Here is a 115,343-nt window from a genome sequence, read left to right as displayed (position 1 = left end):
TCGACGCCGACCAGGGCAAGCGCCTGTTCGCGCCGATCTCGGTCGGCGGCACGCTCGGCGCGATCTTCGGGCCGTGGCTGACCTCGCGCCTGGCCGAAGTGGTCGGCACGCCCGCGCTGCTGCTGGTGGCCGCCGGCTTCGTGCTGGCGGCGCTGGCGCTGGGATGGGCGCTGCTGCGGCTGCTGCCCGACCGCAAGGCCGCCTCGACGGCCGAACGCGACGGGCCGGTGGGCGGCAGCGCCTGGTCGGGGCTGCGCGCGCTGCAGCGCTCGCCCTACCTCGCCGGCATCGCGGGCTACGTGCTGCTGATGACGGTGATGGCGACCTTCATCTACTTCACCCGGCTGCAGATGGTGGCCGACGTCGCCACCGATACCGACGCACGCGCGGCGGTGCTGGGCAACATCGACATGTGGACACAGATCGCGGTGCTGGCGCTGCAGGTCACCCTCACCGGGCGGCTGATCCAGCGCTTCGGCCTCGGCGTCGCGCTGGCGCTGCTGCCGGTCGCGACCGCGGTCGGGTTCGTCGGGCTCGCGGCCTACGGCTCGTTCGTCGTGCTGGTCGTGCTGGAAGCCGGCAACCGCGCGATGCAACGCGGCATCACCCGGCCCGCGCGCGAGGCGCTGTTCACCGTGCTCGACCGCGAGGACACCTACAAGGCCAAGGCCGCCATCGACACCTTCGTCTACCGCGGCGGCGACGTGCTGGGCGCACAGGTCGAAGGCCTGCTCGGGCGCCTGGGTTTCGCGCTCGGCGGGCTGGTCGGCGTGGTCGTGCCGCTCGCGTTGGCCTGGACCGCGCTGGGCCTCTGGCTCGGACGCGCGCATGCGCAGCGCGCGGCGCCGGTTGCCGCTCCTTCCCTTCCCCCACCCGCCGCACCCCCTCGCCGCGCCCGCGGCATCGCGGCTCCATCGCAGGACTTCCCATGACCACGTTCCGACACGCGATCGCCGGCAGCGCCGGCGGCGTCCTCCTCGCCCTGTCCGCGGCGGCCGCCGCGCAGTCCGCGCCCCCCGTCGCCGATCCCTCCGCCCGCGGCGAATGGACCCTCGGCGTCGGCGCCATCGCCATCGACAGCCCCTACGCCGGCGAGGACTCGCGCCTGCGGCCGGTGCCGCTGCTGGGCTTCGAAGGCCAGCGCGTCTTCGTGCGCGGCACCGCCGCCGGCGTGCACCTGGTGGACTCGGGCGGATTCACGCTGGACGCCATCGCCTCGGTGCGCCTGGACGGCTTCGACATCGACGACCTGGGCCGCAGCGAGCTGCTCGCCAACGGCGTCGATGCCGCGCTGCTCGAGGACCGCGACGATGGCCTCGACGCCGGCTTTCGCGCGACCTACGGCGGTGCCTGGGGCGCGCTGTCGCTGGAGGCGGTGCACGACATCAGCGACGCCAGCGACGGTTACGAGGTCGCGCTCGACTACCGCTACACCTGGCTGCTCGGGCGCTCGGCGATCACCGCGAACCTCGGCAGCAGCCTGCTCTCCGACGATCTCGCCGGCTACTACTACGGCACGCTCGACGAGGAGGTCGCGCGCGGCGTGACCGCGTATGCGCCGGGCTCGGCGATCGTGCACCGCATCGGCGTGACCTGGATGCATCCGGTGGGCGAGGACTGGCACCTGGTCGCCTCGGCCGAGGCCAGCCACCTGCCCGACGAACTACGCGCCAGCCCGCTGCTGGAGCCCGACAGCGACCGCAGCGGTCGGCTGTTCCTCGGCTTCAGCCGGCGTTTCTGACATGGCCGCCGCGCCCACGACCCTGCGCGAGACGACGTTCCGCAACGGCGAGATCGCGATCGCCGCGCAGTTGCACCTGCCGCCGGACTTCGACCAGGACCGCGTCTGGCCGGCCATCGTGCTGTCGACGCCCGGCAACAGCGTCAAGGAACAGGTCGGCACGATCTACGCGCGCAAGCTGGCCGCGCGCGGCTTCGTCGCGATCGCCTTCGATCCCTCGCACCAGGGCGCGAGCGGCGGCGCGGCGCGCGATCTCGAGGATCCCGGCGCGCGGGTCGAGGACCTGCGCTGCGCGGTCGACCACCTGGTGACGCTGCCGTTCGTCGACGAGGCGCGCATCGCCGTGCTCGGCATCTGCGCCGGCGGCGGCTACGCGGTCAACGCGGCGCTGACCGAGCACCGCTTCAAGGTGGTGGCGACGGTCGCCGGCACCGACGTCGGCCGCGCGTTCCGGCGGATGCTGCCGGGCGAGCGCATGCATGCGCGGCTGGCCGAGGTCGGCCGTGCGCGCACCGCCGCCGCGCGCGGCGCCGCCGAACGGCGCGAGCGCTGGATTCCCGACAGCCTCGACGCCGCGGGCGCGGAAGGCATCACCGACCGCGACCTGCTCGAGGCGATCCGCTTCCATCGCGAGTCGCCGCATCGCCACCCGAACGCCAGCAACCGGCTGCTGCTGCGCAGCGTCGGGCCCATGCTCGGCTTCGACGGCTTCCACCTGGTGCCCGACCTGCTGGTGCAGCCGCTGATGGTGATCGTCGCCGGCCGCCAGGGCAGCACCTGCCAGTACGAGACCGGGCAGGCGCTCTACGGCCTCGCGCGCGGGCCGGACAAGGCGCTGGTCGTGATCCCCGGCGCCGGCCACTACGACCTCTACCACCGCGACGAACACATCGATCCGGCGATCGAGCGGCTCGCGCCGTTCTTCCACTTCCACCTCGACCCCTGACGCGGCTTGCCGCGACACCCCACCCCTTCCCTGCCCACGAGGACATTCCCCCATGCATACCCGGAACTTCGCACTTTCCGCATCACGTCGCGCGCCTGCGCTTTCCATCGCCCACCAGCGACTCGCCACGCGCAATCCCCGCAACGTAGGCGCCGCCTGGCGCCAGCGCCTGGCCGCGCTCTGCCTGGCGGCCGTCGCCGCCTTCGCCGGCAATAGTGCGCGCGCGCAGGCCGCGCCGAAGCCCGACTGGTCGCTGGCCGACATGCCGTCGCAGGCGGGCCGCATCTTCGTCGTCACCGGCGGCACCAGCGGCATGGGCTTCGAGGACGCCAAGGCGCTCGCCGCCGCCGGCGCGCGCGTGGTGATCGTCGCGCGCAACCCGGAGCGCGGCGCCGAGGCGATCGCGAAGATCCGCGCCGACGACCCCGATGCGCAGCTGCAGTTCGAGTCCGTCGACCTCGCCGACCTGTCGACGGTGCGTGCGCTGGGCGCGCGGCTGCGCGACTCGCTGCCGCGCGTCGACGGCCTGATCAACAACGCCGCGATCATGGCCCCGCCCGAGCGCGGCACCTCGCCCGACGGCCTGGAAGCGCAGTTCGCGACCAACTACGCCGGCCACTTCGTGCTGACCGCCGAGCTGCTGCCGCTGCTGCGCAGGAGCGAAGCGCCGCGCGTGGTCACGCTGTCGAGCATCGCCGCGCTGCGCGGGCGGATCGACTTCCACGACCTGCAGTCCGAGCGCAGCTACGAGCCGATGGTGGCGTACGCGCAGTCCAAGCTCGCCTGCCTGATGTTCGCGCGCGAACTGCAGCGGCGCAGCGACGCCGCCGGCTGGGGCCTGCAGAGCCTGGCCGCGCACCCGGGCGTGGCGGTGACCGAACTGGTCGCGCGCGGACCGGGCCTGGACAGCGCCCAGGGCCAGCAATGGGCCAGCCGCCGCGAGCACTACCAGACCGCGGCGCAGGGCGCGATCCCGACCCTGTTCGCCGCGACCGCACCCGAGGCCGTCGGCGGCACCTACTACGGCCCCACCGGCCCCATGGAAATCAACGGTCCGCTCGGCCTGGCCACCGTGCCACCCGCCGCGCAGGACGCCGGGGTCGCCGCGCGCCTGTGGAGCGTCACCGAGCAGCTGACCGAAACCCGTTTCCCCGCCGGCGCGCGCTGACCGCGTGCCGCCGCTTCCACCACACCGGAGCATCGCCATGGACCGCTGGACCCCCGACGACCTTCCCCCACAGCACGGCCGCACGGCCGTCATCACCGGCACCGGCGGCCTCGGCCACGAGACCGCCCTGGCACTGGCGCGCGCCGGTGCCGGCGTGATCCTCGCGGGTCGCAACACCGAGAAGGGCGCGGAAGCCACGCGCCGTATTCGCGACGCCGCGCCCGGCGCAGACGTCGACTACGTACCGCTCGACCTCGCCAGTCTGGCGTCGATCGCCGCCTGCGGCGCACGCCTGCGCGCATCGCTCGACCGCATCGACCTGCTGGTCAACAACGCCGGCGTCATGACCCCGCCCCGACGCCGCACCACCGCAGACGGCTTCGAGCTGCAGTTCGGCACCAACCACCTGGGCCACTTCGCGCTCACCGCGCAGCTGCTGCCGCTGCTGCGGCGGAGCGGCGATGCGCGCGTGGTAACGCTGTCGAGCGTGGCCGCGCGCCAGGGCCGCTTCGACTTCGACGACCTGCAAAGCGAACGCGACTACCAGCCGATGGTGGCGTATGCGCAGTCCAAGCTCGCCTGCCTGGTGTTCGCGATGGAGCTGCAGCGCCGCAGCGAGGCCTTCGGCTGGAACCTGCGCAGCATCGCCGCGCATCCGGGCATCTCGCGCACCGACCTGCTGCTCAACGGCGCGGGCCCCGACAGCGCGGCCGGCCGCACGCGACGCTGGCTGTGGTTCCTGTTCCAGCCGGCGGCGAACGGCGCCTGGCCGACGCTGTTCGCGGCCACCGCCGCGCAGGCCGAGGGCGGCGCGTACTACGGTCCCGCCTATTTCGGCGAAACCCGCGGCACGCCCAGCATGGCGCGCGTGCCCGACCGCGCGCTCGATCTCGGCCACGCGCTGCGGCTGTGGGAAGTCTCGGAACGGCTGACCGGCCTGCGCGTCGCCGACGAGGCCCGCGCGGGGGCGGATGCGCGCGGCGTCGCCCCGTTCGCGCCTCCACCATGTCGCGCACGCCTGACCGCTCCGGAGCGCATCCATGCACAAATGGCTCATCTACACCGCCTTCGGCTGGCTCACGCTCACAGGTATCGCGCATTTCGCGATCGACGTGGTGTCGCACCACGTGCGCGGCGTGCATCCACCCGGCGCCCAGACCACGCTGCTGTACTACGGCCTGCACTCGGCGTACTCGCTGGGTCAGGTCGCGCTCGGCGCGCTGGGACTGATGGTCGCGGCGCGCGCGCTGCCGCTGCTGGGCACCACGCCGCCGCTGGCGCTCGCACTGCTGGCCGGGCTCGGCTGGCTCGCGATCGCGTTCGTGTTCGCGCCGTACGTGCCGCCCAGGATCAACGCAGGCGTGTTCTGCGCGCTGGTGGTGGCGGCGTGGCTGACGCGGCCGGGGTCCGTGGCGGGCTGAGCCGGCTCCAGCGCCGTCGCCCGGGTAAGGCGACGCCGCACCCGGGGCGGTGGCCGGGCGGTCCGCACCCGACCCTGGCGCGTCCCCGACGCGGGAGACGACGCGGGTCTCGGATGCGGGATCCCCGGATGCGCCCTACGGGCTTATCCGGGCTACGCGACTGTCCTACGGATGCAGCGCGTAGCCCGGGTAAGGCAACGCCGCACCCGGGGCGGTGGCCGGGCGGCCCCACCCGACCCTGGCGCGTCCCCGACGCGGGAGACGACGCGGGTCTCGGATGCGGGATCCCCGGATGCGCCCTACGGGCTTATCCGGGCTACGCGACTGTCCTACGGATGCAGCGGGCCGTCGACTCCGACTTCCGGGGGATGGATCCGCTGGAGTTCAGGCGTTGGCGGGGTCGATGAACACGTGCAGCGCGTGGATGCGCCCGCGGTCCACCTGCGCGACATCCATTCCGGTCACGGCCGCGGGGCCGCCGGCGGGGCCTGCGTTCCACCTCAATCGGGCAAGCCCGTGGTGGCCCACGGCCGGGCCCTGCGCGGTGAACACGAAGTCCGGCGGAAGACCGGCAAGCAGCGTGGTGACCGCGGCGTTGATCGCGGCATGGCCCCTGGCCACCGCGTGCGGTTCGTAGAGTGTTGCATCGGCGGCATAGAGTCCGCTGATGGCTTCGATCCGGCGCACGGGATCGTGCTCGCCGAACACGCGGGCCAGGTTGGCCTGCATCAGGGTGTCGTAGTCCATGAGTGTCGTCATACGGGAGGCCAGCCCCGGAGTGTGCTGCAGCCGCCTGCGCGGGGCATTGGACTTTCCTGCTACGGTTTGTCGAATGCTGCGAACGATCGTCCGCCCGCCACGGGGTGCCACGTGTGCCTGCTGCTTGCGAGGCAGCCGGGCAAAGAGCGGGCAAGGCAAAGGGTGTCAGAGTGACTTTCCGCAAGGCCACGCCGCTTAAGTGGCCCTGACACCGTTCCTCAGCACCGTTCCTCAGCAGTTGGCCGGACGACGCGCCGCCCGACCAGGCCCGTCCCCACGCGGGAGACGACATGGGGCTCGGATGCGGAGCTCCCCCGGATGCGCCCTGCGGGCTTATCCGGGCTACGGCGGCGACTCGGCGACGCGGAGGGAAGCGGCACCTGCGCGGGGCATTGCTCATCCCTTCACGCACACCACCTGCCGCAGCGTGTGCACCACTTCCACCAGATCCGACTGCGCCGCCATCACCGCGTCGATGTCCTTGTACGCGGCCGGCGATTCGTCGATCACCGCCTGGTCCTTGCGGCATTCGACGTGGGCGGTGGCCTCGCGGTGCTGCTTGAGGGTGATGCTGTTGCGGGCCGCGGTGCGGCTCATCACCCGGCCGGCGCCGTGGCTGCAGCTGTGGAAACTGTCGTCGTTGCCCAGGCCGCGGACGATGAAGCTCTTCGCGCCCATGCTGCCGGGGATGATGCCGAGCTCGTCCTTGCCCGCCCGCACCGCGCCCTTGCGCGTCACCAGCACCTCGCGCCCGGCGTGCGTTTCCTTCTGCACGTAATTGTGGTGGCAGTTCACCGCCATGGCCTGCAGCTTGAACTTCGGCAGCTCCGCGCGCATGGCGTGCAGCACGCGCTGCATCATCGCCTCGCGGTTGGCGCGCGCGTAGTCCTGCGCCCAGCCCACGGCCTCGACGTAGTCCTCGAACAGCGGCTCGCCTTCCATGAAGAAGGCCAGGTCCTGGTCCGGCACGTGGAAGCCGAGCACGCGTTTGCCCAGCTCCTCGCGCGCGCGTTGGATGAAGTAGCTGCCGATCAGGTTGCCGGTGCCGCGCGAACCCGAGTGCAGCATCACCCACACCGCCTCGCTCTCGTCCAGGCACACCTCGATGAAGTGGTTGCCGCCGCCCAGCGTGCCCAGCTGCCTTTCCACCTTGTCGAGGCGGATCTTCGGGTGTTTGGCCTTGATGCGCTCGAGCCGCTGCCACAGGCCGGAGTTCGCGAGCGCGGTCTCGACGCTGTCGGGCGTCCTGCGGTGCTCGCCACCGGGGCCGTTGCCGACCGGGATCGCGCGCTCGATCGCCGAGCGCAGCCGCGCCAGCGAATCGGGCAGGTCGCCCGCGCCGAGCGTGGTGCGCACCGCGGCCATGCCGCAGCCGATGTCCACGCCCACCGCGGCGGGAATGATCGCGCCTTGGGTCGGCACCACCGAACCCACCGTGGCGCCGATGCCGAGGTGCACGTCCGGCATCACCGCCACCCAGGGCCCGACGAAGGGCAGGCTGGCGATGTTGCGCAGCTGCGCGTGGGCCTTGTCTTCCAGCGGCACGCCGCGGACCCAGCCCTTGATGGGGGTCTCGCCCTCGTGGTGCAGCCATCGATAGTTCGAAGTGTCCATCTGTTCCATTCCTTGTAAGGCCCCGCCCGTCGCGTCCGTGCGACGACCGGGGATATTGCTACTTCATCGTCACCAATTGCCTGACGACGCCATCCAGGCCGCCGAACACGGTCAACCGGTCGATCTTCTCGGTCACCTTCTCCAGGGCCTCCAGCTCCTTGAGGCGCATCAGCACCGGGCTTTCATCGATCAGCTTCGCGGTGTTGAGCAGCGACCGGGTGGCGTTTGCCTCCTCGCGGCGGCGGATCACGTTGGCCTGGGCCAGCTTCTCCGCCTGCACCACGCCGTTGAGGATCTCGCGCATCTCGCCCGGCAGGATCACGTCCTTGACGCCGACACCCAGCACCTCGATGCCCAGCGCCTCCACGCGACCACGCACGTAGCCGAAGATCTCCGCGTCCAGCGTGGCCTTGTCGCCCAGCAGCTCGTCGAGCGTGCGGGCGGCGACGGCCTTGCGCAAACCGTACTGCAGTTCGCGGTAGACGTAGTCGCCGTACTTGGCCACCTTGGTGCGCGCGGCGACCGGGTCGGTCACGCGCACGGACGCGGCCAGGTTCACGCGCAGGCTCACCTTGTCGCGGGTCAACAGCTCCTGGCCGGAGACCTCCATGGACTGCACGCGCAGCTCGATGGTCTCCACCGCCACGTTCTTCCGGAAGTTCCAGAAGGCGTAGCTGCCGGCGCCGAGCACCTCAACCAGCATGTTGTCGACGAACACCAGGCCCGCCGACTCCGCCGGCACCTCCAGCACCACGGCCACGCGGGCCAGCGCGCCGAGCTGGCGCAGGCGACGCGCGACCTCCGGCGCCACCCGCACACCTTCCGCGAGCGACACCGTCTCGACATCGACCTGCACCAGGCCGCGCCAGTACAGCTGGCGCACGCCCGGGGCCAGCACGTCCTCGAGGCGGCCGTTCTTCGAGACCAGGCCCACCTCGTCCATGCCGATGTCGGCGAGCACGAAGGTCTCGCCCAGGCGGGTGCCGAGCGCGGCGATCAGCGCGTCGACATCGTTGCCGGCGTATTCCGGCTTGCGGATGTCGTGCGCGACCACCTCGAGCCGGCCGCGCCACGCGAACAGGCGATACACGCCCGGCGCGAGCACGCGTTCGAAACGACGGTTGCGATACACCAGGCCGCGCTCGGCATCGCCGATCACCACCCGTCGGGTCCAGAACATCATGGGCTCTCTCCTTGTGAATGGCTCTGGTGATCCGGCTCGCGAGGTGCGGGGAGCCGGTTGCCGCGTGGTGCCGGAAGCAGGAAGCCGCCGGCGGAACAAGGTGGAAACGCCCCTGACGAAGCGCGCGCGGGCGGCCGGTGCGGGTGGTGGCGTCTGGCGGGGAGCGGCGATCGCACCCGTGCCGGCGCGCCACCGCTGCTCCCCGCTGTCGGCCACCGACCGGACGCGGTGCCGGTGCGTTCCCCGCTGCGCGGCCCTCGTGCATCGCGGTGCATTGCGATGCCCTGGAACCCGCGCACGGGACGTTCCCGGATCGGGCTTGCGCCCTGTGGGCTGATCGAGGATCAGCAATCGTTGGAGCGGGATTCGAACCCGCGACACATGGATGAAAAGTCCATTGCTCTACCCGTCTGAGCTATCCAGAGGTCAACGTGCGGGATTCGAACCCGCAACCGACAGCCTTTGGCTGTTGCTCTCCCAGTTGAGCCAACGTTGTCGCAGCCGGTCCGGTCCGGCATCGGCATACGCCACGGCAACGCCGCGCGCACCGGACGGGACACGAGCCCGCACCGCTGTTGCCGGTGGATCCGACTGCGTATTGCCGCTTTCCAGGCGACAATTCATGGCGTCGCATCGCGCCGCGGCCTGCACCGAGGCACCCAGGCGCCGCGCCGGACGCGGGCGTAAGCCCGCACCGTCGCGTCTCCGCGTCCCTTGCCACGGGCCAGCATGGCCCGGGTGCCTCGGGATCGCGCGATGCACGCGTGTTCGAAAAGTCCTTTGCGAACGCCAGAACGAAAATGCCCCCGGCATGGAGTCCGAGGGCATTCGCCGTGCCTCGGAAGATCGGGGTGACCGATCTCCCGTGGAGGAGCCGGTCAGGTCAGGAAGACGCCTTCATGCGCGAACCACGCGCGCAGCCCTGCATCGCGCTTGCGCGGCGACGGCATGGGGCGGTTGGCGATATGGTGGCGGAGGGTCATGGTCGAAGATTGAAGCGTTGAAATGGATCGCATGGATCCCGAAGGGTGCGCACCTTACTCGCGTCGATGCACGGGTGCAAGCGGATTTTTGCGTTGGCGACGAACGGTCGGATTGCCTCTTCGCGCGGTTCGTCAGCGAACCTGGCGTCGTTCGTGGTCCCTCTCAGTCGCCGAGGTAGAAGTCGATCGGGATCAGCTCGACGGCCCAGCCGCCTTCCTCGCCCAGCGTGGCGGCCGGGTGCATGGAGGCGAGGCGTACCGCCTCGTCGTGGCTCTCCGCCTCGATGACGAACAGGCCGCCCACCAGTTCCTTCGACTCGGTGTAGGGTCCATCGCTGACCTGCACCTTGCCCGCGCGCGGCCGCAGCGTCATCCATGCGTCCGGCTCGCCGAGCGACGCGGACACCAGCACCTTGCCGGTGGCGCGCATCTTCTCGTCCAGCGCGGGGCACTGGCTCACCAGGGCATCGACAGCCTCCGGCGACATGGCGGCGAATTTTTCGGGGCTGTAGTAGGCCAGGCCCAGGTATTTCATGACGGATCTCCAGCGTGGTGTCGCCATCACGACGAAACGAGGCAATAGCCAAAGGGTGTCAGAGTGACTTCCGAAGTCTGCTTCAGAGTTTTCCGATGCATCACGGCAGGGGCGGATGATGCCGCTGGGTAAAAGCCTGGGCAACACTCTTGCCCATGGCCCGATTGCCTCGCCCCGATCTTGCCGGTGTTCCGCAGCACGTCGTTCAACGCGGCAACAACCGTCTTCCCTGCTTCCTGGACGACGGGGACCGGCAGCGCTATCTGCGCCTGCTTGGCGAAGCGCTGCTTCGCTATGGCTGCTGCACGCCTATGTCCTGATGACCAATCACGTCCATCTATTGTTGACACCTGCGGAGACGGGTGCAGTCTCACGATTGATGCAGACCTTCGGGCGCAACTATGCCGGACTGTTCAATGGCCGGCACGGCCGGACGGGGACGCTCTGGGAGGGACGCTACAAGTCCTGTCTGGTCGACTCCGAGCAGTACGTCCTGACCTGCTACCGCTACATCGAGCTCAACCCTGTCCGGGCCCGGATGACCGAAGACCCCAAAGGGTATGCGTGGTCGAGTTGTCGTGCCAACACGACGGGCCGTCCCGACCCCCTGGTAGCGCCGCATCCCGCCTACCTTGCCCTCGGGAGAGACGAGCCGGATCGACGCGTCGCCTACTGCGGACTCCTGGCTGAAGCCTTACCGGAAGACACCCTGGCCGAAGTCCAGATCTACCTGCAGCAACAGCGCGCCTTGGGAACCGATCGGTTTCGTGAGCAGGTGCAAGCCAAGCTCCAGCGCTTCGCTGGCGTGCGCCCAGCACATCGACCCCGCAAAGCCATACCACCTTAAGTGACTCTGACACCGTTTCTCGCTGGTGCAAGCCAAACCGCGGCGCTTCGCGGGGTTGCGCCCGGCACACCGGCCCCGCAAGGCCAAGCCGCTCAAGTGACTCTGACACCGTTCGTTGACACTGACACCGTTCGTTGACACCGTTCGTTCCAGACACCGTTCGTTCCGGAAGCCTTACCGGAAGACCCTCTGGCCGAAGTCCGGATCTACCTGCAGCAGCAGCGCGCCTTGGGAACCGATCGGTTTCGTGAGCAGGTGCGAGCCAAACTGTGGCGCTTCGCGGGGGTGCGCCCGCCACGTCGGCCCCGCAAGGCCGAAGCCGCTTAAGTGACTCTGACACCGTTCGTTCCAGACACGCAGCGGTGAGCGGCTAAATGAAGAAGCCCCGCAATGCGGCGCTTCGTTGTTTCATCTTCGCGGGTCAAGACCCACCCTACGGTTCCTCGACAAGCGTTCCCAAATCGAAATTCCTGCTGTACGAGCCGCGACTGCTGATGGTGACCTCATCCGAGCGAAACTTGCGGCCCTCGTCACATTCGGCCACGAAGTAATAGGGTTTCGGCTTCGGGCCAGCAACAACCATCATAGTAGTAGAGAAGTCAGCAGGAACGTCCCGTGTGGGCGACTGCTCCCCGGTCTCAGCGGAGACCATGCCAAGCTGGCACGGCTCGCTCGATTTATCTTTATCCGCTAGCCCAGACACCGGCACCGATCCGGATACCCGAATGATCATGTCGCCGCCGAAAGCAGTGCATCCCGTAGTTATCAAGGTCCCCAAGAGAACTGGCAGCGCCATCTTCATTTCTTGCACTCCTCGGCCTGCTTCAGGCATTCCTTGAGCGCGTCGGCATGGCTCTTGGCAAACGCATTTGCGGGATCCTCGAAGCGATTTCCGTCGGCTGATCCATTCCGCATAAACTCTGCCGCATAAGCCCTGCGAGTTAACTCGCCCGTATTCCACTGCCGCAGCACATGGTAGTACTCATGCAGAACCAAGCTGTGATCGGCAAAGAACTCATCGACCGACAAGGTAGGCGGAAGGCGGATTGAGTTTCTCCGCGTCGTCACGAAATCGTTGTTGACGACAGTTTTATTCCTGACATTCACGCCCGAAACAGACTGACCGAATATCTGCGACAAACAATCCGCCATCGCGCCTGACGCAGGTGCCAAACCAAGCGGATCAGTGAAGCTGATCGGATTCCCCCCGACATAGGCATAGGTATTCAGTCCACCGGCCAACCCGATAGGGTCGCTCTCCAGATACCGCCCCGTCCGAGGGTTGTAGGTCCGGTGATAGTTGTAAGCCAGCCCCGTCTCCGCATCGTGGTACTGGCCCGGGAATCCCAGGTTCAACCCACCAATGCTGTCGAGAGTGACGGTGCGATCGAACGCGAAGTTGCTCGCGCGCCACACCACCGCCTTGGCGCTGTTGGTCACGATCTCCGGCCGGCCCAGGTGGTCGGTGTGGATCATGAGGATCTGGCTACCCTTGACTCTGGCGACGGGCGTGCCGTCCGGCAGCCGCACATAGTGCGTCCATGATCCCTGGTACTCGCCCAGCATCTGACCGCCAGGCCCGTAGGTGAACCAGTGATGCGCACCCGTACCCACCTTCCTGTGCACCCGCTGACCCAGTGCGTTGACGGCGTAGGTCGTGGTCACGCCAGCCTTTGTGGCCGTCGCCAGGCGGTTGAATGCGCTGTACGTGTAGCTCACCCCCTCGCCGGTGAGGGTGTTGCCGCTGGCGTCGTAGGTATAACTTGTCGCACGCGGCCCGCTGATGGCGGAAAGACGGTTTCCGGTCGACGCCGTCTGGTACAGGTCAGCCTGCCCACCCCACGTGTGACTGGTGCGGTTGCCGTTCGCGTCCCACAGGAAGCTCTGGTTCGCGCCAGTGGCCGTTACAGAAGTCAGCCGTGCCAGCTGATCGTAGCCGTATGCCTGTGTCAGGCTGCTATTCACGTGGTTGGTAAGACCGGTCATTCGGTTCGCCGTGTCATAGCCATAGACCAGTCGTTGCAGGTTGGTGCTGCCATTCTTTGAATGCAGTTCCGAGAGCCTGCCGTCCAGGTCATACGTTGCGCCGCGTGTCAGGCCGTTACCCCAGGTCCAACCCACAGCCGCACCAAAGGGCTGGTACTGGACGTTGGTGGCGACGTTATGCGTCACGCCGCCAATCGTTGCCGTGATCGCCGTCATCTTGCCGTTGGCATAGCCATAGCCCACGCCCACCCCGCCCGGATAGCCGATCCCGGTCAGCCGTCCCATGCCGTCGTAGGTGTAGGCATAAGACGCTGAACCGTTGGACGGGAGTGCGCTACTTTGCGACGCAACTTGTCCCTGCGGCGTGTAAGTGTAGGTGACACTGCCCGTCGGGTCGCTCACCTTGCACAGACGACCCTTGCCATTGGTACAGTTGTCGTAGGTGAAGGTCTGGGTTTCGCCGCCTGCGGTCGCCGAAATCAGGCGGCCCTGGCTGTCATGGGCGTAGCTGGTCACGACGCCGTTTGCGCGGGTCATCTTCGTGCGTAAGCCGGTTGTGCCGTACTCGAAGGTGGTGGTGCCGGTATCCGGGCTGGTCTGCGACCACAACTGGCCGAACCCATCGTAGAGATAGGTCGTAATCTTTCCGCGCGGATCCTTGACCCACACCAACCGATCGTCGAGATCGTACTTGAACTCGCTCACGCCGCCAGCCGCGTCGACAGTCTTGATCAGGCGCCCCAGCTTGTCGTAGGTGTGACGGGTCTCTCGCCCCTGTGCGTCTACCTCCAGGAGCAGCCGGCCCTCCTTGTCGTAACCATAGTCCATGCGCTGGCCGTTGTTACCTCTGTGCGCCATGACGCGGCCAAGCTCATCGTAGTCGGTGTAAGCGCGGTAACTCACCCCGGTCGGCAGGCTCTGAGGAGACACCAATGTGCTGGAGCCGTCGACAGCCTCGGCATCTCCTTCGTCGGCTACAGAGAGGGGGGCACCGCATTCGGGCGGACATGGATCCGTTGGAGGCGTGGGCGGATAGATCACGTTGACCGAGGCGCTTGGCGTCAGGCTGCCGAACGCGACGCCCGCGTTAGTCATCTGCCATTGGAACCCGTAGCTACTGGCGTGGGGAGCGGTCCCCTGGATGACGAAGTTCGCCGTCTGTCCCGGAAGGACGGTTCCAGGTATCCCCAGTACCGAGATGCCGAAAGCATCGGTGAAAGACTGGTTCCTGGAGACGAGCCGATATCCCCCGGCGGTTGACCATGTACTGGTACCGGTGTTCTTGATCTGGATGCTGATGGTGTAGGGACGGCCGGTATGAAGCGTGGGGATCGTCTGGCTGACGAACTGCGCGCCCGCAACCGGGGCCGCGGGCGCGCTGGCCAGGCGTACGGCTTCGACAATCGTGGGAAGCGAGGCATTGTTGTAGGTGTAACGCATCTGCGCGAAGGTTCCGCCTGCCTCGGCCTCGTAACTGGATGCCACACGCCAGCTGGCGTCATACTGAAGATGCCGCGTATGCGCATCGGGGCTGGTCACAGCCGTTACACGGCCGAACGCATCGTAACCATAGGTCGTTGTGCGCGCGACGCCATCAATAATCCGCCTCTCGTTCTTGACACGTCCCCGCTCATCGTAGACATACTCGGTGATGTCCCCGTTGATGCCGGTGATCCTGCCGGGCTGGCCCAGCTCATTGTAGTTGGTGTATGTCGCTACATCGCCCAATACCGTACTGACGCTGACCAGATCGCCCTTGGAGCTGAATGTACGTGTCACCGCATCACCCGTGCCCGCCAACGGTCCATCCACCGTCATGGTGGCGACCATGCCGTTCGCATGCTCGGTGTAGGTATACGTAGTGGTCCTGGTCTGATTCTGGCTTGCCACCACGGCAGTGGACAGGTTCTTCACCGCCACCGATGCCAGGCGTTTGCGTGAGTCGTAGCCGTACGTGATCTGATACAACTGGGTCGTGCCCGCGTGAACCGTCTTTCTCAGGAGGCGGTTTTCTTGCGGATCCCAGACATAGGTGGTTGATCTTGCTTCGGGAGTGCCGAACGCCTCGGTTTTCTTGAGCAATTGGCCTTTCGCGTTGTAGTCGTAGTCGGTGACGCCGCCTTCCTGGTCTTGCACCTTGTCCTTGTAGCCGTTCGTGTCGTAGGTGATGCTGCTGACACTGGCCGGGCAGTTGGTCGAGGCATGGCCGGTCACAGTCGTCAGTTTGCGATCGTGGAACGTATAGGTCGCCTTCTTCCCGAGCGGATTGGTCTGCACGATCGTCAGGGTTTGCTTGCCGTCCTGGAATCCGCTGGTGTACGTGAACGTGTGACGATCTACGCCCCCAGCGTGTTCGCTGAGGGTTGCGCGCCGCTGCGCGTCGTAGGCGAAAGTCGAGTAGCGAACATCGTTATACGACTTTCCGGTGAGGGCGAAGAATTCGGACTGTTCGTAGTGGTAGGTGATCTTCGTGGCGGGCGCTCCGGGCAGCGTGGTGCTCGCCAACAGGTGCAGCCCGTCATAAACCTTCTGGTGGCTGTAGGTGTACCGGTATGAATTGCCGGCAGGGTCCTTGATCTGCGTCAGTTCGTCGCCCGTCCACAGAAACTGGATAAATCGGCTGGAAGTGTGCGTGACGCGCTGTAGCTGCGTCCCCTGCATCCCCGCGTAGGTGAACGTCCATCCGATGCCCTGCTCATCCTTGACCTCCAGGGGCAACCCACCGGCCCTGTATCGTTCGATGGTCGCGCTCTCACCGTACAGGATCCAGGTTCCGTTCGACTGACGGACGATCCGGGAGATCGGGCTTGCCTTCTCTTCGTAGTAGATTCCGTCCGCAGCCTTGAGATATCGGATCTTCCGGCCATCGGGCCGGTGCGCCCAGATGGTGGTATAGGTGTGTCCATTCTGGCACTCAGCGATGCTTGGACGCGGATAGCACGCACTGATGCCATAGCTGCTGCCGAAGCTCAGCTTGTAGTCGAAGTTCGAGAGCCAGTGATACCCGAACAGACCGATGCCGTCCCAGTGCTGATTCCACGTGCGCTCGAGCCGGAGGCCGGCGCCATCGAAATCGATCTCGCGCTCAACCTTGTTCCCGGAGGACATGACCACAGGATTGCCTGCAACCGGCTGCACCTCGTCCTTCTCGCAGTTTGCAGGCGCGCTCGCATCGGCATCGTGCGGGTCCTCAATCTGCCCGTAGTTCCCGCTCACCTCGCGATTGTTGGTAATCGCCCAGGCGCTGCCCAGGGAAGGCACCCCGCTGGTGTGGATGCTGTAGATCCTGCTTCCTGTGACCGAAACCCGGTCTAACGTCGTCGCGCCGCCTCCCGCGCCATCTATCGGAAGTACGGCGCGCCAGGATTCGTCGATTGCCACCGCATTTGCGGATGCTGCAAGAAGCAGCAGGAGAACGGCATGCGCTCGCAGTCTCGTCTTGCCATGCCCTGTGCATTTCGAACGACTACGGAGAAGTACGCCGATGAGTGCCGTCGCGCTAGCAGCCGATGTCATGTTCCTTCCTTTGGAAACGTTGTTGCTTGGCTTATCGAACAACTTCCTGCGTTTGTCGGACAAGACTCTCGCGCAGTGTCGTCCCCGGCTGCGGGACACATACGCCCTGCTTCGGAGACCTGAACAGTCAGTTGTAGACACCCCTGAGGCGCTTCTTACGCCCGCTGTCGGGAGAAGTCAATCGTCGGTTTTCGGCCCCTCCCATTCGCCACAGCACTCCGTGTGACAAGCCCACCCCGCTCTGCGGACCAGGGAGGCTCGGCGCCGACGAAAAGGCGCAGGCCGCGCGGACGCAGCAGCGAGCCGGCTCGAACGGTACGCGGGTCGACATGGATGGGGACGGTGGCCGGGGCGGTGCTGACTGGTTACGCGCGGGTGGCGCAGCCGCCGCAGCTTCAGCGCTTCGCCCTTTGCTATGCGGACGGCGCTGCCGACGCTGCCCAGGTTGCCAGCGGTACATCCCCGTATGGGACCGGCAGCGGTCGCAGCTCCAGCCCGGGAGAGCTCGAAGTCGCGCTTCATGGCGAGCAATCGTGCCTGCAGACTGGACACACCACGCCACATGCGGAAAGATTGAACCGCATCCGGCATCGGATCGCCAAAGACAGCAGGTTGAATCACTGCCATTCGCGGATACGGAGTTCCGCCATGAGCGCATTCCACACCAAGAGCGTGCAGTTGCAGGAGCGGATCCGGCAGGCACTGCGTTCGGGCCACTACCTGCCGGGAGACCGGATCGACCCGGCCACGCTGGCCGCCGAGTTCGACACCAGCGCCATGCCGGTGCGGTTGGCGCTGGAGCGGCTGGTCGGCGAGGGCATCCTCGAGCACCACGCCCGGGGCGGCGCGTACCTGCCGCTGCCGGTCGAGATCGAGCTGCGCGACACCTACGACTGGATGCAGCGCCTGCTGCTGATGGCATGCGATGTCGGCGTCGTCGGCCGGATTCCGGGCGGCCTCCGGCAGCCCGAGATCGCCTCGAACGACGACGACCTGGCAGAGGCGACCTGGCAGCTGTTCGATGCCATCGCCGATGCCACCCTGCACACCCGCCTGTCCAAGGCCGTGCGCCGGACCAACGACCAGCTCGCCCCGATCCGCAAGGCCAAGCGGGGATTGGTCGAAGACGAGGTCGAGGAACTCGCCGCGCTGCAGCGGCACTGGCGCACGCGCGATCTCCCCCGCCTGCGCGTGGCGTTGCACGACTACCACGAGCGCCGCAAGCAGCTGGTGCCGTGCATCACGGTGACGCTCAAGCGACGGCGCGAGCATCGGCACTAGCCTGGGCGGCGTGTCCGTAGCCGGGGGATCCGCAACGGATGTCACAGTTGCGGATGATCAAGAATTGATCAAACAAGAATCATTTGAAGATCAGGAAATCCGGCTCCTACGCTGCAGTGGTCATGGATTCGCCATGACGCAGACGAAGGAGATGACCATGGACAGCAACAACCAGACCGCCCGGCAGGCCGCCGCGAACGATGACTTCATCGTGCTCGGAACCGCAAGCACCGATACGCACGGCCCGGGCGTGGCCGGCGAAGGCAACGGAACGCCCATCGGCGTGGGGATCTCGGAGGAGTAAGTTTGCAGATCCCGAACAGTGGAGGCGCATGTCCAGATGCGCCTCCACTACTTCCGGAGGCAGGGACATGCCCTTTCAGTTCGGCCCCGACGTGTCTTGCTGCCAGTACGACGGGCATTTCATCTTCCTGGACACGCGCAAGGACCAGTACTTCCGTCTGTCGACGACGCTGGAACGTGCGCTCGCCAGGTATATCGAGACCGGCGATGAGACCGGCGTTCTTCCACTCGTTGACAAGGGTGTCCTCGAATGCGACCCGACCAACAGCCACCCCCCGACGCCACCTCGCGTCGCGGCGCCGGTCCGCAGCGCGATGGAGCAGGCGTTCTCAACCGAGAGGCCTTCCGCCGCAACCCACCTGGAGGTTCTCGCGATCGTCTGCCGGACGCACTGGCAGCTAGCGACCCGCAATCTCAGCGACGTTCTTCGTGGGCTCTCCGCCTATCGAAGCCGTAAAGCGCCGCCCACTCTCAGCCCGGCAACACGGGCCGACGTCGAGCGCTTCTTCCACATCGCACGTGAGTTCAACCTCGCCCGGGTGTACGTGCCCATCGTTCCGCGCTGCCTTCCCGACGCCATAGCGATGGCCAGGTTCTTGGCCAGACGCGGCTTGCACGCAAATGTCGTCTTCGGGGTCGCCGGCAACCCATTCGCCGCACATGCCTGGGTGCAGGCTGGAGATCTCGTTCTAAGCGACTCCGTCGGCAATGTCACAGCCCACACCCCGATACGAGTCGTGTGATGGGATATCGCTATCTCGCGCTGATCGGCAATGGCCGACAAAGCCAGGACCGTTCCGCCATCCGCGCATCCCTCGAAGTGATGGGCGTGCCGCGCGATCTCACGGCACGCGAGATCGAACTGTTCGCAGGTGCAGAGACTCCGGTTCTCCAACTCCCGGATGGCAGCGTGGTCGTCGGCCACCTGTTCTGGAGGGGCGGTTCGCGAGTCACGGACAGCGCAGCATTGGCCACGTTTGTCCCCGGCAGTCGGCTGCGCATGTTCCTGACCGAACGTTGCTGGGGCGAGTACATCGTGCTTCAACCCTCTGGTTCTGTTGACTCGGGATGGACCATCACCCGGGACCCCTCCGGAGGCATGCCCTGCATCTACTCGCTCTCCGCCGAAGGTGGTTTCATCACCTCGGATGTCGGACTCGCGGTGAAAGCTGGCCTGTACAGGAAGCGGATCGATTGGGAGTACATCGCGCGGTCGGCGACGTACCCATACCAGAAGGCACAAAGGACCGCTCTGGAGGGCATCAGCGAACTGTTGCCCGGGTACAGCCTCAGCTTGACCGATGCCGGGATCTCGACCGAGCAAAGCTGGTCTCCATGGGAGTTCGTCTCCCGTTGGAACCGCTACACCAATCCGAACGACGCCACCTCCGAACTGCGGCGAGCGGTCACCTCCGTCATTACCGCCTTGGCCGAGGTGGATCAGTCGATCCTGCTGGAGATGTCGGGTGGGCTCGACTCATCGATCGTGGCAGCCTGCTTGCAGGAATCGAATGCCCGCGTCGTGTGCTGTACGCTCGTCACGCCGGTACCAGGTGCCGACGAGCGGCAGTACGCAGGCCTCATTGCCGAAGCGCTCGGCGTCGAACTGCAGACGAAGGTTCTCGACTTCGAGCGTGCGCATTTCTGCTTCGATCTGGAATCGAGCACCGTCTCTCCACGGATCGGCTGCCTTCAGTACGCGATCGACAACGTGATGGGGCCTGCCGGGGCCGAGCACGATGTCGCGAGCTACTACTCTGGGTCCGGGGGCGACACGGTATTCAGCTATTTGACCAATGCCGCCCCCGCCACGGATGCCCTCCTCGCGCAGGGGCTTTCCGCCGGAGCGGCAGCGGTTCGGGATCTCGCCGCCCTGCACCAGTGCACGCTCTGGACGGCCGGATGGCTGACGATCCGGAAACTGCTGCTTCCCCCAAAGCAGCCGAGGTCCGCGCAACGCACGTTCGTCCATCCTTCTGCTGTTGCGAGCGCGCCCGAACCCCACCCGTGGTTCCTTGCACCCGCTGACGCATTGCCGGGAGACCGGGAGCGGGTCTTCGGCCTGACGGATACCCAGATCTACCGGGACATGGCGCCGCGCGGTGCCGATCGGTGGCTGCGCATGCCACTGCTGGCACAGCCCGTCGTCGAGACCTGCCTCAGAACACCATCCTGGATGTGGATTGCCGGCGGCAAGAATCGTGCGGTCGCCCGCGCCGCCTTCTCGGATGTGCTGCCGCTGGAGATCCTCAACCGCAGGAGCAAAGGCAACTTCGTCGCGTACCTGGGCGCTTTCTACCAGCGCCACAGGAAGGAGATTCGCCAGTTCCTGCTTTCCGGCCGTCTCAACGAACAGCGCCTGCTGAACTCCAGCGCGTTGAGCCGGTTCATGGACCGCGAGGACCTTCCCATGCGCGACCGGGTGTTCATGGAGATACTGGACCTGTGCATGGTGGAGAACTGGATCCGCCATCAGTCCTGACCTCCACCCGGGACCGGGTCATGGCAGGCCTGCGATTTTTTTCGCCTTCATCTGGCGCCACCGCATGAACTGCTCCCGCTGTGATCTATCCGGGTCTTCCTGGTCCAGCAGCCAGAACTTGAACCAGTCCAGGTTCCGTTGATAGACCGCCAACCTGTGCTTCGGCATGAACTTGAAGTGGGCTTCGTCCGGGAACACGTAGAGTTCGGAGAATCCAGCCTCGATCAACGGAACCGCGTAGTCCAGCGCCTGCAGGTACTCCTGTTCCGGGAGCTGCATGATGATCGGTGCCTGCATCTTGTCCAGGTTGAATACGGGCGACAGCGTTCGCCAGCGCTCCGGCGTGGCATCTGGCGCCTGCAGTTGCCAGTACGTCCGCAGCGCAGGGAAGAACGTGTCGTCGTAGAGGCGGCGCAGTTCGTAGGTGAGCGGCGTGTGGGCCGGAGAGCTCACCGACGCCGCCGTCAGCAGATCGGAGTTGGCTAGGGTCCACAGCGTGACTTCCGCCCCCAGGCTGAGGCCGCCCATCCCCACCCGCGAGCGATCGATCTCGCCCGCTGATGCCAGCAACTCGATCGCGCTGCTGACCGCCGACAGTCCCTGGTTGTAACGGTCCACCGCGTCGAGCGGCAGAGGGGCGTAGTTGATGCAGAGTGCCGCGATGCCTTGCGCAGCCAGCGACACCAGCGGCCACTCGTCGCCTGTGCCGCCGCGCACGAAGCCGGAGCACTGGTAGTAGTTCACGAACAGTGGAGGAGCGACACCGCTTCCACGACGCGCCGGGAAGAAGTAGCCGCTGAATGCCTGACCGTTCCCATCGGTCCAGCGAAGCCGTCGTGCGGGCGTCGTTGCCGCGATATCAATGGCCAGCGCGGCATTCGGCTCAAACAGGGCCCGCCGCTCGCCGGTCTCAATGTCGATGCGCTCGAGGTATGGCGGCCGGTCCGCCTCCGCAGCCACACAAACCATCACGTGCGCCGAAACACCGCAGGCGCTCAGGGGGTCACGTCCGCCATTGACCAGCCCGTTCGCCTGAACGACCGGAACCACCGTGCCGGTCTCGACGTTCCATCGGAAGATCGACTGGCGCGAGCCCGCATCGCGGTCCGTCACGGTGAACAGAAGTTCGTCGCCGCCGGGCCGCCACTGGATGTCGGTGATCGGCTTGTTGTGGCATTCGCCGGCCTGGCATGTCATCGACTTCCGCCCTTCCGGGTCCAGCAGGACCGTCAGCTCGGAGTGCGGCTGCACGTACAGGCCCTGGCCATCGCCGCTTCGAACCAGCATCGCAGTCCGGCCGCGCTGACGATCGACGGCCCACTTCCACGCCCCGCGCTCCTTCCCGGGCACGGGCTCCGATGCGGCCTTCTGGCGGGCGGCAGACAGAAGCTCGCGCTTCTGTCCGGTCGCCATGTCGAGTGCGAGCCACCGATCTTTGACGTCGGCCAGCAGGCCTACCCGTTCGAGTTCCCTACCACCGCGGTAACGCTGCGTCGCCGGTCGCCCCTCGATGAACCCCGAGCGGAACAGCGGTTGTCCGATCGGGACGGACTTGTCGAGGAGAACGCCCTGCTCGTACTGGGCTCGTTCCGCGGCAGCGACTGCTTCCCGAGTGGGTCCCACGCTGTAGAGCAGCGTGCGGCCATCCCCGTCCAGGGAGAAATCCCGTACGTCCGCGGAACTTCCCGTTACCGCTTCAGCGGCCGAGCCGTCCGCCGCCGCGCGCCAGACATCGATCCGGCCATCGACCATGGCCCGGTAGTAGATCCAGCGCCCATCTGAAGACCAGACCGCCGCTTCGGGGGAAGACAGCCCATGGAAGGCGTGCATTGCGAAGCCCCCATCAGACACACGCAATGGGGGTGCCGCACCGTCCACCTCCTGGACGTACCAGGTCGTGACGATCGTGTCGCGTTCGATGTTGGCCTGCTCGACGCGGAAGGCAACGTGTCGACCATCCGGCGAGATGACCGGACTGCTGAGGTCGGCAACCTCGACAAGCCGACGGGGCGGGATGGCCCCGGCATCGCGGGTTCCCGCGACGGCCACCGCCGTCAGGGCCAGGGCAAGCGACAGCTTCATTCCCCGCAACACGGGAGCTACGAGAACCCGGACGGATGCCCGCTTCCATGCCCACGGCGATGTGGAACGCTCCACGCTCACCACCTCAGCGACGCCGACAGTGCCAGGAAGCGGCCGACTGCCGAGTAGTTGGTTGGGTCGTACGGCAACGCATAGACCTGTGGCGCCGGCGTGTGCAGCGGTGGGGCTCGGTTGAACAGGTTCTGCGCGGAGAGTGCGATCTCGAACCCTGGCCAATGAGTCTGGTTCCGATCGATGGCATAGCGCAGCGTCGCATCGAACGTACTGAACGACGCCCCTTGCTCGTCGTTCACCGTGTCATCGACGCCGCTCGTGTAGTTGGCGAAGGTCGACGCAGTGAAGTTGCCGCGGTTCCAGACTATCCCGAGCCGGCCATTGACCTTTGCCGGGTTGTACAGGGTGCCGGCGAGCCGCGTGTCGGCCTGACCCGGCGCGAGCTGCTGAGTGCTGTCCAGCCAGGTCGCCGAACCGCGCAGCGTCAGGCGACCCGCGCCCGCGTCGATCCGGTAGGACGCCGACAGATCCAGGCCTTCGACGCGCTGGCGGCTCACGTTGACGAAACGCCCACGCAGGATCGCGACCACGTTGTCGGGATCGTACGTCGCGCCCGAGTAGTTGAGGAACGAGCCCGCACTTCCGATGGCCCCGGCCTGCTCGCCGGCGGACGGCGCGTAGTCGACGAATGGTGCGTACACCGGGTTGCTGAGCCCTTGGGCCGCGTTCGCGAACGGCTGTACCACGCGATCTTCGTAGTCGATGTCGAACCAGGTCAGCTCCGTCTCGAGCCCCGGTAGCGCCTGGGGATGGAAGGCGAGGGACGCCGTCCATGTCCGCGCCCGCTCCGGGCTCAGGTTCCGGTCACCGCCGACGAGATAGATGGCCGTCGCATCAGGGGGATAGCCGGCGCCGCCGAGTGCCGCCGCCGGATACAGCAGCGCCGTCACGTAGTAGTAGCCCTGATAGAGCGTGGGCGCCTTGAAGGACCTGCCCCAGCTGGCTTTCAGGGTGACGTCCGGACTCGGGCCGTAGATCACGCCGACCTGCGGGGTCGTGACCCGTCCGAAGCTGTCGTAGTCCTCGCTGCGGGCCGCAAGCGTCGTCACGAGACGCTGCGGATTGCCCGAGCCGGCCGCATTCTCCATCCACGGTAACTGCACCTCGGCATACGCGAAACGGCTGGACTCGGCGCCCTGGTAGCTGGGAAGTCCGTTGACGTCCGCCAGATAGTTGTCCACATGCAGCTGGTTGGTCCGGCGGCCAGCGCCCGCGGCCAGCCGCGCTTCGCCGCCGGGCAGATGAAACAGCGGACCTTCGACGCCCAGCTCGTACGACCGGCCCTCGTTGCAATAGCACTCGCTGTACAGGCGCGTGGACGTTCCGGATGAAGGGTCGATCAAGGACTGCGACGAAACACTTTCGTTCCTGCCCCACGCCCCGCCCACGGTCAGGGTCCAGTCCCGCGGCAGGAAGAGGTCGATGCCGGGCGAGATCCAGTCGACCGTGGTCTCGGGCGCAAGGCGGTAGTACGGGGCGAACGCGGCGAGGACGAACTCGTTGTGCTGCCCGCGCGTCGACCTGAACGCATCGAGGCGAAGCTCGGCGAACTCGCCGGCCTGCTGGTGCACGCTGACGAGGCTGCTCCGCAAGTCGCTGGCCGAGTAAATGGTCCGGGGCGCGGCAAGCGGTGCGGTGTAGCTGCGCTCATCGGCGTAGATCGGGTCGACGGTTTCGTCCTTGTAGGTCGCAAGCAACCCGCCCGAACTCCAGGAGGCACCGGCAGTGACGGTATGGCTGCGCGTGGTCAATCCGCCGCCGGTGGCTGTTCCGTAGCGTGTACCGACCGCCACCCCTTCGAGCCCACGGCGCAGGATGACATTGGCCACCCCGCCCACGGCATCGGAGCCGTAGATGGCGGACGCACCATCGGCCACGATCTCCACCCGGTCCACCGCTTCCACCGGGATCGCGCCGATATCGATGGCCTGGGAAAACCCGTCGTAGGCCAGGCGACGCCCGTTGAGCAGTGTCAGCGACGCGTCCGGCCCCAGGCCCCGCAGGTTCAGGCCGGAGCCTCCGGTCAGGTTCTGGTTGGCCAGCCCTGCCCCGAGCAGGTTCGCGCTGGGAACCTCGGGATTCTGTCCGCCACCGAAGTTCTGCGGCACGCTGCGGATCACCTCGCCCAGGTCGGTGAAGCCCTCCTCGCGGATGTGCTCGGCGCCGATGGTGATCACCGGCGAGGGCGAGGTGCCGCCGCGGATGCGGGTGCCGGTGACGGTGATCTGCTCAAGTTCGATCGCCGTTGATGGCTGAGACGCCTCAGCGCTCCTCTCGTCTTCCGTTACCGCACTAGCTTGCTGCTCTTTAACCGGTTGCTGCGCCGCTGCGGATCCTGCGGTGCCGCCGACACTCGCGAACAAAGCGACGCCCATCGCGCCATAAAGACTGCTGGTCTTCATGCTGTTTCCTTGGCTTCCCAGGTTGTTGTTCCCCGAACTTCTCGCAAGCGCCCCACCTATTGTTGCTACATTTAATGTAGCGATTTAGGTCGCAACGAGCCCTCCGCTTTACCGGCATGGGATGCACTAGCGATGCGCCCCCTCGTCAGCTTAGGAGCCGCGCAAGACCCTCAGCACCCGCTACATTTACTGTAGCATACAGGCAGAGGCAAGCAAAGCCATCCTGTTGGGGACACAGGAACGGCATCGCCAACTCATGTCGCCTCTCAGTCCCCGCAGCGTGTTCGCCAAACGCCTCAGGAAGGCGCGCCTTGCCTTGGGCATCTCCCAGAGGGAGCTTGGCAGAAGGATCGGGCTGTCGGAGGACGTCGTGTCCAGCAGAGTCACCAGATACGAGCGGGGAAGCTCGGAGCCGGATTTCGCGACTGCGGATCGGCTGGCCAAGGAGCTTGGCGTGCCGTTGGCCTACCTGCTGGCAGACAGCGACGCGCTCGCGGAGGTCATTCTCGCGGTTGCGAGCATGCCGCCCGCTGAGCAGCGCAAGATCGCCAGCGAGCTGAAAGAGAAGGCGAAACGGTGAGCCTGGGGAGCGGGCGCCCAGCGCACCGCTGTTACTTCTTTGCAGCGATCTGTTCTTTCAGCTGCCGGGCCAGTGCCTTGCGCTCCCTGGCCGAGAGTTGCGAAAGCGCCAGCACGATGTCAGCTGTCGTCTCGTCCTGCGCGAGCAGATAGGCCATTGGCACCTTCAGGGTGTCCGCCAGCTGCGCGAGCCCCGCCAGGTCCACCCCGCTGGCCTGCGTCTCGTAACGATTGATGCGGCTGCTGCCCCGCTTCTTCGTGAGGCCCATCAGGGCCCCCAGCGCACGCTGGCTCCGGATGCCCCGCAGGGCGCGGGCCTGCTTGATCCGAGCGGAGAAGATGGCGCGGGGCGAAGCCTTCGGCACGAGCGGAGAATTCTGTTGATCAGTCGCAACAGCATGCCCTTGTGCTCTCTGTCGTGGGAGACTCTTCATGAAATGTAGCACTTCGGGCCAGCAGCCACAGCGCAAGAAGGTGCGTTCGTCAGCTCTCCGTCGCACTTCCACGGCCACTTCAAAAGAAGTCAGAGAAGTCCTACGGTTCTCTGATCCCCATCCGATAGCGGTTAAACGCGTCATCGTGACAAACTGGTCATCGCAGTCCCGAAGCGGTAGGCGAAAAAAAAAAGCGCCCCCAAGCCCCCCCCGTAGTCGGCGACTATTTTTCTTTCCGCACACCCTTGAAGGCCGTACCGTCCAGGCAGCGCGAAGTTCTGGCCGCCAGGATATTGAGCGCGCTGGAGAGGGTGATTCGCCTCACCAAGCTGTCCGCTGAGCGGCCAAATTCCGCGGCCGCGCTGACCTTACCCACCGCATCACGGTTACGAATCCTTAGGACTCACCGGGGTCAATTTGAGCTTGCCTAAGGCCAGCACCTGTCCCCAAAGCCCGTCAGCAGCGGACTTCCGGTTGGAGTACGCTCTGTGGACTCGCCCGAGGGCGGGTTGAGCCAACTGACCAACCAGGGAGGTGGTGTATGTCCGGTATCGATAAAGATCCCTTTAACGATCGGCTCGTAAATGATCCGCCCGTGTCCTGCGAACGGCTGACTATCAACACGCCGATTGCCTCTCCTAAAGAGCAGGTCATTACGCAACTCAGACCCGGCGACGTGCTTTCGGTCGAGCTGGAGCAGCAGGCCGGCACGTCCGTCATTGCGCTGATGTTCGATGGCGCCAAGGCAGGTGGCATCGCGTCTGCTCAGACGACGCAGTTGCGGCAATGCATTGAAGGCGGCACCCGCTATGAGGCTACGGTGTTGACCAAGAACGACGCCCACGTCCAAGTTCGTATCAAGGCCATCTAGGACTTCACCAAGGACGGGGCATGATGTTGTCTATTGTCGGCGGAGTTTACCGAGAGCGCTGCATGCGTCCGGATTGGGATCAGGTGGTGGGTTCGGCTGGCCGTGCCGCGATGGCCATTCACCAGCTGGGCGGCCGGGTGCACCTGCACAGCCACCTGGACGATCAGGCCCGCGCGATCTTCAGTGCGGTTGATGAGCTCAAGCTTACCGGGCCGGCCATTGCGCACTGCCCGGCCTTCTTCTACCTACATGGCTTGGCACGTCCTGTAATCCACCGCATTGCGGATTTGGCAGACCTTGAGTTGGAAGCAGAAAAGATCATACGGTTTGGCATGCTCGATGCCACCGCCGTCGTGAAGGCTACGTATGCGGTGTTTGATCCACAGAATGCAGAAGGCATTGAGCGCTTTGGTCAGAACGGCTCAACTGCCGATCATCTGGCTTTGGTGCTCAATCGCGATGAAGCCGCCAGGCTATTGGACCAACCCGACGTTGAGCCGGCCGAGCTGGCGCAGCAGTTGGCGGAGCACGAGGCAGCCGAGGTCGTGGTCATCAAGATGGGGCCGCAAGGTGCATTGGTCTGGCACAGCGGCGCTGCGCATCAGGTGCCCGCCTATGAGACGCCATTTGTCTGGAAGATCGGTTCCGGCGATCAGTTCGTGGCCCACTTCGCTTATGCGTGGATGGAAGAAGGCCGAGAACCCGTCGAGGCGGCCGACCGCGCCTCGCGGGCCACGGCTTACTACTGCCAGTATCGGGGCTTTCCGAACCAGCGGCAGCTCGACAGCTATCACCCTGACCCCGTCGAGGTCTCGGACAGGTTCAAGTCACGCGTGAAGCCGCCCCGTGTTTATCTGGCCGGCCCCTTTTTCTCGCTCGGCCAGCTGTGGATGGTCGATCAGGCGCGAGACGTGCTGCGAAACATGGGATTGACCGTCTTCTCGCCCTACCACGACGTAGGCGTGGGCCCCGCCAACGAGGTTGTGCAGCAGGATCTGGATGGCATCGCTGACTGTGATCTGATGTTCGCCATCTGCGATGGCATGGATCCGGGTACCATTTTTGAGATCGGTTATGCCAGACGCATGGGCATGCCCGTGATCGTGTATGCCGAGACCGAAGGCGCAGAGGCGTCCAAGATGATGGTTGGCACGGGCTGCTACATCCGAAGCGATTTCGTCAGCGCGATCTACCAAACTGCATGGGTGGGGGCCAAGCTATGAAGACAGCATTGCTGCTGTCGGGAGGAATGGATTCAAACGCGGTCGCGTGGTGGGCCGAGCCAGATATGGCCTACACCGTAAACTATGGTCAGCTGGCCGCGCAGGCCGAGATCGAAGCTAGCACCGCCATCTGTGCCCGGCTCCGTATCCCGCATGAAGTGCTCACCATCGATGCTCGCCCATTCGGCTCAGGCGACATGGCCGGCATGCAGGCCGATGAGCGAGCACCGGCAACGGATTGGTGGCCGTATCGCAACCAGCTGCTGATCACGCTGGTGGCCATGCGCGCCATGGCAATTAATGTGAAGTGCCTGTTGATCGGTACGGTGGCCTCGGATGTAGCGCACAAGGACGGCACGGCCAAGTTCGTGACCAACATCAGCCGGCTGCTCTCGCATCAGGAGGGAGGGATGTTGGTCAAGGCGCCTGCCATCGAGATGACGACCGCTCAACTAATAAAGGCCTCGGGTATTCCCCGTGCAGCCCTGCTCTGGTCCCACAGCTGCCACAAGGCAGATGTCCCGTGTGGTCAATGCCGCGGATGCAACAAATACTTCGACGTGCTCAAAGAGCTTGGCTTCTATGTGGACACGGCTCGGTAGCCCTCGTCCTCGCCAGGAGCCGGCGCGCTATAAGCCCCTCCGCTGGCCGATCGCCTCCACCATATCACTAGACGATTGGGCCGGGACAACGCTGCCCACGCTAGATGCAGTGCTGGAGCGCCGCCGAAGTGAGCGCTCCTTCGCGGAGCCGAGCATCGAGGCGATCAGCATCCTACTTTGGCATGCGGCGCGGGCACAGCGTGCGACCGACTGCGCCATGGGGTACAGGGTGTCGCAGCGCCCATTGCCCTCGGCCGGCGCCCTCCATCCGATCCATATCCTGGTGGAATTGGCCCCAGGTCACGGCTGGGCTGTCTACCTTCCTGAAGAGCACGCGCTGGCCGTTGTGGACGGACTGGGCGCTTCAATGATGCCGTTGATCCAGGCATGCGAGGACGTCGTACCTCGGCAGGACGGCCGACTGATGTTCTTTGCGGCTGAGATTGGCAAGACAGCTGCCAAGTACGATGATCCAGAAAGCCTTGTCTGGCGTGATGCAGGTGTTCTTCAGGCAGGGCTGGCCTTAGTTGCTGCTGGCTTGGATATGCCCTTCTGCCTATTGGGTGTGACTGGTGAGCCATGGATCAGCGCGTTAACCGAGCAAGGCGAGCTGATGGGTGTTGGCGTCGCGGTGTTTGGCGCGCGAGTTTGAGGGCGCGTGCGTTCGCTTGAACTTGCTTTCCGGCAGCGCCTCCATCGCGCGCGCGACCGAGCCGGGTGATGCCATCATGTCCAACCAGATTACGGCGTCGAGCTCGGACGGACGGACGCCAAGTGCGTGACTGAAGGACAGGAACTGCTCCTCAAGTCTGAGGTAATCCCGCTCGACTGTCAGGTTTGAGTCGAGAAATCGTGCGAATACGCCGGCTCGCAGGATATGGATATCCAAGATCGCGACATCGTCCGCATCCAGGTAGTTGCGTGCGACCCAAGAGGCGGTCTTGTATCCGATGCCGGGAAGCTTGAGTAGCCAATCTCTCAACGTGCGGCCCGACTGGCTAGGCACCTGCGCGTCGGACAGTGCGTTCAGCGCGGCGGCTAGATAGCGCGCCTTCTGGGCAGCGAACCGATATCGGACTGTGCGGCCATCAACAGCGATAGGCTCGGATAACCAAGCGTACAACGTGGCCTCATCGGGCGCTCGCTCACCAAAGGCGCCCTTAGCCCGAAGGTGCTCAAATGTCACCAGCCCGATACGAGCAGGAATGCCGTGACCGCCCAGTAAGCATGCGGCAACTTCCTCGCGCAGTGTCTGACCGATGCGATATCGGATCGGGCGAGCTTCGATTCGTCGCACCAGGACTTGATAGGCCCAGTAGGCAGGCGTGGGAAACGCTTCGACCAAGCCCCAGGGCACACCTGGCAGCACCTCGGCGTCGGCTGCAGGCAGATCCACGCTAACGGACATCGCATCGAGCATTACATAGGCGCGTTGCATAGGTCCTCCGAGATTCGCGGGGCGAGCCAGAGGCTTCCGCACGGTGCCGATTATGCCATAAAGTATACTTATATGCCAGAAAGACCCATCCGAATAGACCCACGCATGGCGTGGCTGCCGTCCGCACTGAAGGAGCGGATGAAGGCATTCGGCCATACCCAATGCGACGTAGAACGGCTTACGGGGGTGCCCCAGCCCCAGATCAGCAAGGTGCTGAAGGGAGCTCGTAAGCGGTTGACCGCTCCGATGAAGGCTCTATGCCGATATGCCGAAACAGGCGAGAGCAGGGCTGCTGAAACAAGGATTTCGGTCTTGGCCGGCCAACTGGTCAAGGCGGTGGCGAAGGAGCCCAGTAGGACTGAAGCCGTGGAAAGCGCGCTTGAAGGGCTGATCGCTCTGGTCGGACCTTCCAAATAGCAAGTCGACCGGGCTGGATGCCGGCATGCCGGGTTGCTCTCAAGGCACTGTCAGGTCATCAGTTCGTGCTAGCAGCGCGCTCGCGTTGACATGCTGAAGCTGGTCGTACTTCTCCAGGCGCAGCAAACAGAACGAGCATTGAATCGCGACAATGGATGCGCCAACGACATGTACGACCGGCACCTCTGCATTCTTGTCGTGGCTGTATTCGACATCGGGTTTGAGAATGGCAAGGGCAATACCGCCACAGGCAGGACATTTGCATTCCTCAACGTAGGGCTCTTTGGCCAGCCTGTTGTGGGTGGTCCTCTCCGCCGCACTTACCACCGCCGGATCCTTTGAACGCTCTATCCAGCCATCCCTGTGCCGCTTTAGGAGCCTAGCCATCTGCAGGCTTACATCTAACTTCTCAGCCATGGCCGCGCTTAAGGCCTGCAGGCGCGAGCGATGGGAGCCCCAGAGATGGATGACATCCGTGCTGATGCTCCCAGCGATGGCCTCGATGGCCACATACAGGTCTCGACACAATGCGATCCTGGCATGGTCCTCGTTGACCTCGGCCCAAGGGCGATGTGCCGCCATATCGCGCAGATCGGCCAGCCAATGCAGGAACGGTGCGTACTGACCGACAGCGGCCGAAAAGTGTGCGGCGCGTTGAACCGATATCTTGAAGGTCACTACATCAGGGCTCGCCTTCTTTTTAAGGTCAGCCAGCTTCCCCGGATTGATAACCTTATCGGCATGCCAAGTCATGACCGTGTTCTCGAAATCCACCGCCTTTAACGCCAGGCAAGGATTGATGCGACAGAGCAGATGCTTAAGCAGCTTCTCAGCGCCTATGGCAGAGAAGATCACTGCTTTCCATTGCTCTTCCGGGAACGTATCTAGGCCAATCAGAGGAGCCGCCGCCGCAAAGTGGTCTTGTGCGTCCTTAAGATATTGCGCCGCCACATCCATTCTTGTGCTCCCGGCTTACAGGTTACCAAGGACCAAAAGTGCGTCCGTGTACGGTCGTCACTGCTGACAAAGTGACTGGATCTGGCGCTGCTTCATGTCCATCGTAGGCATAAAGCTTCTGAAATACACTGGCTGGTTCGGAGCCAGTAAGCGCGACTATCGGCTCAACTTGTCCGTGCGTCAGCACCCCATCTTCCTGCCCAGAGGCCGACAAGGTCCCCAGCGTCGAAGCGGCTTGTGTGCCGGAGTCGACGGCACGGTGGATTCTGCTGTAGCTTCCGCCTCAGCGCTCCAGGGATTGGGGAATCCAATGGCCACGCTGATTCCAAGCCGCAGTACCTGCCTGTCGCGCATGACTTCGGGGGAGCGCCGGTTCTCGTCGCGGCTGGACGACAAGCTCGACGATGAGTACCTGTGCTGGTACGACGTGCCGGTCGGGCCGCACTACCGGCATCCGGACTTCGTCGTTCTGCATCCGTCGCGGGGCTTCCTGGTGCTGGAGGTCAAGGACTGGAAGACGGATACGCTGGCGGAGCTGGACCGGGACCGGGCCATCCTCAACACAGACCGCGGCCGCGTGACCCAGGCCAACCCGTTGCGCCAGGCGCGGGACTACGCGATGGAGATCGTGCGCCTGCTGCAGGACGATCCGGCCCTGTGCCACCCACCTGGCGACAAGCGCACGGGCAAGCTGCTGATGCCCTGGGGCTTCGGCGTGGTGCTGGCCAACATCACCCGCAACCAGTTCGATCAGATGGAGCTGGAGCACTTCCTGCCGCCGGGCAGCGTGATCTGTCGCGACGAGATGACCGAGGGCGTGGACGCGGAAGAGTTCCAGAAGCGGCTCTGGGACATGTTCCTGATGCCCTTTGCCTGCCTGCTCAGCCTGCCGCAGATCGAGCGCGTGCGCTGGCACCTGTTCCCGCAGTTGCGCATCCAGGTGCAAGGCGACCTGTTGCCGGCGCCAGGCCAGCCTGAGGCCGCGCCAGTCGAGATTCCGGACATCATCCGGGTGATGGACCTGCAGCAGGAGCTGCTAGCGCGCTCGCTGGGCGACGGGCACCGCGTGATCCACGGTGTGGCCGGTTCCGGCAAAACGATGATCCTCGGCTACCGGTGCGTCGAGCTTGCCCGCCGGCAGCACAAGCCGGTGCTGGTGCTCTGCTACAACAAGACCCTGGCCAGCCGCCTCGAGCACCTGATGCAGGGCCACGGCGTGCAGGACCGGGTGGCCGTGCGCAACTTCCACGAATGGTGTGGCGAGCAGCTCAAGACCTATGGGCTGCCCAAGCCCCCGTTCCAGAAGAGCGCCGAGATTTACGCCCAGATGCTGGTGCAGTCGGTCATCGACGGCGTGGACTCCAAGGCCATTCCGCGCGGGCAGTACGGGGCGGTGCTGATCGACGAAGGCCATGACTTCGCGCCGGAATGGCTGCAGCTTGTCGCGCAGATGGTGGACCCAGAGACGAACGCGCTGCTGCTGCTCTACGACGATGCGCAGACGCTGTACGGTAGTGGCACCCGGCGAAAGTTCTCCTTTGCCAGCGTCGGCATCCAAGCCCAGGGCCGCACCACCATCCTGCGCCTGAACTATCGCAACACCATGGAAGTGCTGGCGGTCGCCAAGGCGTTCGCCGAGGAAGTGCTGACCGGGCAGGACGCCGATGACGACCACGTGCCGGTCGTTGCGCCCGAGAGCGCCGGCCGTCGCGGCCCCATGCCCGAGCTGTGGCGGGCACGCAACATCTGGGCCGAGGCCGACATCATCGCGGTCCGCATCCGGGACGCGATCGACAATGGCGCCAATCCCAACGACTTCGCCGTGCTGTGCCATTCCAACCGGCTGGCCGGACTGATTGCCACACAGCTGCAGAAGCGAGGCTCGCCCGTACTGCTGGCCTCGGACGACCAGCGGCGCGCCATGTTCAACGGCCCGGCTTCGGTCAAGGTGATGACCATGCACTCAAGCAAGGGGCTGGAGTTCGACACGGTGTTCATTCCCGGGATCTGCGAGCTGGCGGTCCCCGACGATGATGCGGACCGCAAGCAACAACAGGTGCGCGTGCTTTATGTCGCCATGACCCGCGCGCTTCGGCAGCTTGAGATGTCGCACCATGGAGAGGGCGCGACGGTGGAGCAGATCCGCAGCGTAGTGGAGGGTGTTGCGCGACGGCTGGCGGCTTAGTCGGCTCTAGAAAGTCTCTCACCGCTTTAAGTCAACGTAGCAATGCCTGCCTGTGGCCACGGTGACGTGCCCAGAAATTACACTCTGACCCCAGTTCTTCTATCGAAGCTTGGACCACAGGAGTAGTCGAGTGATGCGAGCTAGTCCGGCGGGGCGCGTGGGAATCTACTTCTCAGACTTCTTCGAGGTAGACAAGGCGACCTTGGAGGCCTACGGCGCGTTCAACGTATCGTTGGTCAACGACCTGCCGCTCTTCATCGATCCATTCCTCCTATTCGACAGCAAGAACGCGATCTACCAAAGCTTGCATGAGCAGATCATTGACTACCTGAAGTTTCTCCGCGACGTATCCGCCACTGGCATGCTCACGCAGGCGCATATCGATCAGTGGTTCCGCTTCGCCGAGGTCAAGCAGAACTGGCTTGGGTTTAGCCGTTCAGGCAACAGTGGCAGCGGCTTGGGGGCTAAGTTCGCGAACACGCTGCATAAGAACCTCCATCACATCTTTCGCGACTTTGGCGCAGAGAAAATCACCAAGAGCAGCCACTTGGAAAAGCTTTGCCTGTTGAGCGAAGGCGTAGGACGGGATCACCTCAGCGATTTCGTCACCAACTTGATCAAGCAGTTCCTGCTGGAATACACACAGACCTTCGCCAAGAACCACCTCCGGCCAGAGTTTGTGAGAACTGTGGGCGTCAATCGCGTAGCCTTTAACCAAGACGCCAAGCGTTGGGTTCCGGGCCGCTACGAGCTGCCCTTTATCAACGGCGACTACGTGATCCTGACGCCGAAGGACATGCTGACCAGAGACGAGGCATGGATCAATCGCGGCGACCTGCTGGATGGCATCGAAGATGTCTACAACTCCATCCCGAATCAGCAGTTGCGGAACCAGATCGACTCCTACTTCATGTCTCGTTTGGCCGAGGGCGCGACCGACCAGGATCGAAAGCGCTTGGCGGCGCAGACCGTGGAGCAATTCCCGGTCCTCCTTGATCACTTCATCCGGGCCAAGGAAGACGCCGCCAGCGAGGCGCACCGGACCAGCAAGAGAAAGGTAGCCGACACTCAGGCACAGTTCGTTGACGAGGTGTCCAGGTTGGTCAGAGAGCACCTGGAAGGTACCGCCTTCTACACCGGCGGAAACTCGTTCACCGAGAGTATGGCGCGGGTCAACTTCTTGAAAAACGTCATCGAGCACAAGGACGGATGGCGGATCTTTTACATCAACGACAGGCCCATTACACAGGAAGCCCATCTCCAACTTCTTTACCGCCTAACTTGGTTCGCTTCCCGGATGGACGTCAACCGTGAGGTCAACAACGGTCGAGGACCGGTGGATTACAAGGTGTCCGAAGGCAGTGCGGACAAAACCCTGGTGGAGTTCAAGCTGGCGCGTAACAGCAAGTTGAGAACCAACTTGCAGAACCAAGTGGAAGTCTACGAAAAGGCCAACGACACGTCGTCGTCCATCACGGTGATCCTCTACTTCACTGACAGTGAATGGACGCGGGTCAAGAAGATCATGCAAGACCTGAAGATCGACAAGGCCAAGAATATCGTCCTGATCGATGGCCGGTCCGACAACAAGCCTTCGGCGTCAACTGTGAAATATCCCTAATCCACGGCTCTGGTGGAATGGATCCACCAGCGGCGGGAGGAGGACGCGGCGCGAGAGACAATCGAGCCGCACTTGGATCCAGCAACGAAAGCCTTGTCGCACCCGTAAGGTGATCAAGATTGGACTAACATGGGCTAGGCCTCGCTCGAGCTTCTTTATGCTTGCAACAGACAACAACGTAGCGTTCTCTCTACAGGCAAGGGCGGTCGAAATTCTTGAGCAAACCCTGAAGGATAGCTATGTCGAAGTAAGGAAAGCTAACGAGATTGAGGCGAATATCGCTTCGGAGGCCGAATCACTCACTGACTTTCTGCATGACAGTGATTCGAGGACTTTTTGCGTCTTGGCTGCATCGTTCCTAGAAGATGTGCTCCGACGTTGCCTAACCAACTATTGGTCGCTGAAGTCAAGCAAGTCCCAGCAAGACTATTTCGGGTCTAATGGGCCGTTATCAACATTTTCACAAAGGATTCTAGTTTGCGTTGGGCTCGGATGGATTACGCACGAACAGGCAATTAACGCCACAAACCTGAGAAAGATTCGAAATGAGTTCGCACACAACCATCTGATCCATAACCTCACGGACCAACGTCTGTCAAAGTTCGTTGACAGCTTGCATCCATACGACAAGATTTGGCTGAAGATTGCAGAGTATGAGACTGCTTACGCTGCCTTGCCCTTAGAGGAAACACTGCGGATGCGCTTTTATTGCAATGCCTTCAATGTATCCGGGGGTGTCCTTGCTAGAGCCAAACTGTTGGGAAGCGGCATACCCGCAAGCTTTCGACCAGGCGGCGGTTTCGACAATCTTACTGAGATAGAGCAGCGCTTTGGTAATTACATGATTCGCTTTTGTTTCAGGACTGCCGGTGTTCCCTTCCGCGACTGATTCGCTCTGAGTCCATAGGTTCCTTTCAGTCCGTTTTGGGTCGAGAGCCGCCCTTCGCTTCCTGCAGATCAATTCAATCCCCCTCCCCAGGTGCTCACCAGGAAAGACACGCCGTCACCCGCGCCTCGTCCACCTGCAGCGAGAACTCCCACCCGTTGCGCTCGCACAGCCGCTGCACGATGCCGAGGCCCAGGCCGTAGCCGTTGGACGCCGGGGCACCGTCCGGGGTGGGCCCGCCGGCGTCGTCGCCGCTGCGCCGGTTGGTGACCAGCAGGTCGCGTTCGCGGATGCGCACCGTGATCGGCCCCTGGCCGGCGGGCGTGTGCTCGAACGCGTTGCGGACCAGGTTGGTGACCGCGATCAGGAACGCCTGCGGGTGCCCCTGGACGACGGGTGTGGCGTGGCTTTCGACATGGACGTCGACGTCGACGCCCTTGCCATTGAGCAGGTAGCGCTGCTGGTCGATCGCGCGGTCCACCAGCGGCGCCACCAGGAAGCATTCGCCGTACTGCCCGTCGTCGGCTTCGCGCGCGATGCACAGGAACATCTCGATCGTGGACTTCATCTCGGCCGTCGCGCGCCGGATCCGGTCCACCGCCTTGACGTCTTCATCGGACAGGTCGCCCTGCTCCAGCAGCTCGATTGCGCCGGTGATCACGGTGATCGGCGTGCGCAGCTCGTGGCTGGCGGAGACGGTGAAGTCGCGCTCGCGCACGACGAAGGCGCTGATGCGCTCGAGCGTCTTCTCGATGGTGCCGGCGAGCAGGCCCACCTCGTCGCGCCCGAAGCGGCCGGACTCGATCAGCTTGTGGTCGCCTGCCGACAGGTGCTCCAGGTCGATGCCCGCGACCACGTCGGCCAGCTGCACCACCGGGGCCACCGCCCGGCGCATCACCAGCATCCCGAGCCCGAAGCCCAGGGCGCCGAGCACGCCCACGACCCCGGTGATGACGAGCAGCCACCACCAGTCTTCGGACGACGCTGCTTCGATCCCGGCGACATCGAACACCACGAATGCGCGCCCCTGGGCATTGTCGGCCGGGACGACCGCCACATGCAGTTCCTCGGACACGAACTCGTACGTGCCCTCGTCGGGGCCTGCCGCCGCCCATTCCCGGAGCGGTTCCGGCAGGCTTCCTGCGTCGTCGTATCCGCGCAGGTTCAGCGACAGGTCGGGATAGCGCTCGGCGGCATGCTGAAGCTGGTTGGCCAGCACCCGGTCTTCGCTGAAGCGGATGGCGCCGTAGAACGCGAAGCCCCAGGCCACGCTGAGCCCGACCACGCACAGCGCGAACGCAACCTCGACACGCTTGCGCAGGCTGTGCCGCGACACTACCGGGCGTCCTCCGCGATCCGGTAGCCGATGCGATGGATGGTGTGGATCAGCGGCCGGTCGAACGGCCGGTCGATGGCCTGGCGCAGCTTGTACATGTGCGAGCGCAGCGCATCGCTATCCGGCCGCTCGTCGGCCCACAGCAGCGTTTCCAGCGCGTCGCGATCGACGACCGACGGGGACTCTTCCATCAACCGTCGCAGCAGCTTGATGCCGGCGGGGTTGAGTTCGACCCGGCGCCCCGCCCGGTGCACCTGCAGCGTGGACTGGTTCAAGGTGAGGTCGGCCACGGTCAGCAGCTTGTCGGTATTGCGGTGGCTGCGCTTGTACAGGGCGCGGATGCGCGCATGCAGTTCCTGCAGGGCGAACGGCTTGACCAGGTAGTCGTCGGCGCCCACGTCGAAGCCCTTGAGCCGGTCGTCGAGCGTGTCGCGCGCGGTCAGCATGAGCACGGGCGTCTCGATCCCGGCCTCGGCCCGCAGCCGATGGCAGAAGGTCAGGCCGTCCATCCTCGGGATCATCAGGTCCAGGACGATGACGTCGAACGGGTGGGTCAGCGCCAGGTTCATGGCGGTGACGCCGTCGTGGGCGAAATCGAGCACGTAGCCGAGCTTTTCGAGGTACGTGGCGATGTTGCCGCAGATGTCGCGGTTGTCCTCGACGATCAGCGCCCTGATCGGCGTCGCATCAGGAACGCGTGCCATCCGCCGCCTCCCGTGTTACCAGGCGTAGTCTAGCCGAAGCCCGATCAGCGGCTCGGCCTCGCTGTCGTCGGCCACGTTGACGCCCCGGCGGTAGTCGAACTCGGTGTCGTCGGTCGAGGACGCCGAGGTGAGGTTGATGACGTCGAGGAAGGCGGTGACGTCGATGGGGCCGAAGGCCCGCCGGTAGTCGACGCGGGCGTTGAGCACGCCGTAGCCGTCCCTGCGGCCGACGCCGCGCTCGACCGTCTCGCGCGAGTAGCGCAGCGGCTGCCCCGGGCCCAGCACGTCATCATGGATGACGTAGGCGTCCTCCGGCCGGCCGGACAGGTACTTGTAGCGCGCGGCCACCTTCCAGCGGTCGGTGATCTCCCAGGTCACGCCGAGGTTGGCCACGTGCTCGCGGCTGAACTCGTCGGCCACGGCGCCGCGGCCGTCCTTGCGGTCGATCTCGGCATCGTTCCAGGAGTAGGTCGCGCTGGCGTACAGGCCTTCGCGGAGCGTGCCCTTGAGTACGACGTCGACGCCTTTGGAGGTGCCGTCGCCGATGTTGGCGAAGGTGCCGCTGGCGCGATCCTGGTCGACCACCAGGTTGTTGAGGTCCTGGTGGTAGGCTTCCGTCAGCACCGACCAGCGGTTGTTGAAGAAGTACTCGAAGCCGACGCTGGCGTGCCTGACCTCCTCGTTCTCCAGCGTGTTCGCCGCGTTGGCGGCGAGGTCGAGGTAGCGCGGCGACTGGTGGAACAGGCCCGCGGTCGCGAAATAGCGCGCGCTCGGACCCGGTTGCCAGTTGACCCGGAGCCGGGGCGAGACGAGGGTTTCGTCCGTCAGGCCGTCGCGCTCCACGCGCACGCCGGTGCGGATGTCCCAGGCGTCGCGCTTGAAGGCCTGGTCCACGTACGTCGCATAGTTCGTCGCTTTCCGGTTCAGGGCGGAGTCGATGTTCTCCGGCGTCAGCACGATGTAGCGCTGCGTGGGATCCGGCCTGAAGTCGTCGCTGTCGTAGACGTAGCGGATCCAGTCGCCGTCGAGCACGGTGCCGTAGTCCAGTTCGATCTGCGTCGCATGGACGCCCGCGCTGAACGTGCCCCAGCGGTTCACCACCGCGAAGTCGCTGCGCCAGCCGAGCTCGGTCTCGTCCTCGGTCACGGTGATGATGTCTTCGCGCACCGGGAAGTCGGAGGCGGGCGAGCCGGGGGGCACGAGGTCGGGAAACGCCTCGCCCTCCGAACTGATCTTGTGGCTGGCGCGGCGGTAGACCCTGTTGGTCCACGTGGCGTTCTCGCCGATCAGCGAGCGCAGGGTGAGGCCGTAGAGGTCGCTGTCCTGCCTGAAGTCGAGCAGCGCGGCGTCCTCGAAGTTGGGCGACTCGAAGACATGCGTCACGTCGCGCGTGTAGGTCTCGTTGGTGTCGATCAGCAGCACCTCGAGCGTGTTCGACGGGTTGATCGGCACGACCGACTTGACGATCACGTCGCGCAGCACGGGGTTGCCGATGTCCAGTTCCTCGATCGTTTCGAACAGCGACCCGAAATCCAGCCGGCGCGCGGACACCAGCAGGGTGGCGTCCTTGGTGATGCCGGCGGGCCCGTCGTAGCCGACTTCGAAGCCGGCGAGGTCGTAGCGCAGGCTGGCCGACGGGCTGGGGTTGCCGCCGGCCACCTCGAGCTTGAGCAACGAGGCGGCGCGCCCGCCGTAGGCCGGGCCCCAGCCGCCCGGCGAGAACTCGGCGCCGCTGATGACGTCCGGCGCGAAGATCGAGAAGCGGCCGCCGCCGCCGACGTCCTCGTCTTCGCCCAGCGTGGCGTCGAAGTGCACCGCCTTGTCGAAGGGGAACTCGTCGACGAAGACCAGGTTGTCCCGCGGCCCGCGGCCGCGCACGCTGAAGCTCGCGAACTCGCTCGCGGAGGCCAGCCCCGGCAGGCCGTCGAGCGAGAGCAGCGGATCGGCGCCACCGCCGACGGCGTCGCGCAACGTGTCCCGGTCGATGTAGGTGCTGGACGGCGACGACAGCGCATCGAGCGGCCGGGCCTGGACCACCACTTCATCGAGCAGCGGGATGCCGAGTTCGAACTCGACCCTGGAGTTCTTGCGCGTGATCACGCGGACGCTCGGCTCGTAGATCGTGGCGAAGCCGGCCTTGGCGATGTTGACCGCGTACAGGCCCGGGTCGAGCCGGTCGACCACGAGGCGGCCCTGCGCGTCGGTTTCCAGGGAGCGTGCGGAATTGGTATCGCGTTCGGTGAGCGTGACCGTCGCATTGGCCACTGGCCGGTCGGTCGTCTGGTCCTTGACGATGATGGTCAGGGCGCCGGGCGCCTCCGCGGCGTGCGCCAATAGCGAAAAGCCGATCAACTGTGCCGAAAGTGCCAGCGACAACGCCCGTCGCGCGTGCCTGCTCATATCGCCCTGCCTCCAGATTGTCGTGTCACGTCATGACGCGGTGCGAGGGTAAGGAGGCGAATGTCGCCAAAAGGTCGCCGGCGCGTGCCGCTGCCGATGCGGAGATTCGACGGGCTGCTTCGCGTCGCGTGCGCGCGACCGGCTATCCGGCAATCCGTCGAGGCGACGCCCCAGGCCCGACCACCTTCGGGTCTGTCGCGCGAGTGCATTGGGGGCCATCGCGGACGGCCGCGGCGAGAGGGGACGAGGTGGCGCGTGGCGCTCCTGCGATAGCCAAGGGCGCGGTGGATGTGGCGGGCGGATGCGTCGGGATGTCCATTAGGGCGGGATGAACAGCGCCCTCACTCGCTAGGCGTGGCCGCGGCGATGGGCCCCTCCTACAGGGGCGCGCAACTGCATCCGCTGTGCCTTGCGGCCTATCAATCGTCCAGGACGTCCGGCTTCTTGAGCACCTTCTTGTCTTCTGCCGCCAGGCGGCGCTCGACCTTCCTGACATCTTCTTCCGGCGGCAGGTTCTCCGGCACGATGCCGCGGCCAAGCAGGGTGTTGCGCACCGCCCGGTTGTTGGACACGTGCTCCTGCGAAATCGCCGATTCGCTGCGCATGCGTTGCTCGCGTGCGTTGTGGATGGTGATCTCGGTGGCGAAGTCCTTGGCCTTGAGGATCAGGGTGGGCGCGAAGTCGGCCAGGGGCGGCTGGCGGGCACCTGCCAGCGCTGCTTCATGTCCTGCGTGTTGCGGCCGAACAGCGCGTGGTCGCCCTTGCTGTGGATCGTGGCGAAGTCCTGGTTGCCGCCGGTCTGCTGGTAGATCACGCCGGACAGTTCCTTCTCGGTTTCGCTCAGCTTGCGGCGCGCCTGCACCCGTTCGGCTTGCAGCAGTCGCTGTTCGATCAGTTCGGCGCGACGGGTCTGCAGCGCGAAGTAGGTCTGTGCGAACGCGATTTCCTGCTTGCGTGGGTCGCCGTTCTGGGCGACCAGGTAGCAGGCGTAGCGCGTGAGCATGATGTCGTCGACCTCGCGCTGGCTGCCGGAGCCCAGATCGACCATTTTCCCGACGTCGGCAAAATGGTCTGGAACCGCATGGCCGGAGACTTCGCACGCGGTCTTGGCCTTTGAGACCACGTTGAGGAAGTTGTCCCATTTGCTGTAGCCGAGCAGGTGCTGCAGATCCCGGGCCAGCCAGAATTCGATCCCACCTTCGGTGTGGTTTGCGTGGGCCTCGAAGTTTTGCGTCAGGCTGTGGATCAAGTCCTTTTTCATCCTTTCTCTCCTTCCGTGCGCGTGCGTGGAACCCTCAGCCTACAGCGCCGCCACCCAACCGCCATCCCAGCCCCGACCATCGGCCGGCGTGCCGCGACAGGGCGCCGCGGAGCACGGCTTCGCCACCGGCTACGTGCAGCTGGCTGCGTGCGCGGGTCATGCCGGTGTAGACCAGCTCGCGCGACAGCACGCGGTTGTCGCGCTCGGGCAGCACCAGCCACACCTCGTCGAACTCGCTGCCCTGCGCCTTGTGCACGGTCATGGCGAAGGCGCTGTCGTGCGCGGGCAGTGAGGCGGGGTGGAAGGGGCGCGGGTGCTGCGGGTCGTCGCCGGGGAACCAGGCCATGAGCGTGCCGTCGTCGTCGCGCAGGCAGATGCCGATGTCGCCGTTGAACAGGCGATGGCGGTAGCTGTTCTCGGTGACCAGCAGCAGGCGGCCGTGGAAATGGCGGCCGGTGGTGGACGCGGGGCCGGCGCCGCGGCGGGTGCCGGCCAGCAGGTCTTCGATGCGGGCGTTGAGGCTGCGGGCGCCCTGGGGGCCTTCGCGCACGGCGGTGAGCAGGTGCAGGGCGCCGGCGCGGGCGAGGGCTTCGGCGGGGTCGCGGATGTCGGCCAGCGCGGTCCAGTGTGCGAGCAGGTGGTCGCGGTGGGATTGCAGAGGGTCGGTGTCGTCTTCGTGGAAGTGGACGCCGGAGAGCTGGCCGCTGCGCAGCAGGGACAGGGCGGTGGCGGTGTCGCCTTCGCGGACGGCGGTGGCGAGGGGGGCGAGGTCGAGGGTGACGCTCTGGCGGTAGTTGCGGGTGAGGTGGATGTGGTGGGCGGGGAAGGGCGGGATTCCTCGCTGCGCTCGGAATGACGGGGCCGGGTTGTCCGCGGCCTTGGGGGCCGATGCGGTGGGTGGGGTGGCTTGGTCGCGGCCATGGGCCGCTCCTACAGGGGGGGCGCTTGCGGCCGAGAGGATGCCGGCGAGGACGTCGCCTGCCTCCACCGAGGGCAGCTGGTCGGGGTCGCCGAGCAGGACCAGGCGCGCGCCGTCGGGCACGGCTTCGACCAGCTTGGCCATCAGCGGCAGGTCGATCATCGAGGCTTCGTCCACCACCACCACGTCGAACGGCAGCGGGTTGTCGGCATGGTGGCGGAAGGCGGGCGAGTCGGGGATGGTGCCGAGCAGGCGGTGCAGGGTGGTGCCGGTGGTGGGCAGCCGGGCGACGAGCGCGGGATCGATGCCGCGCGCGGGCAGGGCTTGGACGGCGTTGCGCACGCTTTCGGCCATGCGTTCGGCGGCGCGGCCGGTGGGCGCGGCCAGGGCGATGCGCGGCGGCGGGGCGCCGGCGGCGGCGGCCTGGGCGATGAGCGCCAGCAGCAGGCGGGTGATGGTGGTGGTCTTGCCGGTGCCGGGGCCGCCGGTGAGGAGCAGGAGGGGGTGGTGCTGGGCGGCGGTGATGGCCTGGGCTTGGGGGTCGTCGGCGCCTGCGGGCGCGCGGGGCGGTTGGGTGGTGGCTCCAGCGGGTTGCGGCGAGGGGTCGCTGGTGTGGTCGCGGCCATGGGCCGCTCCTACGAGGGGCGCGGTGCCGATGCGGTGGAGGCCGTCGGCGAGGCGGCGTTCGTATTCGCGGTAGCGGCGCAGGTAGACGAGGCCGTGCTCGTAAACGAGCGGGGCGTCGGGGGTGGATTCGAGGTCGCCGGCGGGCGGGAGGGCGACCCAGCGGGAGGCCTGCAGCGCGTCACGCCACGCGTCGAACGCGGGCCAGTCGATCGGCGCATCGACCAGGCGCTGCGGCTGCGCAGGGTCGAAGCCGGCGTGGCCCGAGGCGACGGCGAGCGAGGCGAGCGCGGCGGCGGCGAGGACGGTGTCGGGCGTGCCGGGATCGAGGCGGCGCAGGCTCTGGGCCAAGGCGTGGTCGAGCGTGCGCAGGGCGCCGGCCCTGGCGAGTTGCTGCAGCAGGCCGTTGGGGCGCGATGGCGGCGATGGCGGCGCGCCGGGTGGGTCACGGCTGTCGCGCGCGACGTTCGGGTCGCGCGTATCGGGCGCGGCGGGAGCGACCGTGGGGTCGGCGGGTTGGCCTTCGGGGAACAGCGGAAGCGTGGTGGTCATGCCGCGGCCTCCGTGGGCTGGCCGCCGAACAGTGCGTCGAGTGCGTCGACCAGCTCGGGCTCGAAGCGCCAGGCGTGGACGCCCTGCCCGTCGCTGCGCGCGGCGTCGACGCCGCGGCAGAAGACGTAGCGCGCGCCGCCGAAGTCGCGGGTGTAGTCGTAGGCGCTGCCCAGCCGGAAGCGCAGCCAGCGGTGCAGGGCCAGGGTGTAGAGCAGCGCCTGCAGGTCGTATTCGCTGTGGGTCATGGCCTCCGCCAACTGCGCGGGGCCGTAGCCGGGCAGGCGGTTGGACTTGTAGTCGAGCACGTACCAGCGGCCATCGTGGACGTAGGTGAGGTCGATCAGGCCGGTCATCAGGCCTTCCAGCCGGCGTCGCGCGCCGAAGCCCTGGCGCGCGGTGAGCAGGCCGTGGCGGTGCAGCAGCGCGAGCAATGCATCGATACGCGTAGGTGCGAGCGCGAACTGGAATTCGATCTCGGGGCGGCGCTGATGCGTGGGCACGTCGGCCAGGCGCACGCCTTCGGGCAGGGGCACGGTGAGGGTGTGGCCGATGAGCGGCGTGAGCGTGGCGATGCCGTCGTCGATGTCGTCGCCCGCGTAGCCGCCGGCGCGCAGGCGTTCGGCGATCAGGTCGGCGTCCTCGTCGCTGGGCGCGGGCGCGCCCGGCGTCCATGCGGACCAGCGCGCGAAGTCGGTGCGCTCGAGCACGTCGTGCAGCACCACGCCGAAGCGGGTGCCGGCGAAGCGCGGGTCGAAGGCGGCGGCCGCGGTGCCGGCGTGCGCCGGATCCGGGGGGTCGCGTGGGTCGACGCCACCGGCTGCAGCCACGTCGAAGTCCCTGCCCTCGCCCGCCTCGATGCCCGACGCGGGATCCAGGGCGGCGCCCGCGGCCGGATCGACTCCGGCGTCGGCACGCGCGCCTGTCTCCACCGACGCAGGCAGCGCCACCTCCATGCCGAGATCGGCTTCGCCCGCAGGCTCGTCGCGGCCGCCTTCCGCCGGCTGCGTGGCGATGGCCGCGGTGTCCTCCTGCCCGTCCGCGCTGGCGAGCTGGGTGAAGCTGTAGACCCACCAGTCGCTGGCCAGCGCGCGCCGCGCGATGCGCGCTGCTGGAACGGCTTCAGTGGTGGCCGGCGGCAGCCACGGCAATGTGTCCGGCGGAATGCTGTCGTCGAGCGCGACGGCATCGCCCAGCGCCGCCCGCAGCGCATCGGGGGTCGACACCATGTGCTGCAGCGGCGAGCGGTCGTGGTTGCAGAACAGGCCCGTCGCCAGCCACAGCGCGTGGCGTGCGCGGGTGAGACCGACGTAGAGCAGGCGTGCGTCTTCGGCGCGCTGGGCGAGCGTCCACGCGTCCTTGGCCGCGTCCCAGCCGGACGCGGACAGCAGCAGCTTCCAGTGCAGCACACGGCCGTCGTCGGCGTTGATGACGGCGCGCTGGCCGGGATTGCGCGTGTGCGGGCCGATGGCGGCGAAGGGCAGGAACACCAGCGGGTATTCCAGCCCCTTGCTCTTGTGCAGGGTCACCACCTGCACGCGACGGGCGTCGGATTCCAGCCGCAGCAGCTGGCTCTCGTCGTTGGCGTTGGCATCGGCGATGGCGTTCGCCAGCCAGTCGACCAGGCCGTGCAGGCCCAGCGCGCGACCCTGCGCATCCTGCAGCAGTTCGGCCAACTGGAGATAGTTGGTGAGGCGGCGCTCGCCGTCGAGCAGGCCGAGCAGGCGGCCGGCGTGCTGCGCGCACAGCGCGTTGACCAGGGCCAGCACGCCGCCGCGCTGCAGGCGTTCGCGCCAGGCCAGCGCCTCGAGTTGCCAGTGGCGCAGCGCCTCGCCATCGATATCGAGCGCGGCGATGGCAGTGGCATCCAGGCCCACCAGCACGGTGGACAGCGCCATGCGCAGGCGGCCGTCGTCGGCGCCGTGCAGCATGGCGAGTAAGAGCGCGTGCAGATCGCGCGCTTCGGGCGTGGCGAACAGGCTCTGCCGGCCGGCGGCAACCGCGGGAATGCCGGCCATCGCCAGCGCGTGGCGGATGCGCGTGGCCTCGGCATGCGAGCGCACCAGCACGGCGATGTCGCCGGCCTGCACCGGGCGGCCTTCGATGGTCGCGTTGCCGTCGCGCGCGTCGCACAGCACGCGGTGGATGGCGGCGACGCAGGCGCGGGTGGCGAGTTCGCGCGAGCGGGTGGCCCTGTAGGTTTTCGACTTGCCCTTGCTGTCGACCTCGTCCGGCGGCGGCGCGCGCCACAGGGTGAGCGCGGGCGCGGGTGCGCCGTCGCGGATGAAGTCGTCGTCGCGGCGCGTGCCGCCGGGCTGCACCTCGCGGAAGCCGATGCGCGGGTCGATGAAGGGTGGCGGGATGTTGTCGTCGGACCCGGCGGCGATCTGCGCCTGCGCGTACAGCGCCGACACCGCGCGCAGCACCGACGGGCGCGAGCGGAAGTTATGCGACAGCGGTGGCGCGTCGCGCGCGGTGCCGCGCGCGGCGAGGTAGGTTTCGACGTCGCCGCCGCGGAAACCGTAGATCGCCTGCTTGGGATCGCCGATCACGAACAACGCCGGCGGCTGGCCGTGCAATGCGGCGCTGGCGGCACCGAACACGTGGTCGAAGATGCGCCACTGGCGCGCGTCGGTGTCCTGGAACTCGTCCACCAGGGCCACGGCGTACTGCGCGCGCAGGCGCTGGACGAGGTCCGCGGCGTGCGGGCCGTCGATGGCATCGGCGACGCGGTCGATCAGGTCGTCGTAGGTCTGCACGCGCTGCTGGCGCTTGGCGCGGGCGACGCGCTGGCGGGCAGCGTCGCGCAGGCGGTGCAGCAGCTCGGCCCGGCGCGCGTCCTGCCACTCGACCATCGCGGCGAGCGCATCGAGATATGGCGGCACGGCATCGCAGATCGGGGAATCGGGCGTGCGGCCGGCGCCGGCCTTGCTGGTGCGCAGCTGCAGCGTCTCGCGCGTGAGCTGCGTTAGCTTGGGGTGCTCGAACGGCACGCTGCGTTCGCTGGCATGGCACCAGGCGTGCAGCGCGTCGAACAGGGCGTTGATCCATTCCCGCTTGTAGCTGCCGCCGTGCAGCACCTTGTTGTCGACGGCGGAGACGAGCGCGGCGCGGAAGTCCTCGCCATGTGCGCGGAAGGACTCGGCCAGCGCTTCACCGCTGGCGTGCAGGCGCGGCGCGGGATCGTCGGGAAGTTCATTCAGCGCGGGGCGCAGCGTGCGTTCGCGCACCAGCAGCGGCAGGTCGGTGGCCAGCGCCTGCGGGCCCTGCGGCCACAGCGCGAGCAGGTCGTCGGCGGCCTCCGCGTCGCGGCCGTGCGCGCGCCAGAGGTCGGCGGCGAGCGTCTGGTACAGCTGCACGTCGCTGGTCAGCAGCTCCGGCGCGTCGAAGGCCTGTCCCGCTTCCAGCGCGTGCTCGCGCAGTACGCGGGCGCAGAAGCCGTGGATGGTGAAGATGGCGGCGAGGTCGATGTCGTTGGCCGCCGCGTGCAGGCGGCGGCGCAGGGCGTCGGCGGTTTCGGTGCCCTGCGCCAGGTGCCCGTCGAGCACGGCGCGGGTGAGCGCGGCCTCGGGCGTGTCGTCGGCGGCGGGCGCCGTGCCGACGAGGCCGCAGGCCAGCAGCAGGCGCGCGCGGATGCGGCTGCGCAGCTCCTGCGTGGCGGCCTCGGTGAAGGTGACGGCCAGCACCTGGCCCACGCGCAGGCCGCGTTCGACCACCAGGCGCACCACCAGCGTGGCGAGGGTGTAGGTCTTGCCGGTACCGGCGGAGGCCTCGATGGCGTGGACACCATCGAGCGCGAGCGCGAGGTAGGGATCGCGCACCGCAGCGGGCATGGCACTGGCGTCGGCGCTCATTCGGCCTCCTCCAGGTCGAGCGCGCCGGCGATCGCGCGCAGGGCGGCCCGGTCGGTACCGGCGTAGAGTTCGCCCTTCACCACCGCCAGATAGATGCCCATCGCCAAGTCGATGAACGCGATCCGGGTGGCTTCATCGCTGAAGGGGTCGCGGCCGCGCAGCGCCAGGCGCAGGGCTTCGCCGCTGCTCTCGCCCCAGTTGAAGTCGCTGCCGTGCCACTTCTTCGCCGCAGCCTCGAGGCCCTTGCGCATGTCGTCGGCGCGGAAGAACTCCCAGCCGCTGTAGGGCGCGAACGGGAGCGGCTGGCGCAGGCCGCGCCCGCGCAGCTGGACCAGCATGCGCAGCAGCGCGCGCGCCTGCGCGGGATCGAGCGGCTCGCGCAGGTGCGGGCCGGCGCCGCATTCGCGATCCTCGTGGAACTCCACCAGCGGCATGGCCAGGCCGGCGGCGCTGGCCAGCAGCCAGTCCAGTCCGTTGCGGATCGCGGAGCGGCCGGCGGGCGGATCGAAGCGAACGCGCACGATGCCATGGTCGTAGACGTCGGCGATGCGGCCCTGCAGGGTCACGCCTTCCAGCGGCACTTCGAGGCGATGCGCTTCCGGCGTCGCGTCGCCGCGCCAGCCGCCGAAGGCGAGCGCGTACGGATCGACCTGTGCGCGCATCTGCTCCAGCGCGCGGCGCCCCAGATGACCGGACGGCAGCAGGCCGCGCGCGCGCAGCCGGGCGTGGGTGGTGGCATCGTCGTCCCCGCGCAGCACCGCGTCGAACACGGCCTGCTGCAGCACCTGGCGGGCGATGCCGCGGCCCGGAGCCAGCAGCGGTTCGACGTCCTCGTCGACGTCTTCGACTTCCGCCAGCCGCAACCCGAGGCGCTGGCGCAGGAAGACTTCGGCCGGCGCCTGCAGGAAGCGGCGCAGTTCGTCGAGCGTGAGGGTCGCGGGATGCACCGCGTCGCTGGCGGACGCGCTTGCATGCTCCGGTGCGGCACCCGCGGCCTCGTCGTCATCCAGCGCAGGCAGCGCCTCGCCGTCGAACCACGCCGGCAGCGGCACACGCTTCGCCATCGGCTGCGCCGCCGCCGGCCACCACTGTGCGCCGTAGGAAAAGCGCCGCGGCTCATCCAGGTCGCCGAACGCGGCCGGCGCGAACGGCTGCAGCGGGTGCCGCACCACCAGCGCCTCGCCCGCGTTCGCGTCGGGTACGTGCTGCGCATCCGCCGCGGCCAGCAGGTCGGCCACCAGCACCGAGGGTTCGCGCACGCTGCCGTCGCGCGGATCGGCGCCCTGGTAGCTGACATAGAACACGTCCTGCGCGGCGGCGAACAGCTGCAGGAACAGGAAGCGGTCGTCGTCGCGGGTGGAACGGTCGCCGCGCAGGCGCCGGCCGGCGGCGACGTCGTTGGCGAGGCGGTCCAGCCCGCCGGCCGGATCGCGGCGCGGGAAGGCGCCGTCGTCCATGCCCAGCAGGCAGATCGCGCGGAACGGCAGCAGCCGCATGGGCACCATGCGCGCGACGCTGACGCCGCCGGTGAGCAGCGGCGCGCGGGTGTCGGCCTCCGACAACGCGGCGGCGAAGTGCGCGCGCACGATCTCGGCCGGCACCGGGGTGTCGACGCCGGCGCGTTTCGCATCGCTGGCGAAGGTGTCGATCAGGCTGCGCAGGCGGTCGAGCGCGCGGCGCGTGTTCGCCGCCGCCGGCGGGCGCGGCAGCAGCGCATCGAGCAGGCCGAGCAGGCGCTCGCGCCAGCCCTCCGGCGGCAGCGCCTCGTCCAGCGAGCGCGCATGGCGCGCGAGCACGCGCAGCAGGCGCACCAGGGTGTCGAGCGCGTCGAGCGCGCCGCCTTCGAGCTCGGGCATCGGCGCGACGCTCTGGCCATCGGCGCCGGCGATCGGCACGTCGCTGCCGGTGGCGTGGCCGAGCAGCAGGCGATCGAGCGCGAAGGCCCAGGTGTAGGCGTCGTCGGCCGGCGCCTCCAGGCGCGCGCGGTGCGCGGCATCGATTCCCCAGCGAGCGCCGGCCGCATGCAGCCAGACGTGCAGGCGGTCGAAGGCAGCGGCGTCCAGTGCGGCGGCTTCGGCCAGCGGCGCGCTGGCGAGCAGGTCGAGCGTTTCCACCAGGCCGAAGCGCGCAACGGGCAACGCCAGCAGGCGCAGGAACACGTCGGCCAGCGGTTCCCCGGCGAGCGGGCTGGCGTCGGCGACGGCGTAGGGAATCGACTGGTTGAAGCCGGCGTCGCCGTGGCCGCGACCGCCGAACACCGCGTCGAGGTAGGGAAGATACGGATCGATGTCCGGGGCGAGCACCGCGACCTCGCGCGGCTGCAGCGGCGGATCGAAGCGCGGGTCCTCGAACAGCGCGCGCAGCTGGTCGTGCAGCACCTGCAGCTCGCGCAGGCGGGTGTGGCAGGCGTGGACCTGCAGGCTGGGATCGGCCTTGTCGACGGTCGCACGCAGCGCGAAGCCGGGCGCGGCGCGACGATGGAACAGGTCCGACTGCAGCCGCCGCAGCAGGCCGGGATCGAAAGCGGGGGAAAAACCGGGGTCAGAGTCGACTTTTCCCGTGCGATCATCACGGCCGGCAGAAGCATCCCGAAAAGTCGACTCTGACCCCGGCTTTTTCGGCTTTTCGCCCGGATCGGCATCGCCTCGGATCTCGATGTCCGGGTGCACGACCTCGTAGCCGCCCAGCACCGCCATGAAGTCGCGCCCGGCCTCGCCCCAGGCGCGCAGCAGCGGGTTCTCGCTGGCGGCCGCGTCGGGGTCGCCGTCGCGCACGCGCTGCAGGTCGCCCCAGTAGTCGCGGCTGGGCGAAGGCACGTAGAAATGCAGCGTGCCCACGCACGCCTGGGTGGCGATCACGCGCAGCACGTCGGGCGAGACGTTGAGGATGGCGAACGCGAACAGCCGTTTCGGCAGGCCGGCCGGCAGCGGCGCATCGGGTGCGGCGAAGCCCTCCAGATACGCGTCGATCCGGCGCGCGCGATGCCGGGTGCCGCCGGCCACGCGCCGCCACAGCGCGGCCTGCGGATCGCGCGGCGCCTCGCCCGCCTCCCAGCCCAGCAGCCAGTCGCGGCGCCAGGCCTTGTACTTCTCGAAGGCCTGGGCGAGCTCGCCCGAGAGCGACCAGGCCTTGAGCGGATCGGGCGCGCCCTCGAGGTAGGCGCGCAGCGGCTGCAGCGCGCGCTCGCGCAGCAGCGCCGGGTCGGCCAGCGCGGCGTGGATGCGCCAGCGCAGCGCGGCGGCATCGAGATCCTCACCGCGGCCGGGCACGTTGGCGTCCAGCGCGCGCTGCACGAATTCGCCCGGGGTGAGGAATTCCAGGTTCGCGGACACGCCATGCGCCTGCGCCAGCGTGGCCTGCAGCCAGCGGCGCAGCGCGACCTGCGGGATCAGCACCACGTCCGGTTCCAGCAACCCCTGCCCCGGCACCGGCCGACGCAGCTCCACCGCCAGCAGCCCGGCCAGCACGTCCAGGGCGTTGGAGTGGTAGAGGCGGAAGTCGGTCCGGGCGTCGGTGTGCATGCCCCGGGCATTGTGCAGGAACCGGTCGCAGCCCCCGATACGCCACCCGCGCGCCGGTGCCGGCGGCCCGCACCGGCGCACCGGGTAGTCGGGCGGGGTTTGGCGTTTATACTTCCGCGCTAGCTGCGGTCCGTCGGCCGCGTGCCAAGGGTGTTTTCGTGCGCAATTACGACCTCGAGTTCCTCAAGCGCTTTTCGATGGTGATCGGCTTCCTGGTGCTGGTCACGCTGGGCCTGATCGTCGGCGCGGCCTTCCTGCACCGCGCGCTGCCGCCGGAGGTCGACCCGGCCGCCGCCAAGCGCACCGAGTACCGGATCGCACCGGCCGGCGCGGTCTATGCCGGCAGCACCGGCGCGGCCGCGCAGGCCGCCGCCGCGACCGCCGCCGCCGCCGCCGCCGCCTCGCAGGTCGCCTACGGCGGCACGCTGGACGGCTCGGTGGTGTACCAGAACCTGTGCTCGGGTTGCCACGGCTCGGGGGCCGGCGGCGCACCGACCCTGGTCACCGCGCAGTGGGCGGCGCGCATCGCCCAGGGCAAGGACACGCTGTACCGGCATTCGATCGAGGGCTTCACCGGCAATGCCGGGGTGATGCCGGCCAAGGGCGGCAACCCCGCGCTGACCGACGAGCAGGTGCAGGCCACGGTCGACTGGATGCTCGACAACCTGCAGTAAGCTGGCCGCCACCGCGGTCCCGCGACGCCGCCTCCGGGCGGCGTTGTCGTTTCCGCGTCCCGCGAATCCGGAAACACGCATGCCTGTCCCCGCTCCGCGCCTCCCGTCGATCGTCCTGTCTTCGACCGTCCTGTGGCCGGCTGCCCTGCTGCTGGCCGGCCTGCTCGCGGGTTGCGAGACGCCGCCTTCGGAACCATCGGCCGCACCGCGCCCCGACGGCATCGTGGCGATCGGCCAGGTGCAGGGCGATGGCGCCACCAGTCCCCTGCTCGACCGGACCGTGGCGATCGAGGGCGTGGTCACCGGCAACTTCGCACGCCACCTCGGCGGCTGGTTCGTACAGGACGCGGGCGACGGCGATGCGGCCACCTCCGACGCGCTGTTCGTGGTCGCCGACGAGCCGCCGGAACTGCGGGCGGGCGACCGGGTGCGCGTGCGCGGGCGGGTGGTCGAACACGGCGACCGCGCCCGTGGCGCCCTGACCACGCTGCAGGCCGACGGCGTCGAGGTGCTGGGTCGCGGCGAGGTGGCGCCGGTGGTGCTCGCCGCCGCGCCTGACGACTGGGAGCGCTACGAGGGGATGCGCGTGCGCGTCGACGCACCGCTGACCCTCGACGGCCAGCACGAGCTGTCGCGTCGCGGCGTGCTGCACGCGAGTTTCGACGGGCGCCTGTTCGCCCCGACCGAACTCGCCGCGCCCGGCGCCGGCGCGGACCGCATCGCGGCCGACAACGCCCGCCGCCGGCTGCTGCTCGACGATGCGATGGCACAGGAAGACCCGCGCGAGGTCTGGTACCTCGAAGGCCGGCCGCCGCCGCGCTCGGGCAGCCGGGTGAACGGCGCCGAGGGTATCGTCGACCAGCGCTGGGGCGAGTACCGGCTGCAGCTGACCGCGGCGCCCCGGATCGAACCGGCACCGCGCCCGGTGCCGCCCACCGTGGCAGGCACGGTGCGCGTGGCCGCGTTCAACCTGCAGAACCTGTTCAACGGCGATGGCCGCGGCGGCGGCTTTCCCACCGAACGCGGCGCGCGGACGCCGGCGCAGCTCGAGGCCCAGCTGGGCCGCCTCGTGGCGACGATCCGCGCGCTCGATCCGCATGTGGCCGCGCTGATGGAGCTGGAGAACGACGGCTACGGGCCGGAATCGAGCATCGCCCAGCTGGTGGACGCGCTCAACGCCGGCGGCGGCGACTGGCGCTTCGTCGACAGCGGCCGCGGTCCGGGCGGCGACGCGATCCGCGTCGGACTGCTCTACCGGGCGTCGCGGCTGCGGCAGGCAGGCCGGCCGGCGATGCTGGAAGACGGCCCGTTCCGCGCGCACAGCCGGGTGCCGCTGGCGCAGGGGTTCGTACCGGTCGCGGCCGGTCGCGACGACGGCCCGGCCTTCGTGGTCGTGGCCAACCACTTCAAGTCCAAGGGCTGCAGGGAAGCCGAGGGCGCCGACCGCGACCAGGGCGACGGCCAGGCCTGCTGGAACGCGACCCGGGTCGAATCGGCGCGCCGGCTGCTGGCCTGGCTGGAGCGGGACCCTACCGGAACCGGCAGCGATCTGCTCGCCATCGTCGGCGATTTCAATGCCTACGCACAGGAAGATCCCATGCGCCTGTTGCGTGAGCAGGGCTGGCAGGACGCGATGGCCGTGGCGAAGGTGGACGGTGCCTACAGCTACGTCTACGGCGGCCAGGTCGGGCGGCTCGACCATGCCCTGCTCAGTCCCGCGCTGGCGGCCCGGCTGGCGGGCGCGGCGGTATGGCACAGCAACGCCGATGAGCCGAACGTCGGCCATCGCGCCGGGAATGCCCGCGATCGTGCGGCAACGCCCTGGCGCAGCTCGGACCACGATCCGCTGCTGGTAGGGCTGGACCTGTAGCGGGCAGGGCAGACCCGCCCAGGGAGCTCCCCCTCAACCGCAGGCCGGATGCGGCCGTCGACGCCAGTTCCAGCCATGTGCGGTGGCCAGCAACACGCCGCCGACGACGGTCGACGGCGTTTCCAGCGCCGGCGTCGGCCAGCCGATGGCCCCGGCCAGCAGGCCCGACAGGCCTGCCGCGGCCAGCCACCAGAGGCCGACGGGCAACGGGCGCTGCCGGTGCGCGCGCGCCAGTGCCACCGCCGCCAGCGGCAGGGCGATCGCGACCAGCAGCAGGTGCAGCCATTCGGCGCCGGCCGCGGCCGGGAGCGCGGGCAGCAGCGCCGCCGTGGCCGGCAGCAACAGGCAATGGGCCAGGCACAGGCCCGACAGGCCGATGGCCGAGGCGTCCAGCAGGGAGCCCGGAGGCGATTTCATGGGGTCGACCTCTTGAATTGTTATCTTGTAACACTAGCAGGGCTGTCAAGCCCGGCGTCCTGCAGCAGGCCGGCCGGTATCATGCGGACCATGCCGTCCCTCCCCGCCTTTCCCGCCGATGCCGGGACCCTGCTGCTGCCGGGTCCGGCGGGCATGCTGGAAGTCGCGGTCGACGCGCCCGACGACGATGTCGCGGCGCTGCCGCTGGTGGCGATCGTCTGCCACCCGCTGCCGACCGAGGGCGGCACGATGCACAACAAGGTGGTGACCATGGCCGCGCGCAGCCTGCGCGAGCTGGGCGCGACCACGGTGCGCTTCAACTTCCGCGGCACCGGCCACTCCGAAGGCGAATTCGACCAGGGCGACGGCGAGCTCGAGGATCTGCGCGCGGTCGCCGCCTGGGTGCGGGCGCAGCGCCCGGAGGCGGCGCTGTGGCTGGCGGGCTTCAGCTTCGGCGCCTACGTGACGCTGCGCGCGGCGGCCGGACTGCAACCGGCCCTGCTGCTGTCGATCGCGCCGCCGGCCGGGCGCTGGGACTTCGACGACATCGAACTGCCGACCATGCCCTGGCTGGTGATCCAGGGCGAGAACGACGAGATCGTCGATCCGCAGGCGGTCTACGACTGGCTCGAGCGCACTCGCGCCCAGGCCGAACTGGTGCGCATGCCCGACACCAGCCACTTCTTCCACCGCAAGCTGATCGACCTGCGCGGCGCGATCAAGCACGGCGTGCGCGCCTACCTGCCCGTCGCGGATGGATGACGCCACCCCGGCGGCTGCGCCGTCGCAACGCTACCGCGCCGGGATCGAACGCGGCGACTGGCAGGACGATCCGGCGCAGCACGCCGCGCTGCACGCGCTCGACCGCCTGCACGCCGCCCTGCTGCAACCGGCGCCGCGCCAGGGCCTGTTCGACCGCCTGCGCGGCCGCAAGACGCCGGCCGCGCCGGACGGCCTGTACCTGTGGGGTGGGGTGGGACGCGGCAAGACCTTCCTGGTCGACCTGTTCTATGCCGGATTGCCGCTGACGGAGATCCGCGGCGAAGCGCTGGCCGGCGGCCGGCCGGCGGACGGCCCGCCCGGCAAGCGCCGTACCCATTTCCACCGCTTCATGCGCCGCGTGCACGCGCTGCTGCGCACGCATTCGGGCGAACGCGACCCGCTGGCGACGATCGCGCGCGACTGGCGTGCGCGACTGCGGGTGCTGGTGCTCGACGAGTTCTTCGTCAGCGACATCGGCGACGCGATGATCCTGGCGCGGCTGCTCGAGCGCATGTTCGCCGAGGGCATCGTGCTGGTGACCACCTCCAACGTCGATCCGCCCGACCTGTACAAGGATGGCCTGCAGCGCGCGCGGTTCCTGCCGGCGATCGAACTGATCCGCCGCCACTGCCAGGTGGTGCACCTGGACAGCCCCACCGACTACCGTCTGCGCGCGCTGACCCGCTCGCCCGTCTACCGCGCGCCGCTGGACGCCGAATCGGATGCCTGGCTGGACTCGCGCTGGCGCGAACTGGGCGGCGACGATGCCCATCGCGAGGCCGGGATCGAGATCGACGGCCGCCGCATTCCCGTGCGCGCGCGCTGCCAGGACATGGCCTGGTTCGATTTCGACGCGCTGTGCGAAGGCCCGCGCGGCGCCACCGACTACATCGAGATCGCGCGCGAGTTCCACACCGTGCTGCTGGGCGGGATCCCGGTGCTGGACGCCACGCGCGACGACGCGGCGCGGCGTTTCGTCACCCTGGTCGACGAGCTGTACGACCGCCACGTCAACCTGGTCTGCACCGCCGATGCCGCGCCGCACGCGCTGTATGCCGGCGAACGCCTGGGCGCCGCGTTCGAGCGCACCGCATCGCGGCTGGTCGAGATGCAGGGCGCGGACTACCTGGCCAGCGGCCACCTGGGCGCCTAGCGCGCGAACGTGCGCGCCGGACGGCCAGGTCACGTTCGCCGTCCGGCGGTCCGAGCGCCAAGGCCTGCCCCTCGCGCGCCGACCCGGGTGCGGCTTCGCCTTACCCGGGCTACGCAGGACCCGCCCCGTAGCGCGGGGTCGGCCTCACGGCGACCCGCGCGGCTCCACGCACGCCGGGAGCGACGTTCAGTCGGGCTTGCGCGGCAGGCGCAGGCCCGGTCCCGCCGTGCCGCGACGCGCGTGCAGGCCGGTGACCATGCCCGCGCGGTCGCGGGTGAAGGCGATCAGCATGCCGCTGCTGCGGTCGAGGTAGCGTCCGCCGCCGAGCGGCAGCAGGGCCTGCAGCCGGTCGCGGCGCGCGCCGCCGAGCAGGCGCGCGCCGTGCGGTTCGACGAAATAGCGCTGGCCGCGGCCGGTGCCGAATTCGCCCGAGGGCTTGTCCTCGTAGCGCGCCTGGTCGCGCGCCGGCGCGTCCGCGGCCACGAGCGCCTGCGTGCGTGGCGGCTTGGTCCGCGGCGGGCACGCGGTGTAGTCCGCGCGGCCCCCGGTCGCCCGCGGCGTCGCGCCGAAGTCCACGCGCCAGCCGCGCACGGTCTCGCTGGCGTCGATCCCCCAACCCACCAGGTAGCGGCCGTTCGCGGACATGCCGGTGACCTCCACCTCGGGCCAATCGTCGAGCGCGCGCTGGCCCAGGCCACGCAGGTAGGTCTGCAGGTCGTGCATCGTGCCGCCGGTTTCGGTGCCGATCCACAGGAAGCCCTTGGCCACGTTGCGGGCCCAGCCGCCGCCGGGCGGCACGTCGTCGTAGTAGTAGCTGCCGGCGATGACGTTGCCCGACGCGCTGGTGGCGTAGGACTGGTAGCGCAGCGCGGTGCGCGTCACGCCCTGATGGGGATTGAAGTGGCACACCCGGTCGCCGCGGTCGCTGCGCAGGTAGCGCCAGGCCAGCACCGGCTGGTCGCCGCTGTAGCCGCCGCCACCGCCGGCGATGACCGAGCAGTCGGCATTGCAGCGCAGCGTACCGGCATCCAGAGCCGTGCCGCTGCCGTCGCGGAGCTGGCGGATGTCGCCCTGTTCCCAGATCACCGCGTGGTAGGCGCTGCTGAAGCCGGTAGTGGAGATGCCGACCTGGGTCAGGCCGTCGTCGGAGGTGTCGGTGGCCTCGGAATAGGTGCCCTTGCGCAGCATCGGCAGTTCCGCCCAGCCGAAGTCGACCCAGCGGTCGACCGCGTCGTCCGGGTTGTAGCTGAAGCCGCGGTACTGGTAGTAGTCGACCGGGCTCGGCACCGTGTAGCCCGCCAGCCGCGCGCCGTTGGCCGAGATCGCGCTGGCGTGGGTCTCCCAGCCCGGCAGCGGCGGGATCATGTCCTGCTCGGCGAGCGTCTTCCAGCCGCCGGCCTCGGTCCAGAACGCCGCGATCGGGCGGTCGGCCATGACCGTGGCGCCGATGGTGCGGCCGTCGGCCGAGACATCCGGACGCCCGCTGGCGAGGCCGCCGATGAGCCGGGTGCCGCCGGCCGCGGTCCAGCGGGTGACGCCGTTGCCGGCCGGATCGGCGTCGAAGCGCACCTGCACCCCGACCACCACCGCGCCGTCGTCGGACACGGCCTGGACGAAGTTCTCGGCGCCCAGGTCGGTGACGACCGGGATCGCGGCCAGGGACGGGCCGGCGGCGAGTGCGGCGGCGCAGGCCAGGCCAAGCAGTGAGGGTCGGGGCATCGGCAGGATCTCCTCGATTGGGAGTGACAGGGGCTCGGCCGGCGCCGCGGGGGCAGCGCCGGCGCGGCGCGCGGAACCGCTGGATCGTGCCCCCCACGCCGGCCGCCGCGCATTCTCGATCGATGACAGGTGCGTTACTGGCCGCTGACGGCCCGCGGCAGCGCGGCGTCGGCGGGCGGCAGGGCACGTTCGCCGGCGAGGCGTTCGGCCGCGCGACGCGCGTCCGCGGCCAGCGCCTTGTCGCCCAGCGCCTCGGCGAGCTGCAGCTGCAGCACGGCGCAGTCGTGGCAGCGGTCCAGCCAGGGTGCGATCCGCCCGACCAGGGCGGCGGCATCCTGGGCGCGGCCGCGCCGCAGCAGCCAGGGCGCGTGCACGACGACCACCTCGACGATCTCCGCCGGCGCGCCGCGAGCCTCGGCGGCGGCGAGCGCGGCGCGCAGGCCGACTTCAGCTTCGGCGCCGGCGGCGTCGCCGCGTTCGACCGCGTCCGCCAGCAGCAGGGCCGGGGTCGGTCGCTCCGGGGTTTCTACCCGTGCGGCGGACACCGGGGGAAGATCGGCCGCGCGAGCGGCCTGGGCGCGACGCAGGCGGACGTGGTCGTACAGGGCGTCGCCGGGTGGGCGGGTCCAGTCGGCGAGGATCGCGTCGGCGATCGCCACCGCGGCGGCGGGCTCGCCGCTGCGCCAGGCAAGCTCGATCCGGGTCTGCGCCCGGCGGTGCTCGTACGGGGGCGTGCTGCGGGCGGCGATGTCCGGCGAGTCGAGCACCTGCCGCGCCTCGGACAGGCGGCCGAGCGCGATCAGCGCGTTGGCGCGGTCGAGCGCGGCCGCCAGCCGCAGCGACGGATCCGGGGTGCGCGGCAGCAGGGCCTGCACCTCGTCGCTGACCGCCAGCGCGGCCGCAGCATCCAGCCGCAACAGGTGCGCCGCGGACATCGCCGAGCGCGTGACCTGCAGCTCGTTCATCGCGGACGAGCCCTCGAAGACCGCGAGCGCGTTGCCCAGGTACTCCAGCGCCTGCGCCGGGCGGCCGCGCCCGAGTTCCAGCGCGCCCAGGTTGGCGTCGACCCGCGCCACGGCGAGGCGGTCGCCGGCGCGCTGCAGCCGGATCCGCGCCGCGCCGAAATCGGCGATCGCCTCGTCCTCGCGCCCGAGCGCGGCGCGCGTCACCGCGCGGCCCATCAGCACGCTGCCGTGCTCGAGGTCGCCTTCGCGACCGGCCAGGGCCGAGGCCGCCTGGTTGAAATCGCGTTCGGCTTCGTGCAGTGCGTTGCGGCGGATCCGCGCCCCGCCGCGGTAGGACAGCAGTCGCGCACGGAACAGCGGATCGCGCGCGGCCTCGGGGTCGCGCAGCAGCGCGTCGATCGCGCGTTCGGCCGCGTCCAGCTCGCCGGCGCGGTAGTCGACCTGGGCCAGCCGGAAGCGCAGCTGCGGCTGCGACAGCTGCGAGGGCGGGGCGTCCTCGAGGATGCGTCGCGCGGTGGCCAGCTCGTTGGCCAGGAACGCGGCGCGGACGCGCTGCAGACGTTCTTCGAGCGCCAGTTCGACGCCGTCCCCGCCGCCCGGGGCGGCATGTCCCAGCGCCGCCAGCAGGCGATCGCACGCCAGTGCCGCCGCGGACAGCAGGTCGGCGGCCTCGGCCTCGGCCTCGAGCCGCACGCCGTCGGCGCCCTCGGCTTCGAGGCGCAGGCGCCATCCGTCGCCGGCGCGCTCGACCGCGCCGGTCACCACGGTCGCCGCGGAGAGGTGGCGGGGCAGGTCGTCGCCGCTGCGCTCCGCATCCGCGTTGCCCAGCAGCGACAGGGTGCTTTCGCTCGGCGGCACCGAGAGTCCGGCCGTGCGCATGCGATCGGCGACGTAGTCCATCAGTCCCAGCCGCGCCCAGGCGATGTCCTCGCCGTCCCCGATCGCCAGCGGCAGGATCATGGTGACGGCGTCCGCTTCCGGTGCGGACGCGATGGGCGCGGACACGGACTCCAGCCGCAGCAGCCACGTCAGCATCGCCGCGACGAGCACCACCGCCATGGCGGCGGCCGCGATCCAGCGCTTGCGACCGGCCTGCGCCACCTGGCCTGCCCCCGTCGCGGGTGCGCCATGGGACATCCGCGCGGCCCCGGCTTCCTGCTGCAGGGTCTGTATCGCGTCGTCCGCGTGCGGGACGAGGCTGTCGTTCTTCTCGGCATGCGCGTGCGGGACAGCGCCCTCGTCCCCTTCAGCCGGCACCGGCGCCGATGCATCCGCGCTGCCTTCGACCGCACGCGTCGCCGCCATCCAGCGGAAGCCGAAACGCGGCACCGTGCCGATCGTGTGCTGGGCATGTCCGTCGTCGTCGACGCAACGCCGCGCACGCAGGATCACCTGCGCCAGCTGGCCGTCGCTGACATCGGTCCGGTGGAACACCGCCTGCAGCAGCTCGTCCCGGCCCACGGCACGGTCCCGGTGCAGGACCAGGCATTCCAGGCACTCGAAGATTCGCACCGGCATGTCCACTGTCGCACCGTCGCGGCGCAGTTCACGCCGCGCGAGGTCGAGCTCGAACGCGCCGAAACGGAAAGCGGACGGGGGCGGGGCGGGGGACAAGGACAACAGGGCGCATGACCGGATTTGCGACGCAAGGATGACAGACCCGGCCGCGCCGCGGCCATGCGACGCCGGACAGGCGCCTGCCCGTCGCGCCCCATTCCCGGTGCGGCTTCGCCTTGCCCGGGCACGCCGGATTCCACCACGTAGCCCGGATAAGCCCGCAGGGCGCATCCGGGGTCCGGGCACACCCGCCGCGCCCCATCCCGGGTGCGGCTTCGCCTTGCCCGGGCACGCCGGATTCCACCACGTAGCCCGGATAAGCCCGCAGGGCGCATCCGGGGTCCGGGCACACCCGTCGCGCCCCATCCCGGGTCCGGCTTCGCCTTGCCCGGGCGACGCCGGATTCCACCACGTAGCCCGGATAAGCCCGCAGGGCGCATCCGGGTCCGGGCACACTCGCCGCGCCCCATCCCGGGTGCGGCTTCGCCTTACCCGGGCGACGCAGGGATTCCGCCACGTCCCACGCCCGCGCCCGCCGCCGGTCGCAATCCACGTTCCGGACGTCAGTCGGGCAGCGACCGGATGAACCGGTCCACCGCCTCGGTGTAGTCCGAGCGCGTGCCGAGCAGGCGGTTGACCTCGCCGTGCGAGAGATCCTGCTCGAGTACCTCGATGCGCACGCCCAGCGCCGACGCTTTCTGCTGCATCGCCCGCCCCTGCGGGCAGGCATCGGGCCTGCGCGTGGAGCAGACCAGCAGCATCGGCGAGCCCTCGCGCGTGAGCTGGTGGTGCGGGGAGGCGGCGATCCAGTCGTCGGGGTCGTCGCCGAAGGCGCGATGGTAGAGCTGCGGGATGCGCGGGCGTCGCATCAGGTCCGGCACGTCCAGCGCGCCGCTGTCTAGCGACACCACGCCGAGCGGACGCGACGCACCGGCTTGCCGCCACAGCGTGGGCGATGCCGCCACCAGCGCCGCCAAGTGCGCGCCCGCCGAATGGCCCATCAGCACCACGCGCGCAGGATCCGCGTTCCAGTCGGGCGCATGCCGCTGCACCGCCGCCAGCGCGCGGGCGATGTCGCGCGCCTGGTCCAGCGGCGTGGTGTCGGGTCGCATGCGGTAGTTGGTGGAGACGAGTACGTAGCCCTTCGGCAGCCAGTACCCGGCCTTGTCCGGGATGTTGCCGGGGTTGTCCTTGTTGCCGTGGGCCCAGCCGCCGCCGTGCACGAACAGCAGGACCGGCGCGCCGCGCGCCTGCGCCGGGAGGTAGGCATCGAAGGTCTGGCGCGGATCATCGCCGTACGCCAGGTCGGCGACCCGGCGCGCACCCGCGGGCAACGCCGGCGGCTGCGCGGCCGGACGCAGCGAGGCTTCGCGCGCGCGCTGCAACCGTTCGCGAAACCCCTGCGCGACCACGGGTACGCAGGCCGAGGCCAGCATCGCGAGCCCGGCGGCGAGGACGGCGATGACCAGTGGCAGGGAGGGTCTCATCGGAGTTTCTTGCAAGTGTCGAGAGGGATCAGGCGCCGCGCAGGCGCATCTGCGCGCGCAGGCCGCGCGGGGCCTGCGACAGCAGGCGCAGTTCGCCGTGGTGCTGGCGCGCCACGCGCGCGACGATCGCCAGGCCCAGGCCGGAACCGCCGCGATCGCCGTGCACGAACGGCCGCTGCACGCGCTGCACCTGTTCGTCCGGAATGCCGGGGCCGGCATCGGCCACCTCGACGCACCAGGCGTCGCCGTCGCGCGACAGCGACAGCGACAGCGGTGGCGCGCCGTGGCGGCCGGCGTTCACCACCAGGTTCTCGACCGCGCGCAGCAGCACCATGGGCCGCCCGTGGATCGGCGCCGAGTCCGGCAGGTCGACCGCCCACTCGCCCTCGCCGGCGGCCAGCGCGTTGCGGCAGACCTGCACGAGGTCGACCAGCTCCACGTTCTCGTCGCGACCGTCGCGCGCATAGGCGATGAACTGCGACAGGATCGCGTCGATCTCGGCGATGTCGCGGTACATGCCCGCCTGCAGCTCGCGATCGGTGTCCGGCACCAGCGCCAGCGCGTACTGCAGCCGGGTCAGCGGCGTGCGCAGGTCGTGCGATATGCCGGCCAGCATCACCATGCGCTCCTCCGCCGCCTCGCGCACCTCGCGGTTCGCCTCTCCGAGCGAGCGCGCGAGTTCGACCACCTCTGCCGGCGCGGGCCCGAGCGCGGGCACGGCATCCTCGCCGCGCACCAGCGCCGGCGCCGCATCCGCCAGTCGCCGCAACGGCTGCACCAGCCGCCGCGCGAAGTGGGCGGCCGCGGCCCAGACCAGCAGCACGCAGCCTGCCAGCATCAACGCCGAGAACCGGCGCACGCCGGCGCCGCGCCGATCGTGCACCAACGCCACCCAGACCGGCGGCGACAGCTCCAGCCGCAGCCACAGCACGTTGCCGGCGTCGCCGTCGCCCAGGCGCAGGTCGCGCTCCGGACCCAGCACCGCGCGCGCGCGCGCCTCGAACCGGCGCATCACCGCCAGCGGCCGCGTGCGCACCGCGGCGGGCGCGTCCTCGCGCAGTTCGATGCCGGCGGCGCTCAGCCGTTGCAGCGCCTGCGTGCGGCGGCCGTCGCGGGCCAGCGCTTCCACGGCGTCGGCGAGGCCGTCGACATTGCGCAGCAGCTGCGCGGTGGCCGGGCGCGCGGCGAACTCGCGGCCCAGGAGCAGCGCCAAGGTCGCCGCGCCGGCGAGCACCAGCGCGATCACCAGCGCCAGTTGCGCGAACACCGAGCGTGGTGCGTTCATGGCGCCTCCGGCGGCACGAACACGTAGCCCACGCCCCACACCGTCTGCAGGATCCGCGGCTGCTTCGGGTCGTCCTCGATCAGCTTGCGCAGGCGGGCGATGGCGACATCGATGCTGCGCTCGAACGCATCGTGTTCGCGGCCGCGCGCCAGGCTCATCAGCCGGTCGCGGCTCAGCGGTTGCCGCGCATGCCGCACCAGCACCGCGAGCACGGCGAACTCGCCGGAGGTGATCCGCAGCGGTTCGCCTTCGCGGCGCAACTCGCGCGTGGCCAGGTCCAGCTGGAATCGTCCGAACACGACCTGCCCGCCATCGGGCTGCGGCGCGCCCGCCATCACGCCCGGTGCGCGCCGCAGCACCGCGCGGATCCGCGCCAGCAGTTCGCGCGGATTGACCGGCTTGGGCAGGTAGTCGTCGGCGCCGATCTCGAGCCCGACGATGCGGTCGATCTCGTCGCCCTTCGCGGTCAGCATCACGATCGGCGTGGTATCGCCCTGGCCGCGCAGGCGCCGGCAGATGTCCAGCCCGTCCTCGCCGGGCAGCATCAGGTCGAGCACGATCAGGTCGTAGTGGCCGCGGGCCAGCGCCTGGCGCATCTGCATGCCGTTGCCGGCGCCGCGCGCCTCGAATCCCTGCGTCTGCAGGTAGCGCAGCAGCAGCTCGCGCAGGCGCTCGTCGTCGTCGACCAGCAGGATCCGGGGGGCGTCTTCGACCATGCGGCGCACTATCGCCGGCCGGCAGCGCCCCCGCAAACACGCCGCCGCGGCCGAACTGTAAGCGGATGTTTCGATGCCGCGACGGCGACACATCCGCTCGCAAAGACGACACACCCGGCCGGCGCCGGCTGGCGAGGATGACGGCACGCGGTGCGCAGCGCACCGCTCCCCCGAGACAGGAGTACGCCATGAACAAGACCCCGATCCTGCTGGCCGCGCTGACGATGTTCGGCGCGATCGCCGGCATCGTCCCCGGGGCGTCGGCCGAACGCGTGCGCGGACGCGTCGTCGCCCACGGCGCCGACGGCGGCCGGATCGCCGCGACCCGTGCGGCAGGCACCGACGGGCACGGCGGTTACGCGCGAGGCCGACTCGTGGCCAGCGGCGACGCGGGCGTGACCGCGCTGCGTCGCGGCATCGCCGGCGACGGCGACCGCAACGTCGCCGGGCGCAGCGCGCGTGTCGTGTACGGCGCCCACGGCGGCGAAGCCGCGCGCCGCGGCAGCTTCCATCGCAATGCCGACGGCAGTGCCGGCCGCCAGGGCAGCGCCTACGTGCACGGTCGCAACGGCGGCAGCGCCCACACCTCGGGCAGCATCGCGCGCGATGCCGACGGCCACGTCGATGGCAGCCGCAGCACCCAGGCCACCGGCGCCAACGGCAACCGGTACGACGCCACGACCACCATCGGCGACGGCGTGGTGGTCCGCACGGCGACCTGCACCAGTGCCGCAGGCGACGCCATCGCCTGCCGCGGCCGCTGAGTTCTCCTCGCGTCGCGGACGGTGCTCCTCCCCCGAGCGCTGGCCCCACGCCGTCCGCGACGCTCTTTCCTTTCAACGCAACCAGAGAAACTTCCATGCGCATGTCCATCCTGTTGGCGACCGCCCTCGCGCTCGCCGCCCTCTCCTCGTCCGCCTGCGCCCAGCGCCAGCTGAGCGACGCACAACGGCAGAAGATCCTGGAACGCTGGCAGGCGGCCGACCGCAACGGCGACGGCGTCATCGACCGGGCCGAGGCCGAGGCCGGCCTGCCGCGCATCTACAAGAATTTCGACACGCTCGATACCGACGGCGACGGCCGCCTGACGCCGGAGGAACTGCGCGCGATGGCCGGACGCTTCGGCGAGCGGCGGCGCTGAGGCGCGGGATTCGTGGCGGCGTTCCTCCGGCGTCGCACCCGGCCGGGTCCGGTGCCGCCGCTCAGCGCGACACGTAGACGCTGGGCGGCTCGCCGAAGGCGCGATGGAACATCGCGGTGAACGCGCTGGGGCTCTCGTAGCCCACGTCCAGGGCCACCGAGGTGATCGACCGGCCGGCAGCGAGCAGCGACACCGCCTCCATCAGCCGCGCCTGCTGCCGCCAGAGGGCGAAGCCCATGCCCAGTTCCTGCTTGAACGCGCGGGTGAAGGTGCGGCGGCTCATGCCGATCAGCGACGACCATGCGTCGATGTCGCGCTGGTCGGCCGGATTGGCGATGATCGCCTGGCACACGCGTACCAGCCGCAGGTCGGACGGCATCGGCACGTGGTAGGGCGCGTTCGGCATCCTGCGGATCTCGTCAAGCAGCAGCGCGACGATCCGGCCTTCGCGGCCTTCGAGGTCGTACTCGGTCGGGAACTTCACCACTTCCAGCACCAGCGCCTTCAGGAAGTCGGACACTTCCAGCACGCGGCAGCTGTCAGGATCGGCATCGTGCGTGGGATCGATGTACAGCGTGCGCAGGGACACCGCGCCGCGGCAGGACACCTCGTGCATCATCCCGGCAGGAAGCCAGACCGCGCGCTGCGGCGGGATCACGAGGCTGGTGCGCGGCGTGACCACCGACATCACCCCGGCGCAGGCGTACAGGAACTGCGCGTGCGCATGGCAATGACCGGGATCGACGAAGCCGGCCGGGTACTCGTCCTCGAGTCCGATCATCGGCCTGGCCTTCAGCGGATAGTCCTGACTGTGCTTCATCGCCTGCCGCGTCGTGCCCCTGGATGCCGCATCGATCACACTCCAATCGCGCGGGTCGCGCAAGGTCGCACGGGCGGTACGGTGCCATCTGGCCCGACCACGAGAGTCTTCGGCCTGTCCCGGCCAGCCGGTTTCGCGGCCGCGGCGCTACCGTATGCGCTCGAAGGGAGAGGCCATGGACAACGCGAGCGGACAGGACCGCGCGTCGGGGCAGGACGACGTCGACCCGCAGATCCGCCGGTTCCTGCAGCGGATGAACGCCGGCTACGCCGCGTTCCCCGGATTGTCCTCGCTGCCGCTGCCGGAGGCCCGCCGGATCGCCGCGCAGGTGCGCGAGCAGTGGGGCCGCGGCGGACCCGCCATGGCCGCCACCGAGGAGCTCCGGGTCGGCGCGTTGCTCACCCGCATCCGCATCCTGAAACCGGCGGTGCCGGCGGCGCCCTCCCCGACCCTGGTGTACCTGCACGGCGGCGGCTGGACGATGTTCGACATCGACACCCACGACCGGCTGATGCGCGAGTATGCCGCGCGCGCCGGCGTGACGGTGGTCGCCGTGGACTACAGCCTGTCGCCGGAGGCGAAGTTCCCGCGTGCGCTCGACGAGACCGTCGACGTGCTCGACTGGCTGCGCGCGCATGACGCGGCGCACGGCATCGACGCTTCGCGGCTCGCGATCGGAGGCGATTCGGCCGGCGCCAACCTGGCGATCGCCAGCCAGCTGCGGCTGCGCGCAGCCGGCCAACCGCTGCTGTCGGCGATGGTGCTCAACTATGGCGTGTACACCGACCGCCACTCGGCGTCGTGGGAGCGCTACGACGGCCCGGCCTACATGCTCGAAGCGGCGGAGATGCACCGCTTCTGGGGCAACTACCTGCGCAGCGACCGCGATCGCGCCGATCCCCTGGCGATGCCGCTGCTGGCCGACCTGCGCGGACTTCCGCCGGCGTTTCTGGCGATCGCCGAATGCGACATCCTCGCCGACGGCAACCACCGCATGGCCGCCGCGCTGCAAGATGCCGGCGTCGCGACCGAGACGCGCGTGTACCCCGGCGCGACCCACAGCTTCCTGGAGGCGATGTCGATCTCCGACCTCGCCAGCCGCGCGCTGGACGATGCCGCCCACTGGCTGAAGACGAGACTGTCGGCGCCATGACGTCGCCGTACGATCCACGCAACCCGGGCGACGTGCGCGCGCTGGTCGACGCCTACCCGCTGGCGTGGGTCGTGCCGCGCGACGTCGACGTCCCCGCGACGCCGCTGCCGCTGCTCGCCGAATGCGGCGGCGATGGCCGCATCGTGTCGCTGTTCGGCCACCTTGCGCGCCGCAATCCACTGCACTCGGCCCTGCAGGCCGCGCCGCGCGCGTTGTTGCTGTTCCAGGGGCCGCAGGGCTACATCGCGCCACGGCTGGTCTCGAAGCCGGACTGGGGCCCGACCTGGAACTATGCGGTGGCCCGCTTCGAGGCCCGGATCCAATTCGTGCCGGGCGAAACCGACGCCGCGCTCGAACGTCTGGCCGCGCACCTCGAGGCCGGGCGGCCCGACCCGTGGACGGTCTCGCGCCTGGGCGCGCGCTACGAACTGCTGCGTGAGCAGATCGTCGCATTCCGCGCCCACGTCGAACAGGCGCATGCCACGTTCAAGCTGGGCCAGGACGAGACCCCGGGGACGTTCGAGGAGATCCTGGCCCGGCACGAAGACGACGCACTCACCGCCTGGATGCGTGGCCAGCGCGAGACGTGAGCGCCGTGCCGGCAGCCGTGTTCGCAGCCGCCGGGTGACCGTGGCGACGAGCTGCCGGCCCTGGCCGTAGATGCCGTTGGCGATCGCCGAACGACGCCCCACGTCGCGAGGGTCGCGTGCCGTCGCGTTCAGGCCAGCACCCAGGACCGCGGTGGCGCTCAGTCGTCGCCGGGCCGCTGCGGCACGGTGCCCCAGCGGTCGTCCGCCGCCCAGCTCGCGAAGGCGTACAGCCGCGCTTCCTGCGCACGGGCAGCGCTCGCGCCGCTGTCGCCGGCATGTCCCGACGCCATCGCGATGCGGACCATGATCGGCCGCGCGGCGGTGGTCAGCGCGCGCGCCTTGACCGCGAACTTCAGCGGCTCGTAGAAGCCGACGCGCTCGTCGGCGACGCTGCCGGTCGCCAGCAGGGCCGGATACGCCGCCGGCCCGAGCTGTTCGTAGGGCGCCCAGGCCTGCATCGCGGCGTGATCTTCGGGGATGCGGGGGTCGCCCCAGATCGGAATCGCGCCCACGCCCAGCGGATGGCTGTCGAAGTGCTCCATGGTGTTGAGCGGGTCGACGAACGGCACCTCGGCGATCACGCCGCCCCACAGCCCGGGCCGCATGGCGTAGACCGCGCCGGCGAGCAGCCCGCCGGCGGACATACCGCGCACCACGATGCGCCGCGGCGCCGTGTAGTCCTGCGCGACGAGGTGCTCGGCGCAGGCGATGAAATCGGTGAACGTGGTGCGCTTGCGGCGTGTGAGCACCGACCGCCACCAGTGGGTGCCCTTCTCGGCGCCACCGCGTACGTGCGCGATCGCGTAGACCCAGCCCTGGTCGACGAGCGCGATGCTCGAAGGCTGGAAGCGCGCCTCGACCGAGGCGCCATAGGACCCGTACGCATACAGCAGCAGCGGGGCGCTTCCATCCAGGGCGGCACCCTTGCGCATCAGCACGGTGATCGGCACTTCGGCGCCATCCCCGGCGCGCGCGGACAGGCGGCGGACCTCGTAGCGCGCGGGATCGTAGGCGGCGACGGTCGCGTGCGCCGAGGTCTCCACCACGCCATCGCCCAGCGACAGCCGGCGCGCGGCCTCCGGCAGGCGCGGCGACTGGTAGCCGAACACCAGCGCATCGGCATCCCAGGCCTGGGCCACCGGCACGCGCAGCGCGTAGGCCGGCTCGTCGAACGCGATCTCGCGTTCGCCACCGTCACGCCGCATCAGCACCAGGCGATGGTGCGCATCGCGCCACTCCTCGCGCACCAGCGCATCGCGGAAGGGGTGGATCGCGGTGATCAGGCGACCGGCCTGGTGCTTGACCAGCGGCTGCCAGTGCGCCTTGCCGGGGGCGGCGATGTCGGCCTGCATCAACTTGAAGTCGACCGCACCGTCGGCATCGGTGAGCACCAGCAGCCGGCCGTTCCAGTCGTCGACGTCGTAGTTCAGGCCGGGCGCCCGCGCCTCGACCAGCACCGGCGCCGACTCCGGCGCGTCCATCGACACCAGCCGAACTTCGGACTGCGCGCCGTTGTAGCTGCGCATCACCACGTAGCGTCCCGACGCGGTGGTGCGCATGAGCAGGAAGAAGCCCGCGTCGGGCTCCTCGTAGAGCAGCGCGTCGCGCCCGCTCGCCAGGTCGCGGCGATGGATGCTCGCGGCGCGGCCGACCGCGTCGCGGCCCACCCAGAACAGCCAGCGGCCGTCGGGCGACAGCGCGAACGTGCCGTAGGCGCTCGCAACCTCGGTCACCATGCGGCCGCTGTCGATCTCGCGCACGCGGATCGTGTACTGGCCCGAGCCGACGCGATCCTCCGACCAGGCGAACAGGCGACCGTCGTGGCTGCGCACCGGTTCGCTCCAGTGCAGCGCGTAGTACGCGCCACCGGCCGATTCGAGGTTCGGATCGAGCAGCACCTGTTCGGGCCCGCCCGACACCGGGCGTCGCAGGTGGGCGGCGTACTCGCTGCCTTCGGCGCGGCGCGTGGAGTAGAAATGGTCGCCGGCACGCACCTCCAGGCGCGCCTGGTCCAGCGGTTCGAGCTCGGCGATGCGCGCGGCCAGCACATCCTGCAAGCGCTGGGTGGGTGCGAGCATCGCGTCGGCGTAGCGGTTCTCGGCCTCGACCGCGGCCCTGATCGGCGCGTCGAGCGAGGAGGGCTCGCGCAGCACGGCCAGCCAGTCCTTCGGTCGCAGCCAGGCATAGTCGTCGATGCGCGCGTGGCCGAAGCGGCCGACCCGCGTCGGGATCCGCGGCGGCTGCGGCGGCAGCGGCCAGCGTGCGGCGCCGGCGAGCGCGCGCCAGGGGCGCAACGCGAGCGCGGCGATGGCACTCGCGCTGCCTGCCAGGAAGCCGCGTCGGCTGTTCATTGCGCGTGCGCCTGTTTTCATCCCGTCGAGTCTGCACCGGATCCGGCGGACCGTGGCGGCCACGCGTTCGCCCAGTCCACCGTCGATTCCAGCTCCCAGGCCAAGGCCAGCAGCACGTCCTCGCGACCGCGGTCGGATGCGAACTGCACGCCCACGGGCAGGCCCTGCGCATTGCGCGACAGCGGCAGCGCGATCGCCGGCGTGCCCGCGAGGTTCTGGACCGGCGTGTAGGACATCCAGTCGAACAGCGCCTCGAACAGCGTGTCGAAGTCACGGTCCGGCGCCAGCTGTCCCAGCAAAGGCGGCGGCGCGCGCACGACCGGCGACAAGACCAGATCGAAGCGCTCGTGCATGCGCGCGAAGCGGCCCGGTAGTTCGGCCACCCCGGCCCAGGCCCGTTCCAGCGCGTCGACGCCGCAATGGGCGTGGTGCCAGTGTGCGAGCTCGCGCGTCCACGGTTCGAGCCGCTGCACGGCGTCGCTGCCGCCGCCCGCGGCCGCCAGCTCGACCGCATCGGCCGCCAGGCGCGACCACAGGGTCTTGAGCGTCGCATCGACCGCCTCGCCGTCGAACGGCCAGCGCGCGGGCTCGACGTGGTGGCCGAGCGATACGCACAGGTCGGCGGCGTGGCGCAGCGCGTCGGCGACGTCCGGATGCGGCGCCTGGTCGCGCAGGTTCGGCGCCACCACGGCGATGCGCAGCCGGCGCGGGTCGGCACCGCGCACCGGCGCACGCGAGGCGTCGGGATGGGTGGCGGCGAACGCCCAGGCGGTGTCGCGGACGCTGCGCGAGAGCAGCACGTCGGATACCAGCAGGTCCTCGATCGCATGCCGCGCGCGCGCCTGCACCACCGCGCCACGGCCGGGCTTGAGTCCGACGACGCCGCAACAGGCCGCCGGCATGCGGATCGAGCCGGCGCCGTCGCTGCCATGCGCCAGGGGCACGATGCCGGCGGCGACCGCCGCCGCCGCGCCGCCGCTGGAGCCGCCGGGCGAATGCGCGGGCGACCACGGGTTGCGCGTCACCGGGCCGGACAGCGGCTCGGTCGACGGCATCAACCCGAACTCGGGCATCGCGCTCTTGCCGATCGCCACCAGGCCCTGCGCATCGAGCCGCTGCACGTAAGGCGGAGCGCGCAGCGCCGGCGCATCGCCGCGACTGCGCGAGCCGCCACGTGAAGGCATGCCCGGCACGTCCAGCGAATCCTTCGCCAGCCAGGGCACGCCCGCGAACGGCCGGCGCGACGGCTCTGCATCGAGTGCCTGCGCACGCACGCACGCGCCAGCGAAACCGCGATGGCTCAATGCCTGCAGTGCCGGATCGAGGTGTTCTGCGCGCAGGCACGCGGCCTCGACCAGGCTACGCGCATCGATCCCGCCCCTGGCCACCAGGGCGGCCTGTGCATGCGCATCGAGCCGCCCGAGCGCGAGGGCTTCGGCCAGGGTGATGCCGGCAGGCGTCGGCCGCGCCTGCACGCGTCGCTCCTGCTGCATCGCTCAGTAGCGCCAGTGCAGGCTGACGCCGAAGGTGCGCGGGCGCACGATGCCCTGGCCGAGACCGTAGGCTTCCGGGGCCGCGCGGGTGACGCCGCGCTCGTCGGTCAGGTTGCTGCCGAACAGGGTCAGGTCGGTACTGCCGAAGCTCAACCGGAAGCGCGCATCGAACAGGTGGTAGTCGCCCTGTTCGTTCGGCGTCACCCCCGGCACCGCCGAATTGAGATCGCTGATGCCTTCGGACAGGTAGGTGTGCGAGAGCATCAGCGTCGGTGCGCGCGCGCCTTCGAAACGCCAGGCCAGCTGGTTGCCGATCGACCAGTCCGCCGAACCGGGCAGGCGCGAACCGCGAGGCGCGGTGCCGTACCAGAGGATGAACACATCCTCCTCGAGCCGGGCGCGCTGCCAAGTCACGCTGCTGGTCCAGTCGAACGCGCGCGAGGGCCGCCACTGCGCCGACACCTCGACGCCCTTGCTCGAGGCCTTGCCGCCGTTGCCGGCGTAGTTGACCACCGGCTCGGGCGTCTGCAGCCGCAGCTGGATGTCGCTCCAGTCGATGTAGAACACCGTCGCATCCAGCAGCAGGCGGCCGCCGGCCAGGTCGCTGCGGAAGCCGAGTTCGTAGTTGACCAGCTCGTCGCTGCGCGAACCGTCCGGGATCGGATGCACGGTCACCGAAGAATTGTTCGGCACGCCGAAGCGGAAGCCTTCCGAGCGCAGCGCATAGACCATGAAGCGATCGTGCGGCCGGTAGCTCAAAGAAACCTTTGGGTTGAAGCCGCTCTCCTCGGTCTCGATGTCCGCGGTCTGCAGCGAGGGCAGCGGATAGACGTCGACGCCCACGGTGGTGCTGCGTTCCCGCACCCGGGTCTCGAACAGGCGCCCGCCCAGGGTCAGGGTCCAGCGCGGGTCGAAGTGGATCGACGCCTCGCCGAACAGCGCCTTCTCGTGACCGGTCACCCGGCTGTAGAACGCATTGAACACCTCACCGTCCGGCGACACCACCGCGCCGGTCCCGGGGCCGAAGCGCGGGTCGGTGGAGGCGTCGAGCGCGGCCGCCATGCCGGGGGCGCCGAGCTGTTCGTACAGGTCCTTGTCGGTGTCGAACAGCATCGCGCCGACCAGCCACTCGAAGCGCCCGCCGCTGTCCGACGCCAGCCGCAGCTCGAAGCTGTCGCCGGTGCTCTCGCCGCCGCTGTTGACGTACAGCGGGCCGTCCACGTCGGTGCCGACGGCGCCGTTGTAGTAGTCCAGGTAGGGGCTCAGGTCGAAGCGCCAGTCCTGCGACTTGTCCTGGCGCGACGCCAGCGCGGTCAGGGTGCCCCAGCCGAGCGCCTGGTCCAGGCGCAGGCTGTGCACGGCGACGTCGGTCTCGGTGAACTCGGGCGTGGTGGTGTAGCGCACCAGGTCGCCCAGCTCCGGGTTGCGATAGGCGTTGTCGTCGGCATCGATCCGCTGGAACAGGCTCAGCCAGGTCAGCGTGGTGCGATCGGTCGGCGTCAGCACCGCCGACACGCGGCCACCGGAGACGGCCACGTCGTTGGCGCCGTCGCGGCCGGTCCCGAGGTTGTCGATGTAGCCGGGATCGTCGCGGAACTGGGCCACGGCGCGGATCGCGAACACGTCCTGCTTGAGCGGCAGGTTGACCATGCCCTTGACCGAATACCCGGCGTCGGCGTTGCGGGTGGCGGACACTCCGGCCTCAACCGCGGCGTCGAACCCGGCACTGTCGGCGGTGTTGGCGATGTAGTTGACCGCCCCGCCCATCGAGGCCGAGCCGAACAGCGAGCCCTGCGGTCCGCGCAGCACTTCGACCCGGTTGAGATCGAAGGCGTCGATGTCGGGGACGGCGATCGTCCAGCCCGGTTCGACCAGCGGCACGTCGTTGAGGAAGTAGCCGGTGGTCGGCTGGCCCTGCGGGTTGCCGGCGCTGGTCGCGATGCCGCGCACCACCACGTGCGAGACGCCCGGCTGGTAGCTGTTGAACACCACGCCGGGCGTCTTCTGGATGTAGTCGGCCAGGCCCTGGGCGCCGAGGTCCTGCAACTGCTGGCTGGTCACCGCGGACACCGAACCGGCCACCTCGCGCACCGACTGCTCGCGCTTGCTGGCGGTCACGATCACGCGGTCGAGGGTCTGCGCGTCGGGGGCCTGGGTATCCGCAGCGTCCTGCGCCCATGCCGTGCCGGTGGCGAGCAGGCCGCAAAGCGCGATGCGGATGGGCAGGCACAGCGGGTGGGGCGACGGTTGGCGCATGGGTTTCTCCTGGCTGGGACGTGGCGGAGTCGGGTCGCGAGGCCCGCGGATCGACGCGGCTGGCTGCGGAGGCAGACCGGTTCTCTTTCATCTAGCGCGCATCCGCGGCGCGGCGTCCACAGCTCCCACGGCGCGGCCCGAGCGATCCAAGCGCATGAAAACAAAGCGTTTCCCGGGATCGTGCGCGAGGTTCCTGCGCCATGCCGCTGCAAAAAGCGCAGGATGTCCAGACCGTGCGCACGAAATCTGCAGAATCTGCGGCGCGCCTTCACGGCGCATGCCGGTGCCGGCCGCCTGCACCTACACTGGGAACGACCCACGTCCCGGCGCAATGCGATGGCCTCCCGCAAGCTCGACCGCATCGACCTGAAGATCCTCAACGTGCTGCAGCAGGACGCGCGGATCACCAACCACGCGCTGGCGGGCCGCGTCGCGCTCTCGCCCAGCGCCTGCCTGAGCCGGGTGCGGGCGCTGGAGACTCGCGGACTGATCAGTGGCTACCGCGCGCATGTCGCGGTCGACCGCATCCGCTCGGCGACGATCGTGATCGCGCAGGTGGCGTTCAAGCGCCATGTCCTGCACGAGTTCGACGACTTCGACGCGCGGATCATGCAGATGCCGGAAGTGGTGGAGGCCTTCCGGATCAGTGGCGACTACGACTACATGATGCGCGTCATCGTCAACGACGTGCACGAGTGGAAGGACATCGCGCGCGCCCTGCTCGGCGGTAACTACGGGGTGGAGAAGATCGTCTCCCAGTTCCTGATGGACGCGGTCAAGCCGTTCAGCGGCTATCCGCTGGCGGCCAAGCCCACCCAGGCCTGACCCGGCAGGGCGACCGCGCCCGGCCCGGCCGGTTCCGGTGCGCGGGCGCCGCTCCCGCCCGCGCGGAACGGGACGGGCCACGCCGCTTGGCGGCACGGCCGGAGCGCGGCGCTGTGGAACAGATGCACGGGGTGTTCCACAAGATTTCGTGTTGACGATTCGGCGACACCACACTATGTTGTGGCCGTCGGTTCCCCCGGCCAAGGGTCGCGGGGATGAAAAGGGAAGCCGGTGACGCCCCGTCCGCAAGGTCGGCGGCCACTCCGGCACTGCCCCGCAGCGGTAATCGGGAACGAACCCGCCACCAGCACTGGAGCCACGCTCCGGGAAGCGGCGGGGGAGGTGGAAGCGCTGCTTCCGTGCCCGTGAGTCCGAAGACCTGCCGACAGCCGCGCGCCTGCACGCCGCGCGGTGCCGGCCGCGGGATCTCCGGGGGGAGAGGGCTGGCGACGCAGGGTCGGGACGCGTTTCCGCGCAGTCCGCGCTTTTGCGACGCCGCCTTTCCATTCTGTCGATCCGGGCCCCGCCGCCTGCGCGGGACTGGCGGACGTGTGCGCGACGCGTGGAGGACGCATTGAACAACAACGACAACGACACCCCGGCCGCCGTGCCGGCCAGCGCACCCGTCGCCACGGGCGCGACGACGAACACCGCCCGGGCAACCCCGCCGGTTGCCGGCGCTGCCGCGCACGCGGCCGAGGGCGACGACGCCATCCCGGCGCCCCGCACCACCGACCTGCCCACCACGCCCGTCGGCACGCAGGACGTCGCCACCTGGATCACCAAGGAAGCCGGCAACCGCCGGATTCCCTACGAACGTGCACGACTGGAGCGCAGCATCGACCGCGTCCACGCCGAATTCCCGCAGCTCGACATCGTCGACTACAAGCGCAGCGTGTTCGGCTTCGTCGAGCGCAAGGACGTGGTGAACGCCGACGACCTGGTCGACCACCTGATCCGCGAGGCCGAGGCCCGGGTCGACGTGGCCGCGCCCGAGTGGGAGATGTTCGCCGCGCGGATCTACCTGCACCGGTTGTACAAGCGCGCCAGCCGCAACCGCTTCTACGATGCCGGGGAGAAGTACGGCTCCTACGTGGGCCTGCAGGAATCGCTGGCCGACCGCAACGTCTATTCCAACGACATCCTGCGCGCGTACTCGAAGGAGGAGCTGCAGGAAGCCGGGCGCATGATCGACCCCGAGCGCGACAAGCTGTTCGCCTACAACGGCCTGTACCTGCTGGCCACGCGTTACCTGGCCACCGACACCTCGCGCGCGGTCTACGAGCTGCCGCAGGAACGCTGGCTCACGATCGCGCTGTACCTGATGCAGGACGAGCTCACGCCCGGCAAGGGCGGGCGCGAGCGCCGCATGCAGCTGGTGGGCGAGGCCTACTGGGCGCTGTCGAACCTGTACATGACCGTGGCCACGCCGACCCTGCAGAACGCCGGCAAGACCGGCGGCCAGCTGTCGTCGTGCTTCATCGACACCGTCGACGATTCGCTGCAGGGCATCTACGACTCCAACACCGACATCGCCCGCGTCTCCAAGGGCGGCGGCGGGGTGGGCGCGTACATGGGCTACGTGCGCTCGTCGGGTTCGTCGATCCGCGGCGTGCCCAATTCCTCGGGCGGCGTGGTGCCGTGGGTCAAGCAGCTCAACAACACCGCCGTCTCGGTCGACCAGCTGGGCCAGCGCAAGGGCGCGGTCGCGGTGTACCTGGACGTCTGGCACCGCGACATCGAGGCCTTCCTCGACCTGCGCCTGAACAACGGCGACCAGCGCCTGCGCGCGCACGACGTGTTCACCTCGGTGTGCATCCCCGACCTGTTCATGGAGGCGGTGGAGCGGCGCGGCGACTGGTACCTGTTCGATCCGCACGAGGTCAAGCGGGTCAAGGGCTGGTACCTGCAGGACTGCTTCGACGAGAAGAAGGGCGAAGGCACGTTCCGCCGCCGCTACGAGGAAGTCGTGGCCGACGAGCGCATCGCGCGCAGGACGGTCAAGGCGATCGACATCTTCAAACGGATCATGGTCAGCCAGCTGGAGACCGGCAATCCCTTCATGTTCTACCGCGACGAGGTGAACCGGAAGAACCCGAACAAGCACGCGGGCATGGTGTATTCGTCGAACCTGTGCACCGAGATCCTGCAGAACATGAGCCCCACAAGGCTGATGCAGGAGATCATTTCCGGCAACCAGATCGTCACCACCAAGCAGGCCGGCGATTTCGTGGTCTGCAACCTGTCCTCGGTCAACCTCGGACGCGCGGTGCTGCCGCAGACCGGACAGGGCGACCTGATCACCGACGTGCTCGAGCGACTGATCCCGATCCAGGTGCGGATGCTCGACAACGTGATCGACCTCAACGACCTGCCGGTGCCGCAGGCGACGATCACCAACGCGAAGTACCGCGCGATCGGCCTGGGCACGTTCGGCTGGCATCACCTGCTGGCGCTCAAGGGCATCCACTGGAACTCGCCGGAGGCGGAGGATTTCAGCGACGCGCTGTACGAGCGCATCAACTACCTGACCATCCAGGCGAGCATGGCGCTGGCGAAGGAGAAGGGCACCTACGCCGTGTTCAGCGGCAGCGACTGGCACACCGGCGCCTATTTCCGCGACCGCGGCTATCACTCGCCGGCGTGGCTCGAACTGGCGGCGCAGGTGGCGGTCAACGGCGTGCGCAACGGCTGGCTGCTGGCGGTCGCGCCGAACATGTCGACCGCGCAGATCGCCGGCTCCACCGCCTCGATCGACCCGATCTACTCCGCGTTCTACTACGAGGAGAAGAAGGACTATCGCAGGCCGGTCGCCGCGCCGGGGCTTTCGCTCGAGACCTGGCCGTACTACGAGAAGGGCGCCTACAAGCTCGACCAGTTCGCCTCGGTGCGGCAGAACGCACGCCGCCAGCGCCACGTCGACCAGTCCATCAGCTTCAACTTCTACGTGCCGAGCACCATCCGCGCCGGCACCCTGCTCGACCTGCACCTGACCGCCTGGCGCGAAGGGCTCAAGACCACCTACTACGTGCGCTCCAACGACATCGACATCGCCGAGTGCGAATGGTGTTCGAGCTGACGACGGCAGGCGCAGACGCGCCGGCCGTCGTCCCGAACGCAGTGAGGGATCTCGTCCCCAGCGATCTTTCCTCCGTAGGAGCGGCTTCAGCCGCGACCCCGAGCCGACTCCGTCCATGTCCGTTCGCATCCATCGCGGCTAAAGCCGCGCCTACGACAGCACAGCGGTGCGCATGAGCGCCCCTCGAACTTCCAGGAACACCATGTCCACCATTGCCCCGCTCACCTCCACCCCGCTCGAACGTATCCGCATCCTCGAGCCGCGCCATCCCAACCGCTCCACCGGGATCATCAACGGCCGCACTTCCGGCATCCTCAACTGGAACGACATCCCGTATCCGTCGTTCTACCGCGCCTACAAGGAGCTCTCGACCAACTTCTGGATTCCCGACGAGGTCGACATGAAGGCCGACGCGCGCCAGTACGGCGAGCTCTCGGCGCGCGAGAAAAACGCGTTCGATTCGATCATCGGCCTGCTCGCCACGCTCGACTCGCCGCAGACGCGCTTCATCTACAACGTCGCCGAATACATCACCGACCCGGCCGCGCACGCCAACGCCGCGATCATCGGCCAGCAGGAAGTGATCCACAACGAAAGCTACAGCTATGTGCTGGCCTCGATCACCGACCTGGCCAACCAGAACCGGGTGTTCGAGATCGCGCGCGCGCATCCGACCATCCTGCGGCGCAATGCGCCGATCATGGAGTCGTACGATGCGTTCATGCGCGAGAGGACCGCCGAGACCCTGCTGCGCGCGCTGATCCAGTCCTCGATCCTGGAAGGCATCAACTTCTATTCCGGCTTCGCCTATTTCTACAACCTGGTGCGGCAGAACCGGATGGCCGGCACCGGCAAGATCATCAGTTTCATCAACCGCGACGAGCTGGCGCACACCAAGTTCATCAGCGAGGTGATCCGCGCCATCGTCGGCGAGAACCCCGAGCTGCAGACCGATGAACTGACGGACTACGTGCACCAGGCCTTCGCCCACGCGATCGAGCTCGAGACGCAGTGGTCGGGCGAGGTGCTCGACGGCATCGACGGCATCGACGTGGACGAGATGATCCGCTACGTGAAGTACCGCGCCAACAAGATGGCCGGGATGCTCGGGATCGAGCGGCTGTACTCCGACAGCACCGACAACGTGATGCCGTGGATCCGCGCCTACGCCGACAACTTCACCGAGACCAAGACCGATTTCTTCGAGATGCGGAACGCGTCCTACAAGAAGACCAATGTCGACAACGGCTTCGACGATCTGTAGGAGCGGCTTCAGCCGCGACCCGGGTTGCGCGGGCAACAGCCATCGCGGCTGAAGCCGCTCCTACGGGCAGGCCGACGTCCCATGCGCATCCTGATCGCGTTCTCTTCGCTCAGCGGCAACACGCGCGATCTCGCGCGGATGGTGCGCGCGCGCTGCGCGGAACGGGGGCACGCGGTGAGCTGGATCGAGACCGGTGTGCAGACGCTCGCCGACGGCGGGCCCGATCCCCGCCACGATCTGTATCTGCTCGGCTCGTGGTCCGACAACGGCGGGCGCACACCGGTGGAGATGAAGCGCTTCATCGCCGAGCTGGTCGAGGCGGTCGGCAAGCCGCAACGCATCGCGGTGTTCGGCACCGGCGAGACGCAGTGGGGCGAGGAGCACTACTGCGGCGCGGTGCGGCGCATCGCCGCGTTCTTCGGCACGCGCCTGCCGCGGCTGGAGATCGAGCAGATGCCGCATGGCGGGCGCGACGCCGAACGGGTCCGCCGCTGGACCGACCACCTCCTGGATACCATCGAGAGCCACGAACATGCAGACCCTGCACGCCGCATCGCCTGACGAGTACCGCGCCGCCATCGCCGCGCATCCGCGGCTGCTGGTGGATTTCCACAAGGACGACTGTCCCGCCTGCCGCATGCTGGACATGTCGCTGCAGAAGTTCGCGGGCGATCCTGCCGCCAGGGGCCTGGTACTGCTGAAGGTGAAGATGGAGGACGTGGGCGAAGAACTTTTCCGCAGCCTTGGACTGCGGCAGACACCGACGCTGGCGCTGTTCCAGGGCGGCGTCGAGGCGCGCCGCCTGCCGGGTTTCCAGGCGCCGGGCCAGATCGCGCAGGCGGTCGCGCTCTACCTCGGCCAGGCGGCGGAATCGACGGCATGACGGCCGCTTCCGATGCGCCGGCGGTCGAGGCGAGGATGCTGGAGATCGTGTTCCCGGACCACACCAACCACCTCGGCACCCTGTTCGGCGGACAGGCGCTGGCGTGGATGGACAAGGCCGCCTTCATCGCGGCCTCGCGCTACGCGCGGCGCACCGTCGTCACCGCACGCTCGGAGCAGGTCGACTTCCGCCTGCCGATCCGCCAGGGACAGCTGGTCGAGACGATCGCGCGCGTGGTCGAGGTCGGCAGCACCTCGATGCAGGTGCAGGTGGAGGTCGTCGCCGAGGACCTGCACAGCGGCCGGCGCGAACTGTGCACGCGCGGGCGCTTCGTGATGGTGGCGCTGGACGAGGCCGGCGCGCCTGCCCCGGTGCCGGCGTTGCCCTCCGGCTGAGAGCCTGTCCGTCGCTCCATCGCTCACGCGACGTTGCCGCGATGGGGGGCGATGCTGCGATCCCGGATGCGTATCCGCCCACACCCCTCCCACTGTAGGAGCGCCTTCAGGCGCGAGATCGGGACACGCGCGACTGACGGAGCGTTCGACACCCGCGGCCGAGGCCGCCCCTGCGGTGAACAATGATCGTCCCCCGCCAGACCCGGAGCACCGCATGGACGAAACCACGCCGAACATGACCAACCTGTTCCTGCAACTCGGCCTCGAGGCCGACGACGCTGCGATCGCCGCCTTCATCGGCGCGCACCAGCTGCCGGGCTAGGTGCACATCGCCGAAGCCCCTTACTGGAGCGAGGGCCAGCGCCAGTTCCTCGCCGAGCAACTGCCCGCCGACGCGCGCTGGACCACCGTGGTCGACCAGCTCAACGAATCGCTGCACGAGGATGCGGTGAAGCGGCAGACGGGGCTGTAGGGCGCGCCAGAGTCGCGGCAGCGGCGTTGTTTCCTCCGTCCGGTTCGCTTCGATCCAGGCGCTGTCTGGATCCGTCGTTTCCCGTCCGGACCTGTCATCCCGGATCTGTCATCCCGCACCTGTCATTTCGCACCTGTCATCCCGAGCTTGTCATCCCGAGCGTAGCGAGGGATCTGCTGCTTCCTTCAGGAAACGAGATCCCTCGCTACGCTCGGGATGACAGCGTCCGGGCAGCCGAAGGCGGTGTGACAGCATCGGGGTGGCCGGCAACGGCGGCAAAGACTGGCAGCATCGCGGAGACGGCAAAGGCCGACAGCATCGGAGTGGCCGGCAGCGGCGGGAAAGACCGGCAGCATCGGCGGAAGTCGGCAGCGTCGAAGCGAGCATCGACCTCCAGTGGTTGCACCGGCAACGCTCCTCCGGCCGCGCGGCCGACTGTGAGATAGTCCCGCGATCGCCCTCCGCACGGCCGCCGATGCCTCGCGACCACGTCCTCACCCTGTCCTGCCCCGACCGCACCGGGATCGTCTACGGCGTTTCCGGCCTGCTGTTCGAGCACGGCTGCAACATCCTCGATGCGCAGCAGTTCGGCGATCCGGAGTCGGGTCGCTTCTTCCTGCGTGTGCACTTCGACACGCCCGATCCGGCGCGTATCGACCTGGTGCACGCGTCCTTCTCGCGGCTCGCGGCGACGCACGCGATGGACTGGCGGCTGCATGACGCCCGCCGGCGCGCGCGGCTGCTGGTGCTGGTGAGCCGGCAGGGCCACTGCCTCAACGACCTGCTGTTCCGCACCCACAGCCGGCAGCTGCGCGCGGACATCACCGCGGTCGTTTCCAACCACGCCGACTTCGCGCCATTGGCAGCCTCCTACGGCGTGCCGTTCCACCATCTTCCGGTCGATGCCGGCCATCGGGCGGCGCAGGAGGCGCAACTGTTCGACTTGGTCGAACGCGAGCGCATCGACCTGGTGGTGCTGGCGCGCTACATGCAGATCCTGTCGCCGGAGCTGTGCGATGCGCTCGCCGGGCGCGCGATCAACATCCACCACAGCTTCCTGCCGAGCTTCAAGGGCGCGCAGCCCTACCACCAGGCCCACGCGCGCGGGGTCAAGATCATCGGCGCGACCGCGCACTACGTCACCCGCGAGCTCGACGAGGGCCCGATCATCGAGCAGGACGTGGCCCACGTCGACCACGCGATGACGCCCGCTTCGCTGATCCGGATCGGCAGCGACGTGGAATCGCGGGTGCTGGCCCGCGCGGTGCGGCTGCACGTCGAGCACCGCATCCTGCTCAACGGGCACCGCACGGTGGTGTTCCGCTGAAGCGTCTCGCCGGCATGCGCCGGGCATGAGAAAAAGCCGGCGCCTGCGCGCCGGCCTCTCCATGTCGCCGAAGCGGCGTCAGGCGATCGACGCGCGGTAGATCGACTCGATCGAGGCGTCGAGCGCCTGGTTGAAGGCGGCGTCGTCCTGCTGCGCGCTCAGCCCTTCGGTCAACGCGCGGCTGAAGCTGGCGATCACGCCGGGGTTGCGCGCGAGCTTCGCATTGGCGTCGTCGCGGCTGTAGCCGCCCGACAGCGCCACTACCTTGAGCACCGCGGGATGTTCGACCAGCTCGGCGAAGAACCCGTCGACGTCCGGCAACGTCAGCTTGAGCATCACCGGCGTGGACGCGTCGAGCCTGTCCAGCCGCTCGAGCAGGCCCTTCTTCAGCTCGACCTCGATCGCCGCCTTGTCGGCCGAGTTGATGTCGACCTCCGGTTCGATGATCGGCACCAGGCCGGCGTCGAGCACCTGCCGGCCGAGTTCGAACTGCTGGTCGAGCGCCGCCGCGATGCCGGCGGGATTGAGCGACTTGATCACCGAGCGTTCCTTGGTGCCGAACACCCCCTTGGCCTTGGCCCGCGCCAGCAGGTCGGCCAGGCCGGGGATCGGCTTGAGCAGCTGCACACCATCGACCTCGTCGGCCAGGCCCTTGTCGATCTTGAGGAAGGGCACCACGCCCTTGTCTTCCCACAGGTAGGCCACCGCATCCTTGCCGCCGAACCGGTCGTCCATGGTGCGCTCGAACAGGATCGCGCCGAGCACGCGCTCGCCGCCGAACGCCGGGCTGGTGACGATGCGGGTGCGCATCGCATGCACCTGGTCGAACATTTCCTTCTCGTTCGAGTACGCCGATTCGTCGACGCCGTAGAGCTTCAGCGCCTTGGGCGTGCTGCCGCCGCTCTGGTCGAGTGCGGCGATGAAGCCCTTGCCGGAGGCGATGCGGTCGCGTTGCTGCGGATGGATGGCCACGGTGGGTGTCTTTCCTGTGCTGGCGGGCGGGGGTGCGCGGGGGCCGCGCGGAAGGCCCAAGATCATACCGTCCTGCCGCGGCGGTCGCGGCCACGACGATTGCTGTCGTGCAGCATGCGGCCGGCTGCGGGCGCAGGGGTCACCGGTGCCCGGGGGCATGGCCGGCATGCGCATCGAGTCCTGACGCCAGGTTCGGGACCGACCCGTTCACACCTCCCGACCCCCGATTCGCAAGGCCTAGAATGTGATTCCCGCGCGCCGCGTGCCCTTTCCTATTGCCGATGAAAGCCTACCTGCCTCCCTGGCTGCACGCCTGGCTCGGCGAGATCAACCTGGTGCTGCAGGTGCTGGCGATCGTGGTCGGCGCGCTGGCGCTGCGCTGGCTGGCGCGGCGACTGGTCAACCGCCTGCACCGCCGCTACGACCTGCCGATCCAGATCGTGGTCAGCGCGCGCCGGCTGTCCGGCTTCGTGATCGGCTTCGGCGCGCTGCTGATGATCCTGGAGCGGTTCGGCGTGTCCGGCGGCGTGCTGTGGACCGCGTTCACCGGGTTCGCGGCGGTGGCGGCGGTCGCGTTCTTCGCCGCGTGGAGCGTGCTGACCAACATCTTCTGCTCGTTGCTGCTGCTGCTCACGCGTCCGTTCCGCCTGCACGACCGCATCGAGCTTCTGGAGAACGGCGAACGCGCGGGCCTCGCCGGCCGGGTGGTCGACATGAACCTGATCTTCGTGACCCTCGAGGAGACCCATCCCGCCGGCGGCGAGAGCCTGCTGCGGGTGCCCAACAGCCTGTTCTTCCAGCGCGCGACGCGGCGCTGGCGCGGCGAACCGGTGCCGCAGCCCGCAGCGGCGCGCACGCCGGACGACGGCGGTTCGCCGCCGCCGACCGGCGGCGGCGGCGCGCTGACGACCTTCCCGTAGGAGCGTCTTCAGGCGCGATCCTCCGCGTTTCCGGTCCTCGTCACCTCCACCGTGACGGTTTGGAAGCCGGCCCGGGCGAACGCGCCGGAAGGCACTCCTGCCCCGCCTGGCCGATGCGATTAAGATCGGACATCCCTTTTCCCCGGCAACGCCCATGATCCGTACGCTGCTGCTGACCTGCTGCTTCCTGCCCGCGTCGACAGTGCTGGCGCAGGACGCACAGCGCGCCGACGTTACGGCAGTGGCGCGTGATCTGCAGGACAGGGTCGTCGAGTGGCGTCGCGACCTGCATCGCCATCCGGAACTCGGCAACCAGGAAACGCGCACCGCGCAGGTCGTCGCCGACCACCTGCGCGCGCTCGGCATGGAACCGCGCACCGGCATCGGCCCGACCGGGGTGGTCGCCGTGCTGAAAGGCGGCAGGCCCGGCCCGCGGATCGCGCTGCGCGCCGACATGGATGCGCTGCCGGTCACCGAGGCGACCGGCCTGCCGTTCGCCTCCACCGTGACGAGCGAGTACCGCGGCCAGCCGGTGGGCGTGATGCATGCCTGCGGCCACGACATGCACGTGGCGATCCTGATGGGCGTGGCCGAAGCGCTCACGGCGATGCGCGATGAGCTTCCGGGCGAAGTGATGTTCGTGTTCCAGCCGGCCGAGGAAGGCCCGCCGGTGGCGGGCGAGGTCGCCGGCGCGAAACGCATGCTCGACGAGGGCATCTGGGACGACTTCAAGCCCGACGCGGTCCTGGGACTGCACGTCTGGTCGCGCCTGCACGCGGGCCAGATCGGCGTGCGCGCCGGTCCGTTCATGGCCAGCGCCGACGAGTGGACGCTCACCATCACCGGTCGCCAGACCCACGGCTCGCAGCCCTGGGCGGGCGTCGACCCGATCACCGTCGCGGCCCAGGTGCTGCTCGGCGCGCAGTCGATCGTCGCGCGCCAGGTCGACATCACCGCGCATCCGGTGGTGCTGACCGCGGGCCAGATCCAGGCCGGCACCCGCTTCAACATCATCCCGGACACGGCGACGATGGTCGGCACGCTGCGCACCTTCGATGCGGACGTGCGCCGGGACGTGATCGACCGTTTCCGCAGCACCGCCGAACATTTCGCCGCGGCCAGCGGCGCGAGCGCCGAACTCGAGGTGGCCGGCAACGCGCCCGCCACCGCCAACGATCCGGCCCTGCTGCAGCGCCTGCGCCCGTCGCTGGAGCGCGCAGCCGGCGCGGACAACGTGGTCGAGGTGCCGCGCTACACCATCGCCGAGGACTTCTCGGTGTTCGCCAACCAGGTGCCGGGGCTGTATTTCTTCGTCGGCACCACCCCGCGAGGCCAGGACCTGGCCTCGGCGCCGATGAACCACTCGCCGCTGTACGCCCCGGACGAAAGCGCGCTCGACCTGGGCGTGCGCGCGCTGCTGCAGGCCACGGTCGACTTCCTCGCCGACCCGCCGCCAGGTTCGTAGGAGCGCCTTCAGGCGCGATCATTCCCGGCGCACACCCGTCTTCGCGAGGATTCGCCCGACGCTCGTGGACGGCGGTCGCGCCTGAAGGCGCTCCTACGGGACGTGGCGCGTTTAAGATCGGGGTTCCGTTTCCGGGGAACCGCCATGATCCGTCCGCTGCTCGCATGCTGCCTCCTGCTCGTCCTTCCGGCGATGTCGTCCCATGCGCAGGCCGCGCAGCGCACCGAGGTGGCCGAGGCCGCGCAGCGGCTGCAGGGCAGGGTGGTCGAATGGCGCCGCGACATCCACCAGCATCCGGAACTGGGCAACCGCGAGACGCGCACCGCCGCGCTGGTCGCCGACCACCTGCGCGCGCTCGGGCTGGAACCGAAGACCGGCATCGCCACCACCGGCGTGACCGCCGTGCTCAAGGGCGGCCGGCCCGGGCCGCGCATCGCGCTGCGCGCCGACATGGACGCATTACCCGTGACCGAGCGGGTGGACGTGCCGTTCGCGTCGAAGGTCACCACCACCTTCCGCGGCGAGACCGTGGGCGTGATGCATGCCTGCGGCCACGATGCGCACGTGGCGATCCTGATGGGCCTGGCCGAGGCGATGGTGGCGATGAGGGATGAGCTTCCCGGCGAGGTGATGTTCCTGTTCCAGCCTGCGGAGGAGGGCGTGCCCGAGGGCGAGGTGGGCGGCGCGAAGGAAATGCTGGCGCAGGGTGTGTTCGACGATTTCAAGCCGGACGCGGTGTTCGGCCTGCACGTGGGTTCGGCGCTCAACGTCGGCCAGGTCTCGGTCCGGCCCGGGCCGATGATGGCGGCGTCGGACACGTTCGAGATCACGGTGAAGGGCCGCCAGACGCACGGCTCGCGGCCGTGGAACGGGGTCGATCCGATCGTCGCCGCCGCCGACCTCGTGTCCACCGCGCAGAGCATCGTCAGCCGCCGCACCGACATCACCCGGTTGCCGGCGGTGGTGACCTTCGGCGCGGTCAAGGGCGGCATCCGCCACAACATCATTCCCGACTCGGTGGAGCTGATCGGCACCATCCGCACCTTCGACGAGGGCATGCGCGAGGCGATCTTCAAGGACCTGCGCAACGTCTCCGAACACGTCGCCGCGGCGCATGGCGCGCAGATCGACGCCACCATTCCGCTCGACCACAACTATCCGGTCACCGCCAACGATCCGGCGCTGACCACGCGGCTGACGCCGAGCCTGGAAGCCGCGGTCGGCGCCGGCAACGTGATCGATCCCGGCCTGATCACCGGCGCCGAGGACTTCTCGTTCTTCGCCCGAGAGGTGCCGGGCCTGTACTTCTTCGTCGGCGCCACGCCGAAGGGCACCGACCCGCGCACCGCGGCCAGCAACCACTCGCCGGAGTTCTACCTGGACGAGGGCGCGCTGGACGTGGGGTTCCGGGCGATGCTGCAGGTGACGCTGGACTACCTCGACGGCGCCGCGGGGTGATGCACGTTTCGCCACGGCCGTCTGACCGGTGATCGTGCAGCGACGTCGTCCTGACTCCGGTCTGCGCCCGCGACACGCGTTCCTACCGCCGCCTACTTGCTCGCGTCGCGCGCGGCGGAGCCGGCACCTTCGGGCGCGTCGTGCGAGCGGATCAGGCCGTCGTGCTGTCCCAGCACCGGGGCGGCGAACGGCTCGGGTCCGGCTGTACGCCCGAACCTGATCGGGTGCGCTACGCCCCGGTACGAACCCAGGGTGGGGTGCGGCATTTCCGCAAGCATGCCTTCGGCGAGGACCTGCGGGTGCTCGAACATGTCCTCGACCGGTCGCGCCGCCGCACACGGCACCTCGTCGCCGAAGATCGCCTCCCACTCCAGGGCGGTGCGCGCCGCCAGCGCCTCGTGCAACCGGGGAACCAGCGCGTCCGCGTGCTGCGCACGCTGGCGCACGCTGGCGTAGCGGGGGTCGTCCAGCAGATCGCCCATGCCGGTGCGCTCACACAACGCCTGCCAGAACCGCGGCGTGTTCGCCGAAATGTAGAGGTGGCCCTCGCGCGTGGGATGGATGCCGGTCACGCCGCCCGAACGCATGTCGCGGCCGATGTCCAGGGCTTCGCCTTCGGCCCAGACCATGCGGGCCGACTGCATCGTCAACGCGGCGCGCAATAGCGATATCCCGACGTACTGGCCTTCGCCGCTGCGCTCGCGCTCGTACAGCGCCGAGGACACGCCGGCGGCCAGCAGCGCCGCGGCGTAATAGTCCACCACCGAACCGTAGATGATCTCGGGCGTGCCGCCGCGCTTGCCCTGCATGACGCACATGCCGGTCATGGTCTGCAGCACCTGGTCGTAACCCGCCTTGTCCTTCAGCGGGCCGGTTTCGCCATAACCGGTGACCGCGCAGTACACGAGGCGCGGGTTCATGGCCGACAATGTCGCAAAATCGATGCCCAGCCGCTCGGCCACGCCGGGACGGAAGTTGTGCACCAGAACGTCGGCCTCGCGCACGAGGCGGTAGAGCACCGCGAGTTCGTCGGCCTGCTTGAGATTCAGCACGACACCGCGCTTGCTGCGGTTCACCCCCAGGAAGGCGCGGCTTTCCGCCTCCAGCGTGGACGGATAGTTGCGCAGGTTGTCGCCGCCGGGCGGCTCCACCTTCACCACGTCCGCGCCTTGGTCCGCGAGCAGCGAGCAACCGTAGGGGCCTGCGATGTAGGCGCTGAGATCGAGCACGCGGATGCCGGTCAGGGGCCCGGGAGGACCTTCGCGTGGCTGGTCGAAAACGGAGCGGCTCAACGCAGCCTCCTGTGGTATCCGGTTCCCTGGAAGCCCGCCAGTGTTGCGGCGCGAACCGCCCTCATCCAGCGTCCGCAGCTATGTTCTGACCGCACAGAAACTTGCTTGACCCGGCCCTCCATGTCAGATCCTCCCGCAATCTTCATCGTCGACGCCGGTTGCGCCCGGCGCCAAGCCCAGCCAGGTCAGGCGCCAGCTGCGGTCACGCCGGTCGTCGAGCCCATAGTAGGGGTGGAAGTCGATCGACGCGCGATCGGCCGGGTGCAGGCGCAGGCCCGTCGCCTCGTCCACGCCGCCAGGCGGCAGTTCGTCGAGCAGGATCTGCGCATCGTCATCGGGCAGGCGCACGATCTCGCTGGTCTTGTAGCCGTCGATCAATCCGGTCGCATACACCAGTGGACCGCGGCTGAACGCGACATAGGGAAAATGCAGCACCTGTTGCCGCACGGGCGAGCCATCGGGCGCGCGCGACTCCTGGATGTTGCGATACGCGCGCCGGTGCACCCGCGGACGCATCGGCAACGACAGCAGGACCGTGTCGCCTGGCGACCAGGTGCGCTCGATGTCCGCGTAGCGTCCGGGCACGATGTCGCCGGCGTGGACCTCGCCCGCCACCCTCAGGGTCGCGGCTTCGGCCCAGGCCGGAATGCGCACGCGCAACCGGAATCGCGATCGGGTCTCCAGAGCGACGTCGAAGCGCACCTCGCCGTCGTGCGGATAGCCGGTGCGCTGGTGCAACAGCACGACGGACCCGTCGGGCAGGCGCAACCTCGCCTCGCCGGGGCCCAGCAGGTTCACCACCACGCCATGCCTGTCGCTCGCGTACGCGATCGACGGCAGTTCTTCGAGCGCCATTGCGCCGCTCGACTTGCAGCAGCGCCAGTAGTTGGTGTGGATGCGGCGGCCATTGGCATAGGAGTAGTAGCACCAGTCCTCGCCGTTGCCCGCCTGCGCGCCGAGCAGGTCGTTGTAGGCCGTGCGCTCGATCTCCTCGGCATGGCGCGGGTCGCCGGAGATCGACAACAGTTCGCGATTGAGCTGGATCCACGCCAGCAGCGAACACGTCTCGACGTAGGCGGTGGGATCGAACACGAACGACGGATTGAAGACCTCGCGCGATCGATGCCCGATGCCGCCGAACGGTCCGCCGCCGAGGCTGATGTGATGGTCGCGGATGGCGCGCCACTGCAGGTCCAGCGCCTGGGCGAGATCCTCGCGCCCGGTCGCTCGCTGCAGCTTGGCCAGGCCGACCAGGTTCCAGCACAGCTGATAGGCCTTGCCGGTGGCGATCTCGGATGGATCCGCGCCGGACCGCGCCTGCCGCAGCAGCGCCAGGCGCGGGTTCGCGTCGGCCTGCGCGAGCACGCGTTCGGCCAGCTCCAGGTATCGCGGCTCTCCGGTCAGTAGATGCAGGTCCGCCGCCGGATCGAGCAGCACCGTCGCCGACATGCCGTGATGGTTGCCGACGCTGGTGATGTCGAGCCCCTCCACGCAGAACGTGCGCCAGCACAGGTCGGCGATGCGGCGTGCGGCCTGGAGGTGGCGGTCGTCGCCGAAACAGCGGTGCACCTCGACCAGACCCAGCAGCAGATAGGCATGCGTCCACACGTCCCAGGTGCGCAGCGCCGGTTCGCCGTTCCAGCTTTCCGGCATGGGGGGCTGAGGCACCATGAAGCGACGGTGCGGCGCATAAGTGCCCAGATAGCCGTCTTCGAGCTGCACCGACGCCAGGTGGTCGGCCACCGCCACGACCCGCATCCGCAACGCGGCGTCGCCGCTGCGCGCCGCGGCCTTTGCCGCCGCCACCAACCACTTGCCGGCGTGTTCGCCGTACCAGTCGCCCTCTTCGTTGTGGTCGCGATGCGGCGGATCGAAGACCGCGATCGCCGGGCTGCCGGGCCCGGTGATGAAGTGCGACAGCCGGCCGCGGCGGTTCGCGTCGAGCGCATCGCCCAGCAGACCGCCGAACCGGACGGCCCCGGCTTCGGCCAGCCGTTGCCCGCCGCAGCTGGTCATCGGCTCAGGCAACTTCGGGCTCCGCATCCACCACGCAGCGGAAACCGATCGTGCCGGAGCGATCCTTGCACGGCGCCATCAGCAGGTACTTGCCGTGCTGGTCCAGCCGGTAGGCCTGCGGGAAGTACCAGTGCGAGGTCTGCGGCTGGTAGCCGCTGCCGCCGCGCAGGATCGCCGCCCGGGTGTGTTCGTCGACGAACTCGTCGGTCCACTGCCAGACGTTGCCGACCAGATCCTCCACGCCGAACGGCGATGCGCCCTGCGGATGCGCATCGACCTCATCCGGCGGCAACAGCCGCCTGCCGCGATTGACCTGCGGCACGCGCGCGTCGTCCCATGTGTCGCCCCATGGATACAAGCGGCCGTCGGTTCCCTGTGCGGCGTACTGCCATTCCCATTCGCGAGGCAGGCGCTTGCCTGCCCATTGCGCATAGGCGCGCGCGTCCTCCAGCGACACCCAGGTCACCGGCCTGTTCTCCCAGCCGCGACGCGGCTCGCCGTCGATCCAGTGGCGCAGGAAATTGACGGCATCGCGTGGCGCGTAACCGGAGGCATCGAGGAAGCGTTTGTACTGCGCGTTGGTCACCGGGTGGCGGTCGACGTGGAAAGCCCGCAACTGCAGGCGCCGGTGGTGGTGGCGCCGCGGCACGTCCTCCCAGGGATACTGCACGTCCACGCCGGCCCAGTTGAAGCCTTCGATCTCGATGCCGCCGACCTTGAACACGAACTCTCCGGACGGCACGGTCACCATGCCTTCTGGCGCGGTACGCTGCACCGCCGTCGGCGCGGTCTCGACGATCCGCTGCGGCAGCGCGCGCCAGGCGCCGGAGTGCGCATTGATCGGCAACCGGGCCTGCGCGGCGATGGTGGCGAGGAACTCGTCGAGCCCGCTGACGTCCGTCCCTCGCGCCACCGCCAGCACCGCACCGAAGCCACGCGCTTCCAGCGACAGTTCGATCACTGCCCGTCCGTCGTCGACGCGTGGCGACAGCGCACGTCCGTTCCAAACGTCGAAGTAGCGCGTGCCCTCGATGTGCTCGATCGCGAACTGCTCGCCATCGACGCCGTACTCGTTGCGGTTGGCGAGCGTCCACAACACGCGACCTTCGCCCGGGAAGCGGCTGATGAACACGGCGCGCTGCAGGCTGGCCTGGTACGGCGCCCACTCCATGCTGACGACCAGCGACGGGAACCGGCGATAGATCGTCGCGATCCGCCTCAGCATCTCCGCATTGCGCGGCGTGAACTGGTTCCAGATCCCCCAGATGTTTTCCCAGGCGTTGTAGCCGATGCCGTTGAGGAAGCAGTACTGCAGGTCGTGCGTGCGGTCGCGGCCCCAACGGTTCTCGTAGTTGACCATGTGCCGCGGTTCGAGCCACTTCCACTTCGACACCGGTGGCACCGGACCGTCCGGCGCTTTCTTGCCCCAGCTCTGCACGTTCCAGATCAGCTGTTCCTCGGCGCTGATCGTGGATTCGGGCTGCACCACGACGGGATGCCCGAGACGCTCGCAGGCGTCGAAGAACGCGCGCGGCACGCCATTGAAGGTGTCGCCGTTGATGCCGTCCGCGCCGACCGCCTCGACGATCTCCGCCAACCCCTCCCAATGCGTCGTGCCCGGGTCGCGCGTGCCGTGGTCCCACGGCTTGGCCGGCAGGAACACCTTCACTCCCCGCCGATGGAAGGCGTCGACCACGCTCTTCAACCCGTCCAGCCCCCCGGGCAGGTCGTGGGCGAGGTCGAACTGGTTGCGGTCGTCGATGCCGATGTTCGGATAGACGTACCAGATCAGCACCGAATCCAGGCCACCGAAGCGCTGCTCGAGGTCGTCGAGATAGCGGTCGACGGTGTACTGTCCGGTCTCCACGTCGAAGAAGTAGCGATCCTCGACCATCATCTGCGCATGCACGAAGTTGCGTTGCGCCCATTGCAGTTCCGGGCGTCGGTAGTTCGCATCGTCGTAGCCGATCCGCACCAGGTGCTCGCGGCGCCAGTCGCGCAGTTCCGACAGCCAGTCCTGCGCACTGTCGTTGGCATCGACCATCCACTCGCCGATGTCGGCGAACGGCCAGCCCGGCGCCTTGCCCGGCGTCGGCAGGTAGCGGCCGGTGGTGACGTGGGAGAATTTGTACTCGGTGCGCAACTTCGCCGGGCCGCGGTCCGCGTCCTTGCCTGCGTCGTCGGGGATGTCGTAAGAAGAGGTCATTGCGTCGAATCTGGGGGAATGCCGGGCGGCCGGATCTTGGCGATCTACAGACCGCAGCGTAACGCGAGCGCGACATGGGCGGCAGGATCGTCGCCGGCCTCCAGCAGCGACAGCACGGCCTCACGGGAAGGAATGCTCGATTGCGCGCCGAGCGCGGTGCATGCCAACGCCGATGCCGCGCTGGCGTCGCGCAGTGCCGCCGGCAACGCCTCGCCCCGCGCAAGTGCGGCGACCAGGGCCCCGCAGAATGTGTCGCCTGCCGCCGTGGTATCGATCGCATCGACCGCGAACGCCGGCTGCAGGTGGAGACGGTCGCCGTCGCGCGCCACGCACCCGGCTCCGCCCAGCGTCACCACCACGCACGCGACCGCGACCCTTCGCAGCGATTCGGCCACGCTCGCGGCATCGCCGGCCAGCATCGCCAGTTCGCCCTCGTTGACCACCAGCACGTCGACGGCGTCGAGCAGGCGCGACGGCAGCGCGCGCGCCGGCGCGGCGTTGAGCACGACGCTCACGCCCGCTGCGCGCGCCTGTTCCGCGTACGCGACCACGCTGGCGAGCGGCGTCTCCAGTTGTAACAGCAGGTAGTCGATACCCTCGAGCGAAGGCAGGTCGCCGGGCGCCAGCGCGTCGTTCGCGCCCGGCGCCACCGTGATCGCATTGTCGGCGGCGTCGGAAATGCAGATGAACGCCGCGCCCGTGGGCCGTTGCGGCTGGCGGCGGATATCGAGGGCGACGCCGGCGTCCTGCAGCGAACGTTCGAGCATGCGGGCCGCATCGTCGTCGCCCAGTGCGACCAGCATGCGCACGCCTGCGTCGCCCGCGCGCGCGGCGGCCACCGCCTGGTTGGCACCCTTGCCCCCGGGGTACGTGCTGAAGTCGCGACCGAGTACCGTTTCGCCCGGCGCCGGGATGCGCTCGGCGCGCACGACGAAGTCGAGGTTGGCCGATCCGGCGACCAGGATGGCGGATGCGGGCGTCATGGCGCGACCGCCTGCTGCACCTGGTTGTAGAAGGCAGTCGCGACACGCGGCAGGTCGCCGGGTTCGCCCGAGGGCAGGTGCTGCAGCAACAGGACCGCAACCGTGCGCGTCGCCGGATCGATCACGAAGTACGTCGACCCGGCGCCGGTCCAGCCGACCTGGCCTGCCGCGCCTTCGCGCCCCAGCGCCGCCGGATCGAGCAGCACCGAGACGCCCAGGCCGAAGCCGCGTCCGGGTGTTTCGTCGATGTACGCAGGCTCCACGCCCATGGGCGCGAGCTGGTCGCGGAACATCTCGTCCACGAGTCGCGTCGGCAGCAGCCGCCTTCCTCCGGCGCTGCCGCGATCGCGCAGCAGGCGCGCGAACGCCAGGTAGTCCGCCGCCGTGGAGTACAGGCCGCCCGCGGCGCCGGTGTAGGGACGCAGGCGCGTACCGGGATTGCGCGCGTGCGATTCGTCCGCCAGCACCAGTCGTCCCTGCGCATCGGCGCGGCTGAGTTCCACCACGCGACCGCGCTCTTGGACCGGGACTTCGAAGCCGGTGTCGACCATCCCCAGCGGCACGAAGAACGTGTCGCGCAGGTACGCATCTAGCGGCTGCCCGCTCCACACTTCCACCAGCCGTCCAAGGATCTCGGTGGCCGCGCTGTCGTAGGTGAACCGCGTGCCGGGGTCGCGCTCCAGCGGCACTCCTTGCAGGCGTTCGACGTAGTCGGCCAGCGTGGCGCTTTCTTCGATCGCCGCAGCTTCGCGGCGACGCAGCGGTTCGCCTTCCGACACCGGGAAACCGGCCGTGTGCGTCAACAGGTGCCGGATCGTCGGCGGTCGCAGCGGTTCGCGCAGCCGGCCGTCGGCCTCCATGACCTGCCAGTCGGCAAGACCCGGCAGATGCCTCGATACCGGATCGTCCAGCGTGGCGTGGCCTTCATCGACAAGCCGCAACGCCGCGGCCGACACCACCGGCTTGGTCATCGAATGGATGCGGAAGATGGCGTCGCCACGTAGCGGGCGCGTGCCGGCGATGTCGGCGTGGCCCAACGCCACGTCCGCCACCACCTCCTCGCCGTGCAGCACCAGCATGCGCGCGCCCGGGTATCCGGCTTCCACGACGTGCTTCCGCAACCATGCCTCCGCACGCATCTGCGTCGGCGAATGCGGCATCCCGGGATGCTGGAGGGAGGCATGCCCGGGAGCCGCTGGAACAGGCGCCATCGCGACGAACAGCGCGATCGGGACCGAGAGTCGGGCGACGCGATGCAACCAGGTCACGCACATCCTCCGGGGTCCACGAGCCACGTCGTCTTTCGTCAAGGTCATCCCGCCCTCCATGCCAGGCGGCGGGAACGCGCCTGCGCCGCGTCCGCACCCAGACAGGGTCCGGACATCACGACCACGATCAGAACGTGTACTCGTAGGTCAACGAATACATCCGTCCGCGCCCGGCCCAGTAGTTCCGCCAGCCCGGCACCTGCGACCAGGTCAGGACGTACTGCTTGTTCAACAGGTTCTCGATGCCGATCGAGAAGCGGCCGACCCTCTTCACCCGGTAGTTGGCGCCGAGATCGAACAGCGTGTAGCCGGTGGTGCTCTCCTGGTAGCTGAACGTCGCGCCGTCGAACTCGCGCACGTCGCTGCCGCTCAACTCGCGCGACAGCAGCGTCGTCGAGCCCAGGGTCACGTCGCCCTGCGGCGAGAACTTCCAGCGCACCGAAAGCGCGACCTTGTCGGGATTGGTGTCCAGGGCGCCCATCGGCCTGTTCAGCCCACCCGCGTCGTACCGCCCCCTCGCATCCGAGGACCAGAACGAGGTCTTGCCGTCGATGGTCGAGTACAGCGCGGTGACCTTCCACGCATCGTTGATGTTCCAGTCGGCCGTCATCTCGAACCCCTTGATGCGGGTCGGCGCACGGAACAGCACGTAGTCGTCGGTCTCGGGATCGATCACGTACGAGCTGCCGTAGTCGGAGCGCGAATCGTAGTAGGACGCGCCGAACGAGGCGTTGCGGCCGCGCCAGTTCACGCCGATCTCGCGGTTGTCCACCACCACCGCCGCGAGTTCGCGGAAGGTTTCATCGACGCGAGCGGGCGGATCAGCCGGGCAACCATCGGGCTTGGTGTCGTCCGGATCGTCGGGACAGGAGATGTTGCGCAGCGGGATGCCCACATTCGGCAGGCCGAAGCCTTCGCCATACGCGGCGAACACCGACCACTGGTCCGAGATGCGCCAGATGGCCCCCAGGTTGTGCAGGTTCTCGGTGTAGGTGAGCTCGCCGCCTTCGACGAAGCGCCGGTCCCGGAACCAGGTCGTGGTGTAGTCGTCGACGGACAGTTCGCCATCCTCGCGGCGAAGGCCGGCGCTCAGGGTGACGGGGCCGACGTCGTAGTTCAGCTGTGCATACGGCGCCAGGCTGGTGTATTCCATCGGCGGCACCCACACCCGGTCGGTCAGCGCCAGGCGCTGGTCCGCGGTGTCCTTCACCCAGTCGATGCCCGCGTGCAGCTCCAGCCCGGCGACATTGAACAGGTCGGGGCGCGTCCACGACACCCGCAGTCCGCGCTTGTCGGAGTTGATCTCGGACTGGTCCCAGATCGTGCCATCGGGCCCATTGGGCGGAATCAGCGGGTCCTGGCGATCGGAGCCGTTCTCCGGCGGATAGCGCATCGCCTGGTCGGCCCAGTAGGTGTTGAGCACCAGCGTGCCGTCGAGGAAATCGCCATCGGTATAGAGCACGTTGAGCTGGCGGAAATCGTTGAACTCCGCCCTGGTGCCGAACAGGTTGCCGCGCTCGGAGGTGTTCGGGCGCGGATCCTCGCACCAACCGGGTTCGTAGCGGCAGCCGTCGACCTGGATGTAGTTGCCGTTACCCTCGATCCTGAAGTCGCTGTAGCTCGCCTGCAGACGCTTCTCGCCCATCTCGCCGAAGTTGAAGCCGGCCTTGAGGAACAGGTTGTTGGCGACCGAGTCGTGCAGAGAGCCACTGGTGTTCATGCCCAGCCTGACGCCGTCGGCGTCATAGCCCATGCCACGCTCGATTCGCGACAGGCCGACCACGGCATCGAAGTTGTCCTGCTTGTACATGTAGTTCATGCCGACCTTCCAGCCGGCGCTGTCGTCCTCGAACTGGCTGGAGTAGCGCGTCAGCAGGCGGAACTGGCTGCCGTCCTCGCGCGGCATCGCCGAGATGTAGTTGATGATGCCGCCTGCGGCACCGATGCCCTCCGAGGCCGACGGGCCGTTGATGACCTCGATCCGGTCGACGATGCCCATGTCGGTAAAGGTGGCGTTGCGGGTGCCTTCGCGTAGCGGCGAGCCCTGCGGTACGCCGTCGAACAGGCGCAACGCGACGCGGCCGCGCAGGTTCTCGCCGGTATTGCTCATCGCCTGCGAGGCTTCCGAGTAACCCGGCACGGTGCGCGCCAGTACCGCGGTGGCGTCCTCGGTCAGCGACAACGTGTGCTTGATCTCCTCGGTCGACACCACCGAGATCGCACCCGGGATCCGGTCGATGGATTTCGGCGCGCGCGTCCCCGTGACGATGACGGAATCGAGCCTTGTCGCCTGCTCCCCGCTGTCGTCCTGCTCATCGGTACTGGTGTCCTGCGCGAGGACGGGCGTGCCCAGCAGGCTGGACGCGATCGCCAGGGCGACCGCGGCGGAAAGTGGCTTGATCATGGAAGAGCCTCGTCGATTGGTTCCGGCGCTCGTGCACCGGTTGCTGTTTTGAGTCGTCCGGGCGGGGCCGTGTCCTCATCCACCAGCCGTCCCCGTGCTGCCGCTTCGCATGGCGCCACCGCGCGACATTGCACGGAAGACTATGCGTCGCCAGGACGCGAATGAACTGGCGGGCGGTATGTTCAGACGCTAGTTTTTATTGCTTACGACCACAGCAAATATTTGTTGCGTTGCACCAACTCCGGCTCAGTCGTGCGGGTCGGCTTCGCCGGCCCGTCGTCTTGCCACCTGCCGGCACTCTTCGCGCAGCGCATTCGTCAGCCGGCTGCGGACACTGGTGTTCGACCACACGATGCCCATCCGCCGCGGCTCGGAAGGTTCGGGCAGCGGCAGGCGCGCGACGCGCACGCCGGCCGGCCAGGGCTCGGACCAGTCCGGCACCAGTGAGACGCCCAGGCCACGATCCACCATCACCGCGATCGCATTGAGGGCGTTCAACTCGAAACGTTCGCGCGGCACGATGCCCACGCGGCGCAGGTACTCGTCCGCCTGGCGCCCACCCCACTGGTGGCGGTCGTAGCGGATCAGGGGTTCGTCGCGCAGCAGGTCGTGCGGGTCGCAGTGGGCGAGCCGCTCCGGCGCCAGCACCACCAGCGGCTCCTCGCGCAGCACTTCCCAGTTGCAGGTCTTGGGCAGGGCGAACGGGGCCTGCAGCACGATGGCCGCATCCAGTTCGCCGCCTTCGACATCGGCATACAGTTCCGCGGAATAGCCGGGCTTGATGAAGACGTTGATCAGCGGGAACTTGCGCACCATCCGCGCCAGCACATCGGGCAGCATGCCCGCCAGTGCGGTGGGACACGCGCCCAGGCGCAGTTCGCCCGCGGCCGTGCGGTCGTTCGCGACGCTGCGCAGGTCGGCCACGTCGCGCAGCACGTCGCGGGCGCGCTGCAGGATGCGCGCGCCTTCCTCGGTCACGCTGACGGTACGCCCGGCGCGGGCGATCAACGGCACTCCGAGCTCGCGTTCCAGCGTCCGGATCTGTTGCGCGACCGCGGCGGGGGTGATGTTGAGATGCCGCGCGGCGGCAGCCATCGAGCCGCGGTCCACGACGTGGATGAAGGTATTGAGGAACTGGGTATCCACGATGACCGCCTACATTGCCCCTGTCCGGACTGCGCGATCGTCGTGCAGCGCGCGCACGGCGTCATCGGCCCGCCATGAAAGCACACCCGGGGCGCTCATGCCGGCACGCGGGTGTGGATGGTCATTCCCGCCAGCGACCGCGTCGGCGGCGGGAAGAACAGGCTGGCCAGGTAGCCGATCACGATGCACAGCATGATCGAGATGCCGAGGTAGAAGTACGGATGCACCAGGTCGAACGACCATGCCAGCAAGGTCAACGCGATGCTGCTGGCGACGCCGATGGCGACCCCGGGCGAGTTGGCGCGTCGGGTGAACATGCCCAGCGTGTAAGCGCCCGCGAACCCGCCGCCGAGCAGCCCGGCCAGCTCGATCGACACGTCGAACAGCGAGTGGATGTCGTAGCGCGACAGCAGCAGCGCCAGTCCGATGCCGACCAGCCCGACGACCACCGTCATCCATTCGGCGAAGCGCACGCCGCCCCTGTCGGTGGGGTTGCGCGCGAGCTTGCCGTAGAAGTCCACCGACAGCAGTGTTGCGACGCTGTTGATGATGCTCGACAGCGTCGACATCGCCGCGGCGAAGATGCCGGCGATGATCAGGCCGGTCACGCCCATCGGCAGTTCCGCGGCGATGAACAACGGGAAGGTCGCGTCGATCGGCAGCAGCGGGTCCAGGCGTTCCGGGTTGTTGCGGTAGTACATCCACAACGCGGTCCCGATGCCGTAGAAGATGAAGCCACCGGGGATCATCATCGCCGCGAAGATCCAGATCGAACGGCCCGCCTCCTTGTCAGAACTGGTGGACAGCGTGCGTTGCATCAGCACCTGGTCCTTGGGAAAGGTCAGCACCACGTCGAACACCACCAGGAAGATGAAGCCCCAGACCGTGGCCTTGGTCAGGTCGAAGCTGAAGTCCAGCAGCTGCGTCTTGCGTTCGTCGACCACGGCCTCGCGCACGGCGTCGAACTCCCCGCCCAGCGACCAGACGATGAAGCCGATGGCGAACAGCGCGCCGCCCATCTTCACGAACACCTGCACGAAGTCGGTCCACACCACCGCGCGCATGCCGCCCATCGCGGTGTAGGCGATGGTGAACACGCCCATGATCAGGATGCTCCAGACAACGTCGATGCCGGTGATCGTGGCGATCGCCAGCGCCGGCAGGAACAGGATCACGCTCAGGCGGCTGCCGACCTGCATCGCGATGGCCAGGGCGCTGGCCAGCATGCGGATCGCCGGATGGAAACGCGTCTCCAGGTAGGAGAACACGCTCATCAGGTCCAGCCGGCGCAGCAACGGGACGATCCACACCGCGACGAACATCAGCCCCAGCACCGCGACCAGGTTGTTGGTCATGTACTGCCAGTTGGTCTCGTAGGCCTTGGCGGGAATCGCGATGAAGCTGATCGAACTGGTGTTGGTGGCGTACAGGCTGACGCCCGCCACCCAGAACGGAATGCTGCGGCCGCCGACGAAGAAGTCCGAGCCGGACGCGGTCTGGTCCTTGCGGTAGAAGTACACGCCGATGCCCATTACACCGGCGAGGTAGACCGCGATCACCAGCCAGTCCAGCCACGCCAGCAGGTGCTTGCCGGAGGTGATCCGGGCCTCGCGCACCACGTTGTCGCGACCACTCCACAGCCAGCCGTTGCGCCATGTCGCCAGCGCATGCGCGTCGGCGGGGACGGTGGCCGGCAAAGGCGCCCAGGCGCCGGTGATGGTGTGGAACAGGCGGGGCTCCACGCCATCCGGCATCCCCGATGCGCGCAGCAGGAACAGGATGTGTGCCTGCCCGATCGGCTTGGTCCCGTCCGCGGCGAGCGCGGCCGGGAGCCGGCCGCGCGCCGTCCAGCCGTCCACCGGAGCCCATTGCCACAGTTCGCCCGCATCGGTGGCCAGGTACAGCGCGAACTTCTGCGTGACTAGCGACGCGGCGATGCCCTGGCCGGGCCAACCGCCATGCGACCGCCACGTGGCGCGCGCGCTGTCGAGGGGCAACGACCACAGTTGCGGTTCGCCCTGGCGGTCGACACCGGCGACATACAGCGCGCCGGCGAGCACCGCGGCACGCGCCTGTCGCATCGCGATCGGCGGCGGGTCCAGCGGCGTCGACCGCAGGACATCGTCCTGCCAGGCGAGGGCCTCGATGCGCTGCAGGCCGTCGTCGTCGTCCCACAGCCGCCACGCCTGCGCGCCAGCGTCGGTGGTCGCGGCGGGCCGCAGTCCGTCGCCGCCATCGGGTACCGTCGCCGGGCGCCACGCGGCGCCGGCCGCATCGAGCGCCCACGCCCGGCCGCGTCCCGACACCACCGGTCGGCCGCCAACCACCACCAGGGTGCGCGCATCGGCGCCCTCGGGCAATGCGGGAAACGCATGCTGTTGCACGGACACCAGGCCGTCGGCCCATGCCGGCGACAGCATGACCGGCAACAGCAACAGGACCAACCACCGCCAGCCGCCGACATGGCGGGGGCGCCCGCATCCGCGTGTCACGATTCCGGCCCGCCGTCCGCCAGCAGGCGTTGCGCACGGCGCAGGTAGGGGGGATCCACCATCCGCCCATCGACAGTGAATACCGTCGTGCCCGCGGCTTCGGCCACCTGCGCCGCGGCGACCACGCGACGCGCCCAGGCCAGCTCCTGCCCCGTCGTGGCGAACATCCGGTTCGCCCACGCCACCTGCTGCGGGTGGATGCAGCTCTTGCCGACGAAACCCAGCGCGCGCGACATCGCCGCCTCGCGCTCGAACGCCTCGCTGTCGGTGTAGTCGGGGTGCGCGCCATCGCACGCGAACACCCCGGCCTCTGCCGCGGCCATCGCCAGCTGGAACATCGCCGCGTGCACATGCGTGGACATGTCGCGGCGGATGCCGAACGGCTCGAACAGGTCGCCCAGGCCCAGTTGCAGACCCGCGATGCGCGGGTGCGCGGTGGCGATGCCCGCCGCGCACCGCAAGCCCCTCGGCGTCTCGATGTTGAGCAGCAGACGCGTGTTCGGCACCAGTTCCAGCTCCCTTTCCAGGCGCTCCATCGTCGCGACCGCGGCGAACACCTCCTGCGCGGACTCGACGCGCGGCAGGTTCACCAGGTCGACGGCCAGCGGCAGGATCGCCGCCAGGTCCGCCTCGAAGGGCGGGGTCTCCGCCGGATTGACCCTCACAACGATCCGCTTGCCACGTTCCGCCACGGGATGGGCGGCCAGGAACGCGGCCACCGCGCGGCGCGCGTCGGCCTTGCGCGCCGGCGGCACCGCGTCCTCGAGGTCGAACGACACCGCGTCGGCCTGACCGGCGCATGCCTTGGCGAACAGGTCCGGGCGGATGCCCGGCACGAACAGTTTGCTGCGCATCCGCCCTCCCGGTATGGCCTGGCCAGTGTGCGCAATCCGGGAAACCATCAAAGACGCCTGTCCGGGGTTCAGAAGATAGCGTTGCTTTCTTTCGCACGCTGCCGATCGGGGGCGGCGGCGCCCGGGTCGGCGCGCGTCCGGGATCCCGGACGCCCGGCGCCTCCCGGCCCCTGACGCAGACCCGCTGCCAGCGCCGGGGGGTCCGCGACGCCGACGCGCCGCGCCGGCGCCCCTGGTCGCACTCACCCGCACGCGACTGCACGCCCGCGCCGGTGGTGCGCGAGTCTGGACTATCCTTGTGGGTTCCATACCACATGGCGACCTCGCATCGGAGGCTGGATGGGCGCCCATCAGGACCAGTTCCGGGGTTTCGCGAAGTACAACCTGGAGTTCAACCGCAACCTGTTCGACCGGCTGTCGGGGCTGGACGACGAACGGCGCAAGCGCGACATGGGCGCGTTCTTCGGCTCGATCCATGCCACCCTGAACCACATCCTGCTCGCCGACCGCATCTGGCTCGGCCGTTTCGCCACCGCGTTTCCCGCGACGCCGTCGCTGGCCGGTGCCGCCGTCGTGCACACGTTTCCCTCGCTGCGCCACGAGCTGTATGCCGGATTCGACGACCTGCATGCGCAGCGCCGCGAGACCGACGCCGTCATCGTGCGCTGGGCCGACGCACTGTCCGACGAGCTGCTCGCGGCGACGATGCGCTACCGCACCTCCAACGGCCAGCAGCGTGAACACCCTGCGTGGATCGCGGCCACGCACCTGTTCAACCATCAGACCCATCATCGCGGGCAGGTGACGACGCTGATGCACCAGCTGGGGGTGGATCCGGGGGTGACGGACTATCTGGTTTACGTGCAGTAGTGCCGACTGGGCGCGCGTGGCGTTGGTCGAGGAAAACCAACCGCTTCCGTCCGCCTGCGGCGCCCATGACGCCGGACCCTCGCTGCACGCTCTCCCCTAGAATGCCCCCATGCCCACCCCCGAACACTCCCTCCTCGGCCGCGAAGTCGCCTACCCCGCGCACTACGACCCGTCGCTGCTGTTCGCGATCCCGCGCGCGCCGGCGCGCGGCGAACTCGGGATCGCCGATGCGCTGCCGTTCGTCGGCCACGACCGCTGGCATGCGTACGAACTGTCGTGGCTGGATGCGTGCGGCAAGCCGCTGGTCGCGACCGCGACGCTCACGGTGCCGGCCACCTCGCCGTACCTGGTCGAATCGAAATCGCTCAAGCTTTACCTCAACTCGCTCAATGCGACGCGCTTCGACAGCGCCGAGGCGGTGCGCAGCCGCGTCGCCGAGGACCTGTCGCGGTCCGCAGGCGCGGCGGTCGGCGTCGGGTTCGGCCTGCCGCCATGCGGGGGTGAGGCCACCGACGAGGCGATCTGCATCGACGGGCTCGATCTGGCCATCGAGACCTACGGCCCGCCCGACCCGGGGCTGCTGCATGCGGATGCCCACGACGACGTCGCCGAAACCCTGCGCAGCGACCTGCTGAAATCGAACTGCCCGGTCACCGGCCAGCCCGACTGGGCCAGCGTGGCCATCGCCTACCGCGGACCGCGCGTCGATCGCGCGGCGCTGCTGCGTTACCTGGTCTCGTTCCGCGAGCACGCCGGCTTCCACGAGCAATGCGTCGAACGCATCTTCGTCGACCTGCGCGCGCGTTGCCGGCCGGATGCGCTGTCGGTGGAGGCGCGCTACACCCGCCGCGGCGGACTCGACATCAACCCCTGGCGCGCGACCCCGGGGATCGCGCCCCCGGCGCCACGGCGCGACCTGCGCCAGTGATCCGAACCGCCCCGCGGCGGTCGCGATGGTTTCTTAACGCAGTCCGTGCCACTTTCGCTGCCGCATCGTCCCCAGGGAGGAGCCTCCCAATGAGCAGCGACAAGAAGCCCGATTTCTCCAACGTCCAGAGCGGCGCCAACACCAAGCCCACGGGCGGTGGCGGCGGCAGCACCGGCGGTACCCTGGCCGGCGCCAGGCCCGACTTTTCCAACGTGGTCAGCGGTGCCGACACCGTGCCCGGCAGCGGTGGCGACGCGCGCACCTACACGATCGAGAAGGGCGACACCCTGTCCGCGATCGCGCAGCGCTTCTACGGCAAGGCGAAGTACTGGCGCCGGATCCACGAAGCCAACCGCACCGAGATCGAGGACCCGGACCGCATCTTCCCGGGCCAGGTGATCCGCCTGCCGGCGATCGACACCGACGGCGACGGCACGCCCGACGATCCGTCCGCGGCCTGAGACAGGCCGCACCACCAAGCCCATCATTCGAGGACACCGCCATGAACCGCACCCGTCTGTCGCAGGCCCTGCTCGCCGCCGCCATCGGCAGCGTGGCCCTGATCGGCTGCAAGAAGGACGAACCCGCCCCCGTGCCGCCCGCCGCACCGGTCGAGACCGCACCGGCACCGGCGCCGATGCCGCCGCCGGCCGCGCCCGCGAGCACCGCCTCGGTCACCCTGGGCAACGCGATCGACGCCAACAACACCATCGCCACGCCGCTGACGACGTTTTCCGCCGGGGACACCATCCACGCATCGGTCGCGACCGACGGCGCCGGCGCCGGCCGGTTGACCGCGAAGTGGACCCATCTCGACAGCAGCCAGACGGTGGCCGAGGAAACCAAGGACATCGCCCCCGGTCCGCAGGTCACCGACTTCCACATCAGCAAGCCCGACGGCTGGCCACCGGGCAAGTACCGGGTCGAGGTGTCGCTGGACGGCACGGTGGTCAACACCAGCGAGTTCACCGTGCAGTAGGAACCGGTCGCCTGGCGGGTCGGGCATCGACGATCCGCTTGTCTTCGGATCGTAGGGCCGCCCGACCCTTCGGGACTCGACGCCGTGACGCCGTACACCCGCAATCCCCGCTCCGGCGGGGATTGTTTTTTCTGGGCGACGAAGTGCATCGCAACCGCTGGCACACCTGCACGCGCGCTCGTGTCGGGCCGGTTACGGTCGGCCCGTCGCGCCCCGGTCCCCGGGCAGCCGGCGCAAAGGCGACGGCGTGTGCGACAGGTCGATCAGCCGGTTGTTGTCGAGATCCAGCCGCACATGGTCGGACGGCGCGCCTGCGGCGAGCTCGAGCAGGATGGCCATCAGCGGCTTGAATCGTGCCTGGAACAGCTCGCCGAGGGTGTTGGCGTCGCCGACGCGGTCGCCGTCCATCGACAGGTCCGCATCGGACTGCTGCAAGGCATGCGCGAGCGTCACGTAGTGGTTCGCGCGCTCGACGTCGACTTCCGCGAAGGCCAGGTCGCCGGCACGGGCCAGGCGGACGAAGTCGACCGCCAGGTCCATCGCCTGCCATCGGGCGAAATCCTCCAGCCGCAGGCCTTGGGCCCGCACCAGTGCGCGGGCCCGGGCCTCGGCCTGCCGCAGGTCTTCCGCGAACGCCTCCCCGGAGCGCTCGTCGCCCGCACCGGCGAGGCAATCGAACAATGCCGCCGCAAGCCCGCCGCGAGCGGGCGCGTTCGCCAGTTGCCCGAGCGTCACATTCGTCTGCAGTTGCGACAGCACCATCAGGTCGGCGCCCGTCAAAGGACTCCTGACCAGCTCGCGCATCTCGCAGCGCCAGTCGTCGTCCAGCAGGCGAAGGCGGACCAGTTCGTCGAGATAGCGACGGGTGAAGTCGCCATAGTTCGCGGCATCCAGGATCGACAGGTCCCACTGCGCGGGTGCGGCATGGGCGTGCTCCGCGCGATACAGGTCGAACAGCTCGTCGAATCGCGGCACCCGGTCCAGGCGCACGGTCTCGATCTCCAGCTGGCCGGCGCCATGCAGCGTCATCAGCTTGTAGGCGGGGACGTGCGCGGCGAGGGAGGGCGCCTGGATGTTGAACAGCGTGGCGTCGTCGCCGTAGGTGCGGACGGCCATGTCGTTGAAGTGCATGTGCCCGCCCACGTGCACCTTCAGGCCGGTGGCGGCCAGCGCGCGGGTGGTGTCTTCCGCGGGACGGCGCTGCAGCTGCATCGCGTTCGCGCCCAGCAGGCGTTCGATGTCGTCCGAGGCGCCGTCGTAGAACTCGGCCATCGGGAAATGACTGAACGCGATCACCTGCTTGCCCAGGCGCTCGCCGCGGGCCACCACGTCGCGCAGCCACTCGATCACGTGCGGCTTGTGGCTCAACATCGCGTTGTAGCCATGGTTGCCCGAGCCGGTGAAATCGTCGTCGCCCGGACCCGTGGGCACGTAGACGTTGGCATCCAGCGCGACCAGCCAGACGCCCTCCACCGGCTCCACCAGGTACGAAGCGTCGGCGACCATCGTGCAGAAGGTGTGTCCGTCCCGCCTGTCGGGACCGCCTGCGCCCTCGCGGCAGATCTCGTGACGGCGGCGGGTCCAGTCGGCCTGCCGCAAGGCGGTCGGGTAACGGTAATCGCCGTAGGCGTAGCTGCTGTAGGGCGTTTCGTAATAGCGGTACTGCGGACTGGGCATGAAGCCGTGCCGCGCCAGCATCGCGGTGATGCCGGCGTAGCCCAGGGTGCGCACCTCCTCGCTGCAGATGCTTGTGCCCACCTTCGCCCAGTCGCCGGCGTATGAAGCGCTGCAGTCGTCGTTGCCGCCGCGGCTGTAGATCGCCTGCGCGACGCCCGCCTCGCCGGTGACGGGATCCACGCCGAGGTAGTCGCGCTTGCCGCCGGGACGGTCGAACGGGCGCACCGGATCGTGGTTGCCGGGCGCGGCCAGGAACTCGATGCCGTGCCTGGCCGCGTAGTCGTCGAGGATCGCGACCAGCCCCCGCATGTGCACCGGCTGGCCGTCGTCGGAGAAGTCCCCGGGCAGGGCGATGATCCTCACGCCGCGGGCCACGGCGTCGTCCAGCGCGGCCAGGAACGCGAAGTAGTTCTCGTTGAACAGCCGGGTGGACGTCAACTGCGCCTGCATGGTGCGGATGGTCGCGTGGCGGCCGTTCGCGGGGTTGGCGACGCCCGGAAAGGATCCGTCCTCGAACCCGGCATAGACGTCGTGGAAATGGACGTCGGGCATGAACGCGATACGGACCGGGGCATGCATGGGCACCGACGTCCCGTCCCGCACGCCCTGGGCGGGACGATCGCCACGGCTGGTGGCGCAGGCCGCCAGCGCGAGCACGAGTGCGGCCAGGGCGCAGCGAAGCACTGCCGTCCCCGTCACCATGCCGTGGCCGCAACCGGAGACCGGCTCAGAAATCGACCCGCACTCCCAGGCTGACCCGGCGACCCGACAGTTCGTACATGGTCGGGAACGACGGATCCATGGTGTAGCCGGTCGTCGCCTCGTCGGTGATGTTGATGCCCTTCAGGCTGAGCTTGACGTTGTCGGCCAGTCGATAGCCGATCGAGATGTCGGTCTGGCCATAGGCGTCGCGCCAGATCGGATACATGTTGTAGCCCAGGCCCTCGACGTACTCGCCCTTGTGGTTGTAGGACACGCGCGCGTCGAAACGGTCGCTGTCGTAGTACAGGGTGAGGTTGTAGGTCTTCTCGGCCAGCCCCGGCATCGGCGTGCGGATGCCCAGCGACGATTCTCCGGCCAGCGAGCTGCTCAACGCGGTGTAGTTGGCGTTGATGCCGAAACCTTCCAGCGCGGGGTGCAGCACCTCCAGCGGCAGGTGCGCGATCAGCTCGAAGCCATCGACATCGTAGGAGCCGCTGGCGTTCACCGGCTGGTAGACATCGAAATCGTAGTAGCCGTTGAGCGTGCCGTTGGCGTTGTACACGGCGACGTCGGGGACCACGCCGGTCAGGGCGTTGATCACCACGCCCTCGATCGTCTTCTGGAAGTACGAGGCCGCCAGCAGCCCGCCGTTGTCGAGGTACTTCTCCACGCCGACTTCCCACTGTTCGGCCAGGGTGGGCTCGAGGTTCGGGTTGCCGTCGGTGAAGCGGAACGAGCTCCAGCTGGCGGTGCGCTTGTAGGCCAGGTCGGTCAGCGCCGGGCGCATCAGGGTTTCGGACGCGGCCGCGCGCAGCAGCAGGCCTTCGGACAGTTCGGCCGTCATGTTGAGCGACGGCAGCAGGTTCGAGTACCCGCCGTCCTGCGACACCGGGTCCTCGGTGAAGCCGGGCGTGCCGTCCGGGTTCTGGATCGGGTGGTAGCCGAACGAGACCACCGAGGTGTCCACGTAGCGCACGCCGGCGTTGAGGGACACCGGGACCGCGCCCAGGTCGAACGCGAAGTCGGCCATCGCGTACAGGCTGGTCGCCTCCTCGTCCACGCGGTAGTACTCGCCCTCCTGGAACGGCGTGACGAAACCGGCGTAGCGGAAGGTGCCCCGCGCGTAGTCGTTGGAGATCTGCGCCCAGTCCAGGTTCCGCGCGCGATAGCGCCCGCCGGGGACGAGTCCGTCCACCGACTGCAACTCGCTGTCGGCCAGGGTGCGGGTGTTGGCCCACGAGGTGTCGCCCGGTCCCGGCCCGTGGATGTTGAGCGCGCCGCGCTGGCGCTCCTTCGACTTGTCGGTGTGGCGCGCACCGAACTGCACCGCGTGCAGCGCGGGAAAGAAGCCCAGGTCCAGGGTCTTGCGCGCGTTCGCCTGCGCGGCGTACTTGTCGTCGGTGATCTGCTCCAGCGTGGTCTCGTAGGCCTCGAACAGGTAGCGCTCCGGCGCGTCGTACATGTCGATCGTGGCCGGATCGGCGCTGGGGATGGTTTCCCCGCCGGTACCGGTCCAGCGCGAGCGCGAAGGCGCGTAGGCGACGTGCTTGAGGTTGGCGTAGTCGAGCCGCTTCTCCGCACCCGAGTAGCCCAGCAGGGCATCGATGTTCCAGCTGTCGTCCTTCCAGTCCAGCGCCACGCTGTACTGGCCATAGTCGTTCTCGCTGATGCGTTCCTTGCTCAGGAACTCGTGCTGGGTGGCGGTGTAGGACACGTCGCGCAGCACCACGATGCCATGCTCGGCCAGGGTGGTGTCGTCGTACTCGTGGATGGTCTCGAACGTACTGCGGCTGGAGGCGGAGTAGGCGGCGGCGTCGTACTCGTCCTCGGTGGTGTCGTAGCCGCCGACCATCGCATCGAAGGTCAGGCTGAACCGGTTGCCCGGCTTGTACTGCAGCGATGCGGTGGCGCCCCACTTGTCCTGGTCGTTGAGGTGGACGCGGTCGCCCACCTTGTCCTGGAACACGATCAGGTTGGTCTCGTCGGCGTCGCTGCGGTCGTCGACGACCACGCCGGTGTCGCGCTCCAGCACCGCCTCTGCTTGCTCGCCGCGGGTACCCGAGGCGCCCAGGAAGCGCGACGAGGGACGGAAGTTGATGCCCGAGTTCGAGTCGGTGCGGTTGGTCCGCGTCGCCCTGGAGAACGACACCAGCGCGCCCCAGTCGCCCCAGGTGTCGCTCGCGAGGAACGAGACCTTGGGGTCGGTCTCGCCGGAGATCGAGTTGTGCGCGCCTTCGGCCGCGAAGACCAGCTTGCGCTCGCTGTAGTCGAACGGCCGGGCCGTGGAGATCTGCACCGACCCGGCGATGCCGCCTTCCTCCAGCGCCGCGGTGGGCGACTTCTGCACCGTCACCTGCTGGATGATCTCGGAGGCGAAGATGTCGAACTCGACGTCGCGCCCGCCGCTGCCGGAGGCGGTGGCGAGGTCGTTGATGGAGACGTGGGTGTACTCGGACGGCAGGCCGCGCACGTTGACCGCGGTGCCCAGCCCCTTGTTGCGTTCGATGGTCACGCCCGGCATCCGCTGCAACGCCTCGGCGAGGTTCTGTTCTGGAAAATCCACCACGTCGGTGGCGACGATGGAATCGGAGAAACCGACGTTGTCGCGCTTGAGGTCCACCGCGCGGTCCAGGCTGCGGCTGTAGCTGCCGCTCACGCGCACCGCGTCCAGCACCGTGGCATCCACGCCGGCCGCCGCGCCATCCTGGGCCGAGGCATGGAAGGGCGCCGAGGCCAGGCCCGCGACCAGCAGGCAGCGGATGGTCCGGCTCAGTTGCGTGGATCGGGGCATATGGGCGCGTCCGCGCCTGGTGTGGTGCGTCATGTAGGTCTCGTGTCGTAGGGAGTAGCGCGCAGCGGCAGGCGGCCCGTGCTGTGCAGGCCTGGTCGGTGCCACGTCGCTTGCCCGCAAGGCTACGGTGTGAATGTGACGTTGATCTTTCGTGACGGCGCGGCAGCCGGGTCGCGATCGATCGCACGCGGCGCACGCCTCCGTCCGCGGGGCGTGCGCGCATTCCGCGGCCGCGTCGACCAGGCCCGGGGGCCGCTTCGCGCGAAGGCGTCGCGATGACCCGGAGACAAGAAGAGGGCCGGCACGATGTTCGCGGCCAGCGAAGGGGCACCCGGCTGCCTGACCCGTCCCGCGTGGTGCGCGATGCCGGCGCCCGATCATGCGGCCCGCCATCGCACGTCGTGCGTCGCGATCCGCCGCTGCCCGCGGTTTTGCCCACCTTCCCGGAACACGCGACAATAGGTGGATCGCCAGCCGCTCCCTGCCTGCCCGTGTCGCGAGGGACGTCCGGGCGCGGTTCCCGAGCGCGGCACACCTCTTACCGATGCGCAGGAACAAGACGCCCATGTCCGACACGCCGAAGATCCTCTACACCCTGACCGACGAAGCCCCGTACCTGGCCACCGCCTCGCTGCTGCCGATCGTGCAGGCGTTCGCGGGCGCCGCCGGGATCGCGGTGGAAACGCGCGACATCTCGCTGTCGGGACGGATCCTGGCGCAGTTCCCGGACCTGCTGGGCGAGGCGCAGCGCGTCAGCGACGACCTGGCCGAGCTGGGCGAACTGGCGAAGACGCCCGAGGCGAACATCATCAAGCTGCCCAACATCAGCGCCTCGGTGCCGCAGCTCAAGGCCGCGATCAGGGAGTTGCAGGCCCAGGGCCATCCGCTGCCCGACTATCCGGACGAGCCGAAGGACGCGCACGAGCGCGACATCCGCGCGCGCTACGGCAAGGCCATGGGCAGCGCGGTGAATCCGGTGCTGCGCGAGGGCAACTCCGATCGCCATGCGCCCAAGTCGGTCAAGGCCTACGCGCGCAAGCACCCGCACCGCATGGGCAAGTGGAGCGCGGATTCGAAGTCGCACGTCGCGCACATGGCCGAGGGCGATTTCTACGGCAGCGAGCTGTCGACCACGTTCGAACGCGCCGACACCCTGCGCATCGAGTTCGCCGGCACCGACGGCGCCACCCGCGTGCTCAAGGACGCGGTGAAGGTGCAGGCCGGCGAAATCGTCGATGCCGCGCGCATGTCGCGCAAGGCGCTGGCGGCGTTCATCGCCGAAGAGATCGCGGACGCGAAGGCGCAGGGCGTGCTGTTCTCGCTGCACCTGAAGGCGACGATGATGAAGGTTTCCGACCCGATCATGTTCGGGATCGCGGTGGGCGAGTTCTACAAGCCGCTGCTGGAACGGCACGCGGCCGCGCTGGCCTCCGCGGGCTTCGATCCGAACAATGGCATCGGCGACCTGTACGGGCGGCTGCAGTCGCTGCCCGAGGACGTGCGCGAGGCCGTGACCGCCGAGATCGGCACGCTGTACGCGTCGCGTCCGGGACTGGCGATGGTGAACTCCGACAAGGGCATCACCAACCTGCACGTGCCGTCCGACGTGATCGTCGACGCCTCGATGCCGGCGATGATCCGCGACGGCGGCGGCATGTGGAACGCCGCAGGGGAGCTGCAGGACGCCAAGGCGGTGATCCCCGACCGCTGCTACGCCGGCATCTACCAGGCCGTGATCGAGGACTGCAAGGCCCACGGCGCGTTCGACCCGGCGACGATGGGCAGCGTGCCCAACGTCGGCCTGATGGCGCAGAAGGCGGAGGAATACGGCAGCCACGACAAGACCTTCCAGGCCCCGGGCGAGGGCCGGATCCGGGTCGTGGACAGCGCCGGCGCCAGCGTGTTCGAGCATGCGGTCGAAGCCGGGGACATCTGGCGCATGTGCTGCACCCGCGACGCGGCGATCCGCGACTGGGTGAAGCTGGCGGTCGACCGCGCCGCGCTCAGCCAGACGCCGGCGGTGTTCTGGCTCGATCGCGATCGCGCCCACGACGCGCAGGTGCTGGCCAAGGTGGAGGCGTACCTGAAGGACCACACGCTCGACGCGCTCGACATCCGCGTGTTGCCGCCGGTCGAGGCGATGCGGCTTTCGCTCGACCGCATCCGCCAGGGACAGGACACGATCTCGGTCACCGGCAACGTGCTGCGCGACTACCTCACCGACCTGTTCCCGATCATGGAGCTGGGCACGAGCGCGAAGATGCTCTCGATCGTGCCGCTGATGGCCGGCGGCGGGCTGTTCGAAACCGGCGCCGGCGGCAGCGCGCCCAAGCACGTGCAGCAGTTCCTCGAGGAGAACTACCTGCGCTGGGATTCGCTGGGCGAGTTCCTGGCGCTGGCCGCCTCGCTCGAGCACATCAGCCAGCGCTGGCTGAACTCGGCCGCGCCGGTGCTGGCGAAGGCGCTGGACGACGCCAACGGACGCATCCTCGACGAGAACCGTTCGCCGGCGCGCAAGGTCGGCGAGCTGGACAACCGTGGCAGCCATTTCTACCTCGCCCTGTACTGGGCGCAGGCGCTGGCCGCGCAGGACGAACACCCGGGGCTCAAGGCGCGGTTCGCGCCCCTGGCCCGGGCGCTGGCGGAGAACGAGGCGAAGATCCTGGCCGAACTCAAGGCGGTCCAGGGACGCGCGATCGACATCGGCGGCTACTACCGCCCGGACCTGGCGCGGGTGACGGCGGCGATGCGTCCGAGCGCCACCTTCAACGCGGTGCTGGCGACGCTGTCGGCGCAGTGAGGCCCGGCGGGCCCGCCACGGCCGATGGCGGGCTTCGACGCAACGCCGGCAGCAGCACCGCCCAGACGCGCCGGCGGGGCACGGGGACGGGCGCGGGTTCCTGCGGACCGGCCCCGTCCCCCGGCGTCGATCGTGGCGTCCGCGCCAGCGAGCGCGCCAGCGCCGGATCGGAAACGTAGCCCTGGTTGAACAGCAGGCCGGCATAGATATTCATTCGGCACCTCATGTACTGTCTTGAGTGGCTCGAAACATAGGCGCATGATCCGGGGCGGAAAAGCGAAACTTCCGCAAGCCAGACTTGAACGATTTTCAAGGTATGTCCCGCCCGCCGCTACATGCGCTGCAGGGTTTCGTCGCCGCGGTCCGCCACGGCAACCTGACCCGTGCCGCCGAGTCGCTGAACCTCACCGTCAGTGCGCTGAGCCACCAGATGCGCACGCTCGAACAGCGGCTGGGCTACCCACTGCTGGTCCGCGGCGCACGCGGTGTGTCGGCGACCGCCGACGGCCAGCGCCTGCTCGACCGCATCGCGCCGCACCTGGACGCGATCGCCGACGCGCTGCATCCCTTCGCCGCGCCCCGCGGGAACGTGCTGACGATCAGCGTGCTGCCGTCGATGGCGTCGGCATGGCTGGTGCCGCGGCTGGGCGCCTTCCTCGCCGCGCATCCGACGGTCGAGATCAACCTGCAGTCGACCGAGGCGGTGGCCGATTTCGCGCGCGAGCCTGAGGTCGACGCAGCGCTGCGCATCGGTCGCGGCCAATGGCCCGGCACCGTCGCAGAACCGCTGTTCGACGAATGGCTGGTGCCGATGGCCAGCCCGGCGCTGGTCGAACGCATGGGCGGTGTCGGGGCGGCGCCGCTGTCGCAGTGGCCGCTGGTGGGGGATCCGGACGGGCAGTGGAACCGCTGGTTCGCCCATGTCGGGCAGGAGCCCCCCACGCGCTACGTGGCAATGCTCGACGACACCGAGGCGCACCACCGCGCCGCGCTCGCGGGGGTCGGCGTCGCGCTGGGCCGGACTACCCGCGCGCGGCTGCTGCTGGATTCCGGTCAGCTGGTGGCGCTGTCGGATCGGCGGTTGCGGACCGGCAGCGGGCACTGGCTGGTGTATCCGGAACGCTCGCGCGCGCATGCCGGCTTCCGGGTGTTCCGCGACTGGCTCCTGGACGAAGCGCGCGAGCACGCGCGGCACGCCGCGGATCCGATATCGTGAGGCCACCACGCCGGCGTACGCGGTGATGTGGCAGGCTGCGCGTTCGTTTCCGTCCGGAGATTCCCGATGCGCCGCTCACCCTCCATTCCGTCCACGCTCGCGACCTCGCTGCTCGCCCTCGCCCTGGCCAGCGCCGGGCTCACCGCGACCGCAGCCGATACGCCCCCTGCGCCTGCGCAGGCCGAACCGGCCGCCGCGGCGGATGCCACGATGCAGGCGATCCTCGCCGGCGACTGGCGCAGCGAGGAGAACCGCGCGCGCGACGCGTACCGGCATCCCGCCCAGACCCTGGCGTTCTTCGGCCTCAAACCGGACCAGACCGTGGTCGAGATCACCCCCGGCGGCGGCTGGTACGCCGAGATCCTCGCGCCATACCTGCGCAAGGACGGCAACTATGTCGCCGCCATCGTCGATCCGGCGGCACTGCCGGAAGGCCGCGGCCGCGACTACCAGCAGCGCGGCAAGGACGGCCTGGAGAAGAAGTTCGCCGACGCGCCCACCCGCTTCGACGCCGCCACCATCGTGGCCTACGACCCGGCCGCGCCGAAGTTCGGCGAGCCCGGCACCGCCGACCTCGTCCTGACCTTCCGCAACGTCCACAACTGGCGCGGCAGCGGCCAGGCCGAAGGCATGTTCAACGGCTTCTTCGAGGTGCTCAAGCCCGGCGGCGTGCTCGGCGTGGTCGAGCATCGGGCCAAGGCCGACGTGCCGGCGGACGACAAGAGCGGCTACGTCGGCGAGGCGCAGGTGATCGCGATGGCCGAGGCGGCGGGCTTCAGGCTGGACGCCAGGAGCGAGGTCAACGCCAATCCGAAGGATACGAAGGACCACCCCAACGGTGTGTGGACCCTGCCGCCCGGCAACAACCACGACGCCGCGGATGCGGAGAAGTACCAGGCGATCGGCGAGAGCGACCGGATGACGTTGCGGTTCGTGAAGCCCGCCCGCGAGTAACCCTCACGCCCGAGGGACCATCACCGCGCGCGGGCGAGACCCTCCGACGCGCGCGTTCTCGCCCTTGCGGACGTAAGCCTTGCAATGCCGAGGCCTCCCCAGCACCGCACTTGACCCACTTCGGCGCGACGCCCGCACAGTGTCGCGCCGGCGCGCCGGCTGCGCCGCACGGACGAATCGCCCGTCACCCATCCACGAATCACCGCCGTGCTCATCGCCTTCAACAAACCCTACGGCGTGCTCTGCCAGTTCACCGATCGCAGCACGCCGCCGCGTCCCACGCTGGCGGGATTCGGCCTGCCGGCGGGGGTGTATCCCGCCGGCAGGCTCGACCACGACAGCGAAGGCCTGCTGCTGCTGACCGACGACGGCACGCTCGCGCACCGCATCACCGACCCGCGCCACAAGCTGGCCAAGGCCTACCTGGTGCAGGTGGAAGGCACGCCGTCGCCCGCGCAGCTCGACGCGCTGCGCGGCGGTGTCGAGCTTGCCGACGGGCGCACGCGTCCGGCCGAGGCGGAACTGGTCGAGCCGCCGGCGCTGTGGCCGCGCGACCCGCCGGTGCGTTTCCGCAAGACCGTGCCGGACGCC

The 115,343-nt window shown here is 68.8% G+C and carries 87 protein-coding genes, 2 tRNA genes, 2 pseudogenes and 1 riboswitch (2 of these 92 only partly in view); of the genes and pseudogenes, 48 read left to right on the top strand and 43 right to left on the bottom strand.

What is annotated here, in order from left to right; all coding sequences use genetic code 11:
• From JMO03_RS17680 to JMO03_RS21245, 6 genes and pseudogenes are all read left to right on the top strand, one after another.
• Positions 1 to 932, top strand: partial view of an NTP/NDP exchange transporter gene (locus JMO03_RS17680; RefSeq protein WP_202845061.1) — the 3' portion only. The gene continues 442 nt to the left of window position 1, outside the view; only the last 932 of its 1,374 coding nucleotides appear in the window; the start codon falls outside the window, past its left edge; the stop codon is at positions 930 to 932.
• A complete protein-coding gene (locus JMO03_RS17675) occupies positions 929 to 1,741 on the top strand; it encodes a MipA/OmpV family protein (RefSeq protein WP_202845060.1) in 813 nt (270 codons plus the stop codon). Before JMO03_RS17680 ends, JMO03_RS17675 begins: the two co-directional genes overlap by 4 nt.
• 1 nt (position 1,742) lies before the next feature.
• Positions 1,743 to 2,687 (top strand): alpha/beta hydrolase, encoded by a 945-nt coding sequence (locus tag JMO03_RS17670; RefSeq protein WP_202845059.1) that lies wholly within the window; start codon positions 1,743 to 1,745, stop codon positions 2,685 to 2,687.
• 52 nt (positions 2,688 to 2,739) lie between these two features.
• Positions 2,740 to 3,855 (top strand): SDR family oxidoreductase, encoded by a 1,116-nt coding sequence (locus tag JMO03_RS17665; protein ID WP_202845058.1) that lies wholly within the window; start codon positions 2,740 to 2,742, stop codon positions 3,853 to 3,855.
• A 37-nt stretch (positions 3,856 to 3,892) separates the two neighbouring features.
• Positions 3,893 to 4,741 (top strand): annotated as a pseudogene (locus JMO03_RS21250) (SDR family oxidoreductase); the annotation flags it as partial.
• A 154-nt stretch (positions 4,742 to 4,895) separates the two neighbouring features.
• A complete protein-coding gene (locus JMO03_RS21245; protein WP_238346332.1) occupies positions 4,896 to 5,276 on the top strand; it encodes a hypothetical protein in 381 nt (126 codons plus the stop codon).
• A gap of 384 nt (positions 5,277 to 5,660) precedes the next feature.
• Here JMO03_RS21245 and JMO03_RS17655 read toward each other — a convergent pair whose 3' ends face one another.
• The 6 genes from JMO03_RS17655 to JMO03_RS17630 all read right to left on the bottom strand — a co-directional run bounded on the left by JMO03_RS17655 (position 5,661) and on the right by JMO03_RS17630 (position 10,350).
• Positions 5,661 to 6,035: a nuclear transport factor 2 family protein gene (locus tag JMO03_RS17655; RefSeq protein ID WP_202845056.1), complete on the bottom strand. Its 375-nt coding sequence runs from the start codon at positions 6,033 to 6,035 to the stop codon at positions 5,661 to 5,663.
• A gap of 396 nt (positions 6,036 to 6,431) precedes the next feature.
• On the bottom strand, positions 6,432 to 7,649 hold the full coding sequence (locus JMO03_RS17650; protein ID WP_202845055.1) for an RtcB family protein: 1,218 nt from the start codon (positions 7,647 to 7,649) through the stop codon (positions 6,432 to 6,434).
• Between the two features lie 58 nt (positions 7,650 to 7,707).
• On the bottom strand, positions 7,708 to 8,829 hold the full coding sequence (locus tag JMO03_RS17645) for a slipin family protein (RefSeq protein WP_202845239.1): 1,122 nt from the start codon (positions 8,827 to 8,829) through the stop codon (positions 7,708 to 7,710).
• Between the two features lie 357 nt (positions 8,830 to 9,186).
• Positions 9,187 to 9,254, bottom strand: a tRNA-Lys gene (locus JMO03_RS17640).
• A gap of 3 nt (positions 9,255 to 9,257) precedes the next feature.
• Positions 9,258 to 9,328: transfer RNA gene (locus JMO03_RS17635), tRNA-Phe, on the bottom strand.
• A 650-nt stretch (positions 9,329 to 9,978) separates the two neighbouring features.
• The gene (locus JMO03_RS17630; RefSeq protein WP_202845054.1) at positions 9,979 to 10,350 is read right to left on the bottom strand and encodes a YciI family protein; all 372 of its coding nucleotides are present in this window, start codon (positions 10,348 to 10,350) and stop codon (positions 9,979 to 9,981) included.
• A 155-nt stretch (positions 10,351 to 10,505) separates the two neighbouring features.
• Between JMO03_RS17630 and JMO03_RS21555 the strand changes: the two genes are divergently transcribed.
• Complete coding sequence (locus tag JMO03_RS21555) at positions 10,506 to 10,670, top strand: hypothetical protein (RefSeq protein WP_337926446.1); 165 nt, start codon at positions 10,506 to 10,508, stop codon at positions 10,668 to 10,670.
• Positions 10,670 to 11,197, top strand: a complete 528-nt coding sequence (locus JMO03_RS17625) for a transposase (RefSeq protein ID WP_337926445.1) — start codon at positions 10,670 to 10,672, stop codon at positions 11,195 to 11,197. Before JMO03_RS21555 ends, JMO03_RS17625 begins: the two co-directional genes overlap by 1 nt.
• A 433-nt stretch (positions 11,198 to 11,630) precedes the next feature.
• On the opposite strand, the gene JMO03_RS17620 is transcribed toward JMO03_RS17625, so the two are convergent.
• On the bottom strand, positions 11,631 to 11,999 hold the full coding sequence (locus JMO03_RS17620; protein ID WP_202845053.1) for a hypothetical protein: 369 nt from the start codon (positions 11,997 to 11,999) through the stop codon (positions 11,631 to 11,633).
• A complete protein-coding gene (locus JMO03_RS17615; RefSeq protein ID WP_337926444.1) occupies positions 11,996 to 16,564 on the bottom strand; it encodes an RHS repeat-associated core domain-containing protein in 4,569 nt (1,522 codons plus the stop codon). The genes JMO03_RS17620 and JMO03_RS17615 overlap by 4 nt, the downstream gene beginning before the upstream one ends.
• Before the next feature lie 783 nt (positions 16,565 to 17,347).
• Between JMO03_RS17615 and JMO03_RS17610 the strand changes: the two genes are divergently transcribed.
• The 4 genes from JMO03_RS17610 (at position 17,348) to JMO03_RS17595 (ending at position 20,765) form a co-directional block, all read left to right on the top strand.
• A complete protein-coding gene (locus JMO03_RS17610; protein WP_202845051.1) occupies positions 17,348 to 17,980 on the top strand; it encodes a GntR family transcriptional regulator in 633 nt (210 codons plus the stop codon).
• Positions 17,981 to 18,137: 157 nt separating this feature from the next.
• The gene (locus JMO03_RS17605; RefSeq protein WP_202845050.1) at positions 18,138 to 18,284 is read left to right on the top strand and encodes a hypothetical protein; all 147 of its coding nucleotides are present in this window, start codon (positions 18,138 to 18,140) and stop codon (positions 18,282 to 18,284) included.
• A 67-nt stretch (positions 18,285 to 18,351) separates the two neighbouring features.
• Positions 18,352 to 19,026, top strand: coding sequence for a lasso peptide biosynthesis B2 protein (locus tag JMO03_RS17600; protein WP_202845049.1), 675 nt, complete (start codon positions 18,352 to 18,354; stop codon positions 19,024 to 19,026).
• Positions 19,026 to 20,765: an asparagine synthase-related protein gene (locus JMO03_RS17595; protein WP_202845048.1), complete on the top strand. Its 1,740-nt coding sequence runs from the start codon at positions 19,026 to 19,028 to the stop codon at positions 20,763 to 20,765. Before JMO03_RS17600 ends, JMO03_RS17595 begins: the two co-directional genes overlap by 1 nt.
• Before the next feature lie 18 nt (positions 20,766 to 20,783).
• Here the strand turns inward: JMO03_RS17595 and JMO03_RS17590 are convergent, their stop codons facing one another.
• Both JMO03_RS17590 and JMO03_RS17585 read right to left on the bottom strand, forming a co-directional pair.
• Entirely contained in the window at positions 20,784 to 22,847 is a 2,064-nt protein-coding gene (locus JMO03_RS17590; RefSeq protein ID WP_202845047.1) for an Atxe2 family lasso peptide isopeptidase, read from the bottom strand.
• Between the two features lie 77 nt (positions 22,848 to 22,924).
• Complete coding sequence (locus tag JMO03_RS17585) at positions 22,925 to 25,324, bottom strand: TonB-dependent receptor plug domain-containing protein (protein WP_202845046.1); 2,400 nt, start codon at positions 25,322 to 25,324, stop codon at positions 22,925 to 22,927.
• A gap of 280 nt (positions 25,325 to 25,604) precedes the next feature.
• Here JMO03_RS17585 and JMO03_RS17580 point away from each other — a divergent pair, with 280 nt between their 5' ends.
• Entirely contained in the window at positions 25,605 to 25,904 is a 300-nt protein-coding gene (locus tag JMO03_RS17580) for a helix-turn-helix domain-containing protein (RefSeq protein WP_202845045.1), read from the top strand.
• Positions 25,905 to 25,935: 31 nt separating this feature from the next.
• Here the strand turns inward: JMO03_RS17580 and JMO03_RS17575 are convergent, their stop codons facing one another.
• On the bottom strand, positions 25,936 to 26,244 hold the full coding sequence (locus JMO03_RS17575) for a transcriptional regulator (RefSeq protein WP_202845238.1): 309 nt from the start codon (positions 26,242 to 26,244) through the stop codon (positions 25,936 to 25,938).
• Positions 26,245 to 26,878: 634 nt separating this feature from the next.
• On the opposite strand from JMO03_RS17575, the gene JMO03_RS17570 reads away from it, so the two are divergent.
• From JMO03_RS17570 to JMO03_RS17555, 4 genes are all read left to right on the top strand, one after another.
• The gene (locus JMO03_RS17570; RefSeq protein WP_202845044.1) at positions 26,879 to 27,208 is read left to right on the top strand and encodes a hypothetical protein; all 330 of its coding nucleotides are present in this window, start codon (positions 26,879 to 26,881) and stop codon (positions 27,206 to 27,208) included.
• Between the two features lie 20 nt (positions 27,209 to 27,228).
• Positions 27,229 to 28,431 (top strand): PfkB family carbohydrate kinase, encoded by a 1,203-nt coding sequence (locus JMO03_RS17565; protein WP_238346296.1) that lies wholly within the window; start codon positions 27,229 to 27,231, stop codon positions 28,429 to 28,431.
• On the top strand, positions 28,428 to 29,033 hold the full coding sequence (locus JMO03_RS17560; RefSeq protein WP_202845043.1) for a 7-cyano-7-deazaguanine synthase: 606 nt from the start codon (positions 28,428 to 28,430) through the stop codon (positions 29,031 to 29,033). Before JMO03_RS17565 ends, JMO03_RS17560 begins: the two co-directional genes overlap by 4 nt.
• Before the next feature lie 109 nt (positions 29,034 to 29,142).
• Positions 29,143 to 29,685 (top strand): nitroreductase family protein, encoded by a 543-nt coding sequence (locus JMO03_RS17555; protein WP_202845042.1) that lies wholly within the window; start codon positions 29,143 to 29,145, stop codon positions 29,683 to 29,685.
• Here the strand turns inward: JMO03_RS17555 and JMO03_RS17550 are convergent.
• Positions 29,626 to 30,471, bottom strand: a complete 846-nt coding sequence (locus JMO03_RS17550; RefSeq protein ID WP_202845041.1) for an 8-oxoguanine DNA glycosylase — start codon at positions 30,469 to 30,471, stop codon at positions 29,626 to 29,628. The two genes, JMO03_RS17555 and JMO03_RS17550, sit on opposite strands and share 60 nt — an antisense overlap.
• A 105-nt stretch (positions 30,472 to 30,576) precedes the next feature.
• Here JMO03_RS17550 and JMO03_RS17545 point away from each other — a divergent pair, with 105 nt between their 5' ends.
• On the top strand, positions 30,577 to 30,888 hold the full coding sequence (locus JMO03_RS17545) for a helix-turn-helix domain-containing protein (protein ID WP_202845040.1): 312 nt from the start codon (positions 30,577 to 30,579) through the stop codon (positions 30,886 to 30,888).
• A 39-nt stretch (positions 30,889 to 30,927) separates the two neighbouring features.
• Here the strand turns inward: JMO03_RS17545 and JMO03_RS17540 are convergent, their stop codons facing one another.
• The gene (locus JMO03_RS17540) at positions 30,928 to 31,845 is read right to left on the bottom strand and encodes a hypothetical protein (RefSeq protein ID WP_202845039.1); all 918 of its coding nucleotides are present in this window, start codon (positions 31,843 to 31,845) and stop codon (positions 30,928 to 30,930) included.
• 352 nt (positions 31,846 to 32,197) lie between these two features.
• Here JMO03_RS17540 and JMO03_RS17535 point away from each other — a divergent pair, with 352 nt between their 5' ends.
• The 3 genes from JMO03_RS17535 (at position 32,198) to JMO03_RS17525 (ending at position 36,540) form a co-directional block, all read left to right on the top strand.
• Positions 32,198 to 34,030, top strand: a complete 1,833-nt coding sequence (locus JMO03_RS17535; protein WP_202845236.1) for a DEAD/DEAH box helicase — start codon at positions 32,198 to 32,200, stop codon at positions 34,028 to 34,030.
• A gap of 157 nt (positions 34,031 to 34,187) precedes the next feature.
• Positions 34,188 to 35,651, top strand: coding sequence for a hypothetical protein (locus JMO03_RS17530; protein ID WP_202845038.1), 1,464 nt, complete (start codon positions 34,188 to 34,190; stop codon positions 35,649 to 35,651).
• Between the two features lie 157 nt (positions 35,652 to 35,808).
• Complete coding sequence (locus JMO03_RS17525) at positions 35,809 to 36,540, top strand: hypothetical protein (protein ID WP_202845037.1); 732 nt, start codon at positions 35,809 to 35,811, stop codon at positions 36,538 to 36,540.
• Positions 36,541 to 36,634: 94 nt separating this feature from the next.
• Here the strand turns inward: JMO03_RS17525 and JMO03_RS21550 are convergent, their stop codons facing one another.
• The 8 genes from JMO03_RS21550 to recC all read right to left on the bottom strand — a co-directional run bounded on the left by JMO03_RS21550 (position 36,635) and on the right by recC (position 51,705).
• Entirely contained in the window at positions 36,635 to 37,873 is a 1,239-nt protein-coding gene (locus tag JMO03_RS21550) for a histidine kinase dimerization/phospho-acceptor domain-containing protein (RefSeq protein WP_202845036.1), read from the bottom strand.
• Positions 37,873 to 38,550 (bottom strand): response regulator, encoded by a 678-nt coding sequence (locus JMO03_RS17515; protein ID WP_202845235.1) that lies wholly within the window; start codon positions 38,548 to 38,550, stop codon positions 37,873 to 37,875. The genes JMO03_RS21550 and JMO03_RS17515 overlap by 1 nt, the downstream gene beginning before the upstream one ends.
• A 42-nt stretch (positions 38,551 to 38,592) precedes the next feature.
• The gene (locus tag JMO03_RS17510; RefSeq protein WP_202845035.1) at positions 38,593 to 40,977 is read right to left on the bottom strand and encodes a TonB-dependent receptor; all 2,385 of its coding nucleotides are present in this window, start codon (positions 40,975 to 40,977) and stop codon (positions 38,593 to 38,595) included.
• Between the two features lie 419 nt (positions 40,978 to 41,396).
• On the bottom strand, positions 41,397 to 41,582 hold the full coding sequence (locus JMO03_RS21235; RefSeq protein WP_238346294.1) for a hypothetical protein: 186 nt from the start codon (positions 41,580 to 41,582) through the stop codon (positions 41,397 to 41,399).
• 59 nt (positions 41,583 to 41,641) lie between these two features.
• Positions 41,642 to 42,238: a DNA damage-inducible protein D gene (dinD, locus tag JMO03_RS17505; protein ID WP_238346293.1), complete on the bottom strand. Its 597-nt coding sequence runs from the start codon at positions 42,236 to 42,238 to the stop codon at positions 41,642 to 41,644.
• A 34-nt stretch (positions 42,239 to 42,272) separates the two neighbouring features.
• Positions 42,273 to 44,333, bottom strand: coding sequence for an exodeoxyribonuclease V subunit alpha (gene recD / locus JMO03_RS17500; protein WP_202845034.1), 2,061 nt, complete (start codon positions 44,331 to 44,333; stop codon positions 42,273 to 42,275).
• Complete coding sequence (locus tag JMO03_RS17490; RefSeq protein ID WP_238346292.1) at positions 44,330 to 48,184, bottom strand: UvrD-helicase domain-containing protein; 3,855 nt, start codon at positions 48,182 to 48,184, stop codon at positions 44,330 to 44,332. The genes recD and JMO03_RS17490 overlap by 4 nt, the downstream gene beginning before the upstream one ends.
• Positions 48,181 to 51,705: an exodeoxyribonuclease V subunit gamma gene (recC, locus tag JMO03_RS17485; RefSeq protein WP_202845033.1), complete on the bottom strand. Its 3,525-nt coding sequence runs from the start codon at positions 51,703 to 51,705 to the stop codon at positions 48,181 to 48,183. The genes JMO03_RS17490 and recC overlap by 4 nt, the downstream gene beginning before the upstream one ends.
• Before the next feature lie 158 nt (positions 51,706 to 51,863).
• Here recC and JMO03_RS17480 point away from each other — a divergent pair, with 158 nt between their 5' ends.
• Positions 51,864 to 52,379, top strand: coding sequence for a c-type cytochrome (locus JMO03_RS17480; protein WP_202845032.1), 516 nt, complete (start codon positions 51,864 to 51,866; stop codon positions 52,377 to 52,379).
• A 79-nt stretch (positions 52,380 to 52,458) separates the two neighbouring features.
• Positions 52,459 to 54,249: an ExeM/NucH family extracellular endonuclease gene (locus JMO03_RS17475; RefSeq protein ID WP_202845031.1), complete on the top strand. Its 1,791-nt coding sequence runs from the start codon at positions 52,459 to 52,461 to the stop codon at positions 54,247 to 54,249.
• A 33-nt stretch (positions 54,250 to 54,282) separates the two neighbouring features.
• On the opposite strand, the gene JMO03_RS17470 is transcribed toward JMO03_RS17475, so the two are convergent.
• Complete coding sequence (locus JMO03_RS17470) at positions 54,283 to 54,666, bottom strand: MerC family mercury resistance protein (RefSeq protein ID WP_202845030.1); 384 nt, start codon at positions 54,664 to 54,666, stop codon at positions 54,283 to 54,285.
• Positions 54,667 to 54,756: 90 nt separating this feature from the next.
• Here JMO03_RS17470 and JMO03_RS17465 point away from each other — a divergent pair, with 90 nt between their 5' ends.
• Positions 54,757 to 55,428 carry an alpha/beta hydrolase gene (locus JMO03_RS17465; protein ID WP_202845029.1) on the top strand — a complete coding sequence of 224 codons (672 nt, stop codon included), beginning with the start codon at positions 54,757 to 54,759 and terminating at the stop codon, positions 55,426 to 55,428.
• Positions 55,421 to 56,581, top strand: coding sequence for a cell division protein ZapE (gene zapE / locus JMO03_RS17460; RefSeq protein ID WP_202845028.1), 1,161 nt, complete (start codon positions 55,421 to 55,423; stop codon positions 56,579 to 56,581). The genes JMO03_RS17465 and zapE overlap by 8 nt, the downstream gene beginning before the upstream one ends.
• 186 nt (positions 56,582 to 56,767) lie before the next feature.
• Here zapE and JMO03_RS17455 read toward each other — a convergent pair whose 3' ends face one another.
• The 5 genes from JMO03_RS17455 to ompR form a co-directional block, all read right to left on the bottom strand.
• On the bottom strand, positions 56,768 to 58,300 hold the full coding sequence (locus JMO03_RS17455; RefSeq protein WP_202845027.1) for a hypothetical protein: 1,533 nt from the start codon (positions 58,298 to 58,300) through the stop codon (positions 56,768 to 56,770).
• Between the two features lie 134 nt (positions 58,301 to 58,434).
• Positions 58,435 to 60,879, bottom strand: a complete 2,445-nt coding sequence (locus JMO03_RS17450) for a winged helix-turn-helix domain-containing protein (RefSeq protein WP_202845026.1) — start codon at positions 60,877 to 60,879, stop codon at positions 58,435 to 58,437.
• A 506-nt stretch (positions 60,880 to 61,385) separates the two neighbouring features.
• Positions 61,386 to 62,309 (bottom strand): alpha/beta hydrolase, encoded by a 924-nt coding sequence (locus JMO03_RS17445; protein ID WP_202845025.1) that lies wholly within the window; start codon positions 62,307 to 62,309, stop codon positions 61,386 to 61,388.
• 28 nt (positions 62,310 to 62,337) lie between these two features.
• Entirely contained in the window at positions 62,338 to 63,594 is a 1,257-nt protein-coding gene (locus JMO03_RS17440; protein ID WP_202845024.1) for an ATP-binding protein, read from the bottom strand.
• Positions 63,591 to 64,310: an osmolarity response regulator transcription factor OmpR gene (gene ompR / locus JMO03_RS17435; RefSeq protein ID WP_202845023.1), complete on the bottom strand. Its 720-nt coding sequence runs from the start codon at positions 64,308 to 64,310 to the stop codon at positions 63,591 to 63,593. The genes JMO03_RS17440 and ompR overlap by 4 nt, the downstream gene beginning before the upstream one ends.
• Before the next feature lie 188 nt (positions 64,311 to 64,498).
• Here ompR and JMO03_RS17430 point away from each other — a divergent pair, with 188 nt between their 5' ends.
• Both JMO03_RS17430 and JMO03_RS21420 read left to right on the top strand, forming a co-directional pair.
• Complete coding sequence (locus tag JMO03_RS17430) at positions 64,499 to 65,074, top strand: hypothetical protein (RefSeq protein ID WP_202845022.1); 576 nt, start codon at positions 64,499 to 64,501, stop codon at positions 65,072 to 65,074.
• Between the two features lie 101 nt (positions 65,075 to 65,175).
• A complete protein-coding gene (locus JMO03_RS21420) occupies positions 65,176 to 65,451 on the top strand; it encodes an EF-hand domain-containing protein (protein WP_202845021.1) in 276 nt (91 codons plus the stop codon).
• A gap of 61 nt (positions 65,452 to 65,512) precedes the next feature.
• Here JMO03_RS21420 and JMO03_RS17420 read toward each other — a convergent pair whose 3' ends face one another.
• Complete coding sequence (locus JMO03_RS17420; RefSeq protein ID WP_202845020.1) at positions 65,513 to 66,271, bottom strand: AraC family transcriptional regulator; 759 nt, start codon at positions 66,269 to 66,271, stop codon at positions 65,513 to 65,515.
• A 175-nt stretch (positions 66,272 to 66,446) separates the two neighbouring features.
• On the opposite strand from JMO03_RS17420, the gene JMO03_RS17415 reads away from it, so the two are divergent.
• The gene (locus JMO03_RS17415) at positions 66,447 to 67,424 is read left to right on the top strand and encodes an alpha/beta hydrolase (RefSeq protein ID WP_202845019.1); all 978 of its coding nucleotides are present in this window, start codon (positions 66,447 to 66,449) and stop codon (positions 67,422 to 67,424) included.
• Positions 67,421 to 68,014 carry an FMN-binding negative transcriptional regulator gene (locus tag JMO03_RS17410; protein WP_202845018.1) on the top strand — a complete coding sequence of 198 codons (594 nt, stop codon included), beginning with the start codon at positions 67,421 to 67,423 and terminating at the stop codon, positions 68,012 to 68,014. The genes JMO03_RS17415 and JMO03_RS17410 overlap by 4 nt, the downstream gene beginning before the upstream one ends.
• A gap of 158 nt (positions 68,015 to 68,172) precedes the next feature.
• On the opposite strand, the gene JMO03_RS17405 is transcribed toward JMO03_RS17410, so the two are convergent.
• From JMO03_RS17405 to JMO03_RS17395, 3 genes are read right to left on the bottom strand one after another with little or no spacing between them, the layout of a single operon-like run.
• A complete protein-coding gene (locus JMO03_RS17405) occupies positions 68,173 to 70,365 on the bottom strand; it encodes a prolyl oligopeptidase family serine peptidase (protein ID WP_202845017.1) in 2,193 nt (730 codons plus the stop codon).
• A 17-nt stretch (positions 70,366 to 70,382) separates the two neighbouring features.
• A complete protein-coding gene (locus JMO03_RS17400) occupies positions 70,383 to 71,840 on the bottom strand; it encodes an amidase family protein (protein WP_202845016.1) in 1,458 nt (485 codons plus the stop codon).
• A gap of 21 nt (positions 71,841 to 71,861) precedes the next feature.
• On the bottom strand, positions 71,862 to 74,114 hold the full coding sequence (locus JMO03_RS17395) for a TonB-dependent receptor (protein WP_202845015.1): 2,253 nt from the start codon (positions 74,112 to 74,114) through the stop codon (positions 71,862 to 71,864).
• A gap of 336 nt (positions 74,115 to 74,450) precedes the next feature.
• Between JMO03_RS17395 and JMO03_RS17390 the strand changes: the two genes are divergently transcribed.
• The 8 genes and pseudogenes from JMO03_RS17390 (at position 74,451) to purU (ending at position 82,359) form a co-directional block, all read left to right on the top strand.
• Entirely contained in the window at positions 74,451 to 74,939 is a 489-nt protein-coding gene (locus JMO03_RS17390; RefSeq protein ID WP_202845014.1) for an Lrp/AsnC family transcriptional regulator, read from the top strand.
• Between the two features lie 171 nt (positions 74,940 to 75,110).
• Positions 75,111 to 75,340: riboswitch (cobalamin riboswitch) on the top strand.
• A 206-nt stretch (positions 75,341 to 75,546) separates the two neighbouring features.
• Positions 75,547 to 78,018 carry a ribonucleoside-diphosphate reductase subunit alpha gene (locus JMO03_RS17385; protein ID WP_202845233.1) on the top strand — a complete coding sequence of 824 codons (2,472 nt, stop codon included), beginning with the start codon at positions 75,547 to 75,549 and terminating at the stop codon, positions 78,016 to 78,018.
• A 202-nt stretch (positions 78,019 to 78,220) separates the two neighbouring features.
• Positions 78,221 to 79,282, top strand: a complete 1,062-nt coding sequence (locus JMO03_RS17380; RefSeq protein WP_202845013.1) for a ribonucleotide-diphosphate reductase subunit beta — start codon at positions 78,221 to 78,223, stop codon at positions 79,280 to 79,282.
• Between the two features lie 81 nt (positions 79,283 to 79,363).
• Complete coding sequence (locus tag JMO03_RS17375) at positions 79,364 to 79,843, top strand: flavodoxin (protein WP_202845012.1); 480 nt, start codon at positions 79,364 to 79,366, stop codon at positions 79,841 to 79,843.
• A complete protein-coding gene (locus tag JMO03_RS17370) occupies positions 79,815 to 80,165 on the top strand; it encodes a thioredoxin family protein (RefSeq protein WP_202845011.1) in 351 nt (116 codons plus the stop codon). Before JMO03_RS17375 ends, JMO03_RS17370 begins: the two co-directional genes overlap by 29 nt.
• Positions 80,162 to 80,560, top strand: a complete 399-nt coding sequence (locus JMO03_RS17365) for an acyl-CoA thioesterase (protein WP_202845010.1) — start codon at positions 80,162 to 80,164, stop codon at positions 80,558 to 80,560. Before JMO03_RS17370 ends, JMO03_RS17365 begins: the two co-directional genes overlap by 4 nt.
• Positions 80,561 to 80,774: 214 nt before the next feature.
• Positions 80,775 to 81,032: pseudogene (locus JMO03_RS17360) on the top strand (DUF2789 family protein).
• Positions 81,033 to 81,507: 475 nt separating this feature from the next.
• A complete protein-coding gene (gene purU, locus JMO03_RS17355; protein WP_202845009.1) occupies positions 81,508 to 82,359 on the top strand; it encodes a formyltetrahydrofolate deformylase in 852 nt (283 codons plus the stop codon).
• A gap of 78 nt (positions 82,360 to 82,437) precedes the next feature.
• Here purU and JMO03_RS17350 read toward each other — a convergent pair whose 3' ends face one another.
• The gene (locus JMO03_RS17350) at positions 82,438 to 83,331 is read right to left on the bottom strand and encodes a fructose bisphosphate aldolase (protein ID WP_202845008.1); all 894 of its coding nucleotides are present in this window, start codon (positions 83,329 to 83,331) and stop codon (positions 82,438 to 82,440) included.
• A gap of 281 nt (positions 83,332 to 83,612) precedes the next feature.
• On the opposite strand from JMO03_RS17350, the gene JMO03_RS17345 reads away from it, so the two are divergent.
• The 3 genes from JMO03_RS17345 to JMO03_RS17335 all read left to right on the top strand — a co-directional run bounded on the left by JMO03_RS17345 (position 83,613) and on the right by JMO03_RS17335 (position 87,174).
• A complete protein-coding gene (locus JMO03_RS17345; protein ID WP_202845007.1) occupies positions 83,613 to 84,251 on the top strand; it encodes a mechanosensitive ion channel family protein in 639 nt (212 codons plus the stop codon).
• A 154-nt stretch (positions 84,252 to 84,405) separates the two neighbouring features.
• Positions 84,406 to 85,716 (top strand): amidohydrolase, encoded by a 1,311-nt coding sequence (locus tag JMO03_RS17340; protein ID WP_202845006.1) that lies wholly within the window; start codon positions 84,406 to 84,408, stop codon positions 85,714 to 85,716.
• A 147-nt stretch (positions 85,717 to 85,863) separates the two neighbouring features.
• Positions 85,864 to 87,174, top strand: coding sequence for an amidohydrolase (locus JMO03_RS17335; RefSeq protein ID WP_202845232.1), 1,311 nt, complete (start codon positions 85,864 to 85,866; stop codon positions 87,172 to 87,174).
• Between the two features lie 92 nt (positions 87,175 to 87,266).
• On the opposite strand, the gene JMO03_RS17330 is transcribed toward JMO03_RS17335, so the two are convergent.
• From JMO03_RS17330 to JMO03_RS17290, 9 genes are all read right to left on the bottom strand, one after another.
• Positions 87,267 to 88,466, bottom strand: a complete 1,200-nt coding sequence (locus JMO03_RS17330; protein ID WP_202845005.1) for a CaiB/BaiF CoA transferase family protein — start codon at positions 88,464 to 88,466, stop codon at positions 87,267 to 87,269.
• 123 nt (positions 88,467 to 88,589) lie between these two features.
• Positions 88,590 to 90,494: a glycoside hydrolase family 127 protein gene (locus tag JMO03_RS17325; protein ID WP_238346287.1), complete on the bottom strand. Its 1,905-nt coding sequence runs from the start codon at positions 90,492 to 90,494 to the stop codon at positions 88,590 to 88,592.
• Positions 90,487 to 92,688, bottom strand: coding sequence for a formylglycine-generating enzyme family protein (locus JMO03_RS17320; protein ID WP_202845004.1), 2,202 nt, complete (start codon positions 92,686 to 92,688; stop codon positions 90,487 to 90,489). The genes JMO03_RS17325 and JMO03_RS17320 overlap by 8 nt, the downstream gene beginning before the upstream one ends.
• A 44-nt stretch (positions 92,689 to 92,732) precedes the next feature.
• The gene (locus JMO03_RS17315) at positions 92,733 to 93,671 is read right to left on the bottom strand and encodes a ribokinase (protein WP_202845003.1); all 939 of its coding nucleotides are present in this window, start codon (positions 93,669 to 93,671) and stop codon (positions 92,733 to 92,735) included.
• Positions 93,668 to 94,792 (bottom strand): serine hydrolase domain-containing protein, encoded by a 1,125-nt coding sequence (locus JMO03_RS17310; protein WP_202845002.1) that lies wholly within the window; start codon positions 94,790 to 94,792, stop codon positions 93,668 to 93,670. Before JMO03_RS17310 ends, JMO03_RS17315 begins: the two co-directional genes overlap by 4 nt.
• Before the next feature lie 274 nt (positions 94,793 to 95,066).
• Positions 95,067 to 97,343, bottom strand: coding sequence for a TonB-dependent receptor (locus tag JMO03_RS17305; RefSeq protein WP_202845001.1), 2,277 nt, complete (start codon positions 97,341 to 97,343; stop codon positions 95,067 to 95,069).
• Positions 97,344 to 97,589: 246 nt separating this feature from the next.
• Positions 97,590 to 98,489 (bottom strand): LysR substrate-binding domain-containing protein, encoded by a 900-nt coding sequence (locus JMO03_RS17300; RefSeq protein WP_202845000.1) that lies wholly within the window; start codon positions 98,487 to 98,489, stop codon positions 97,590 to 97,592.
• A gap of 95 nt (positions 98,490 to 98,584) precedes the next feature.
• Positions 98,585 to 100,933, bottom strand: coding sequence for a sodium:solute symporter family protein (locus tag JMO03_RS17295; RefSeq protein WP_238346286.1), 2,349 nt, complete (start codon positions 100,931 to 100,933; stop codon positions 98,585 to 98,587).
• Positions 100,934 to 100,977: 44 nt separating this feature from the next.
• Complete coding sequence (locus JMO03_RS17290; RefSeq protein ID WP_202844999.1) at positions 100,978 to 101,835, bottom strand: HpcH/HpaI aldolase/citrate lyase family protein; 858 nt, start codon at positions 101,833 to 101,835, stop codon at positions 100,978 to 100,980.
• Between the two features lie 339 nt (positions 101,836 to 102,174).
• On the opposite strand from JMO03_RS17290, the gene JMO03_RS17285 reads away from it, so the two are divergent.
• The 4 genes from JMO03_RS17285 to JMO03_RS17270 all read left to right on the top strand — a co-directional run bounded on the left by JMO03_RS17285 (position 102,175) and on the right by JMO03_RS17270 (position 104,612).
• Complete coding sequence (locus tag JMO03_RS17285) at positions 102,175 to 102,705, top strand: DinB family protein (RefSeq protein WP_202844998.1); 531 nt, start codon at positions 102,175 to 102,177, stop codon at positions 102,703 to 102,705.
• A gap of 109 nt (positions 102,706 to 102,814) precedes the next feature.
• Positions 102,815 to 103,633, top strand: a complete 819-nt coding sequence (queF, locus tag JMO03_RS17280; RefSeq protein WP_202844997.1) for an NADPH-dependent 7-cyano-7-deazaguanine reductase QueF — start codon at positions 102,815 to 102,817, stop codon at positions 103,631 to 103,633.
• A gap of 89 nt (positions 103,634 to 103,722) precedes the next feature.
• Positions 103,723 to 104,094, top strand: coding sequence for a LysM peptidoglycan-binding domain-containing protein (locus JMO03_RS17275; RefSeq protein ID WP_202844996.1), 372 nt, complete (start codon positions 103,723 to 103,725; stop codon positions 104,092 to 104,094).
• Positions 104,095 to 104,135: 41 nt separating this feature from the next.
• Positions 104,136 to 104,612, top strand: a complete 477-nt coding sequence (locus JMO03_RS17270; RefSeq protein ID WP_202844995.1) for a hypothetical protein — start codon at positions 104,136 to 104,138, stop codon at positions 104,610 to 104,612.
• A 192-nt stretch (positions 104,613 to 104,804) separates the two neighbouring features.
• Here JMO03_RS17270 and JMO03_RS17265 read toward each other — a convergent pair whose 3' ends face one another.
• Together JMO03_RS17265 and JMO03_RS17260 are read right to left on the bottom strand one after the other, a co-directional pair.
• Positions 104,805 to 106,973: a metallophosphoesterase gene (locus JMO03_RS17265; RefSeq protein WP_202844994.1), complete on the bottom strand. Its 2,169-nt coding sequence runs from the start codon at positions 106,971 to 106,973 to the stop codon at positions 104,805 to 104,807.
• Positions 106,974 to 107,016: 43 nt separating this feature from the next.
• On the bottom strand, positions 107,017 to 109,782 hold the full coding sequence (locus JMO03_RS17260; protein ID WP_238346285.1) for a TonB-dependent receptor: 2,766 nt from the start codon (positions 109,780 to 109,782) through the stop codon (positions 107,017 to 107,019).
• A gap of 565 nt (positions 109,783 to 110,347) precedes the next feature.
• Between JMO03_RS17260 and JMO03_RS17255 the strand changes: the two genes are divergently transcribed.
• From JMO03_RS17255 to JMO03_RS17240, 4 genes are all read left to right on the top strand, one after another.
• Positions 110,348 to 112,582 carry an NADP-dependent isocitrate dehydrogenase gene (locus tag JMO03_RS17255; RefSeq protein ID WP_202844992.1) on the top strand — a complete coding sequence of 745 codons (2,235 nt, stop codon included), beginning with the start codon at positions 110,348 to 110,350 and terminating at the stop codon, positions 112,580 to 112,582.
• A gap of 316 nt (positions 112,583 to 112,898) precedes the next feature.
• A complete protein-coding gene (locus JMO03_RS17250) occupies positions 112,899 to 113,798 on the top strand; it encodes a LysR substrate-binding domain-containing protein (protein WP_202844991.1) in 900 nt (299 codons plus the stop codon).
• A 66-nt stretch (positions 113,799 to 113,864) separates the two neighbouring features.
• The gene (locus tag JMO03_RS17245; RefSeq protein WP_202844990.1) at positions 113,865 to 114,752 is read left to right on the top strand and encodes a class I SAM-dependent methyltransferase; all 888 of its coding nucleotides are present in this window, start codon (positions 113,865 to 113,867) and stop codon (positions 114,750 to 114,752) included.
• Positions 114,753 to 114,959: 207 nt separating this feature from the next.
• On the top strand, positions 114,960 to 115,343 hold the 5' portion of the coding sequence (locus JMO03_RS17240; protein ID WP_202844989.1) for a pseudouridine synthase. It continues 219 nt past the right edge of the window; only the first 384 of its 603 coding nucleotides appear in the window; it begins with the start codon at positions 114,960 to 114,962; its stop codon lies beyond the right edge, outside the window.

Source organism: Luteimonas saliphila (assembly GCF_016774335.1).
In the GTDB taxonomy this organism is placed as follows: Bacteria; Pseudomonadota; Gammaproteobacteria; order Xanthomonadales; family Xanthomonadaceae; genus Luteimonas; species Luteimonas saliphila.
Note: the sequence above shows the minus strand (reverse complement) of the source record. Positions and strands in the feature narration are given on the sequence as shown.

What these genes read in the sequence shown, in the direction of transcription:
- JMO03_RS17675 (WP_202845060.1), top strand. Translation starts at nt 929, where the DNA reads ATGACCACGTTCCGACACGCGATCGCCGGCAGCGCCGGCGGCGTCCTC.
- JMO03_RS17670 (WP_202845059.1), top strand. Translation starts at nt 1,743, where the DNA reads ATGGCCGCCGCGCCCACGACCCTGCGCGAGACGACGTTCCGCAACGGC.
- JMO03_RS17665 (WP_202845058.1), top strand. Translation starts at nt 2,740, where the DNA reads ATGCATACCCGGAACTTCGCACTTTCCGCATCACGTCGCGCGCCTGCG.
- JMO03_RS21245 (WP_238346332.1), top strand. Translation starts at nt 4,896, where the DNA reads ATGCACAAATGGCTCATCTACACCGCCTTCGGCTGGCTCACGCTCACA.
- JMO03_RS17655 (WP_202845056.1), bottom strand. Translation starts at nt 6,035, where the DNA reads ATGACGACACTCATGGACTACGACACCCTGATGCAGGCCAACCTGGCC.
- JMO03_RS17650 (WP_202845055.1), bottom strand. Translation starts at nt 7,649, where the DNA reads ATGGACACTTCGAACTATCGATGGCTGCACCACGAGGGCGAGACCCCC.
- JMO03_RS17645 (WP_202845239.1), bottom strand. Translation starts at nt 8,829, where the DNA reads ATGTTCTGGACCCGACGGGTGGTGATCGGCGATGCCGAGCGCGGCCTG.
- JMO03_RS17630 (WP_202845054.1), bottom strand. Translation starts at nt 10,350, where the DNA reads ATGAAATACCTGGGCCTGGCCTACTACAGCCCCGAAAAATTCGCCGCC.
- JMO03_RS21555 (WP_337926446.1), top strand. Translation starts at nt 10,506, where the DNA reads ATGGCCCGATTGCCTCGCCCCGATCTTGCCGGTGTTCCGCAGCACGTC.
- JMO03_RS17625 (WP_337926445.1), top strand. Translation starts at nt 10,670, where the DNA reads ATGACCAATCACGTCCATCTATTGTTGACACCTGCGGAGACGGGTGCA.
- JMO03_RS17620 (WP_202845053.1), bottom strand. Translation starts at nt 11,999, where the DNA reads ATGAAGATGGCGCTGCCAGTTCTCTTGGGGACCTTGATAACTACGGGA.
- JMO03_RS17610 (WP_202845051.1), top strand. Translation starts at nt 17,348, where the DNA reads ATGAGCGCATTCCACACCAAGAGCGTGCAGTTGCAGGAGCGGATCCGG.
- JMO03_RS17605 (WP_202845050.1), top strand. Translation starts at nt 18,138, where the DNA reads ATGGACAGCAACAACCAGACCGCCCGGCAGGCCGCCGCGAACGATGAC.
- JMO03_RS17600 (WP_202845049.1), top strand. Translation starts at nt 18,352, where the DNA reads ATGCCCTTTCAGTTCGGCCCCGACGTGTCTTGCTGCCAGTACGACGGG.
- JMO03_RS17595 (WP_202845048.1), top strand. Translation starts at nt 19,026, where the DNA reads ATGGGATATCGCTATCTCGCGCTGATCGGCAATGGCCGACAAAGCCAG.
- JMO03_RS17590 (WP_202845047.1), bottom strand. Translation starts at nt 22,847, where the DNA reads ATGAAGCTGTCGCTTGCCCTGGCCCTGACGGCGGTGGCCGTCGCGGGA.
- JMO03_RS17585 (WP_202845046.1), bottom strand. Translation starts at nt 25,324, where the DNA reads ATGAAGACCAGCAGTCTTTATGGCGCGATGGGCGTCGCTTTGTTCGCG.
- JMO03_RS17570 (WP_202845044.1), top strand. Translation starts at nt 26,879, where the DNA reads ATGTCCGGTATCGATAAAGATCCCTTTAACGATCGGCTCGTAAATGAT.
- JMO03_RS17565 (WP_238346296.1), top strand. Translation starts at nt 27,229, where the DNA reads ATGATGTTGTCTATTGTCGGCGGAGTTTACCGAGAGCGCTGCATGCGT.
- JMO03_RS17560 (WP_202845043.1), top strand. Translation starts at nt 28,428, where the DNA reads ATGAAGACAGCATTGCTGCTGTCGGGAGGAATGGATTCAAACGCGGTC.
- JMO03_RS17550 (WP_202845041.1), bottom strand. Translation starts at nt 30,471, where the DNA reads ATGCAACGCGCCTATGTAATGCTCGATGCGATGTCCGTTAGCGTGGAT.
- JMO03_RS17545 (WP_202845040.1), top strand. Translation starts at nt 30,577, where the DNA reads ATGGCGTGGCTGCCGTCCGCACTGAAGGAGCGGATGAAGGCATTCGGC.
- JMO03_RS17540 (WP_202845039.1), bottom strand. Translation starts at nt 31,845, where the DNA reads ATGGATGTGGCGGCGCAATATCTTAAGGACGCACAAGACCACTTTGCG.
- JMO03_RS17535 (WP_202845236.1), top strand. Translation starts at nt 32,198, where the DNA reads ATGACTTCGGGGGAGCGCCGGTTCTCGTCGCGGCTGGACGACAAGCTC.
- JMO03_RS17525 (WP_202845037.1), top strand. Translation starts at nt 35,809, where the DNA reads ATGCTTGCAACAGACAACAACGTAGCGTTCTCTCTACAGGCAAGGGCG.
- JMO03_RS17510 (WP_202845035.1), bottom strand. Translation starts at nt 40,977, where the DNA reads ATGAGCAGGCACGCGCGACGGGCGTTGTCGCTGGCACTTTCGGCACAG.
- JMO03_RS21235 (WP_238346294.1), bottom strand. Translation starts at nt 41,582, where the DNA reads ATGCGCAGCGAATCGGCGATTTCGCAGGAGCACGTGTCCAACAACCGG.
- dinD (WP_238346293.1), bottom strand. Translation starts at nt 42,238, where the DNA reads ATGAAAAAGGACTTGATCCACAGCCTGACGCAAAACTTCGAGGCCCAC.
- recD (WP_202845034.1), bottom strand. Translation starts at nt 44,333, where the DNA reads ATGACCACCACGCTTCCGCTGTTCCCCGAAGGCCAACCCGCCGACCCC.
- JMO03_RS17490 (WP_238346292.1), bottom strand. Translation starts at nt 48,184, where the DNA reads ATGAGCGCCGACGCCAGTGCCATGCCCGCTGCGGTGCGCGATCCCTAC.
- recC (WP_202845033.1), bottom strand. Translation starts at nt 51,705, where the DNA reads ATGCACACCGACGCCCGGACCGACTTCCGCCTCTACCACTCCAACGCC.
- JMO03_RS17475 (WP_202845031.1), top strand. Translation starts at nt 52,459, where the DNA reads ATGCCTGTCCCCGCTCCGCGCCTCCCGTCGATCGTCCTGTCTTCGACC.
- JMO03_RS17470 (WP_202845030.1), bottom strand. Translation starts at nt 54,666, where the DNA reads ATGAAATCGCCTCCGGGCTCCCTGCTGGACGCCTCGGCCATCGGCCTG.
- JMO03_RS17465 (WP_202845029.1), top strand. Translation starts at nt 54,757, where the DNA reads ATGCCGTCCCTCCCCGCCTTTCCCGCCGATGCCGGGACCCTGCTGCTG.
- zapE (WP_202845028.1), top strand. Translation starts at nt 55,421, where the DNA reads ATGGATGACGCCACCCCGGCGGCTGCGCCGTCGCAACGCTACCGCGCC.
- JMO03_RS17455 (WP_202845027.1), bottom strand. Translation starts at nt 58,300, where the DNA reads ATGCCCCGACCCTCACTGCTTGGCCTGGCCTGCGCCGCCGCACTCGCC.
- JMO03_RS17445 (WP_202845025.1), bottom strand. Translation starts at nt 62,309, where the DNA reads ATGAGACCCTCCCTGCCACTGGTCATCGCCGTCCTCGCCGCCGGGCTC.
- JMO03_RS17440 (WP_202845024.1), bottom strand. Translation starts at nt 63,594, where the DNA reads ATGAACGCACCACGCTCGGTGTTCGCGCAACTGGCGCTGGTGATCGCG.
- ompR (WP_202845023.1), bottom strand. Translation starts at nt 64,310, where the DNA reads ATGGTCGAAGACGCCCCCCGGATCCTGCTGGTCGACGACGACGAGCGC.
- JMO03_RS17430 (WP_202845022.1), top strand. Translation starts at nt 64,499, where the DNA reads ATGAACAAGACCCCGATCCTGCTGGCCGCGCTGACGATGTTCGGCGCG.
- JMO03_RS21420 (WP_202845021.1), top strand. Translation starts at nt 65,176, where the DNA reads ATGTCCATCCTGTTGGCGACCGCCCTCGCGCTCGCCGCCCTCTCCTCG.
- JMO03_RS17420 (WP_202845020.1), bottom strand. Translation starts at nt 66,271, where the DNA reads ATGAAGCACAGTCAGGACTATCCGCTGAAGGCCAGGCCGATGATCGGA.
- JMO03_RS17415 (WP_202845019.1), top strand. Translation starts at nt 66,447, where the DNA reads ATGGACAACGCGAGCGGACAGGACCGCGCGTCGGGGCAGGACGACGTC.
- JMO03_RS17410 (WP_202845018.1), top strand. Translation starts at nt 67,421, where the DNA reads ATGACGTCGCCGTACGATCCACGCAACCCGGGCGACGTGCGCGCGCTG.
- JMO03_RS17405 (WP_202845017.1), bottom strand. Translation starts at nt 70,365, where the DNA reads ATGAACAGCCGACGCGGCTTCCTGGCAGGCAGCGCGAGTGCCATCGCC.
- JMO03_RS17395 (WP_202845015.1), bottom strand. Translation starts at nt 74,114, where the DNA reads ATGCGCCAACCGTCGCCCCACCCGCTGTGCCTGCCCATCCGCATCGCG.
- JMO03_RS17390 (WP_202845014.1), top strand. Translation starts at nt 74,451, where the DNA reads ATGGCCTCCCGCAAGCTCGACCGCATCGACCTGAAGATCCTCAACGTG.
- JMO03_RS17380 (WP_202845013.1), top strand. Translation starts at nt 78,221, where the DNA reads ATGTCCACCATTGCCCCGCTCACCTCCACCCCGCTCGAACGTATCCGC.
- JMO03_RS17375 (WP_202845012.1), top strand. Translation starts at nt 79,364, where the DNA reads ATGCGCATCCTGATCGCGTTCTCTTCGCTCAGCGGCAACACGCGCGAT.
- JMO03_RS17370 (WP_202845011.1), top strand. Translation starts at nt 79,815, where the DNA reads ATGCAGACCCTGCACGCCGCATCGCCTGACGAGTACCGCGCCGCCATC.
- JMO03_RS17365 (WP_202845010.1), top strand. Translation starts at nt 80,162, where the DNA reads ATGACGGCCGCTTCCGATGCGCCGGCGGTCGAGGCGAGGATGCTGGAG.
- purU (WP_202845009.1), top strand. Translation starts at nt 81,508, where the DNA reads ATGCCTCGCGACCACGTCCTCACCCTGTCCTGCCCCGACCGCACCGGG.
- JMO03_RS17345 (WP_202845007.1), top strand. Translation starts at nt 83,613, where the DNA reads ATGAAAGCCTACCTGCCTCCCTGGCTGCACGCCTGGCTCGGCGAGATC.
- JMO03_RS17340 (WP_202845006.1), top strand. Translation starts at nt 84,406, where the DNA reads ATGATCCGTACGCTGCTGCTGACCTGCTGCTTCCTGCCCGCGTCGACA.
- JMO03_RS17320 (WP_202845004.1), bottom strand. Translation starts at nt 92,688, where the DNA reads ATGACCTCTTCTTACGACATCCCCGACGACGCAGGCAAGGACGCGGAC.
- JMO03_RS17315 (WP_202845003.1), bottom strand. Translation starts at nt 93,671, where the DNA reads ATGACGCCCGCATCCGCCATCCTGGTCGCCGGATCGGCCAACCTCGAC.
- JMO03_RS17305 (WP_202845001.1), bottom strand. Translation starts at nt 97,343, where the DNA reads ATGATCAAGCCACTTTCCGCCGCGGTCGCCCTGGCGATCGCGTCCAGC.
- JMO03_RS17290 (WP_202844999.1), bottom strand. Translation starts at nt 101,835, where the DNA reads ATGCGCAGCAAACTGTTCGTGCCGGGCATCCGCCCGGACCTGTTCGCC.
- JMO03_RS17285 (WP_202844998.1), top strand. Translation starts at nt 102,175, where the DNA reads ATGGGCGCCCATCAGGACCAGTTCCGGGGTTTCGCGAAGTACAACCTG.
- queF (WP_202844997.1), top strand. Translation starts at nt 102,815, where the DNA reads ATGCCCACCCCCGAACACTCCCTCCTCGGCCGCGAAGTCGCCTACCCC.
- JMO03_RS17275 (WP_202844996.1), top strand. Translation starts at nt 103,723, where the DNA reads ATGAGCAGCGACAAGAAGCCCGATTTCTCCAACGTCCAGAGCGGCGCC.
- JMO03_RS17270 (WP_202844995.1), top strand. Translation starts at nt 104,136, where the DNA reads ATGAACCGCACCCGTCTGTCGCAGGCCCTGCTCGCCGCCGCCATCGGC.
- JMO03_RS17260 (WP_238346285.1), bottom strand. Translation starts at nt 109,782, where the DNA reads ATGCCCCGATCCACGCAACTGAGCCGGACCATCCGCTGCCTGCTGGTC.
- JMO03_RS17255 (WP_202844992.1), top strand. Translation starts at nt 110,348, where the DNA reads ATGTCCGACACGCCGAAGATCCTCTACACCCTGACCGACGAAGCCCCG.
- JMO03_RS17250 (WP_202844991.1), top strand. Translation starts at nt 112,899, where the DNA reads ATGTCCCGCCCGCCGCTACATGCGCTGCAGGGTTTCGTCGCCGCGGTC.
- JMO03_RS17245 (WP_202844990.1), top strand. Translation starts at nt 113,865, where the DNA reads ATGCGCCGCTCACCCTCCATTCCGTCCACGCTCGCGACCTCGCTGCTC.